We start from the raw sequence: 115,343 nt of genomic DNA, 5'->3' as shown, positions 1-115,343 counted from the left end.
GGTCGGCGAAGGTGTCGTCGGAGTCGACGTCGGCGACTTCGTGTTCGGCGAGGGCGCGAGCACTTATGCCGAGTTCGCCGTGCTGACGGCCTGGGCCGTGATGCCCGACGGACTGACCTTCGAGGAGGCTGCCGGATACCCTTCGGTGGTCGAGACCGCGCTGCGGCTGATCCGCGAAGTCGGAGCGCGGCCGGGCGAGAAGCTGCTGGTCAGCGGCGCGTCCGGCGGGGTCGGGTCGGCGGTGCTGCAGATCGCTCGCGAACGCGGCATCGAGGTGATCGGCACGGCGGGTGCCGCGAACCAGGACTACCTGCGCGGCCTGGGCGCGCTAGCCACGACCTACGGCGAGGGCTGGGTCGAGCGGGTGCGGCGGTTCGGCCGGGTCGACGCCGCTCTCGATCTGGCCGGGTCCGGGGTGATCGCCGAGCTGGTCGAGCTCACCGGGGATCCGGGGAAGGTCGTCTCCATCGCCGATCTCGGCGCGCCCGAGTTCGGCGTCCGTTTCTCCGGCGTCGCCGGGAGCGTGCCGGACGCGCTGGCCGAGGCCGTCGACCTCATCGCGCGGGGGAAGCTGCACATCCCGGTCGAGAAGGCCTATCCGCTCGCCGACGCCGCGGCCGCACATGCCGACAGCCGCGCCGGGCACACGCGCGGCCGCCGGGTCATCGTCGTCTGAGCCGGATCAGGATCCGGCCGGGGGAAGGATCACGACGCCGTCATCGTCGGCGTAAAGCGTGTCTCCAGGAGTGAACGTCACTCCCCCGAAACCGACCGGGACGTCGACAGCGCCGACGCCCGCCTTGGAACTTTTGCGCGGGTTGGTGCCGAGCGCCTTAACTCCGAGCGGGAGCCCGGCGAGCTCGGCGCTGTCGCGCACCGCGCCGTTGACCACGATGCCCGCCCAGCCGTTGTCGACGGCGGACTTCGCGATCATGTCGCCGGTGAGCGCGCTGTGCAGCGAGCCGCCACCGTCGACCACCAGCACGGCGCCGTCACCAGGGGTGGCCAGGAGCTTCTTGACCAGGCCGTTGTCCTCGTGACAGGAGACGGTGCGGATCGGACCCGAGAACTTCCGGTGCCCGCCGAACTGGCGGAACTGGGTGTCGCAGACACGAAGCCGGTCGCCGTGTTCGTCCACGAGATCGGCGGTGGTGAAGGAATCGATCACGGCGCCTGAGTGTAGGTCCTTCCGGCGGCCCGGTGCTGTGCCTGAAGGATCAGGTTCGCCACATTCGCGGCATCGGCGATGGCCCTCAGTTCCAGGACCGGAGCTGACGGCGGCCCCGCACACCGCCGAAAGTGATCGTGCCGCCGCCTGCTTTCCCGGCTTTGACCTTCGGCGGATGCTGGACGTAACGCAGCCAGACCCGGCGGAATTCGGTGCCGTTGGGCCGGCTCGCGGCGACGATGATCCGCTGAGTGGTGACCAGGTAGGACAGAGCGCGGTCTCGTGCTCGACGATCGTTCACGCGCTGGACGAGAAAACACCGAACGCGAGCAACATGCCGGCGTAGAAGGGCAACGCCGAGCCCGGATGCCCGAAGACGATCAGGACCGCGGCCATCCCGATGGCGATGATCATCACCGTGTACTCGGGAAACCACTTTCGCGGGTGCTGCGCCCGCCCGGCCCACAGCATCGAACCCCGCCCCGGTGTCACCGGGAGTACGTCCGGACCTGCCGTCACGTTGCCTCGGGCGGGAACACCGAGTCCAGCACGTGCGTGAGGATCGCGGCGGGGTCGGCGGCCGGTGCGACCGCCTGACGCAAGGCGAGCCCGATGCCCAGCGCGCCCAGCATCACGACGGCCTCGTGGAGCGGCAAGGCGGGTTCGAGGCGGAGCCGCCGCGCATGTTCGGCGAGCAGGGAGACCACCTCGTCGTCATGACGCCGCTGAACGGCGGCGACGAGGGCGGCGGTTTCGGGCTGCTGCGCCGTCGCGGCGAGTACCTCCGCGGCCGCCGCGCTCCATTTGGCGGCGTCCCTGTCCACCACGTCGACAGGAGCCAGGGCCGCGATCACGTCGTCCCGGCCGGTGGCGAGGGCGAGGTTTTTCCTTAGCACCTTCAGGTGGCCTTCCGCGGTGGCCTCGATGATCGCCAGCCACAGCCCTTCCTTGCCACCGAAGTGTTTGTAGACGGCTCCGCGGGTGTACCCGGCGTCGGCCGCGATCTCCTCGACCGTCGCCGCCAGGAAGCCGCGCCGCAAGAACACCTGGCGTCCGGCCTCCAACAGGTGTTCGTGGGTGCGCCGTTGCTGTTCGGCTCGTGTCAGCCTGGTCATCGCCCGCCCATTCAGTAACAGACTGTTTCTGGATACACGACGTTACCGTATCGTCGGACGCATGGAGTTCCTGGCACCCGTGGCCGCGTTCCTCAGCCTTCCCCTCTTCCTGGCCGGGTTCGCGTGGTACGCGGCGCGTGCCCGCCGGGCAGGCGTCAGCCAATCGCTGCTGGCGCCGATCGAGGAGATCTGGGATCCGATCTCGCACAAGACCAACATCGAGATCCAGGTCGAGGCCGAACGGAGCCCGGAGACGCCGTCGCCGGGTGATCCGCCCGAGCTGAAGTGGCGGCTGTAGCGTCAGTAGCCCACGGTGAAATGCCGGTCCCGGCCGGGATTCTCGAGTTCGTCCACGATGGCGACGGCGAGATCCTCCGCCGAAATCCCGGACGACCCGTTCTCGGCGGTGAGGATGGTCGTCGTTCCCCGCCGGTAGGTTCCGGTCCGGACACCGGGTTCGAGTATCGCGGGCGGGCTGAGGTACACCCAGTCGCCCACGTGGGCCTCGCATGCCCGAAGTTGGCTCATGCTGGCCGAGGCGATGGGCCGCCACTCCGTCGGCACGAACGCCGGATCGTCGATCACCAGCCCGCCGGACGGCGACCGCAACGGCCCGGCGCCGCCGACGACCAGGACGCGTTTGCCCGCCGCGGCGTCGAGCAGCGCCGTGACCGTGGCGGCGACCGTGTCTTCGGCACCGGGCGCCGGTCTCGTCGCGCCCACGACGGCGTCGACTTCACCGAACACCGCGCTCATGTGACCGGTATCGGTGACGTCGCCGCGCACGACGTCCACGTCGGGATGAGCGAGATCCGGTGGGGTGCGGCGAAAGACGGCAATGACGTGATGTCCGCGGGAAACGGCCTCGGCGACGACTCGGGAACCCGCCATTCCCGACGCTCCGACGACGGCGATCTTCATCGGACGACGCCTTCCTGCTTGCTCTTCGGGGTGATCTGGCCTGCCACGATCGAGGCCAGCGCGAGCGCGAAACCGGCGAGCTGGATCGGGCCGAGCGACTGACCGAGCAGCACGGCGCCGAGCACCGCCGCGACCATCGGTGAGAGCAGGCCGAGGACCGCGACCGAGGTGACCGGCAGGGACGTGATGCCGCGGAACCACAGCACGTAGGCGAGCAGGCCGCCGACCAGGCCGAGCCAGAGGTAGCCGACGGCCGCGTCGAGGTCGATTGCGGGCGGCGCGCCTTCGAACAGGAAGGTCACCGGCACCAGGAACAACCCGCCCGCGGTGAGCTGCCACGACGCGAACGCGGTCGGCCCGACGCCGTCGGGGCGTCCCCATCGTTTGGTGAGCGTGACGCCGAGCGCCATCGTGCCCGCGCCACCGAGTCCGGCGATGACGCCGACGAGGTCGAAGCCCGCCGCCGGCCCGATCACCACCAGGCCGACCCCCACGATCCCGACGATCCCCCAGGCGAAGCGCCACGCGGACGGGCTCTGGCGCAGTACGGCCACGGCGAGGATCGCGACGAGCAGCGGCTGGGCGGCACCGAGCGTGGCCGCGACTCCGCCGGGCAGGCGTTCGGCGGCGACGAACAGCAGGGGGAAGAACATCCCGATGTTGAGGACGCCGAGCGCGACGGCCTTCATCCACCATGTGCCGCGCGGGAGCGTGCGGGTGATGGCGAGCGCGATCAGTCCGGCGGGCAAGGCCCGCATCAGGCCTGCGAAAAGCGGATGGCCCGGCGGAAGCAGTTCGGTGGTGACCACGTAGGTCGTCCCCCAGACCATGGGGGCGAAGGCGGTCAGCGCGGTTCCGGCGAGACCCGCGGCGAGCGGTGTGGTCGTCAGCGTTTTCACGCTTCCCAGCTTCGGCGCCAACGATCAATGAGTCCAACACATGTTTGTCACTTGATCCATCGTGATTCAAGATGGATCCATGGAGCTTCAGCAGATGCGGTACGTCGTGGCGGTGGCGGAGACGAACAGCTTCACGCGTGCCGCGCAACGGTGCCTGGTCGTGCAGTCGGCGCTGAGTCACCAGATCGCGCGGCTGGAACGGGAGCTCGGCGCGCGACTGTTCGAACGCACGAGCCGCCGGGTACGGCTCACCGCCGCCGGCGAGGCGTTCCTTCCCGCGGCCCGGCAATGTCTCGAGGCCGCCGAGCGGGCCGGGTCGGAGGTCGCCGCGGCCGTCGGCGAGATCCGCGGGCGGCTCACCGTCGGCGTGATCCCGACCGTCGCGGCGGTCGACGTCCCGGCCGCGCTGCAGACCTTCCGCAGCCGGTATCCGCACGTCCGGATCGGGCTGCGGGTCGGGGCGAGCGGGCAACTGGTGGAGCAGATCAAGGAGGGGGCCATCGAGGTCGCTTTCCTCGGTCTCCCGGTGACCGACCGGCCGGACGGCGTGGCCACCTGCGAACTGGGCCGCGACGATCTGATCGCCGTCGTGGCTCCGGGGCATCCTCTCGCCGTCGAGTCCGAAGTGGACTTGAAGCGGCTCTCGTCGGAGGTGTTCGTCGACTTCCCGGCGGGCTCCGCGGGACGAGCCCAGACGGATCGGGCCTTCGCCGCGGCGGGAGTGACCCGGGAAGTGGCCTTCGAGGTGACGGCCGCCGACTACATGGCGCGGCTCATCCATCAGGGATTGGGGGTGGCGCTGCTGCCGTCGAAGTTCGTGCCGAACCTGACCGACGTGGTCACCGTGCCGGTGAAGGACGCGCCCGCGCGGATCGAGCACCTCGTCTGGAACCGCTACACGGTCACTCCGGCGGCGAAGGCCTTCTTGGAAGTACTGGGCGTCGAGTACAAGACCTCGTGAGTGGCGATTCGGGTTCTAACCCGAATCGCCACTCACGAGAACCCGAGGCGCTCGGTACCCCCGGCTCCAGCCCCTACAGGCCGGGCCGGGGGGCAACGGCGGCCGGAAGCCAGTAGGTACCTAAGACACCCTCGGCTAGAACCGTCCCGCCCACTCACGAGCCATGGGCAGTTACTTCTGGTCCGCCTTGATGATCTCGAAGAGGCTGGTCCACGAGCTACGTCCGTGCCCGGCGGCGATCGCCTGGTCGTAGTGCGATTTGACCGCCTCCGGCAGGACCACGTCGATCCCGGCGTCCCGGCTCGCCTGGACGATGTGGTCGGCCGTCGCGCCCATCATGGTCACGTTGGCGTCATCACCGGGGTGCTCGCCCTTCTCGATCTGTTCGGCCGCGGCGTCCAGGTAGAAATCCATCATCTTGAAGTTGTCCTTGGCGTACGGGACGAACTTCTGCGCGGGCACCCCGGCCGAGCGGACCAGCGCGCTCGCGTGCAGGAACACCGAAAGCGAGGTCAGGAAGATGTCCAGCTGCGCCTGGTAGAACAGCTGTGCCAGCCGGACGTCCTCACCGAGGAAGTCCGGTCGCCCGATCAGCGCCAGCGTTTCGCGGTGCTTCTCGAAGACGTCGGCCGGGCCGCTGTAGAAGACGTACGCCTCGTCCTTGCCCACCAGCTCGGCGGGCACCATCACGCCACCGGCGACGAACTGCCCGCCCCTGGCCTTGACCCAGTCCGCGGCTTCGCGGGTCTTCTCCGGGGTGTCCGAGCTGAGGTTGACGATCACCTTGCCCGCCAAGGCATCCTCGGCCTTGCCCAGGATGTCGTACATCGCGGCGTAGTCGGTGAGGCTCAGCAACACCAGCTCCGAGGCCGCCACCGCGTCCGCGGGGGTCGCGGCGCGCACGGCGCCCGCGGCGACGACGTCGTCCGCGCGGGCGGCGGTACGGTTCCAGACCGTCACTCCGTGGCCGTTCTCCAGGAGCACCCGGACCATGGACTGTCCCATCGGGCCGAGCCCGATCATTGTGATCATTGTGTTTTCCTTTACTTCTTGAGGAGTTCGATGACGCCGATGAGGTCTTCGGCGCCGTGTCCGCCGGCGACCCGCTTGTCCATCAGCGACTGGAGCGGGGTGAGCAGTTCGGCGCTGATGCCCTGGTCCTCCGCCGCCTGCGCCAGGTTCGGGTAGGCGGCCGCCTGCATCCCGATGTTCGACACGACGTCGGTCACGTAGTCGCCGTCGTCGATCTGTTCGGCGGAGCGCTCCAGGAAGCCGCTCATCGCGTCGATCCAGGCGCGGAGCAGCGGCGCGAATTCCCGCGCCTTGACCCCCGCCGAGCCGACGAGCGCGTACGCCTGGATGACGCCGATGAAGAAGCCGTACATCCCGCTGAGCAGCGCGATGTCGTGCAGTGGCGCCAGCCCGGGGTCGGCACCGAGATAGTTGGCGCCGCCGAAGGTGTCGAGCGCGGTGCGGGCGTGGCCGAAGGCGGTGCCCGAGCCGCTGTAGAAGATGAACGCCGCGGGTGTGCCGATCATCGGCGGGACCGCCATGATCCCGCCGTCCAGGTACTCCGCGCCGAGTTCCTCGGCCCAGGCCGCCATTTCGCGCGCCTGGCCGGGGGTGCCGTTGGTCAGGTTGATCAGCTGCCGGCCCTTGAGCTCGGAAGCCACGGGGTCGAGGACCTCGTGCACCGAGTCGTAGTCGAGCAGGCAGGCGATCACGATCCGGTTCGCCGCGAGAGCCTCCGAGAGGGTCGAAGCGACCGAAGCTCCCTTCGCCGCCACCGCCTCGGCGCGGCTCGGGGTCCGGTTCCACGCGGTGACCGGATGGCCGGCCGCCAGTAGTGCCTCTACGAGCGCGGTTCCCATCGCGCCCAGCCCCAGTACCGTCACCGGGGTCTTGCCGTGTTCGCTCATGGGACCACCGTGACGCGGGCCGCGCACGGATCGCTGCGGGTCCGCGCACGGCCTCGCGCACGATCCTGTCGGTGGTCCGCGCTAACGTCGGTTTCGTGCGATTCGGAGTGCTGGGACCACTCGCCGTGTGGACGACCGCGGGCGAGCCCGTCGTCGTGCCCGAGGCGAAGGTCCGCCTCCTGCTCGCCGGGCTGCTGAGCCGCGACGGCAGGGCGGCGTCGGTGTCGTCGTTGACCGACGATCTGTGGGGCGAGCATCCGCCGGGCAATCCGGGCAACACCCTGCAGACGAAGGTCTCCCAGTTGCGCCGCGCGCTGGATCGCGCCGAGCCCGGCGCGCGGGATCTCGTGACGCACCAACCCGCCGGATACGTCCTCGCCGTCGAGCCGGGCGACCTGGACGTCCATCGGTTCCGCGCGCTCACCGCCCGTGCCCGCGACACCGTCGACCCACGCGCCCGTGCCGCTCTGCTGGCGGACGCGCTGGCCTTGTGGCGAGGGCCCGCGTACGCCGGATTCGAGGACGAGCCGTTCGCCGTCGCCGCCGCGCAGCGGCTGGAGGAGGAGCGGCTGCTCGCCGAAGAGGAGCGGGCCGAGGCCCGGCTGGCGCTCGGCGAGCACGGCGTCCTCACCGGGGAGCTGGCCGGGCTGGTCTCGCGGAATCCGCTGCGGGAGCGGCTCCGGGGGCTGCTGATGCGCGCGTTGTACGCGGCCGGGCGGCACAGCGAAGCCCTCGAAACCTACGCCGAGCTGCGCGCCCGCCTGCGTGACGAATCCGGTCTCGAACCGGGTCCGGAGCTCGCGGCGGTGCACCAGGCGGTCCTCACCCACAGTCCGGACCTCGAGCCGGTCCGCGCCGCCGCGCCGGTGCGCGGGAACCTGCCCGAGGCGGTGACCGAGCTGATCGGCCGGACGACGGCGGTCAAGGAGGTCGGAGCGCTCGTCACCGACGCGCGGCTGGTCACCCTGACCGGGCCTGGCGGTGTGGGCAAGACCAGGCTCGCCATCGAGGCCGCGTCGAAGATCGCGATGGGTGACGGCACCTGGCTCGTCGAGCTATCGGGGCTGGACAACGTCGAGTGCGCGACGTGCCCGCCCGAGGATCACGTCGCCGTCGTCCTGGCGGCCGTGCTGGATCTCCGGGAGGACGCGACGTCGGCCGGATCACTGACCCAGTCGCTGGCCGATGCCTTGCGGGACAAGGAGATCCTGCTCGTCCTGGACAACTGCGAGCAGGTCGTCGAACCGGTCGCCATGCTGGTGGAAAAGCTGCTCGCGACAGCGCCACGGCTGCGTGTGCTCGCCACCAGCCAGGAGCCGCTCGGGTTGCCGGGAGAGAACGTCTGGGCGGTACCACCGCTGGAGCTGCCCGACCTGCCGGATTTCGCCGCCGTGCGGGAGTCGAGTGCCGTCCGGCTGTTCGCCGCCCGTGCCGCGGCGGCCGCGCCGGGGTTCGCGCTCGACGCGGAGAACGCGGCGGTGGTCGCGCGGATCTGCCGCACGCTCGACGGCATCCCGCTGGCACTCGAACTCGCCGCCACCCGGGTCCGGACGCTGGGCGTGCACGAACTCCTCGCCCGCCTCGACGACCGGTTCGCCCTGCTGTCTTCGGGCAGGCGAGGCGGGCCGCGCCGCCAGCAGACGCTCCGGGCGATGATCGACTGGAGCTGGAGCCTGCTGAGCGAGCCCGAACAGATCGTGCTGCGCAGGCTCGCCGTCCATGCCGAGGGCTGCGGCCTCGACGCGGCCGAGTCGGTCTGCGCGGGTGGCGAGATCGCCGCCGGTGACGTGCTGGACCTCGTGTCCCGGCTCGTCGACAGGTCGCTGGTGGTCAGCAGGCCAGGCCGGTCGGGCGAACCGCGGTTCCGGCTGCTGGAGTCCGTGTCCGCGTACGCGTTGGGCCACGCCGAGCAGGCAGGCAAACTCGACGACCTGTACTTGCGGCACGCTCGTTTCCACGTCGAGCTGGCCGAACGCGGGGACACGGGTCTGCGCGGGAAAGAGCAGCGGCGCTGGCTCGACAGGCTGGACGCCGAAGGGGCCAACACCCGTCGCGCGCTGGAAACGCTGCTACGGCAAGGAGAGCATCGGCTCGCGTTGCGGCTGGTGAACGCGACGTCGTGGTTCTGGTACCTCCGCGGACGGCTCACCGAGGCCCGGCGCTCGCTGGACCTCGTGCTCGGCACCGATTCCGGCACCGGAGACGAGTATGCGCAGGCGCTCGCCTGGCGTACCGGGATCGCCGTGCTCGACGGCACCGGAGATGCGGTGGACGAGACCGTGTGGGGTATCGCCGATCCTCTTGTGCGCGCGCGGGCGTTGTGGTTCCTCGGCTATGCGTGGTCCACGGTCGGCGACCTGTGCCGGGCGGAGAAGTTCACGCTGGGCGCACTGGAAACCGCTCGCGACATCGGTGACGACTGGAGCGCCGCCGCCGCGCTGAGCGACCGGGCGGCCCACCTGATCGCCGGCGGCGACCTCACCGGAGGCGGCCGGATCGCCGCACAGAGCGCCGCCATCTTCGACGGGCTCGGCGAACGCTGGGGCTGGTTGCAGGCCTCCTTCGTCATCGGCATGCTGGCCTCGATCGCCGGGGACTACGACCATGCCGCCCGCGTCCATCGGGAAAGTCTTCGCCGTGCGGAGGAACTGGAACTGTGGCCGGAGGTCTCCTACAAACTGTCGTGGCTGGGCCGGACGGCGCTGCTCACTGGCGACTTCGAAAAAGCGACGGAGTTCCACGAGCGAGCCAGGACGCTGGCCGTCGAGTACAGCTTCAAACCCGGTGAGGTCTACGCCGAGACAGGGCTCGCGCTCGGCGCACGGCGCCAGGGGCGGTTCGACGAGGCCGAGCGGCGGCTGCTGTCCATATTGGACTGGCATCGCCGGGTGGAGTCCGAAGCGGGCAGCACCCTGATCCTCGCCGAGCTCGGGTTCATCGCCGAGCAACGCGGAGACGCGGCGTCGGCGAAACGGCTCCACCTGGACGGTCTCGAGATCGCTCGCCACAGCGAGGATCCCCGCGCGATCGCCCTCGGTCTCGAGGGCCTGGCCGGCGCCGAAGCGGCGGCCGGCGCGTATCGCCTGGCCGCACGACTGCTCGGTGCCGCGGCCGCCGCGCGGCGATCGGTGGGCGCTCCCCTGCCGAAAGCCGAACGCGTCGACGTCGACCGGATTACCGGCGTGATCGTCACGGCACTCGGAGAAACCGCATTCTCGGCGGAGAGCGAGGAGGGTGAGACGACGCCGATCGACCAATTGGTGACGGACAGTCAGTGACCACGCACCCGGGTCACCACAATGGACCATGCCTTACTTCACGTCAGCAACAAACAGTGATTCCTTCCTGTCGTCAGAGCGCCGTGACCGGTAGCGTGCGTATCCATGCGGGTGAGGTGGGGGGCTCCCGGCGGGCCCAGGGTGACAATGCCGTGGCGAGCGGCTCCGAAAGCGGCGCTGACCAGTCCCCTGACTTTGATCATCGCCGCGGTGACGGCCTTGCTGGCCTGTTTCCTCGGCACCGCCGCCGTCCTGCAGGCCTCGGCCTCGGGTGGCGCGGCCGTCACGTACCAGTCCGGCATCGTGTGCCCGGACTACTACGGGCCGGTCTTCAGCAAGGACAACGTGCCCGCCGCGGTGGCACCGCAGGTCGTCGAGTCGGTCCGCCGGAACGCCCCGGCGCACGGCTTCCCCGCCCCGGTCACCTCCCGCTACACGCCGTATCTCTTCGGCACCGAGTTCAACGGCGACCCCAACTACAAGGTCGTCCTCGCCCATCGTGACCAGGCGGCGCAGGGCAACCTCGACGTGACGAGCGGGTCCGCGGGCGCCGGTTTCCTGCTGGGCACCGTCGTCGCCGGGGCGGAGAACATCAAGGTCGGGGCCACGCCGAGCATCCAGGGCACCCCGATACCTCCGGTGACCGGGCTGTACCGCGACCTTCCCGACCCAGCACCGCGCTGGTGGTGCTCGCAGCAGCGGAACGCCGTCGTCAGCAGGCTCGCCAACGACCCGCTCGACTCGGTCATGTTCGCCAACGACGGGAAGACCTTCGACGACACCGTCCGCGCGCTGGGCATCCCGATGATCAAGACGCTCCACATGTCGTTCTACGAGGCTCCGCCCAAGACGGTGAGCGAGGCCGAGGACCTGGAGGAACGGGGGAAGGCCCTCATCGCCGCGGTCAAGGCGGATCTGGGGTCCCGCGGCCTCGGTGACGCGATCGTCGGGTCGCTGCCGTTCGAGCGCTCGGTCCAGATCAGCAACCAGGCGGAATCGAACGTCCTGATCTCGATCCTGCCGCTCGCGGCTATCAGCATCCTCGTCGGCTGCGCGGGGATCGGCACGGTCGCGTTGCAGTGGTACCAGCGGCGGCACCCGCAGCTGAGGTTGCTGTCCGCGCGGGGTAGCGGCCCCGGGGCGCTGGGACTGCTGGCGGTCGCCGAACTCGGGCTCCCGATCGTCGCCGGTGGCGCGGCGGGCGCGGTGCTCGCCCGGCTGTTGCTCGGGCTTTACGGGCCACCGGGTGAACTGGACGACGGCGCGACGTTCTGGGGATCGCTCGTCGCGGCCGCGATCCTGCTCGTCTCGCTGGTGCTGCTCGCCGGGGTGATCTCCGTCCGGACCCATCGGGAGTTCGAACTCGGCCGGGTCCGCTCCGGACGGCGCAAGAAGGTGAAGTTCCTGGCCTTCTTCCCGTGGGAACTGCTCACCGCCGGTGTCGCCCTGCTCGGCTGGAACCGGCTCGTCGACTACAGCAAAGGGTCGCGGATCGGCAATCCGCTCCCCCAGGTCGACCCGCTCGCGCTCACGTATCCGGTGTTCGTCGTGCTGACGGTCGGGCTCGTCGCCGCGCGACTGGCCTGGCTCGCCTTGCACGCGTCGCATCGCGCGCGGCTTTGGTCTCGGCCGGCACTGCAGCTGGCCATCCGGCGGCTGGCCAGTGCCCGCGCACCGGTCACCGGTGTGCTTGTGATCGGCACGCTCGCCATCGGAACCCTGGCCACCGGGATCGGCATCGCGCGCGGTCAGGAAGAGGCACTGCAGACGAAGTCGGCCATCTTCGTGGGGGCCGAGACCAGGGTCGACACCGAAAGCGTCGTCGGCACCGGGAAGGTCGCGCTGCCCGCCTCGCTGGACGGCAGCACCACGATCGTCGGCGAGCTGACCGGCACCGGCAACGTCGTACTGGTCGTGGACCCACGGACTTTCCGGCAGGCCGCCACGCTCGGTCCGCTCGACGGCGCCGAGGTCGACCGGTTGATGACCGGCCTGTCGGGCCAGGGCACCGGGGTCCCGGCGATCCGGATCGGGCACGACACCGCCCAGAAGACCAAGCTGCCCGCCGGTCTCGCCGACGCCGAGGCGATCGGCGAGCTGCCGATGTTCCCGATCATCGGCACCAAGGCCGGGTACGTGATCTCGCGGGAATCGCTCACCGAGGCGCAGTTGCGCACCGTGCCCAAGTGGAGCGTGCTCTCCAGCTCGTCGATGACGCAGGTGACCGAGGCGCTGGCTTCCGTGGGGGTGATGACGGCGGTCAACCGCGTCACCCGTGAGTCCGCGCTCGATGCGCTCCCGTTCTACGTGGTGTCGTGGACGTTCTCGTTCATGGCCCTGCTCGGTGCCGTACTCGGCGTGGTGGCCGTGCTGTCGCTGCTGGTCGCGGTGGAAGTCCGGCGACGGCAGAACGCGCTCGCCGGGGCGCTGGTGCTGCGGATGGGGATGCGGCCACGTGCCCTGCTGGCGAGTCATCTGATGGAACTGGGCACCCTCAGCGGGCTGGCCGTGGTCATCGGCGTCGTATGCGGTGTCTCGGTCGCGGGGCTTTCGGTGCCGCGGTTCGATCCGGCGACGTTCCTCCCGCCGCAGTCGGCACTGCCCGACCCGACCCCGCTCGCCCTGACCGTGCTCGCCGTCGGTGTGCTCGTCGTGGCGCTGGCGGGCTGGATCGCGATGCGCTCGGTGCGCACCGCCCGGACCGCGGAGTTGATCCGTGCCTGAGAAACCGATCTTCCGGCTGCGCGGGATCGGCGTCGACTACCAGACGCCGGCGGGCACGGTCACCGGCGTCGAAGACGTCACCTTCGACATCCCGGCGCGCGGGATCACCGTGCTGGCGGGGCCGTCCGGCTCCGGCAAATCCACCCTGCTGCGGACACTGGGTCTCTTCGAACAGCCCGTGCGGGGCACGATCTCGTTCCAGGGCAGCGAAACCGGCAAGCTGCGGCACCGCGACCGGCGGGCGCTGCGGCGGACCCACCTCGGTCTGGTGTTCCAGAACCCGACCGACAACCTGCTCGCGTATCTGAGCGTCGCGGACAATCTCCGCGCGGCGGCGGAATCGGCCGGGACCGAATGCCTGCCCGACGACATCCTCGAACAGCTGGGGCTCGGCGGGACCGGCAGCTGGCGGATCTCCGCGCTGTCGGGCGGGCAGCAGCAACGTCTCGCGTTCGGCTGCACCCTCGCCCGCCGCTCGACCGTCGTCCTCGCCGACGAGCCGACGTCCCAATTGGACGAAGGCTCCGCCGACCGGGTGCTCGACACCCTGAAGTACCTGGCGGATCAGGATTTCGCCGTCATCGTCGCCTCGCACGACGACCGGCTCATCGAACTCGGCAGCCGCGTCGCGCGGATGCACAAGGGCAGACTGGAAGAAGTCGAAGAACGGGAGGTCGTGCCGTGATGGCGGAACCCGCCCTCGAGGCCGTCGGGTTGCGCCGCCGGTTCCCCCATCCCAGCGGGGACGTCGAAGTCCTGCGCGGGCTCGAACTGCGCGTGGCCGCGGGCGAACTGGTCACCGTGTCCGGCCGGTCGGGTTCCGGCAAGAGCGCGCTGCTGGCGCTGCTGTGCGGTTTCGACTCGCCCGATTCCGGCAGTGTCCTGCTGGACGGCGTCCCGATAGCGGGCGCGCCGCCGTGGCACACCTGCGCCGTCCTGCCGCAGGCGCTCGGCCTCGCGAACGAACTGACCATCGCGGAGAACGTGGCGCTGCCGCTGCGGCTCCGGTCCGACGTCCCCAAGCCCAGCGCGAAGGACATCCACACGCGGGTTTCGGATCTGCTGGAGGAACTCGGGATCGGTGATCTCGGGGACCGCTACCCGCTCGAGGTCTCGTTCGGGCAGCAGCAACGGGTCGCGCTCGCCAGGGCGGTCAGCGGGCGGCCCCGGGTCCTGCTCACCGACGAGCCAACCGCGCACCTGGACGCCGGGAGCACGCCGCGGGTGCTTCGGCTTTTGCGGCGCTGCGCCGAAGAGGGCGCGGCGGTCATCGTCGCGACACACGACGACGAGGTGCACCGGATCGCGGACCGGCGGGTACGGCTGCTGGACGGCGTCCTTTCCTGACTCGTGAGTGGTAAGGCAACTCAGGGAGCGACCGGCCCCGCCTTGCCGTACAGCCCGTTCCCCGCCCAGTTCACAAGATCGTGCGAGGGCCGCGCAGGCGGGACAGGAACGAAGTTCGCCGCGTCGTCCACGCTTCCGGTGCCGTCGTACTTCGCCTGCAGCGGGTACGGGAACACCGGCCGCGTGCGGAAGACCTTGCCGTCGGCGTCGCGGCCGGTGGCGATCGTCCGGTCCGGCGCGGTGCCGCGCTCGACCCAGGAGACGAGTTCCTTCAGCGGGTCGTATTCGGTCAGCTTGTCGCCGGTCGCGCAGTGGTACAGGCCGGGCACCATGAACAGTCGCGCCCAGTCCCGCGTCGCGGCGGAGCCGCCGTTGGCGCGGGTGAGCCGTTCGTAGTAGTCGATGCTGCCCGCGGCGGGGATCGCCTGGTCCGCCCAGCCGTGCCAGATCACGAGTTTCCCGCCAGCGCGCCGGAATTCGCGCAGATCCGGCGCCATCGCGTTGGAGCGGACGCCTTCCGGGGTCAGCCTGTCGAATTCACGGGCGGTGAAGCCGAACTTCTCGACCGACGAATGCGGTGTCCCGATCGGGTAAGCCATGTACTTCAGGTAGTTGTCGGCGAGCGCGTGCGCGAACGGGATTCCACCGGTTTCCGGCGACGGGATGATCCAGCCGTACCAGGAGAGTTCGGAGCCGACGGTCTGGCCGCCCGGGTACAATTTGCGGCCGCGTTCGTCGGTCGGCGGCGCGTAGATCTTCTTGGTGGCTTCGACCTGCGCTGTGGTGAGGCAGCCCGCGTTGTCGGTGCCCGGCGGGCAGGCGATCGTCGCCGGGTCGAAGCGGCAGGTGCGCGGATCGTCGATGGCGCCGTCGCCGAGCCCGTCGGACTTGTCGCAAGTGGACAGTGCGGCGGCGTGCAGGGCCGGCAGTTTGTCCTCGGTCAGGATCGGCTTGCCGTCGGCGCCGGTGTTCACCTTGGCGAGCCAGGTCTGGTAGACGCCGAGCAGCGGCCCCCAGTATCCGGCCGGCGCGCCGGCGACGATGCCGTCGAAGTCGTGGGGATAGCGCTGTGCGAGCAGAAGCGCCTCGCGACCGCCGTCGGAGCAACCGCTGAAGTACGACTTCTTCGGCGGAGCGCCGTAGAAGTGCGTGATCAGGCGCTTGGAGGCCTTCGAGACCACGTGCGGCGCGCGGAAGGCGAAGTCGTTGCGCGCGGCCTGATCGTTTTCGGCCCACTTGCCGTCGTCGACGATGGCCGGGGTCTTGCCGACGTGCCCGTCGTCGGTGGCCGCGACGGCGACGTCACCGCCGTGCGGGAGGCCGCAGTCGGCGAACGGCGGCGTGGTGACCACCCCGCAGAAGCCGCCGCAGCCGAACTGCAGGTACCGCCCCGCGTAGGTCTTGGTCGGCAGCCGCAGCTGGAACCGTACCGCCGGTTCGACGTAGCCGCGGACGTCGCAGTTCTCGGGTTCGGTCGCCGTCGCAGGCACCACGGTCGCGGTTTCGACGTGCGTGACCGCGCCGGGGACGTCATAGGTCCGCACCAGGTCGGCGCAGGTTCGCACCGGGCGGAAGGTCGTTTCGCCGGCTGTGGCCGCCGGTGCCGTGAGTATCGAGCCTGCCGTGACGAGCGCTGCCACGCCGAGCATGGACAACCGCCGCATGTCCCCACCCCAGTTTCCCGGATCGGCTTCAGTCGTGTCTTCACCCTGGCCCCGGCCCCGCCGGTTGTCCACCAGGTTTCCGGGCATCCGGGTTGTCCAGTTCGGGCCAGGTTTGTCCGAGTGTCTTGACATCGATGTCACAACCGAGTTTTTCTCTCTTGGCGTCACCGGTCCCCCTGCGAGAAAGCATTGGTGCAACGATGCCCCGAAGCGTCAGACCCTGGGTCTGCAGCCTTCTGAGTGCCACGGTCGTGGCGTCCGGGCTGGTAGCCCTCCCCGCCACCGCCGCGGCCGAAGAGGCCCCACCGGATTTCTACTCGTCCTTCGAGCAAGGTGAACCGCAGCCGACGTGGAGCGACACCGTCGACGTCGACCCGTCCGGCAAGCCGAAGGCCTTCGGTGTCGACGGCGCGAACGCCACCACCATCCCCGGTGACATCCGCGGCAAGGTCACCGAGGTCTCCGCCAACAGCGAGAACACCCCGAACGAGGGCGTGGCGAACCTGGTCGACGGGTCGACCGACACCAAGTGGCTGGCCTGGACCCCGACCGGCTGGGCGCAGGTCACGCTGTCCGAGCCGACGTCGATCACCCGGTACGCGTTGTCCTCGGCGAACGACTTCGACAACCGCAACCCGCAGGACTGGACGCTGAAGGGCTCCACCGACGGCCAGTCCTGGACCGATCTGGACAGGCAGACCGGGCAGAAGTTCAGCGAGCCGTTCCAGAAGAAGGAGTACCGCCTCGCCGCCGCGAGCGCCGCGTACAAGTTCTTCCGGCTCGAGATCACCAAGAACAACGGTGGCCCGATCCTGCAGCTCTCAGAGCTGCTGCTGGCCAACGAGGACCCGGCCCCGCCGGCGTTGCCGAACATGCGCAGCTTCACCGACAGCGGCCCGGGCAGCGGTTACACCAGCAAGAACCGGGTCGGGTTCACCGGCCTGCGCGCGTTCCGCTACTCCGGCAGCCACAAGGCGCAGGGGCACGGCTGGTCGTACAACAAGATCTTCGACGTCGACATCCCGGTGGCGGCGACCTCGGAGCTGTCGTACAAGGTGCAGCCGGAGTTCATCCGCGGCGACCTCAAGTACCCGAGCACGAACGTCGCGGTGGACCTGGCGTTCACCGACGGCACCTACCTGAGCCAGCTCGGCGCGGTCGACCAGTACGGTTTCGGGCTCTCCCCGCAGGGCCAGGGCGCGAGCAAGGTGCTCTACACCAACCAGTGGAACCTGGTGCGCTCGCAGATCGGCGTGGTCGCCAAGGGCAAGACGGTCGACCGGATCCTGGTCGGCTACGACAACGCGGACGGCCCGGGTTCGCTGCAGGGCTGGCTGGACGACATCAAGGTCTCGGCGACGCCGACGCCGCCGGCGAGCCTTCGCCCGTCCGACAACGTGCTGACCACGCGCGGATCGCTGTCGAACGGGTCGTTCTCGCGTGGCAACAACATGCCCGCGACCGCGGTCCCGCACGGGTTCAACTTCTGGATCCCGACGACCGACGCGGGCACGTTGAGCTGGATGTACTCCTACCACTCGCGCAACAACGAGCAGAACCTCCCGGCGCTGCAGGCGTTCTCCGCGAGCCACGCGCCGAGCCCGTGGATGGCGGACCGGCAGACCTTCCAGTTCCTGCCCTCGACCGCGTCCGGCGTGCCGAATCCGGACCGTGAGGCGCGGAAGCTCCCGTTCAAGCACTCCAACGAGACCGCGCGGGCGCACTACTACGGTGTCGACTTCGAGAACGGGATCAAGGCCGAGGTCGCGCCGACCGATCACGCGGCGCTGTACCGCTTCAAGTTCCCCGGGGCGGACTCGAACCTGATCTTCGACAACGTCAACAACAACGGCGGGCTGACCCTCGACCCGGCGGGCCGGTCCATCACCGGGTACAGCGACGTGAAGAGCGGGCTGTCGGCCGGTGCGACCCGGATGTTCGTCTACGCGACCTTCGACAAGCCGGTGACCGCCGGTTCGAAGCTGTCGACCGGTTCGGGTGACCAGAAGCGGGACAACGTCCTCGGCTACCTGAAGTTCGACGCGGGTGCCGACAAGACGGTGAACATGCGGATCGCGACCTCGCTGATCAGCGTGGACCAGGCGAAGAAGAACATGGAGCAGGAGCTCGCCCCGAACGCGACGCTCGAATCCGTCGCCGACGCCGCGCAGAACGCGTGGGACGAGAAGCTCAAGGTCATCGAGGTCGAAGGTGCCTCGAAGGACCAGCTGATCACGCTTTACTCCAACCTGTACCGCCTGTTCCTGTACCCGAACTCGGGTTTCGAGAACGTCGGCACCGTCGAGAAGCCGGTGAAGAGGTACGCGAGCCCGGTGTCGCCCAAGGCCGGTCAGGACACGCCGACGCAGACCGGGGCGAAACTGGTCGACGGCGAGTTCTACGTCAACAACGGGTTCTGGGACACCTATCGCACGGTGTGGTCGGCGTATTCGCTGCTGAGCCCGGACACCGCGGGCAGGCTCGTCGACGGTTTCGTGCAGCAGTACCGTGACGGCGGCTGGATCTCGCGCTGGTCCTCCCCCGGATACGCGGACCTGATGACCGGGACCAGTTCGGACGCCGCGTTCGCGGACGCCTATCTCAAGGGGGTCAAGGGTTTCGACGTCCAGTCGGCCTACGACTCGGCGATCAAGAACGCCACGGTGACCCCGCCGAACGGCGCGGTCGGCCGCAAGGGCATCGACGAGGGCACGTTCCTCGGGTACGCGCCGAACACCGCGGACCACGGGTTCTCGTGGGCGATCGAGGGTTACGTCAACGACAACGCGATCGCGAACATGTCGAAGAAGCTCCACGACGAGGCTCCGGCGAACGATCCGCGCAAACAGGAGTACCTGGACAACTACGGGTACTTCACCGAGCGGGCCACCCAGTACGTGAACGTGTTCGATCCGAGTGTCGGCTTCTTCCAGGGGCGTGACGCGGCGGGCAAGTTCACCCGGAGCAAGGAGGAGTTCGACCCGGAGGTCTGGGGTATCGACTACACCGAGACCAACGCCTACGGCATGCGGTTCTCGGTCCCGCAGGACGGACAGGGCCTGGCGAACCTCTTCGGCGGCAAGGCGGGGCTGGCGTCCAAATTGGACGAGTTCTTCGCCAAGCCGGAGCAGGGGCTCAAGTTCGGCACCTACCCCGGGGTCATCCACGAGATGACCGAGGCGCGGGACGTGCGGATGGGCATGTACGCGCATTCGAACCAGGCCGCGCATCACACGCTCTACATGTACGACTACGCGGGTCAGCCGTCGAAGACGCAGGCGAAGGTCCGCGAGGCGCTGGCCAGGTTGTACGTCGGCAGTGAGCTCGGCCAGGGCTACGGCGGTGACGAGGACAACGGCGAGCAGTCGGCCTGGTGGCTGTTCGGCATGCTGGGCTTCTACCCGCTGCAGGTCGGCAGCTCGGACTACGCGATCGGCTCGCCGCTGTTCACCAAGGCGACCGTGAACCTGCCGGGTGGCAAGAAGATCGTGGTCAACGCGCCGAAGAACAGCGCGAAGAACGTCTACGTGCAGGGTCTGAAGGTCAACGGCAAGGCGCAGACCTCGACGTCGCTGCCGCATTCGGCGATTGCGAACGGCGGGACGCTCGACTTCGACATGGGCCCGAACCCGTCGTCGTGGGGCACCGGCCCGGACGACGCGCCGAAGTCGATCACCAAGGGCGACGCGGTGCCGACCCCGGTGCACGACCTGACCAAGCCGGTCTCCGGCGGGGACGCCGCGTTCTTCGACAACACGTCGCGGACCGAGGCGAAGGTCAAGGCGCCGATCCAGTACCAGGTGCCCTCGACGAACGAGGCGGGTTCGTTCTACACGCTGACTTCGGGCAAGGGCGCGGGTGACGCGAAGAGCTGGGTGCTGAAGGGTTCCTACGACGGGAAGACGTGGGCGGTCGCGGATCAGCGGACCGACCAGACGTTCCAGTGGCGTCAGCAGACCAGGGCGTTCAAGATCGCGAATCCGGCGCACTACGCCTACTACCGGCTCGAGGTCACCGCGACCACGGGTGGCGAGGCGTCGCTGTCGGAGTTCGAGGTGCTGGGCAAGCCCGACGCGGCATGCACGGAGACGATCACCGGCGAGCGTAAGGGTCCGCTGACCGTGCGGAACGGGGTGACCTGTGTGGACGGTGCGACGATCTCCGGCCCGGTGTCGGTGTCGGCGGGGGCGAGCCTGATCGTTCGCGGCGGCTCGATCTCCGGTCCGCTGACGGCGAACGGCGCGGCGCAGGTCGTGCTGGACCGGACGAAGGTGGGCGGCCCGGTGGCGATCACCGGGACGACCGGGACGGTCTCGATCGAGCTGACCGAGATCGGCGGGCCGGTGGCGTTGACGGGCAACAAGGGGCCGGTGCTGACTGCCAGCACGATCGGCGGACCTCTGGCGTGCGCGGCCAACTCCCCCGCTCCGACGGACTACGACCTGCAGAACACCGTCCGCGGCCCGGCCGCCGGGCAGTGCGCGAAGCTGTAGTCCTCCGGTAAGTACGTGAAGGCCCCCTTCCCTCGGCTGAGCCGAGGGAAGGGGGCCTTCACGCGCTTCGGGCACGCAGGATGCCGAAGCCGACCAGCGCCGCGGAGAGCAGGGTGAGCGCGAGACTGGCGGAGGTGACCGCCTTCGGGAAGTCGGGAGACTGCCGAGCCGCAGTCAAGGCGCCGGGGAAGACCAGCGCGAGGATGGTGCCGCTGAGCGCCATACCGATCCCAGTCGTGACCTCGCTGGCGGTGTCGACGAGCGCGGCTCCGATGGTGGTCCGATTCGCGGGCAGGCCGCGCATGACGTTGGTGCCCGCCACGACACCGACCACGCGCATCCCCGCCGCGACGAGGGCGAGCGCGACGGCGATCCAGACGTAGCCGAGCCCGCCGAACACGGTATAGACCGCGAGTCCGCACACCACCGCGGCGGCGCTGAGCCAGGCGGCCTTGGTGAGGCCGAGGCGGGTGATCAGCGGGCCGATGAGGGCGCCGCCGGCGATGAGGACGACGACCTGGGGCAGCATCCCCAGCGCGGCTTGCGCGGGTGCCCAGCCGAGACCGAACTGGAGTTGCAGGGTCACGAGGTACCCGAGCCCGGCGGTCGCCAGCCCCGCCGCGGCCTTGAGTGCCAGGCCGCTGGACACGAGCGGGCGCGCGATCAGTTTCAGGTCGAGCAGGGGGTGCCGGGCGGTCTTCTCGCGGACGACGAAGCAGGTTGCGGCGGCGAGCGCGGCCACGGTGGCGCCCCAGGGCAGAGCCGATGCCGTGCCCGCTTCGACGAAGAGCGTCGGGGCGAGCAGCGCGAGGACGATCGTCGCGGTTCCTAACACCGCACCGGCGATGTCGATCGGATCGCGGTGCAGGCCGGCGGGATCGTCGGCGGGGATACCGGCCCGGATACCGATGAACGCCAGCGCGGCGACCGGCACGTTGACCAGCAGGAGCGCCTGCCACGGCGCGACGGTGAGCGCGAGCCCGCCGGCGGTGGGGCCGACGGCGAGGCCGATCAGGCCCACGGTCGAGATCAGTGTGGTCGCGCGGACACGCAGTACGTCCTCATCGAACAGGCGGAACGCGAGGGCGAGCGAACCCGGGGTGGTCATCGCGGCCGCGACACCCATGAGCGCCCGGACGGCGATGAGCTGCCACGCGGCGGTGACGAGCAACGTGGCCAGGCTCGCCATGCCGAGCAGGACGAGGCCGGTGAGCATGATCTTGCGCCTGCCGACCCGGTCGGCCAGCGCGCCGAAAGCCAGCATCAGGCCGCCGAACACGACGGAATACGCGCCGGTCACCCATTGCAGGGTGGTCGTCGAGGCGGAGAGCTCACGGCCGATGGTCGGCAACGCGACGTTGAGGATCGAGTTGTCGAGCATTTCGACCAGGAACACGGCCGAAAGCCCGGCCAGCGCGGGCCATGCTTCGCGCAGGGAATGGTTTTGAACAGGAGAACGCAAAGGTCGACTCCTTCGAAGTGAAGGAGTGACGGTTCGTTCGATACCGCGTATGCGCGTGCCCAGTCGAGGAGAGCACGTTTCTACCCCGATGCCTCGATCCTACTGCACTCGTGATCAGAAGGACGACTCCTGTGATCAGGTGGACGACACGCGTGATTGGACGGACGACACGGCTTGTCGTCCGCCGTCGAGTGTCGCGAAAGCCACTTTCGGGACATCAGACGTCGCGATAGTGGCTTTCGCGACAGCACTTCCGATCGGTCTGCCGATCGTGGCAGGTCAGGCGGAAGCGCCCCGCACCGCCAGTTTCTGCACGTCCAGGTACAGGCACCCGGCCGTCGTGGGCTGCGGCGAACAGGTCCTGTCCGGATAGAACGACAGCTGGTTGGACGAAACGGTCAGCCGCACGAACCGCACGCCGGTCGCGCTGCCCGGCGCGAGCTGGAGCGCGGTGAGCTTGTTCAGATCGGCGGGCTTGAAGTCACCGGTGCCCGCCTTCACCCACGTCGTGCCGTCCACCGAGGTTTCGACGGTGACGTCCTTGGCCGCGGCGGGCGGGTCGTCACCGCAGACGTTGGCCGGGTCGATCTCGATGGCACTGACGTCGACCGGTTTGCCGAGTTTGATCGTGACGAACCGCGACTCGACCGTGCCGTCGGGGCGGACGACCCTGTCGGTCGACCAGCCGCCCCCGCCGAGCACCGACGAGGCCAGCAGATCGCCGGGACCGCAGCCGTACTGGGTGAAGTCCTCGCCGTTGAACGCGGCGACGCCCGCCCCGGCTCCGCTGGAGGCCCAGTTGAACCGCAGCGACCAGTCGACCTTGGTGGTCCCCGACCGCACCGAGACCGCGCGGATCTCGCCGTCCGCGCCACCTCCGTGCGCGTAGACCTTCGGATAGGTGCCGGGGAGCACGCCGGGGATGGTGTAGACGCCGGCCGCGTCGGTGACCGCGGACAGCGATCCGGCGAACCCGGAGTCGTGCCCGCTGAACCGCACGGCGACACCCGCGATCGGCGCCCCGCCCTCGCGGTCGGTGACCTTGCCGGTCACGGTCCCGGTCGGCGTGCCCGCGGGCGGCGGCGTGGAGAAGTCCTCGGCCGGTGCGGTGTCGGCGCCGGTGATCGACCCGGCGAAGTAGCCCATGCCGCGTGCCGCGAACGCCTTCCAGAGTTTCGCGTGCGCACGGCCGCCGTTGATCACCGTGTCGGCCTGCAGGATCGAGTTCCGCATGTCCAGGAAGGACGGCGACGCGGGCGAAAGCTCCATCGCGCGGGTGACCAGCGCCCGCGTCAGCTGCACACCGAGCGCCGAGCGGATGTCCCACAGCGCGCTCGCCCAGATCTCGCCGTCGGCGTGGACCTCCGGGAAGCCGATGATCCGGCCGAGGTCGCCGTAGGTGTAGCCACCGGGGCCTGCCCCTGGCGTGCCGGGGCACTGCGGCGCGCCGGCGCCGACCGGGCAGTCCAGCGGCTGGGTGCGGGCGAGGGGGACACCGTTGCTGACGTAGTCGCCGCCGAGGAGTTCGCCGGGAGCCGAGGTGTCCTTGACCGCGTTCCGCCCGACGAGGTAATCGAAGGCGTACCAGTCGCTCCACGCCTCGCCCATCGCGCCGGACTGGAAGGAGTTGAGCGTGGAGTTGCCCTGCGCGTCGACGACGAGCCGGTTGGACAGGCCGTGGCCGTATTCGTGGTGGATGATCGTGGCGTCGTCGGCGGAGTTCGCGGCGAGGAACGGGTCGTCGGGATTCCTGGGGTCGTGGAACAGGAACATCCCCATCGTCGGCGGCTGCCCGTCGGGCGGGGTGCCCATGAACGCGTTGTCGTAGTAGCCCGGTTCCTGCGCGCCGAGCAGGGTGTGGACCTGGACGGCGTCGCCGTCGACCTTCTCGAAGTTGCCCGCCTGCCGGGTGAAGCCGATCGGGAAGGAGGCGAGGTGGTCGTGGAAGCTCCCGACGTAGGCCAGTGCCTGAACGGCGTTCTGTTCGCGGTTCTTCGCCCACGAGCCCGGGGTCTTCGGGTCCCAGGAGCACGGTCTCGCCGCCGAGCAAGGCGGGCCGACGACGGCGGTGAAGTCGGTGAACTTGTACCGGAAGGTGCCGTCGGTGTTCCGGCCGATCTCTTCCTGCGGCTGGAATTTCAGGTCGCCGTTGACGTCGGCGGCGACATGCGCGACGTTGCCGTCGAGGGTCTTGGCGTCGGCGGGCAGCCAGCCCTTCCGGCTCAGGTCGACCTGCTTCTGCGGGCCTGGCTGGGCTTCCCAGGCGAGCCCCTTGGCGCCGGCGGCGTCGTCGTTGGCGTGGTTCACCAGGTTCTTGCGGTAGAGCAGCTTGCCGGTGCCGGCGTCGGTCACCTCCTGGAACATCTTGTCCACGGCGGGTTTGGTCAGCGTGTACCAGGCGGGGCGGAGCCCGTCGCCGGTCAGGAACGCGACCTGCTTGGAGTCCGGGGCCGGGGCGGCCAACGTCGTCGCGCCCAGCGAGGCGGGAAGATCGCGCACGGGCGCGCCGTCCAGCTGGATCAGCCTGCCGTCCTTGGTGACGTGCGCCTTCAACCCGTTGCCGAACACGGGGATCCCGCCGACGGACTGGGTGAAGGAGAGATGGTGTGTGCCTTCGACGTCGACGTAGTCCTTGCGCAGGTTCAGTTTCGCGGTGTCGCCGGCGCTGAGACCGACGAGTCCTTCCTTTTCCCGCAGGTAGTTCAGCACGATGTCGCGGGGTGACGCGCCGCTCGGTCCGGTGAGGAACCCGTCGGTGCGGGCCAGGACGCGGGGTGTGCCGGTCAGCTCGTCGAAGTCGAGCAGGGCCTGGTGTCCCAGTTCCGCCCGTGCCTTCGTGACGGACGTCGCGCGGGACGCCGTGAGCCGGTCCCGCGCGGCGAGGACGCGCGGGCTGGTTCTCGCCGTGTCGCGGACATCGACGTCCTTCCCGGATCTGTCCGGCGTGGTGTGCACCGCGCCCGGTGCCGGTGCCGCGCCGGCTTCGGGCGCTGTGACCAGCGCTAACACTGTGATGGCGGTCGCGGCGCACAACGAGGCACGCGAACGCGACGAACGTGACGTCACTCCAGACCCCTCTCTCGGTGGTGACGCAGACGTTCCATTCGTACCGATACAGTCACGGTGGCATCAGCGCCGATCAGGTACGGCGATCCCGGTGAGCGGTACCCTCGCCGAAGGGGTGTCCACAGTGGATTGAGCGGGATTCGTAGGGGAAAATGGACGGCGCGACGGAATTCGAGCGGCTGCGGCCCGTCATGTTCGGGCTCGCGTACCGCCTGCTCGGATCGGCCGTGGAGGCGGAGGACGTCGTTCAGGACGCCTACCCGAAGTGGGCGGGCGCCGTACACGGGTCGATCGCGTCGCCGCGGGCGTGGCTGGCGAAGGTGGTCACTAATCTCTGCCTGAACCGGCTGACCTCGGCCAGGGCACAGCGGGAGCGGTATGTCGGGCCGTGGCTGCCCGAACCGGTCCTGACCTCGGACGACGTGCTCGGTCCGCTGGAGACGGCGGAGCAGCGGGATACGGTGTCGCTGGCGATGCTGGTGTTGCTGGAGCAGCTCAGCCCGGTCGAGCGGGCGGTGTTCGTGCTGAAGGAGGCCTTCGCCTACAGCCATCGTGAGATCGCCGCGATCCTCGACGTCTCCGAGGTCAACTCGCGCCAGCTGCACAGCCGCGCGCGAAAGGCGCTTGACCGCTCGCCTGAGCGACGGGTTTCGAACCCGCGGCAGCTCGAAAAGCTGGTCGAGAGCTTCCTGTCGGCGGCGCGGGACGGCGATCTGCCCGCTTTGGAGAGTCTGCTGACCGCCGACGTCACAGCGTGGTCGGACGGCGGCGGCAAGGCCACCGCGGCCCGGCGTCCGGTGCACGGCGCGGCGAAGGTCGCGCGGCTGTACGCCGGGATGTTCGCCGGTGTCGGGCAGGTGTCGATCGGGATCCTCGAGGTCAACGGCGAACCCGCGGTGGTCGCGAGGGCCGGTGACGTCCTTTTCGGCATCCTCGGGTTCGAGGTGGTCGACGGGCGGATCCGCGGCCTCCGCGCGGTCGCGAATCCGGAGAAGCTCGCGTTCCTTTCGGGACAGCTGTCACGTTCCGGGTGGCCCGCCGGTTCTGGAGGGTGGAAGCTCTCGTGAACGGAGGACCAAGGTGACGAACCCGATTCTGGTGACCGGCGGTACCGGCGATCTCGGCCGCGAGGTGGTGCGGCGGCTGGTGGCCGGAGGCAGGCCGGTCCGGATCATGAGCAGGCGGCCACGTCCCGCCGATGAGCCGAACGAATGGGCGCGGTGTGATCTGAAGACCGGTGACGGTCTCGCCGAAGCGGTCGACGGTGTCTCGGCGATCGTCCATTGCGCGTCGACGCTGGGGCGCGGGGACGAGCAGGTGACGCGGAACCTGGTCGAGGCGGCGAAGCGGGCGGGCGGTCCGCATCTGGTGTACATCTCGATCGTCGGCATCGACGTGATCCGGTTCTTCTACTACGACGAGAAGCTGGCCTGCGAGAAGGTGATCGAGGAGTCCGGTCTGCCGTGGACGGTGCTGCGCGCGACCCAGTTCCACGACCTGGCCGCGCGGATGTCGTCGGCGCAGCGGCGGCTGCCGGTGACGATCGTGCCGTCGGGATTCCGGTTCCAGCCGGTCAGCACCGGCGACGTCGCGGACAGGCTGGCCGCGCTGGTGTCGGCTCCGCCGTCGGGGCGGGCGCCGGACCTGGGTGGCCCCGAGGTGCGGAGCGCCCGTGACCTGGCGGAGGCGTATCAGCGGTCGGCCGGGCGCCGGAAGCCGATCGTGTCGTTGTGGCTGCCGGGCAAGGCGGCCAGGGCGTTCCGGGCGGGCGGCAACCTGACGCCGGAGAACGCGACCGGCGCAGGCACCTTCGAGGAGTTCCTTTCCTCACGCGTTTAGTCCTCTCGATGCGGCACACCGAGCCGCGCTCACGCGTCCGAGTTACGGTGGCCTGGTGACGATCACCGGGTTCTTCTCCTCCTTCGAAACGGGTGATCCGCAGCCGGTGGATCCGGCCCTGCGCGTCGGCACCGGCCCGGCGTCGTCGCCGACCGCGAAGACCGGTGTCGGGTTCACCGGCGCGCACGCCCTCCGCTACGAGAACACGCTGCGCGCGACCATGTTCGAGGTGGACATCGAGGTCACCGGGCACACCGAACTGTCCTATGTGGTCTTCCCCGAATCCGACTCCGACGTGCCCGACTACCGCAGCACCTTCGTGGCGCTGGACGTCGAGTTCACCGACGGGACATCGGCCGGGTTCGGCGCCACGGAGCAAGGCCTGGACAAGACGCTGTACGTGGACCAGTGGAACCTCGTACGCCGCGGGCTGGGTGGGTTCGCCGGACGGCGGATCGCCCGGATCGTCCTGGTCAGCGAACCGCCGGACGGCGAGGGCGCGGGCTGGGTGGACGACGTCCGGATCACCGAACGCCCGATCGAGGTCCGCGAGCCGGTCGACCACGTCCGCACCACCCGCGGCACGCATTCCAGCGACAAGTTCTCGCGCGGCAACAACTTCCCCGCGACCGCGGTCCCGCACGGCTTCAACTTCTGGACCCCGGTCACCGACGCGGGTGCCACGAACTGGATCTACAGCTACCACCGGCACAACGACGCCGAGAACCGGCCGGCGTTGCAGGCGTTCGCGCTGTCGCATCAGCCGAGTCCGTGGATGGGCGACCGGCACACCTTCCAGGTCATGCCGGGGATCGGCCCGGTCAAAGCCGACCGGGCCAAACGCGCGCTCGCGTTCTCCCACGACGACGAGATCGACCGACCGCATCACTACGGTGTCCGGTTCGCCAACGGCGTCACCACCGACATCGCCCCGGCGGATCACGCGGCGCTGTTCCGCTTCACCTTCCCGGGTGATCGCGGCTGGCTGCTGTTCGACAACGCCCGCAACCGGGGCGGATTGCGGCTCGACGCGGCGAACGGCGTGGTCACCGGCCACACCTGGGTGCGCAGCCGGTTGTCGGCCGGGGCGCGGCGGATGTTCGTGCACGCCGAGTTCGACGTCCCGGCCGAACGCGGCGCGAGGATCCGGCGCCCGGTATGGCGCACCGTGACCGGTTTCCTGGAGTTCGCCGCGGGCGAGGTGACGATGCGGATCGCGACGTCGCTGATCAGCCTCGCGCAGGCCAAACGGAACCTCGACCAGGAGATCCCGGCGGGCACGACCTTCCAGCAGGTCCGTGACCAGGCCCGTGCCCAGTGGGCCGGGGTGCTGGACCGGGTCGAGATCGAGGGCGCGACCGAGGACCAGCGCACCACGTTCTACTCGAACCTCTACCGGCTGTTCCTGTATCCGAACTCCGCGCACGAAGTCACCCCGAAGGGTGTGCGTCACGCGAGCCCGGTCATCCGCCGCCTCTGGCCAAGCACGCGCACCAGGACCGGCGCGAAGGTCGTCGACGGCGAGATGTACGTCAACAACGGCTTCTGGGACACCTATCGCACCACGTGGCCCGCGTACGCCCTGCTCACGCCCGGCCGGTGCGGGAAGATGATCGACGGGTTCGTCCAGCAGTACCGCGAGGGCGGCTGGATCTCGCGCTGGTCCTCCCCCGGCTACGCCAACCTCATGACCGGCACCAGTTCCGACGTGGCGTTCGCCGACGCGTACCTCAAAGGCGTGCGCGGCTTCGACGTCGAGGCCGCCTACGAAGCCGCGCTGAAGAACGCGACGGTGACGCCGCGCGGGCAGAGCGTCGGCCGCAAGGGCCTGCACGAGTCGATCTTCCTCGGCTTCACGCCGACGTCGGTCCACGAAGGGCTGTCGTGGGCGATCGAGGGCTGCGTCAACGACTTCGGCCTGGCCAATTTCGCCGAAGCGCTCGGGCGCCACGACGACGCCGCGTACTTCCGGCAGCGTTCACAGCAGTACGCGAACCACTTCGATCCGCTGATCGGGTTCTTCCAGGGCCGCAACCGTGACGGCAGCCGCCATTTCGCCGCCGAGGGCTACGACCCCGAGGCGTGGGGCGGCGACTTCACCGAGACGAACTCCTGGAACACCGCGTTCTCCGTGCCCCACGACGGCGCAGGACTCGCCGCGCTGCACGGCGGCACGGAAGCGCTGGAGTCCAAACTGGACACTTTCTTCGCGATCCCGGAGACCGGCCGCAAACCCGGTTCCTACGGTGGGCTGATCCACGAGATGACCGAGGCCCGCGACGTCCGGATGGGACAGTACGGACATTCCAACCAGCCGTCGCACCACATCCCCTGGATCTACCACTACGCGGGCGCACCTGCGAAGACCCAGCGGATCGTGCGGGAGGTCCTGCGGCGGCTCTACGTCGGAAGCGATCTCGGCCAGGGCTATCCGGGCGACGAGGACAACGGCGAGATGTCCGCTTGGTACGTCTTCGCCGCGCTCGGGTTCTATCCGCTGGCGATGGGCAGCCCCGAGTACGTGATCGGCGCGCCGCTGTTCACGAAGGCGACCGTCCATCTGGAGAACGGGAAGGACCTGGTCGTCGAGGCACCCGGCAACACCGGCGACACCGTGTACGTCCAGGGGCTCACGATCGACGGACGCCCGCACGACACCAGCACGCTCTCGCATTCCGCCATCGCCGACGGCGCCGTGCTGCAGTTCACGATGGGCGAGCAGCCCTCGGACTGGGGCCGCTCCCCTGTCGAGCCCGCCGCCCCGCGACCGCTCACGGACATCACGGTGCCCGACGGTCCCCTGTTCGACGACACCACCAGGACTGAGGTGACCTTCCCGGAGCGCGAACCGGTCATCGAGTTCCCTGTCGAGGACGGGTCGCGGGAGGTCGTGATGTACACGCTGACCTCGGGAAGCCGTCGCGGTGATCCGCGTTCGTGGGTGCTGGAGGGATCCGACGACGGCGAGCACTGGACGCTGCTGGACCAGCGCGAGGGAGAGACGTTCCGGTGGCGCCGACAGACGCGGCCGTTCGCCCTCGCCGAGCCGGCACGGCACGCCAGATACCGTCTTCGCGTCACCTCGTCCACCGCCCGGCGGGTCACCCTCGCCCAAGGAGAGCTGCTCGCCCGATGATCTCCCGCATCACCCAGGCCACGACCGACCGTCTGGTCGCCTCCGATCCCGGTCTGGTCCGGCTCCGGCTCGGTTTCTCGGCCGTGCTCAGCATCATCGTCGCGGTACTGGCGATCCTGCCGTTCCACCAGCCGCTCACGGTGATCCTGGTCGCCGCGATCGCCGCGATGACGTCGGCCTTCACCGTCAACGACGAGACCCCGGGACAGCAGGCGGTGACGCTGGTGCTGGGGCTCGTCCTCGGTGCGGCGTCGCTCACGGCGGCGAGCGTCGGCTCGGCGGTGCCGCCACTGGACAGCGTCGTGTTCGTCCTGCTGATCTTCGTCGCGGTCTACGCCCAGCGGTTCGGCTCGCGCGGGATCGCACTGGGTTCGTTGTCGTTCTTCCTGTTCTTCTTCGCGATGTTCCTGCAGACGCATTTGAAGCAGGTCCCGGCGCTGCTGCTGGCGCTGACCATCGGGATCGCGGCCAACGCGGTGGTCCGGTTCGTCCTGCTGCGCCGGCATACCGACGCGGAGTTCCTGCGGATCCGGCGGGCGTTCCGGGCCCGGCTCGCCGCGGTGGTGCGCGCGGCCGAGGACCACCTGGCGGTGGGCGGCAGCGAACGCACCCGCAAGCGGCTCCGCAGGACGAACGCCCGGATGCACGAGTCCGTGCTCCTCATCGAGGACACCGCTCCGGAGGTGATCGGGGCGGACTCGGTGAACCGGCTCCGCCGCCGGGCGATCGAGGTCGAGCTGGCGGTGCAGTGGCTGACGATCACGGTGCAGCGGACCTGCGCCGAAGATCTCGACGAGGACGTCCGTGACGACCTGATCGCGCGGATGCGGCGGTTCCGGTCGCTGATCGAGCGCGACCCGCGCGAGCTGCCGCTGATCAGCGAGACCGAAGAGTTCAGCAAGATGCTGGTGGAAGGCAGCCGGATCGACGAGCACGCCGCGCCAGGCGACGGCGTCCGCCGTGCGCTGGCCGAGCTGGCGCTGGCCGACGTGCGGGCACAGCGGGTGGCCGAGCACGACGTGTCCGACGCCGTCGACGATCCCGAAGACCCCGACGAGGAGAAGTCGTCGGCGTTCGCCTACGACAACCAGACGCGCAGCGCCATCCAGGCCGTGGTGGGCGGCGGGCTGGCCGTGCTCGGCGGGGAGCTGGTGTCGAGCCAGCGGTGGTACTGGGCGGTGCTGACCGTGTTCGTCGTGTTCATCGGCTCGTCGACCGCGGGCGCGACGTTCGTCAAGGGTGTCCGGCGGCTCGGTGGCACGCTGATCGGGATCGTGGGCGGGCTGGTGCTGACGCTGCTGGTGTCGGGCAGTGTGCCGGCGACGCTGGCGCTGATCCTGGTGTGCGTGTTCGGCATGGTCTACATGGCGCGCGTGTCTCAGGTGATCATGGCGTTCTTCATCACCAGCATGCTCGGGCTGCTGTACAGCCTGCTGGGGACGTTCAGCATCGAGGTGCTCTGGATCCGCGTCGCGGAGACCGCGGTGGGCGCGGCGGCCGGAGTGCTGGCGGCGGTGGTGATCGTGCCGGTGCGCACGCGGGCGGTGATGCTGGACGACGTCTCGGCGCTGCTGGAGGAGCTGGACGAGTTCGTCGAGAAGGCCGCGGGCCTGCTGTCCGGCGCGGAGAACGTGAGTGTCATCGAGAAGTCGCGTGATCTGGACCGGGCGGTGGACAAGGTCCGCACGACGATCGAGCCGCTCACCCATCCGGTGAATCTCAGCAGCCGTCGTGACTACGGCTGGCACGTGCTCACCACGGTGGAGACGATCGCCTTCCGCGCCCGCCACGTCGCGGCGCGGTCGCAGGCCGGGCTGCTGCTCAACGAGGCGGACCGGCTGCTGCTGTACACCGGGCGGATCCGGGAGAACATAGCGGTGCTGAGGAAGGCGATCGGGGATCCCGGCGGTTCGGCGCACGGGACGCTGATCCGGGACGACGGTACGCCCGTGGCGGACCGGATCGACGATCCGCGGGCACGTTCGGTGCTCACCAGCCTCGGGCACCTCGACGAGACGGTGATCGCGCTGGGCCGCGCGTTCGGGGTCGAGGCCACGGATCCGGAGCCGTCCGGGAAACCGTGAGTGGCGGTCCCAGACGTAGTGAAGGCCTCCTTGCCTACTTTGAGGGTAGGCAAGGAGGCCTTCACGGACCGGCCGCAACGACTTGGGGTCGCCTAGGTACATGAAGGCCCCCTTCCTGTACCTAGGCGCAAGGAAGGGGGCCTTCATGTACTGCGGCGAGGTGTGAAGGTCGAGTTTCCTCGACTGAGTCGAGGGAAGGGGTCCTTCACGCGCAGTCGGTGTGGCTACTGGGAGCGGATGTGGCGCCCGGAACCCACGTAGAACCCTCAGGGATCAGTTCTTCGGTTTGGGGCAGTTCTTCCACGAGAAGTGGTACGTGGTCTTGATGGAACCGTCGGTCGAATCCATCGTGACGAAGCTGGTGGTCTTCTTCGGATCGGAAGTACCGACTGCGGCCCGCAGTTCGGTGTTGATGTTGAAGTTCCGGTCCTCGCCGCAGGGTTTGTAGACGATGGCGCCGACTTCGATATTGTCGGTGAACTGCCAGTTGTCCTCGAACGGGCCTTTGAGACTGTGGGTCACATAGGACGTCGGGGAATTGCCCTGGAAGTAGTAGTTGGCCCGTTCCAATCCGGTGGCCCCGGCGGCCAGGGAGGCGAAGCCGCGGTAGTCCGTGCCCGCGATGCCGTAGGTGAATCCCTGCGGAACGTGCACATACAGGTTGAGCTGGCAGTTCTTGCGCAGATCGGTCGGTTTCGCGCCGACGCCGACCTGGGCGGTGTATTCGCTGTAGGTGACGGTGAAGGCGGTGTTGTCCGGTGAGACGGAAACGGCCGCCGTACCCGGTTTGCATCCGGTTCCGTTGACGGTCACGACGTCGATGACTATTTTGTCGGACGGCAACGGAGGCGGCACCCAGGCGTTCGGAGTGACGACCGAAGAGGAAAGCATTACGGCAGCAACCAGCGCGTTGAGCATGGGATCCTTCCCAAAGCTTCCACACGGCGGGAACCGGGCGGATTCGAGGTCAGCGAGACGATCTGACGAAACGGTTTCGGTCACCGGGCGGGGTGACCGCCGAAAACGAGGTCGTCGAGAAGGCTCGCCGCCGCCGGGCGGGCGGCGACGAGCGCTGAAGCCCTCCTTCAGGGCGGCCAAGACCCTGACCGGGCATGGGTGGGACGGCCTTCTTCCGGACCGGGAAGCAGGCCGTCACCCGGGAGCGGCTGTCAGGAGGTCGGGCAGGTCTTCCACGAGAAGTGGTAGGTGGTCTTGAACGCGCCGTCGGTCGAATCCATCGTGATGAAACTGGTGGTCTTCTTCGGATCCGACGAACCGGCGCCGACCCTCAGTTCCGTGTTCACGTTGAGGTTCCGGTCCTCGCCGCACGGCTTGTAGATGATGACGCCGCCTTCGGCCTCGTCACGGAATTGCCAGTTGTCCGAAATCGGCCCGTTGACGGGATGACTGACGTGTGCGGTCGGCGAATTCCCCTGGAAGTAGTAATTCGCCCGCTGCAGCGCCTTGGCGCCGGATTCGAGAGAGGCGAAACCGCGGTAGTCGGCACTGGCGATACCGTAGGTGAATCCCTGCGGCACATGGATGTTGAGGTTGAGCTGGCAGTTCTTCCTGAAATCGGTCGGTTTCGCGCCGACGCCGACCTGGGCGGTGTATTCGCTGTAGGTGACGGTGAACGCGGTGTTGTCCTTGGCGACGGCGACCGCGGACGAACCCGGCGGACATCCGGAACCGTTGACGGTGACGACGTCGATGACGACGCGGTCGGGCGGCGGTCCCGGCGGCGGAGACATGCTGTTCGGCGTTATTATCGACGAGAAAAGGGATACGGCGGCGACCATTGCATTGAGCATGGTGTCCTTCCCGGAAACTTTCACACGGGGGCGGGAAACTGGGCGGACTCATGTTAGCGAAACGATCTTCACGATGCCGCCCGCCGATCGGACGCAAACATCCCGGCAATCGGTTCATGAAATGAAGATATGGTCTGTAACCGTTTTCCGGAGCCAATGGGAACACCGCGGACCCGGGAAAACACCATTCACTTCGCACCATATGAAAAATGCTTTCGCGGATTCACCGTTGACGATTCCGGCGAGACACGGCCTTCTCCGGCGTGAGCCAGGTCACCCGGTGGTGTGCCGCGGGCGCGCACCGCATCGATCAAGAAAACAGTGACTGGACGCACCCGAACGGCGACTCCGGACAGGACTAGCATCTCGGTACAAGTCGATGTCGCCTCAAGCTGGAGAACCGCAATGACCCAAGCCCCTGTCAACGTCACCGTCACCGGTGCGGCCGGCCAGATCGGCTACGCGCTGCTCTTCCGCATCGCGTCCGGTCAGCTGCTCGGCCCGGACACCCCGGTGAAGCTGCGGCTCCTGGAGATCCCGCAGGCGGTCAAGGCGGCTGAGGGCACCGCGATGGAACTCGAAGACGGCGCGTTCCCGCTGCTGTCGGGCATCGACATCTTCGACGACCCGAAGCAGGCCTTCGAGGGCGCGAACGTCGCCCTGCTGGTCGGCGCCCGTCCCCGCGCGAAGGGCATGGAGCGCGGCGACCTGCTCGAGGCCAACGGTGGCATCTTCAAGCCGCAGGGTGAGGCCATCAACGCCGGCGCGGCGAGCGACATCAAGGTCCTCGTGGTCGGCAACCCGGCCAACACCAACGCCCTCATCGCGCAGGCGCACGCGCCCGACGTCCCGGCCGAGCGCTTCACCGCGATGACCCGCCTCGACCACAACCGCGCCCTCGCGCAGCTGTCGAAGAAGCTGGGCGTGCCGGTGACCGAGCTGAAGAAGGTCGCGATCTGGGGCAACCACTCCGCGACCCAGTACCCGTCGATCGCGCACGCCGAGGTGTCCGGCAAGCCCGCGACCGAGGTCGTCACCGACCAGCAGTGGCTGGCCGACGACTTCATCCCGACCGTCGCCAAGCGCGGCGCGGCGATCATCGAGGCCCGCGGCCTGTCCTCCGCGGCGTCGGCCGCCTCCGCGGCGATCGACCACGTCTACACCTGGGTCAACGGCACCCCCGAGGGTGACTGGACCTCGGCGGCGGTCGTGTCCGACGGTTCCTACGGTGTCCCGGAGGGCCTGATCTCCTCGTTCCCGGTCACCGCCGCGAACGGCGAGTACAAGATCGTCCAGGGTCTGGAGATCGACGACTTCTCGCGCGCCCGCATCGACGCGTCGGTCAACGAGCTGGCCGAAGAGCGCGACGCGGTGAAGAAGCTCGGCCTCATCTGAGCCTGAACCACCTCACGAAGGCGGCCGTGTCCCCCGGGACGCGGCCGCCTTTTCGCTGCCGATGATCGTGTCGAGGTTCGCGCGGGTGGCCTCCAGCTCACCGATCGCGTCGTCGATCCGGCTCCGCTGCTGCCGCAGCGCCTCGACCAGTTCCGGGCAGTCCGGCGTCAACCAGCCGTCCTCGTCGACGATGCAGGGCAGGATCTCCAGGATCTGCGCGGTGTTCAGCCCGGCCGCGAGCAGGATCCTGATCCGCCGCACCGCGGCCACGTCGGCGTCCCCGTACACGCGGTAGCCGCTCGGGCGCCGCTCCGGAGTGAGCAGCCCTTGCTCCTCGTAGTACCGCAGCGCGCGCTCGCTGACACCGGTCCGCCGCGCGAACTCCCCGATCCGCATCCGCACTCCAGACTTGACTCTCACGTCAATGTCAAGGTTTAGCTTAGCCGCCATGAGCACCGTGACCGTCCTCGGACTTGGCCCCATGGGCCACGCCCTCGCCACCGCTTTCGCCGCCGCCGGCCACCCCACCACCGGGTGGAATCGCACTCCTGGCAAGGAGAACGGCCTCGACGCCACCATCGCCACGACCGCAGCGGAGGCGATCGAGGCGAGCCCGCTCGTGATCGTCTGCGTACGCGACTACGCCGTGGCACAGTCGATCCTCGACACCGGCGCGCTCAAAGGCCGCACCCTCGTCAACCTCAGCGGCGGATCACCACAGCAGGCCCGCGCGATGGCGACATGGGCCGCCGAACACGGCATCGACTACCTCGACGGGGTGATCATGGCCACGACCGACGCGATCGGCGGCCCCGACGCGGCCCTGTTCTTCAGCGGCCCCGCCGACGTCTACGAAGCACACCGGCCCACGCTGGCCGCGCTCGGCGAGAACGCACAGTACGTCGGCGACTCCCCCGGCCAGGCCGCCGCCTTCGACGCGGCCCTGCAGGACATGCTCTGGACCTCCCTGAGCGGGGTGATCCACATGCTCGCGCTCGCCAAGGCGGAGAACATCGGCGCCACCGACATCGCCACGCACGCCAAGGCGCTGCTCGGCTTCTTCCCGGACATGATCGACCTGCTCGCCGAGCAGGTCGCCACCGAGAACTACTCGGGCGACGCCGGCACACTCGAGTCCACCGCCGCGACGATGGACCACATCCTCGACGCGATCCGAGCGCAAGGCCTCGACAACGGTGTCCTCAGCGCTGCGCGAGCCCAGGTCGGGCAGGCGATCGACGCCGGCCACGGCTCCGACGGATTCGCCAGGCTGGCCGCACTCTAAGACCGGAACTGCCGCGCCTTGATGCCGTACTGGCCCATCTTCCGGTACAGCGTCGCCCGGCCCATCCCGAGCTTCTCCGCCGCACCGACCACGGTGGCCCCCGGCTCGGCGAGACAGCGCACGATCTCGTCCCGTTCCATCGCCTGCAACCGGCTCAACCGATGCCCCACCCCGGAGAACACCTCCGCCGGCAGATGACGGCTGTCGATCACATCCGACCGCGACGCCGCCTCCCGCACCACCCGGCGCAGCTGCTTGGCGTTCTCCGGCCAGTCACAAGCGGTCAGCGCCCGCACCGCGGCCGGGGTGAACGCGACCTCGCGCCCCCGGTCGCGGCGGGCGAAATGATGAGCCAGCGGCACGATGTCGTCCGGCCGGAACCGCAACGCCGGAACCTCGACCACCACCTCCACCAGCGGGGCGAGCGCCTCCGGTATCGCACCGGCGTCCTCCGCCGTCAGCACGAACGGCGGCGGCTCCCCCTCCCGCCGAGCATCGGCGAACAACCCGGCCAGCTCCGCGGCCGCCCACGCCGGGAGCGTGTCCACCCCCGAGACGATCACGCACGTCCCGTCCTTCTCCAGCTCCGGCGTCCACAACGTCAGCCAGGTGTCGACGTCGTCCGGCGCGGGCGGACGCGCGTTGAGCACCCGATCCCTCGGGCGCGTCGCCCGCCGCGCGGCCGACGCGAGCGCCGTCTTCCCGGCGCCGGCCTCACCGACGACAGCGACCACCCGCCCACGGCTCAACGCCGAACCCACCTCACCGAGCGCGTCCGACCAACCCGGAGACAGACTCGGCACGTCAGCCGGATCGAACCGATCCGAATGAACCCGGAACACCTCACCACGCGGCGCCGGCCGCGGAGTCCGCCCCGAAGCCCGTGCCAGCATCAACGCCGCCGTGTTCCCGGCCGCCGCCTGCGCCAGCGCCAGCAGCAGCTCCGACGACTGATCCGACCACGTCGTCAGGTTCACGCTCCCCGCCAACGCCCCGGTCAGCGGATCCAGCACCGGCACCGCCGCGCACGTGTACCCCCGCAAACCCGTGCAGTAATGCTCCGCGGCCCGCACCAGCGTCGGCGCGCGATCGGCCAGCGCCAAACCCAGCCCATTGGTCCCGGCGTTGCTCTCCGCGAAATAGAACCCCGGCGCCAGATGGACCCGGTCCAACGACCGCACTATCGACGCGTCCGTGCACAGCCTGCTCAGCACCAGGCCTTCACTGTCGGTGATCATCAAGCTGACCGGTTCGTTCGCCAACGTTGCCTGCAAGCCGCGCAACACCTCGTTGCCGCACTCGTACAGCAGCGAACCGGTGTCCAGCGACCCGGTGAACACCGGCCGCACCTCGTCCTCGGGCGCGCCGTACCGGGCGCTGCGCTGCCAGGACGCCCGCAACCGCGGCGCGATCACCGCGTTCGCGCTCTCCACATCGACCTCCCGGGACGCCACACTGCGTTCGGACCTCCGCACAGCGTACGTCCGCGGCCACCGGCACACAGGCCCGTCGATGTCTCAAACTGAGACACCGCGCGCCTCCCTGACCTGCGCCGACACCCCTAGCGTTCACCTCCAACGTGCCAACGGCGGTCACGAACGCGGAGGAAACCCATGTACACCAAGGACGGCGAGAGCTACTTCATCGTGGACGCGCACGTCGCGCTCTGGGACGCCCGGCCGGAGAACCAGGCCAACATCCACGGCAAGCAGTTCATCGACTGCTTCTACGACTACCACCGCAACCTCAGCCCCGAATCCGAGCTGTGGTCCTACGAGGAGTACCTCTACTACGGCGGCGAGCGCCTGATGAAGGACCTCTTCCAGGACGGCTACGTCGACCACGCCATCTTCCAGCCCGCGCACCTCGGCGCCTTCTACAACAACGGCTTCGGCCAGACCGAGGAGGCCTTCGCCCTCACCAAGAAGCACCCCGGCAAACTCACCTACAACCACTGCTTCGACCCACGCCTCGAACAAGCAGGCCTCGACCAGCTCCGCCGCGACGCCGAACGCTTCGGCCTCAAAGGCGTCAAGCTCTACACCGCGGAATGGCGGGACGACTCCCGCGGCTACAAACTCGACGACCCCTGGTGCCGCCGCTACCTGGAAACCTGCCTCGACCTCGGCATCCGCAACATCCATATCCACAAGGGCCCCACCATCCGCCCCCTCGACCGCGACGCCTTCGACGTCGCCGACGTGGACAAGGTCGCCACCGACTACACCGACCTCAACTTCGTCGTCGAACACTGCGGACTCCCCCGGCTCGAAGACTTCTGCTGGATCGCCACCCAGGAACCCAACGTCCACGCCGGCCTCGCCGTCGCGATGCCGTTCATCCACACCCGCCCGCGCTACTTCGCCCAGATCATCGGCGAACTGCTCTACTGGCTCGACGAAGACCGCATCCAGTTCTCCAGCGACTACGCACTCTGGACCCCGAAATGGCTGGTCGAACGGTTCGTCGACTTCCAGATCCCCGAGGACATGACCGAATACGCGCCACTGACCAACGACCAGAAGCGCAAGATCCTCGGCCTCAACGCCGCCGCGATGTACGACCTCCCGGTCCCCGAGGAACTCCAGGTCCGCCGCCTCGAAACCCAAGCCGTCTCGGTGGCCTGACATGCGCGAACACGACGCCTACACCGCACTCCACGCCGTCTACGACCCCGAACTCGACGAACCCATCACCGACCTCGGCTTCGTCCGCTCCTTCACGGTCGACGGAACCGAGGTCACCGTCCACCTGAGGCTCCCGACGTCGTTCTGCTCACCGAACTTCGCCTACCTCATGGCCTCCGACGCCAAGGACGTCCTCACCGCGCTCGACGGCGTCTCCCGCGTCCACGTCGTCCTCGACGACCACCACGACTCCGACCTCATCAACCGCGGCCTCGCCGCCGACGCCGGCTACCGAGGCACCTTCGGCGACGAAGCCGACCAGGACCTCGACGAACTCCGGCTCACCTTCCGCCGCAAAGCCCACACCGCGGCCATGGAACGCGCCCTCACCAGGCTCCTGCGCGAAAACCGGGAACTGACCGAAGACCGGCTCCACGACATCACCCTCGCCGACCTGCCCGACCACCGCACCACCCACGCACTCCTGCGCCGGCGCGCCGCGCTCGGACTCGACACCGCACCGGAGGCACCGGTCCTCGTCGACGACCACGGCACGCCCTACCCCCGCGAAGAAATCCCGCTCAGGCTCCGGTTCGCCCGCTCCGTCCGCATCTCGATCGACGGCAACGCCCACTTCTGCCGCGGCCTGCTGCGCACCCGCTACCCCGAATCCGCCGCCGACCAGACACCCCGAAACCAGGAGGTCCACGCATCGTGAAAGCGATCCAGGTCACCGGTTACCACGAGAAGCTCCAGCTGACCGAGGTCGCCGAACCCGAACCCACCGGCCCCTACGACGTCATCGTCCGCATCGGCGGCGCCGGCGTCTGCCGCACCGACCTCCACATCCTCGAAGGCCAATGGGCCGAGAAATCCGGCGTCACCCTCCCGTACACGATCGGCCACGAAAACGCAGGCTGGGTACACGCCGTCGGCAGCGCGGTCACCAACGTGACCGAAGGCGACAAGGTCATCGTCCACCCCCTCATCACCTGCGGCCTCTGCCGCGCCTGCCGATCCGGCGACGACGTCCACTGCGCCCAATCCCAGTTCCCCGGCATCGACACCGCGGGCGGCTACGCGGAATACCTCAAGACCTCAGCCCGCAGCGTTGTCCGCATCGACGACACCCTCGAACCCGCCGACGTCGCCGCCCTCGCCGACGCGGGCCTCACCGCCTACCACGCCGCCGCGAAAGCCGCCCGACGACTCAGGCCCGGCGACCGCTGCGTCGTCATCGGCGCCGGCGGCCTCGGCCACATCGGGATCCAGGTGCTCAAGGCCCTCACCGCCGCCGAACTCGTCGTCGTCGACCGCAACCCCGACGCCGTCGAACTGGCGGTCTCCATCGGTGCCGACCACGGCGTCATCGCCGACGGCACCCAGATCGACCAGGTCCTCGACCTCACCGGCGGCGAAGGCGCCGAAACCGTCATCGACTTCGTCGGCGAAGGCGGCGCCACCAAAGACGGCCTCGCGATGCTGCGCCGCGCCGGCGACTACCACGTCGTCGGCTACGGCGAGAACATCGACGTCCCCACCATCGACGTCATCTCCACCGAGATCAACCTGATCGGCAACCTCGTCGGCTCCTACACCGACCTCTGCGAACTCATGGTCCTGGCCGCACAAGGCCGCGTGAAACTCCACACCGCGCGCTACCCACTCGAAGAGTTCCAAACCGCGCTCGACGACCTCGACGCCGGACGCATCCGCGGCCGCGCCATCCTCGTGCCCTGACACCTCGTGAGTGGTGGGGACGGTTGGAACCGACCGTGCCTTGGCGTGTCGTCCATCCAGTCACGTGACATCGCCGGTGCGAGCAATCCGGCCCGAAGTGATGTCGCGAAAGCCACTTTAGGGACGTCTGATGTCCCGAAAGTGGCTTTCGCGACACTCAGCAGCCCGCGCCGGTCGCGAACTCCCGGTTGGCTCCGACCGTCCCCACCACTCACGACACAATGAGCCAGTGCAGCTGAACGCGCTCCTCACCGGCCAACCCTCGGAAGTCCTCACCCGGGTCCTCGCACTCACCCGCGCCGAGCGGAAAGCCCTCGTCCCCGAACTCCTGGCCGCGTTCAAGGACAGCAGCGAGTTCATCGAGATCAAGCCCAACACCTACGGCGTCCGCAACCCGCTCAGGGGCCAGCAAGCCGCCACCGCGCTCTGGGCCGCCCTCCCCGCGAGCGACCCCCTGCTCCCCAAACTCTGGATCGCCTCACCCACGATCCTCGAACGCGTCCTCCAGGACCGGCCACTCGCCGAACGCAAGACGATCGCGCTACGCGTCATCGGCCACCAGACCGCCTGGGAAGCCGTCCGCCGCATGATCCTCGACGGCGACCTCAAACCCGTCCGGACACCCGAGTACCACGCCGGCTGGTTCCGCTGGGCCGGCCGCTTCGGGGGCAAACTCCTGGCAGAGCGGCTCCGAACCGAACCCGAAGCCCTCACCGAACTCTGGGAACTACTCACGATCGAAGGCAACGGAGACGCCAGCTTCGCCGCCTTCGACAAGTACGTCCGCGACCAGGACAAATGGTCCACCGCCCTGCTCGAACTCACCAAGACCGGTGAAGTCGACCGCACCAGGCTGCTCGACCTCACCCTGGACATCCTCGCCCGCGACTTCGCCGCCTTCCGCGCCCAGTGGTACGCCGCGCTCCACGAAGCGCTCGCCCCCACCCCGGAGGAACGCACGAAGGCACAACACCGCTACGCCCGGCTGTGCGGAAGCGGCCTCCCCCGCACCGTCTCCTTCGCCGTCAAAGCACTGTCCCTTGTGGACAAACAAGGCACGCTCGACGACGAAGTCGCGCTCCAGCACCTCCCCGCGGCAGCGGCCGGGCGCGGCGCCACCACCGCCGAACGCGCCCTCAAACTCGCCGGCCGCATCGCCGACCGTCGGCCCGAACTCAGCGACCTCGCCGACGAAGTCTTCGAAGCGGCACTCACCCACGAAGCCTCCGACGTCCGCGCTCTCGCCATCGCCCGGCTCGGCGTCACCCCCGCCCAGGCACCCGCCATCGAGACCGCCGAATACCCGGAACCCACGCGACCGCCATGGGACCAGCGCAAGACCCTGACCATCCCACTCGACATCCCCGACACCCCGGCCGCGGTCGCCGAAGCCCTCTCGTCCCTGCTCGCCGACCCCGACCAAGCCGACCTCCTCCTGGCCGCCCTCGACGGCGCCCACCGCGTCGCGGACGAACTCCCGGACGCCCTCAAACCACTGGTGAAACGCGCCGCCAGAATCGACGCCCAGAGATACAGCCCGGCCGTGCCGAAGATGATCGCCACCCTCGTCCTCGGCCTCACCGGCCACGACGTTCCGCCCCCACCCAAGGTCGGCGACTGGCGACGTCCGCTCCACCACCGGATCACCGCCCTGCTCGAAGGCACAGCCGCTCCCGTTTCCGCCGCCACCCACCAAGGCGGCTGGCTCGATCCCGTCGTGTTCGTCTCCCGCATGCTCGAACACCCCGACGCGGCCGAAGACGACGTCGTCGACGCCCTCCTGAGACTCGCCCCGGACACCAGGCCCGAAGCCCTCGCCCTCGCCTCGGAACTCACCGGACCTCACGCCGACAACATCCGCTACGCGCTCGGCGGACCGGCCGGCCGAAAAACCGGCTGGATCGCCCTCGCCGCCGCCCGCGCCCGGTACCCGGAATCCGCCGACCCCGCCGCCGCGCTCCGCGGAGAACCCGGACCGCCGCTCACCTGGACGGCGAAAGCCGGCCCCAGCGGCCGCCACAACCTGACCACACTGGACATCGAACCGGCTCCGGAGGCGGCCTCGCCGAAAGTTCCCTGGCTGGGCGTGCCGTTCGACGGCCCGGCCACCGAATGGCTCGGCTTCACCGAATGCCACGAAGCGGTCGCCTCCCCTTACGATCGGGACCACATCGAAGCCGCCGTCGCCGGATACCTCTTCTTCAACGACACCGAATTCGGCAATCCCGTGGAGAAGGCCGCACTGCCCCCGTTCCTGGACAGCCCCTCGGTCCCGGGCTTCCCCGGCACGATGCTCCTCGCCACCACCCTCACGCTGAAACGCTCCACCGCCGTCCAACTGGGCACGGACGCCGTGCTGACCCTCCTCGACCGACGGATGCTCGGCCCCCGTGCGCTCGGCGCGGCACTGGGAGTGCTCGGCCCGTACCTCATCGCACCCCGGCTGGCATCCCGGCTTTCGATCATCGCGAACGAACACCCGGTAGCCGTTCTGTCCACACTGGACACTTTGCTGCCGGAGCTGGAGCATGCGCGACGCGGTATCTTCGCGCTTCTGGAACTCGCCGCGGACCTCGTGGAACGCGGAGCGGGGACGATCAGCGACGAAACGAAGGAATGGCTGGCCCGCTTCAAAGGCAGTTCGAAAGCGGCGAAGGCGGCATCACGACTCCGCCGATGACATCCGGGCCGCCAGGACGTGCGAACACGGGCCCCGGGTCTCCTGATGCTTGGCCCACCACGCACACGTGCACCCGGCCGGCGAAAGCCGGACGCGTTGCACGGAGCCGGCGCGCGTGATCTCGTAGCCGCCATCCGGCAACAACCGGACGGCTCCGGCGGCAACGAGCTCGCGGGCCTTCGCCAGGCGGCCGTTCGCCGGAGCGTTCCCGCTCGGGAGTTCACGCGGGAACCACGTGCCGTCGACGACGTCGTGACCGGCGCGACCCGCGACGAGATCCGGCGCTTCGAGCCCGGCGGCCAGCGAGTTCAGCCAGCCGCCTTCGCCCGAGAAACCACGGGACGGCTCCGGCGACAATGTGACGACGAGCCGCGCTCGGTCCAGCTGAAGCACCCAGGTGGCGACCTCACTGTCCGGTCGCGTGTAGACGGTCAGCCCTTGGGCGAACCGGACGAGGGGCTCGATCACTCGCAGCCGATGCAGTCCGGTCGCCGGAATCGAGTCACGTCCCGGCCGTGAGGTCAGCCGGAGCCCGCGGCCGGACGCGACCGCCCACGACCGGCCGACGGCAGTGGGAAGCCGCCTCAGGAAGTTCCGCGTCTCCGCCTTGTCCAGCTTCGCCCTCTCGACGGCACCCTCCGTGACAGCGGCGACCTCGGCGAATCCCGCGACCCAGCGGTCCGGCAGCGGCACCACGGACTCGTCGTTCCGCCCGTCCAGCGTGCGAAGGCGGATTCCTTCACCACGAACGGTCAAGTGCAAGGGATCCTGGGCCACGACTCCCGCGAGGACGGTCCTCGTCGCGTCGGACAGATCGACGTTCGTGCAGCCCTCGCCGAGGTCACCCACGTCCAGCAGATCGAGCCTGGCGTAAACCCCGCAGCACGGGGAAAAGGCCTCGACACGCAGGGTCGTCCGGTCCGCGGTGAACACCGGATCGGACTCGGCGATGAGCCGGTTCACCATGGACGGAGGCATCCAGAACCGGGTGCGCGCGACCTTCCCCAGCACGAGCAGCGCTTGGGCCGCCTGCGCTCCCGGTTCCACGAAACCCTTGAAAAGCACCGGCGTCCGAATATCTTCTTCGGGCTGCTCCAGTAAGACCTCGGTGATCACGCGCCAACCCTAGCCAGGGCCCCCGACAGTCTTTGCAGATCTTTTCCGGCTAGGTGAAATGATCTTTTTCAACGCCATGCTGAATAGGTCGTTATACACCTTGACAGACGACGACCCAAGGGCGTCGACGGCAGGCCCCGGCGCGGGTTTCGGGGCCTGCCGTCTCCCTCCCCCACCCGGAGGCTTCACCCGTATGAGGTGCTCCCCTCCCCTGGGTTCGGCCTATCGGGCAGATCTCCAGCCGGCACCCGCTCCCGGGGCCGGGTGCTGATATTCCGCGACCAAGCCGGGGTGGGTGATCGTGGCCCCTTCACGGAAGGACACCCGCTCCTCCCGGCGACAGGTCCGCCCCGCCGCGTAGCCGATCCCAAAGCCCAGTGGCAGCAGTGCGAGTTCGGCGATCTGGATCCAGTTGGCGAACATCGGTCCTCCCCTAGTCCGGCCAGCGCGGCTCCTCGATTCTATTCGTCAACTATCCTCGTCTGATTCGGCTATTCGTGTACTATTCGCGCTCTAGCCCCGTGTGGGAGTAGCATGATCGCGCAACGAGCAGGAGCCCACTTCGCCTCGACCCCGCGAAAGAAGATCATGCCCACCTCGTCGCCCCATCCCGGCTCCGACCGCGTCCGGCTCGCCACGAAACTCCGCGAGCTACGGGCAGCCACCGGCCTGTCCGGCAACCAGTTCGCCAAAAACCTTGGCTGGCCCCAATCACGGGTGTCCAAGATCGAAACGGCCGTGCAGTTCCCGACCGGTGACGACATCGCGGGCTGGCTCGCCGCGGCGGGCGCCGCCGACCAGGAGGACTCGGTTCTCGAACTGCTCAAACGGGCCCGCGTGGAATCGGTGTCGTTCCGCGACGAGTTCCGCAAACCCGGTGGAGCCGCCGCCAAACAGCGATCCGTCCTCGAACTGGAGCAGCGGGCGAGCCGCGTCGCCACGTTCCAACCGGCGCTGCTTCCCGGGCCCGTGCAGACGCCCGGCTTCATGCGAGAACTGCTCGCACTCCCCTCGGGCCCGGCACGTACGGGTGGCGCCGCCGATGCCGACATCGAACGCATGGTGGCCGTCCGAATCGAACGGCAGGCGCAACTTCACGACCCGGGCAAGGCTATGCCGCTGGTGATCGGCGAGGCCGCGCTGTGGATCCGGGTCGGCGATCTCGACACCCAGCTCGGCCAGCTGGACCGGCTCTCCTCGCTCGCCGACCTGCGCACCGTCGACCTGCGCATCCTTCCCTTCAGCAAGGCCATGCCGATCGCGCCGCTGCACGGATTCCGCATCTACGACGCCGAACTCGTCGTGGTGGAACTGTTCGCCGGCGAGCACCTGATCAGGGATCCGGAGGAGATCGCCTTGTACGAGCACATGTTCGGCACGCTGCACGCCGAAGCGCTGTCCGGCGACGCGGCCGCCCGGCTGATCCGGAGCGTCTCACGACGACTGACCGAAGACGACTGACCCGGTCACCCGGCGGCCAGGCACGTCCGGCACTCCGCGTGCGGCCGTTCCAGGCTGGTGACGAAGCTGTGGTCCATCGTGGCGAGACTGAAGCCGTACTGACAGTTCAGCGCCAGCTTCGGCGCGTTCGTGATCAGGCGCATCACCGCGTGCGCCACCAGATTGCCCGCGACACCGGCCGTCACCGCGTTGGCCGCGTGCGCCGGCAGGCTCGCGGCCGGACGCCACGTCGCCAGCGGCGGACGCGCGGCGTCGCGATCACGCTCGGCGAGCCGCGCGCATTCGTAACACGGCCCCGCGCCCGGGCGGTAGACGCCCAGATTGACCTGCGGGCCGTGGTAACCCCCGTACACCCAGGGCGTACCGGTCGAGGCGCACGCCTGGTTCGTCCACGTCCGGATCTCCGGCGGATGATCGGCGGTCATGATCAAGACGTCACAGTCGGCGGCCAGCCTTCGCAGCGAAGCCGCGTTCCCGATCCGCGTCGGCTCGCCGGTGACCTCGACGTCCGAGTTGGCCGCGCGCAACCTTTCCACCGCCACGTCCACCTTAGGCAGCCCCAGATGTTCCTCGGTGTAAAGGATCTGGCGGCCGAGATTGGACAGTTCGACCACGTCCGGTTCGACGCAGTGCAGGCGTCCCACGCCCGACATGACCAGCCCCAGTGCCGCGGTGCACCCGACGCCGCCCACGCCGACCAGCACGACCCGCGCGCGAGCCAGAAGGACCTGGAAATCCCAGCTCGACGTTCTTCTCGTCAGATCGATCCACCGGTACAGCGACCGGCTTCTCGAGTGGCGTTCGAGTTGCCGCTCGGTCAGGTCGGTGCACGTCGGCTCGTCCGCGTTCTCGACATACCCGAGTTCGGCGAGCTTTTCGATGGCGGCTGTGACCTCATCGGGACGGGTGCCGGGAACCAGACGAGCCAGGTCGGTGACGACCTGGCTCACCGTTCGCGTTCCGTCGAGGAGTTCCAGTAACGCCCACACGGCACCGTCCGAGTCCCTCAACTCGGCGGCGATGCCGAACACCTCCCCGCCGATCCGGATCCAACCGTCGCCGAACCGGACCGGGCGGTGCTCGTCTTTGATACGTGGACGCACCGGAACCCCTCCTCGGTCAACCGTTGTCTCCGCTGTAGACGTGGCGGATCGCGTCAGCACGTTCCACCATCACGATCTCGATCATCGCCGGACACCCCCTCTCCCCCGACCAAGCGGGACGGGACCGGACCACCGCGGCCTCACCCATCGCGTCCGCCCCTCCCCGGTTTTCGACCCGCCCAGTGGCGGGCCCGGCTCTACAATGTAGTACTGTCCCGATGTAGAGGGCTTAAATGTAGAGCTATACATTCACTCCGGTCTACGGGCTCTCTCTGGGCTATACGGGTGATACTGGGGTCACCTTTCGTGACGAGACCTTGAGGAGGTGGTCAGTTCGTGGGCACGCTGACCCCCACCGCCATCAAGCGCTGGATCGCGCTCGAGATGAAGCGCCTCCGGGAAGCGGCGGGCTACGACCGGACCGCCGCGGCCGAGCGCATCGGCAAGGCCACGACGGTCATCGCACATATCGAAACCTCGCGAAACCTGCCCGCACCGGCCGATCTGGAAGTCCTGCTCGATTTCTACGGAGTGCCCGAGCGGGCACCGTTCTTCCGCGACCTGACCAAACGAGCGAAACGCGGCCGCGACTGGTGGATCAACTTCGACCACGGGGTGTTCGACTGGTTCAACCTCTATTTGGGCCTGGAAACCGGTGCCGCCCGGATCAGCACCGTCGACCTGGTCGTACTGCCCGGTTTGTTCCAGACTCGTGATTACGCGCTCGACATCATGAGAGAAGGCAGACGCTGGAACAACAAGGCCGAACTCGAAACCATGGTCGACCTGCGGATGGCGCGCCAAGAGATATTGGACCGCCCTGGGGACGCACCGCATATCTGGTCGATCCTGGACGAGAGCGTCCTACGCCGCCAAGTAGGCGGGCCGGCGGTCATGCGTGATCAACTGGAGCACTTGATCGAACTGTCGGAACGGCCGAACATCGACATTCAAGTGCTCTCCTTCACCGCGGGCGCCCACGGCGCCTCGGACGGCGGGTTCATTCTTTTGGACTACCCGTCCGAATTCGGCGGTGATCCCGGAACCGTGTACGTCGAGAACCGACGCGAAGGCCTCTATTACGAGGACACCGAAGACCTCCGCCGATTTCGCAGTACTTTCGAACGGCTACAGGCACAAGCGGAGCATCCTGGTCGGACACGGTCTTTCATTCAAAACTTGGCAAGGGAACTCAATGAACAATGATTCTTCTCGTCCCACCCTGCTCGGCCTTTCCGGCTGGTGGAAATCGAGCTACAGCGCCGGCGCGAACGGTTGCGTCGAAGTCAACGACTCCGTAAAGGGCTATGTGGGCGTTCGGGATTCGAAGCTCGGCGAGAACAGCCCCGTCCTTGTTTTCGAACCGCACGAGATCAAGGCCTTCGTTCTCGGCGCGAAGAACGGCGAGTTCGACCACCTGCTCTCCTGACCGGTCGTGATCCGTCCCGCCCGGTTCCCACCGGCGGGACGGATCACCTCAGGAAGTCTCAGCCTGACGGCGGCGATAGGCTCGCTGCTGGCAAGCCCTGGAGCAGTAGTCCCGAGGCCTGCCCCGCCCCCCGCCGTCCAGTTCCTTGCCACAGACGACACACTCGCCGCGCTCAGTTTCGTCACGCATTACCTCACGCCCCCGGCTTTCGACCAGCGCCTGCACGCCGTCGAGAGTGCGCTGCAATCCGAATTCGAACGGGTCGAGCGGAGCGTCCATCCCTCCGTCCTTCCACAGCCGCTCCAAGGCCGGGTAGGCGTCCATCCGCTCGAACAGCGACTCACGTTCGCTCCACCAGCGCTCATGGGACACGCCGGTGCGCCGCTGGAGTTCCGCGGTCTCCCCCGCCTGGCGCGCGACGGACTCCACGAATCCGCCGACCAGGTTCACGACCGCGATCACCTGCGCCGGCGCCAGACCACTCCGTGAGGCGACATCCAGCGCGTGGTCGTATCCGGCCATGATGTTCGGCCCTGGCAGCCGCCGGCTCCCGGCACTGTCGACCAGCCACGGGTGGCGGCGATGCATCTCCCATGCTCGCCGCGCCCACCGTTCGAGCCCCGCCCGCCAGCCGAGCCCGTCCGAAGGCTCCATCGGAAACCTGCCGTACACGGCGTCGCGCATGAGTTCGACCAGCTCCGCCTTGCCGGGCACGTACCGGTAGAGCGACATGGTCGTGGTGCCGAACCGTTCCGCGACCTTGCGCATCGACAGGGCGGCCAGCCCTTCCGCGTCCGCGACTTCGACGGCCGCCGCGACGATCCGGCCGAGGCTCAACCCCGGGCGCTCCGGCTCGGGAGTCCCCCACAGCAGCTCGATCGCACGCTCCGGATCCGGCTGCGCGTCGTCTTCCGCCACCCGCACTCCCCTTGACGCTCGTCGCTCGTTCGTGTTTAGCTGATAAACCTCAGTATATCCCATAAACCACTCCACAGGAGCGCTTCAGCATGCCCGAGATCAGGTTCTTCGTGTCCCCCGAGGGTAGAGACGACTGGGCAGGCACCGCCGACCGGCCGTTCGGCACCCCGAAAGCAGCACAGGAGGCCGTCCGCGCCGTCACCGCCGGAATGACCGGCGACGTCATCGTCACCTTCGGCACAGGTGTGCACCATCTTGAGGCACCCCTTGTCTTCGACGACGCACTCGGCGATTCCGGCTCGAACGGTTTCCGCGTGATCTACCAGGCGGACGGCTACGGCACACCGGAACAGGCGAAGGTGGAACTGAGCGGCGGCCGCGAAATCACCGGCTGGACGACGGGCCGCGACGGCATCTGGACGGCACCGATCGGAGCCCTCGCCCCGCGACGGCTCACCGTGGACGGCCGGCCCGCCGTACGAGCGGCCCGCACCGAGGGCCTCCCCGGAACCGTGACGAAAACAGCGACCGGTTACGTCACGGACAGCACGGAGCCGCAATCGTGGCCGGACCCGTCGGGTCTGGAGTTCGTCTACCCCGGCGTCTACCCGTGGTCCGAAGCCCGCCTCGCGGTCGCGTCGATCACCGGCGACGCCACCTCCACCACCGTCACGATGGGCCAGCCCGCTTTCGGCCACGCCAAATCCCTCTACGACTCCAAGTGGTACGGCGCGGGCGGAGACGGCACCTGGGACGGGCTCGCCGCGCCTTCCGTGCTCGAGAACAACGTCGCCTTCCTGACCGAACCGGGCACCTTCGCCGTCAGCCGCACCGAAGGGGACGGCCACGTCCTGCACTACCGTCCCCGCCCCGGCGAGGAGATCGGCAAGACCAGGGTCGTCGCCCCGATGCTCGAGTCGCTCATCACCGGACAAGGCGTGCACGACCTCGTACTGCGTGGCTTCACCTTCGCCGACGCGACCTGGACCGGCGTTGCCCGCACCGGCGGTTACCTGCACTATCACGGCAACGCACGCTACGAGCGGGGCGAGTTCCAGAAGATCGACCTCGGCGCCGAAGTGGGCTACGTCCATGTGCCTGCCGAGCCGGTCCAGTTGCCCGCCAACGTCAGCCTGACGTCGGCGAACCGGGTCACCTTGGAGGGCAACCACTTCACCCGGCTCGGTGCGGGAGCGCTCCTGATCGAGGGTGGCGCCGACGTCGGCATCCGGGGGAACGTCTTCGACGAGATCTCCGGCAGTGGGATCGCCGTCCACGCCGGTACCAGGGTCTCCATCGAGGACAACCTCGTCCACCACATCGGCACCGAGTACCGCGGCTCCCCCGCCGTCCTCGTCGTCGAGTCCGAAGAGACCACCGTGGCCCACAACGAGATCCACGCCGTCCCGCACAACGGCATCGTGATCACCGGCGGCGAGAAGGCCAAGGCCACCCAGGTGCTCTCGAATCTCGTCGAACGCAGCATGGGGAAGCTGATGGACGGCGGCGGGATCTACCTCTCGGCCCCACAGGGCTCGTCGTTCGCGGGCGGGGCGCTGGTCCGCGGGAACGTGATCCGCGACGTCCTCACCTCGTACAACTTCGGGCTGTACGCCGACTACGGCGCGGCGTGGATCACCGTGCTGGGCAACATCGTCTGCCGGGCCGACACCCCGATCGTGCTCCAGGTGGGCCCGCCGATGGAGAACGTCGCCTTCGTCGGCAACTTCTGGGACGTCCTGCCCGACGGCTACGACACCCCGCCCGAGACGGTGGCCGTGGCCGGGAACACCGTGCTGCCGAAGGAAGGCTTCGACGAGGCCGTCCGCGCCGATCCGGCCGCCGCCGACATCCTCGCACGAGCGGGGCGCCGCGGTCTGGAACGATGATCACCGCTCCTGCCGGGCGCGAGTCCGGCAGGAGCCGATCCGGCCACGATTCACGAGGAGAACACGCGCGATGCCCACCCAGGCAACGGAAGCCCCCGGGACCCGCCGGCGCCTCGCGCGGATCGCGACCGAGGTGCTCGCCCCCTGGGTCTGGGTGCTCGGTCTGCCGCTGGTCGTCGCCTGGAAGGTCACCGGCCACCACCTCGGCGAGACCGTGCTGTGGGGACTCGTCGTCGGCGTGACCGGCTCGCTGATCCCGATGGCCGTGATCGTGCGCGGCGCCCGGAAAGGCAAGTGGGACAGTCACCACGTCACGGATCGCGCCAGACGGCTCGTCCCGTTCGCGGTCTGCATCGGCTCACTGGCCGCCGGATTCGTCATCCTCGTCGCCGGCGGTTCCCCGCACGAGATGATCGCGCTCGCGGCCGCCGAACTCGTCTGCCTGGTCGCCGCGCTCGCGATCACCTTCGGGCTGAGGTTCAAGATCTCGATGCACGCGATGGTGGCCGCGGGCGCGGCCGTGATGCTCATCCGCGTCTACGGCCCGTGGCTCGCGCTCCTCTTCCTCGGCGTCGGCTGGGTCTGCTGGTCCCGCGTCGAACTCGGCGATCACACCAAGGCCGAGGTCACGGCTGGAGCGGCCGCCGGCATCGTCCTTGGCGGTGGTGTTTACCTGCTTCTCGAAGCGGTTTTGGCCTGAGCCACGCCGTATAGGTCGTTATACATTCGGGTCGAGGCGCCGGATGCCTTCGGTGAGTTCGGCGATGTCGGCGGCGGCCGCGAAGTTCAGCCGGAGGAACGGTCCGGACGGCTCGGTGGCGAAGAACCTCTCCCCTGCCCCGACCACGACCCCTCGCTCTCTCGCCACGCGAGCGAGCGCGTTCGCATCGCTCCCCGGCGGCAGCCGCACCCACAGGTGCAGACCGCCCTCGGGGAGCCGCGCGATCGTCCACTCAGGACACTTCCCCGCCAGCGCCGCGGCCGCTTTCACGCACCGTTCCCGCAGTTCTGAACCGAGCCTTCGAACGTGCCGTTCCCACGAAGGCGCGCTGAGCAATTCGAGGGCGGCCTCCTGCAGTGGGCGGGAGACGAAGAAGTCGTCGACCCGCCGGATCGCCTTCATCCGGTCGAGCACCGGCCCTCGCGCGATCAGCGCGCCGATCCGGAGGCTCGGCGCGGCGGCCTTGGTCACCGACGTCAGATGGACGACCGTGCCGTCCCGGTCGTCGGTGATCAGCGGACGTGGCGCGGCGGCCCCGTGGGAGAGGTACCGGGCGAAGTCGTCCTCCAGGACGAACGCGCCCGCCGCCCGGGCGACGTCCAGCACCCGCGTGCGCCGTTCGGCCGCAAGCACCGTCCCGGTCGGGTTGTGAAAGGCCGGCTGGCAGTAGAACAACCGGGCTCCGGTCATCGCGAACGCCTCGGCCAGCAGGTCCGGGCGGACCCCGTCGTCGTCGATCGGGACCGGCACCGGCCGGAGCCCCGCCGCCCGCGCGGCGGCGAGCGCCCCCGGGTACGTCGGCGATTCGACGAGGACCGGGCTGCCAGGCGCCGCGATGGCACGGAACGCCATGGACAGCCCGCTCTGCCCGCCGGCGGTGATCAGGACGTCGTCCGGTGACGCACCGGCCGGGCCGGCGAAGACCGACCTCAGCGCGGCCAGACCGGCGGCGGGTGCGCGATCCCAGGCGTCCGGGCGGCGGCCCGCCCGCGCCAGTGCCGCGCTCAAGAAGCGAGTCGCCTGCAGCGACCGATGCGGGTAGCCGCCGTCGAGCAGGATCGCGCCCTCCGGTGGCGGGCCGAGGACGCCGGTGAGGGATCTGGTGTCGACGCTGCGGTCGGTCAGCGCGACCGTTTGCCATGCCGTGTCGAGCGGTTCGCCCGCGGCCGCCGGCTTCGTCGCGACGTACGTTCCGCTCCCGGGACGGGTCACGACCGTGCCCTCGGCGGCCAGCAGGGCGATCGCGCGAGAGACCGTTCCCGGACCGACCCGATAGCGCTCGATCAGCTCCCGGCTGCTGGGCAACCTCTCCCCCGCGGCCGCCGAGCGGACGAGGGAACGCAGCTGGGCGACGAGCGCGGAAGTGCTACTATCCGACATGAAGCTACATGATAGTGCTACTGGAAATCGGGCGGAATCACTACTGGACGTCCCAGCCCTGCGAGCCGATACGCCGGGCAGCGAGAAGGTCGTCCACTTCAACAACGCCGGTTGCGGGCTTCTGGCGAAGCCGGTCCTGGCCGCGATGCTCGATCATCTGAACCTCGAAGCCGAGATCGGCGGATACGAGGCCGCCGCGGCCCGCGCGGCCGAGGTCACCGGTTTCTACGACGAGATCGCCGCGCTCATCAACGCGCGGCCTCGCAACATCGCCTTCGCCGCGAGCGCCACCCACGCCTACTCCACGGCGTTGTCGTCGATCCGGTTCGAGCCCGGCGACGTCGTCCTCACCACCCGCAACGACTTCATCTCCAACCAGATCGCGTTCCTGTCGCTGCGGAAGCGCTTCGGAGTCGACGTCGTGCACGCGCCGGACTCGCGGGAGGGCGGTGTCGACGTCGAAGCGATGGCGGCCCTGATGCGCACCAAGAAGCCGAAGCTGGTCGCCGCCACGCATATCCCGACCAACTCCGGCCTCGTCCAGCCGGTCGCCGAGATCGGGCGGCACTGCCGGGACCTCGGCCTGCTCTACCTGGTCGACGCCTGCCAGTCGATCGGCCAGTACCCCGTCGACGTCGAGGAGATCGGCGCCGACCTGCTCACCTCGACGTGCCGCAAATTCCTGCGCGGGCCACGTGGTTCGGGGTTCCTGTACGTCTCCGACCGCTTCCTCGACGCCGGGCACGAGCCGCTGTTCATCGACATGCACGGAGCCCGCTGGAGCGCGCCCGGCGCGTACGAACCGGCGAAGTCCGCTTCCCGGTTCGAAGAATGGGAATTCCCCTACGCCACCGTGCTCGGATGCGCCGCCGCCGCGAGGTACGCCCGTGAGGTCGGCCTGGAGGCGATCTCACGGCGCACCCCCGCGCTCGCGGCGAGACTGCGGGACGGGCTCGGCGCCATCCCCGGCGTCGAAGTGCTCGACCGGGGCCCGGAGCTGGGCGCGCTGGTGACGTTCTCCATCAAGGGCTGGGAAGCGGTGCCCTTCAAGGAGGCGATGGACGCCCGCCGGATCAACTCCGCGCTCAGCTACCGCGAGTTCGCGCAGTTCGACTTCGGGGACAAGGACGTCGACTGGTGCCTGCGGTTGAGCCCGCACTACTACAACACCGAACGGGAGGTGGACGACGTGGCCGCGGCCGTCGCCGAACTGGCCGCCTGAGGGCGGTTCCGCCGCCTGGACACTGGGGGTGCCCAGGCGGCGGAACGGTCAGGCGCCCGCGAGGCCGCGCCGCTTCAGGAGCGGCTCGATCTCCGGGTCGCGGCCACGGAACGCGCGGAAGGCGGCCATCGGGTCGACGCTGCCGCCCCGGCCGAGGAGTTCGCGGCGGAAGTGGTCGCCGTTCTCCCTGGTGAGCCCGCCGTTCTCCCGGAACCACTGGACGGTGTCGGCGTCGAGGACCTCGCTCCAGATGTAGGAGTAGTACCCGGCGCTGTAGCCGCCGCTGAAGATGTGCGCGAAGTAGGTGGTGCGATAGCGCGGCGGCACGGCTTCCAGCGCGACACCGGCCTTGGTCAGCGCCTCGGCCTCGAACCGCTGGACGTCCTCGACGTTGTCCTCGGTGCCCAGCGCGTGCCATGCCTGGTCGAGGAGGGACGCCGCGAGGTACTCGGTGGTCGAGAAGCCTTCGCCGTACTGCTGCGACGCAAGGAGCTTGTCGATCTGCTCCTGCGGCAGCGGCTCACCGGTCACGTGGTGCTTGGCGTAGTTGGCCAGCACCTCGGGCCAGAGCATCCACATCTCGTTGACCTGCGACGGGTACTCGACGAAGTCACGCGGGACGTTGGTGCCCGAGAACATCGGGTACTCGACGTCCGAAAGCAGCGAGTGCAGCGCGTGCCCGAACTCGTGGAACGCGGTGACGACCTCGTCGAAGGTCAGCAGGGTCGGCTCCCCCGCCGGCGGCTTGGCGACGTTGAGCACGTTCACCACGACCGTCTTGGTACCCAGCAGCCTCGTCTGGTCGACGAAGTTGTTCATCCAGGCGCCGCCGCGCTTCGAGTCCCGGGCGTAGTAGTCGAGCAGGAACAGGCCGAGTTCCGCGCCGTCGGCGTCGAAGACCTCGAAGATCCGGACCTCGGGGTGGTACTTCGGCAGGTCTTCCCGCTCGGTGAAGCTCAGGCCGTACAGCTTGGACGCGGCGAAGAAGACGCCGTCGGTCAGCACCCGGTTCAGCTCGAAGTACGGGCGCAGCGCGGCGGTGTCGACCTCGAACCGGTCCTTGCGGACGCGTTCGGCGTAGAACGCCCAGTCCCACGGCCGCAGGACCGCGCCGGGGATGTCGGCTTCGAGGTACCGCTGCAGTTCTTCGGCCTCCGTCTTGGCGTTGGCGACCGCGACGGGCGCGAGCCGCTCCAGGAGACCGACGGCGGCCTCGGCGGTCTTCGCGGTCTCGTCCTCGATGACGTACGAGGCGTGGTCGGGGAAGCCGAGCACGGCGGCCCGCTCGGCACGCAACCGGACCAGCTGGGCCACGACCTCGTTGTTGTCGAACTCGTTGCCCCGGTTGCCACGGGAGACCGACGCGGTGAAGATCCGCTCGCGCAGCGCGCGGTCTTCCAGCGACGCCAACGCGGCCTGCGCGGTCGGCAGGGTCAGCTTGAGGACGTACTTGCCCTCCTCGCCGGCGGTTTCGGCCGCCGTGGCGATCTCGTCCTCACCGAGTCCCGCGAGTTCGGCGACGTCGTCGACGACCACGGCCAGTTCGTTGGTGTCCTTGAGCAGGTTCTGCTGGAACCGGGTCGACAGCGTCGAAATCCGCTCGTTCAGCTCGCGCAGGCGCTTCTGGTCGGCTTCCGGAAGACCGGCGCCGGCACGGCGCACGTCGGTGTGGTGACGCTCCAGCAGACGCAGCGACTCGGCGTCGAGGCCGAGTTCGTCCCGGCGCTCGAACAGGGAGTTGATCCGGGCGAACAGCGCCGGGTTCAGGTTGATGGCGTCGGCGTGCGCGGCCAGCCGCGGCGCCATCTCGGCCTGCACGCGCTGGATCTCGTCGTTCGCGTTCGACCCGGCGAGGTTGAAGAACACGCTGGACACCCGGGACAGCAGCCTGCCGGACTTTTCGAGCGCGACGATGGTGTTCTCGAAGGTCGGCGGCTCGGCCGAACCGGCGATCTCCTCGATTTCCGCGGCGTGCTCGGCCAGGCCCGCTTCGAAGGCGGGAAGGAAGTGCTCGTCGGCGATCCGGTCGAACGGCGGAAGGGCGTAGGGCAGCTCACTCGGCGCGGCGAACGGGTTGTCCTGCGAAATCATCGGTGTTGCTCCCGGGTCGTCGAAACTGCTGGTCTGGCCACCTTACGGGCAGCGAGGGGCCGGTGGATGCCGTCCGTGGCGGTGACGCCACAGCGGAAGTGGTCACGCTCCGGTGGTACCGCCCACCACCGCGTCGGAGCTGCGTTTTCCCTTGCCGCGCTTGGCTTTGGTCGGGGGTTCGGGTGGGGCGATACCGGCCAGGTCGCCGCCGTTGTCGTTGACGCGCAACACGAACGGACGAGTCTCGGTGTACCGGACGACCGAGACCGAAGCCGGGTCGACCACGATCCGCTGGAAGGAATCGAGGTGCTGGCCGAGCGCGTCGGCGAGGATCGCCTTGATCACATCGCCATGGCTGCATAAGAGCCACACCGCGTTTTCGCCGTGCTTCGCGGTGATCCTCGCGTCGTGCGCGCGAACGGCGGCGACCGCGCGCGCCTGCATCTCGGCGAGCCCTTCCCCGCCGGGGAAGACCGCGGCCGAGGGATGCGCCTGCACTACCCGCCACAGCGGTTCCTTGAACAGATCCTTGAGCGCGCGTCCGGTCCATTCGCCGTAGTCCACTTCGGACAAGCCAGGCTCTTTGAGCTTGTCCAGACCGCGTGCCTCGGCCAGCTTCGCGACCGTTTGGCGGCAGCGGAGCATCGGCGAGACCACCAGTTCCGCGAGCGGGACCGGCGCCAGGCGCTCGACGAGCGCGGCCGCCTGCGCCCGGCCGGTGTCGTCCAGGCCGACCTTGGGCGTGCGCCCGGCAAGGACGCCCGAACCGTTCGCCGTGGACTTGCCGTGGCGCAGAAGGATCACAGTACTCACGTGGCCCACCCTACGTGTCGTGCTTTGCCCACCCCTGCGTTTCGTCCTCTGGATGCGCGGGATCAGATGTGCGGACCCGCGCCGGGGTCGAGGACACCGGTGAAGATCAGCACGAACAGCAGGACGCCGAGCACGAGCCGGTAGATCACGAACGGCACGAAGCTCTTGGTCTTGATGTAGGACATCAGCCAGGCGATGACGGCGTACCCGACGCCGAAAGCGACCAGCGTCGCCAGGATCGTGGGCCCCCACTGCGCCGGGGCGCCGTCCTTGCCGATGTCGGTCAGCTTGTACAGCCCCGAGCCGAACACCGCAGGCAGCGCCAGCAGGAACGAGTACTCCGCCGCCTCCGCGCGGGTGTAGCCGAGCAGCAGCCCGGCGCTGGTGGTGCCACCGGAACGCGAGACACCCGGGATCAGCGCCAGCGCCTGGGCGAACCCGAAGCCGAGGCCGTGCGGCACGGTCAGGTGGTCGAGCGTCCGCTGCTGCTTCCCGATGCGGTCGGCCACCAGGAGGATCAGGCCGAACACGATCAGTGTCGTCGCGGTGATCCGCAGGTCACGGAAGGTTTCGTCGATGGCGTCCTGCAGCAGCAGGCCCAATACCACGATCGGCAGCGAGCCGACGATGATCAGCCAGCCCAGCCGCGCGTCGGGGTCCTGGCGCCAGTCCTTCTTGTAGATCGAGAAGAACCAGGCGCGGAGGATTCTCCCGATCTTGGCGGAGAAGTACAGGATGACCGCGAGTTCGGTGCCGATCTGGGTCACGGCGGTGAACGCGGCGCCCGGGTCGTCCCAGCCGGCGAGCGCCGCGGTGATCCGCAGGTGCGCACTGGAGGAGATCGGCAGGAACTCGGTCAGGCCCTGGACGAGACCCAGGACCAGCGCTTCGAACCAGCCCATCAGGCGACACCGGCCGTTTCGATCGCCTCGGCCGCGATCTCGAGGGCGCGTGCGGAGCCCTCCGGATCCGGCATGGCGGGCGCGACGGTCAGCGTCGTGACGCCGGACCCGGCGAAGGCCTGCATCCGTTCGGCGATGCGCTCCTTCGGGCCCAGCAGCGACGTCGCGTCGATGAACTCCAGCGGGACGGCCTTCATGGCGCCCTCGTAGTCCCTGCCCAGGTACTTCTGCTGGACGTCGGCGGCTTCGCGCTCGAAGCCCATCCGGCAGGCGAGCTGGTTGTAGAAGTTCTTCTCCCGGCTGCCCATCCCGCCGATGTACAGCGCCGCGTACCCGCGGACCGCGTCGGCGCAGGCCTTCCAGTCGTCACCGACCACGAGCGGGACGGTGGGAACGACGTCGAAGCCGTCGAGGGTGTGCCCGGCCTTGTCCGCCCCGGCCTGGATCAGCTTCAGCTGCTCACCGGCGTGTTCGGGCGAGTAGAACACCGGCAGCCAGCCGTTCGCGATCTCGCCGGTCAGCTCGAGGTTCTTCGGGCCGATGGCGGCCAGGTACACCGGGATCTCGTCGCGAACGGGGTGCACGGTCAGGGTCAGCGCCTTGCCGGGCCCGCCGGGCAGGGGCAGCTGGAAGTGGTCGCCGTCGTACCGGACCCGCTCGCGGCTCAGCGCCTTGCGGACGATCTCGACGTATTCGCGGGTGCGGCCCAGCGGCGACGCGAACTTCACGCCGTGCCAGCCCTCGGAGACCTGCGGGCCGGAAACACCCAGGCCGAGGCGGAACCGGCCGCCCGAAAGCGTGTCCAGGGTCGCGGCGGTCATCGCGGTCATCGCCGGCGTCCGCGCGGGGATCTGGAGCACCGCGCTGCCCACGTCGATCCGTGAGGTCTGCGCCGCCACCCATGAGAGCACTGTCGGCGCGTCCGACCCGTAGGCCTCCGCGGCCCAGACGACCGCGTAGTCCAGTTCGTCCGCCTTCTTCGCCAATGCCAGGTTGGCCGCGTCGTTCCCCGCGCCCCAATAGCCCAAGTTCAGTCCGAGTCGCACGGCGTGAATGTATCCACCGGAGAGTCACTCCTCCGTTCAGGGTGTTGACACGGCGATGACCCGCACGGTGGTACTCGATCACGACACGCTCACCTGCTCCGCGTCCCGCACTTGCCTTCCGGCTAGGCTCGCCCGTCGTGGAAAAGCGACAGCTCGGCCGGTCGGGACTTCGGGTCTCGCGGATGGCCCTCGGGACCATGACGTGGGGTGGCGACACCGACTCGGAGGAGGCGGCCAGCCAGCTGGTCGCGTTCGTCGACGCCGGGGGCACCCTGGTCGACACCGCCGACATCTACGGCGAGGGCGAGAGCGAACGCGTCCTCGGTGCGCTGCTCGGCGACCTCGTCCCCCGGGACGACATCGTGCTCGCGACCAAGGCCGTCGCCCGCCGCACCGACGGCCCGTTCGGTGGCGGCGCCTCGCGCGGTGCCCTCTTGAGCGCGCTCGACGGCTCGCTCCGGCGGCTCGGCACCGACCACATCGATCTCTGGCAGCTGCACGCGTGGGACACCACCGTGCCGGTCGACGAGACGCTCGCCGCCCTCGAGTACGCCGTGACCTGCGGAAAGGTCCGCTACGTCGGCGTCTCCAACTACTCGGGCTGGCAGCTCGCGACCGCCGCGGCCCGCAGCTCCGCCGTCGCCCCGCTGGTCTCGACGCAGGTCGAGTACTCGCTGCTGGAGCGCGGGGTCGACCGCGAAGTCGTCCCGGCCGCGGAGCACCACGGCATCGGGCTCCTGCCGTGGGCACCGCTCGGCCGGGGTGTGCTCACCGGCAAGTACCGCACCGGGACACCCGCCGATTCGCGTGGTGCTTCGAGTGTTTTCGCCGGCTATGTCGAACATCACCGGACCGATCGCGCCGCCCGGATCGTGCAGGCGGTCGCGACGGCCGCGGACGGCCTCGGGACGTCGCCGCTGGCCGTCGCGCTGGCGTGGGTCCGCGACCGGCCCGGCGTGGTCGCGCCCGTGGTCGGAGCCCGTGACACCGGTCAGCTGACCGGTTCGCTCACGGCCGAGGAGATCACCCTCCCGCCCGCCATCCGTTCGGCGCTCGACGACGTCAGCGCGATCGAGGTCGGGTACCCGGAACGCGGCCTGTGAGCCGTCTCGAATACTGGATCAGGTGACTGTTGGGTGACGCGGACGTGACGTGGTGGAGTTCGTGGAGGATGCTGGACAGGTCCGTACGACGAGTAGCAGGTGGAGGCACCAAGGTGGGTCGGCTGTCCGCCGTTTCCCGGATCGCGATCCCGCTCGCCGGTGTCCTGGTGCTCTCGTCCTGTAGTACGGACGACACACCGAACGACACCCTGCAGATCGTGCAGAACCCCGTCGCGGCGACCGCGGCGGTCTCCCCCGCGGTGACGGTCAAGCCCGCGGGGTCGGTGTTCGCGACGCCTGGCGTGAAGGCGCTGGTGACCGACGAGGCGAGCAAGACGCTGGTCGTCGCCGTTTCGGAGCCACCGTCGCTGCGTATCTACGATCTCGCCGCCCTGGACGCCCCGAAGGCGACCGTGGCCCTGCCCGGCCCGGCCGAGCGGCTCACCGTCTCCGGATCCCAGGTGCTCGCCAGTGTCCCCGGCAAGAGCCTTCTGGCGAAGGTCTCGCTGCCCGGTGGCGCGCTGGAGACGGTCCCGGTCGCGGGGCAGCCGTCTGCCGGTCTCGCCGCCGGTGACGCGACGCTGGTCTCGGTACGGGACCGCAAGGCCGTCGAGGTGCTGTCGAAGAACGCGGGACCGAAGACCATCACCGGCCAGATCTACAGCGCCGACGACGTGCTGAACACCGGTGACGGCGTGGTCGTCCTCGACAAGCTCCGCACCGCCCTGTTCGCCGTCGACCTCGACGGGGGCAAGATCGGTGAGGGTCTGCGGGCGGGCGACGGTGCGGCCAACGCCGTCACCGACGATCTAGGCCGCGTCTTCGTCACCGACGCGCGGGCGGGCGCGCTGCTGGCGTTCTCCACGACGCCGTTGCTGCTGCGCCAGCGTTATCCCGTTCCCGGCGGCGCGTACGGCATCGCCTACGACCGCACCCGTGGCCTCGCCTGGGTCACGCTCACCGGACGCAACGAGGTCGTCGGTTTCGACGTCCGCGGCGGCGAACCGATCGAGAAGCACCGGTTCCCCACCGTGCGGCAGCCAGATTCGGTCACCGTCGACGAGCAGAGCGGCCGTGTGGTCGTCGGCTCGGCCATCGGAGAAGGGATCCAGGTGATCACGCCATGACAGTCGTGGACGAGGCGGTGGTCGAAGGGGATTGGGAGTACCGGCGGTTGCAGCTTCCGCCCGGTGTTTCCCGGCGTGCGGCGGCGACGCAGCTGTCGATCCACGCCGAGTTCGCCGGTTGGGAGTTGTCGACCGTCCGGCTCTACTCCGATGGGACGCGGAGGGTGTGGTTGCGCCGCAAGCGCACCGCCACACCCCTGCCCGGCCTCATCACCTGAGCTGTAGGGACCTTTCCCCGCATGGTCATTCAGGCGGGTGCGTTTCGCCTGAAGTACATGAAGGCCCCCTTCCTTGCGCCTAGGTACAGGAAGGGGGCCTTCATGTACAGCCGCCGCGGCTCCTGCCGCAGGTCCAGGTCCACAGTCGGAGGCCCCCGTGGCCGCCCACACCTTTCAGCCCTTGAACACCCGGCCGAGCCACTCGGCCCAGAGCGCGTCCTGTTCCGCGGAGTCGACGTCGCCGAACAGGTGATGCATCGCGCACATCGGCCCGGCGAAGCCTCGGACGAACCTCAGTAGCGCGTCCTCGGTCCGGATCCCGACCGTCTGCGCGTTCGTGAAGTAGACCTCGCCGTCCACAGTGGACACCGGTCCGGTGGACAGCCGGACCCGGTCCCCCGTCTCCGGCCGCCCGGCCAGGCCGAGCTCCCGGCCGAGCGTCGGCCAAGCGCTGTCCCAGTCCGAGATCATCGGCCCGAACACCGTCACCGGAACGGCCTTCCGGCCGGCGAAGCGGTTGAGGTACTCGACGAGGGTGCGGAGGAACAGCTGACCGCCGGCGGTCATCGCCTCGAACTCGTCTTCCCAGTCGTCGCCGGGCAGGAAGCCGCTCGTCACGGTCCGCAGCACGGTGCTGCCGCCGGAGCGGCCCTCGATGAGGAACTCGTAGGCGACGAAGCGCCCGTCCGGCGCGGGTTCCGTGCCGTAGACGAGCCGTTCCAGCGGGTCCCACGACGTGATCGCCGAGGTGGGTTCGAAGCCGCCGAAAGCGGTCTTCACCGTTCCTCCGACGCCTCCGTCGACCTCGTTGCGCCCCATGAACCACGACGTGATCCCCGGCCCGGTCGCGATGGCGTCCCAGACCTGTTCCGGTGTCGCGTCGACCTCGACGCGGTCGGTGATCTCGAATTCGTGGCCCATTCAGCGCTCCTCGGGCTCGGTGCGGACGCTCGGGTGGACGGCGACGACGATCCGGTGGTCCCGGCCCTGTTCGGCGCCTTCGTCGTGGTACTTGCTCACCAGGTTCGTGATCGCGACAGTCAGTTCTTCGGCGAACGCGGCCCGGTCCGCGGCGGAGGAGAACCGCACCTCGCCGTCGATCGCGAAGGTCGCGACCCGTTTGCGCGCCTTGGTCGCGCCGGTGATCAGCAGGCCGACGTCGCGCACCAGCCTGCCCGCCACGGCGAGCAGCCAGCGCGCGGACAGCCGGTCGGGTGACTGGGCCGGATCGGGTTGCACGGCCGAGAGCGCCGTCGGCGAGATGACGTACGAAGACGCCGTCGCGCGCATCATGCGCTCGGTGACGTTGCCCTTCCGCCGCTCCTCGACGAGCTCGACCAGTCCGTGCTTCTCCAGCGCGCGAAGGTGGTAGTTCACCTTCTGTCTCGGCAGGTCCACCCGCGCGGCCAGCATCGTGGCCGACGCCGGTTCGGCGAGTTCGGCGAGCAGCCTGGCCCGGACCGGATCAAGCGACACTTCGGCCGCTTCCGCGTCCTCGATCACCGCAACGGAGAACATGCAAAGACGGTGTCACCGAAAACAGAACTTGTCAAGACAGTCCGCGTTGTCGGCGAGCCTGGTTCGCCAGCGCCAGAAGACGGGGAATCACCTGCGGGGCCGCCTCGAGCGGGACGACATGCCCGACGCCAGGCAGGACCACGGCCGTCCCGTTCTCCACCGCGCCCGCCAGCTCCTCGACGTCCGCTGTCGGCACGAGCTTGTCGCGCTCCCCCACGATCGCCGTCACCGGCACCGCCCCGACCTGCGACAACGCCGATTCCCGCGTGTAGGCGTCCAGCGCGGGGCGGAACGCGGAGACCGTCTGTGGCCAGTTGCCGCGGATCATCCGCACGGTCAGTTCGACATCGGCGGGCACCGGGTCGTCGCCGAAGAGCCACCACCGCAGCCCCGCGGTCACCGCCTTGCTCGTATGCTCCCGCACCAGGCCGATCAGCTTCGTCCCGAAGACGATCTCCAGGTCGCGGCCGAGTTTCCCGAGCGCGTTCGGCCAGATCGCGTCCGGTGTGACACCGCCCGCAGACATGGCGAGCAACCCGATTCCGGCCACCCGCGCCGCGAAGACGTCCGGATGGCGCTGGGCGAGCGACAGGATCGCGAGGCCGCCCATGTCATGGCCGACCAGGACCACCTTGCCGCCGGGAACCACCTTCTCGAGTACCTCGGCCAGATCGTCGGCGAGGTGCCCCATGGTCGCCGACGAGGCCCGGACCTCACCGGATTCGCCGTGGCCGCGCTGGTCGTAGGCCACCACGGCCAGCGGCTCCTCCGTAGACGCCTCGGCCAGCACCGGCGCGATGGCACGCCAGCTTCGCCTGTCGAGGGCGTACCCGTGAAGGAGCACCACGGTCACCGGCGCCGACGGATCACCCCAGCGCTCGAAGTGCAGGGGTGTTCCGTCGGCGGCCAGCAGACCGGGCATCAGGCAGAACGGAGGAAGCGGTCGAGTACCCGCACGCCGAACTTCAGCGCGTCGACCGGGACCCGCTCGTCGACCCCGTGGAACAGCGCCGAGAAGTCGAGGTCCGCGGGCAGCTGCAGCGGGGCGAACCCGAAGTTGCGGATCCCGAGGGACTGGAACGACTTCGCGTCGGTGCCGCCGGAAAGCATGTACGGGAGCGTGCGAGCGCCCGGGTCCTCGGCGAGGACCGCGTTGGTCATCGCGTCGACCAGTGCGCCGTCGAAGGTCGTCTCGACCGGCGGCAGCTCCATCCATTCCTTCTCGATGTCCGGGCCGAGGATCTCGTCCAGTTCGGCGTTGAACGCCTCCAGCCTGCCGGGAAGGATCCGGCAGTCGACCGAAGCCTCCGCGACGGACGGGATGACGTTCGACTTGTAGCCCGCGGTGAGCATCGTCGGGTTCGCCGTGTCGCGCAGGGTCGCGCCGATCATCCGGGAGATGTTGCCGAGTTTGGCGACGGAACCCTCGATATCGTCCTCGGGGAAGTCCCAGCCGGTGATCTCGGTGACGCCGTCCAGGAATTCGCGGACGGAGTCGGTCATGACCAGCGGGAAGCGGTGGTTGCCCAGCCTCGCGACGGCTTCGGACAGCTTGGTGACGGCGTTGTCGCGGTGGATCATCGAGCCGTGGCCGGCGGTGCCGCGCACCCGCAGCTTCATCCAGCGGATGCCCTTTTCGGCCGTCTCGATGAGGTACGCGCGGACGTTGTCCTTCAGCGTGATCGAGAAGCCACCGACCTCGCTGATCGCCTCGGTGACACCTTCGAACAGCTCGGGCCGGTTCTCGACCAGCCACTGCGCCCCGTACTTGCCGCCCGCCTCTTCGTCGGCCAGGAACGCGAACACGAGGTCACGCGGCGGGACGATGCCGTTGATCTTGTAGTGGCGGGCCAGCGCGAGCGCCATGCCGCACATGTCCTTCATGTCCACCGCGCCGCGGCCCCAGACGTAGTCGTCCTGGATCGCGCCGGAGAACGGGTGCACCGACCACTCCGAGGCGTCGGCGGGAACGGCGTCGAGGTGACCGTGGATCAGGAGCGCGCCGCGCGACGGGTCGGCGCCCGGGAGCCGGACGATCACGTTGTGGCGGTTCTTGCCGCCGGACTCGACGTAGGTGATCTCGTAGCCCGCGTCGGTGAGCTTCTCGGCGACATACTCCGCCGCGGCACGTTCACCGACCAGCGTGTCCGGGTCACCCGTGTTGGTCGTGTCGATGCGGATCAGTTCACTGGTGAGGGTGACTGCCTCTTCGGCGGCTGCTTCGATCAAATTCGGTTCGGTCACCAGGCATTCCTACCATTGGCGGAGCCTGTCGACCCGCTGCCACCGCGTGGTGGACGGCGTGTGACCGCCCACCCCCGCGGTGGCACGGCATCCGATCACCGAGCAGGCGCTGGAGTTTGATCGGGTGCCTGGTGATCACCGGAGGGACGCACGGTGCCCTTCCCCGCCACCATCGCGACGACAGCCTGGCCGAACGCGGCGACGCACATCAGGATGAGCGGTGCCTGCCAGCCCGAGCTGACGGAGTGCAGCAACCCGAACAGGACCGGTCCGACCGCCGCCAGCAGATAGCCGACCGACTGCGCCATCGCCGACAGCGCTCCCGCTCCGGCCGCGTCCTGGGCACGCAGGCCGAGGAAGGCCAAGGCGAGCACCAGGCAGGCGCCGCCACCGAAGCCGAGGACGATGGTCCACACCACGGCCCATTCCGGCGCCAAGAGCAGTCCGACGTAGCCGGCGAGCATGATCAGCGAGTTCACCGTCGCCAACCCGCGCTGGTCACGCGCTCGGCGCAGCAACGCGGGTGCGGCCAGGCTCGTCAGCACCGCGACTACCTGGAAGAGGAACAGCAGCCACCCCGCCGAGGCCGGGCTGATCCCGGTGTCCTGGACCACCCCGGGCAGCCACGTCACGACGACGTAGAAGCCCAGCGACTGGAGTCCCATGAACGCCGTGACCGCCCATGCCAGGCCCGATTTCCAGGGCAGCCGATGTCCACCGTGCACCGTCGCCGCGACCGGCGGAGGCGTCCGCAGTTGCGGCGACCACAGCGCGATCGCCAGCAGCGCGAGCACGATCCAGCAGCCCAGCGCGGTCGACCACCCACCGGGCGCGACCTCGCTGATCGGCACGGCCACGCCGGAGGCCACCGCCGCGACACCACCCATGACCGTGGCGTACGCGCTCGTCAGCAGGCCCACTTTCGTGGGGAAGTCGCGTTTGATGAGGCTCGGCAGGAGCACGTTGCCCACCGCGATACCGGCCCCGATCAGTACGGTCCCGCCGAACAGGCCGGCCACCGTCGGGATCCACCGGATCGCGATCCCCACCGTCAGCACCACGAGCGCGCCGGCGAGGACCCGCTCGGGCCCGCGGCGCGCGGCCAGCCGCGGCACCAACGGCGAGATAACCGCGAAAGCGAGGAGGGGCAACGTGTTCAACAGACCGGCCACGGCAGCCGACAGCCCCAGGTCGGCCTGCACTTGATCCAGCAGCGGTCCGACACCGGTCAAGCTGGGCCGCAGGTTCGCCGCGATGACCAGCAAACCCCAAAGCAATAGCGCCTGACCGGAACGACGCGTCGGCCGTTGTGCGTCCAATGCGGAACTCATGTCAGCCGGCCGCCCTAGTGCAACAGTTCTTCATGCGCCCATATTCGGGTCATCCCGCGTCGGCAACCAGGCCATGCTTAGGCTGGCCCCCACAGGGCTACCCTGACTGGTACGCCCTTGGCGAATGGCACCGTAAGCTGAGGGTCATGGGTACGCCGTTGGGTGACTTCATCCGAGCCAAACGAGACGCTATCCAGCCGGAATCCCTGGGGCTGCCGGACCGAGGCCGTCGCCGGTCACCAGGACTACGCCGTCTGGACCTCGCCGCTCGAGCGGGCATCAGCATGGAATACCTGGCCCGCATCGAGCAGGGGCGCGACCGCAACCCGTCCACCGCGGTCGTGAACGCGATCGCCGACGCGCTCAGCCTCGGCACCTCGGAGCGTAACCACCTGCGTTATCTCGCGAAGATCACCGGGGACGAATGCTCCGCCCATTTCAAGCCCGCGCCGCCGCGCCGTCAGGTGCGTCAGTCCGTCATGGACACCTTGCGCATGCTCGAACAGGGAATCGCCATCGTGACGAACAGGCTGGGCGACGTTCTCGCCTACACCGGCACGTACGCGACGGTCACCAGCGGAACCGGTCTGCTCGACGCCGAAACACCGAACATCACGCGCTACGTCTTCACCGATCCACGCGCGCGCACCTTCTTCACCGATTGGGACGCCATCGCCGACGAGCAGGCGTTCGACCTGTGGCTCGCGCCCTCCGTCGAAAATCTCGAATGGCTCACCGCCGAGCTGATTCCGCTCGCGGGCACCGACTTCACCCGCAGGCTGAACCGCCATGAGGTACCAAGGCGAGGCGTGCTGCGACTCAAGCATCCGGCCGGCCCTGAGCTTCGGCTGACGCGCGAAACACTGGAGTTGCCAGCCGATGATCAGCAGATCGTCGTGTTCCTGCCCGCGGACGACCGGACGGCACAGGCCGTCGACCAGTTGCACCGGCAGTCCCGAGGTCGACTGCGTTCCATCTCGTGAAACTCGCCGGGACCCGACATAGTCCCGGTACCCGTTTCGATCCGGCACAACGGCGTGCGGCTTCGACAAGAAAGCAATCACCAGGGGGATCACTTTGCGCCGAGCCGAATAATCGCCGTGCCAGCTGATCGAATCAGATAACCGCCTTCCAGCCGACAGGACGAGCATTCGTCCCGTCGCTTTGTCGTGCCGATGAACATCGAGCCCATATCGCACCTGTCGAACCGAAGAGTTTGTTCACCATAAGTTCCAAATGGGGATTCTCCTGACCCTGGCGGCGCTCATCGCCGTTTTCGCCACGGGTCCATTAAGGCATCGCATGAAAAGATCCAAACCCCGGTGGTCCACATAGTGGTAACCACTCGATCGGACCAGTTGGACCTGCCGATCATTGGTTAGCATGGGAGCGACTGGGGCTGAGGAATTCAACTGGGGAAGTCTTTTGCCGAGATGGCTTTTGCACTGGGGTCGATGGCGTGCGCCATCAACGAGGAGGGAATTTGCCCACCGTAGGAGTAGTAGGGGCAGGCGTCATCGGGTCTTGCGTTTCCCTGTTTCTGGCACAATGCGGCGTGCGCGTGCATTGCGTGGATCGCGGACGGCCAGGGGGACTCACCACGGACGCCAGTTTCGCGAGGCTGAGCGCATATCAGCAGCCGACCTACCGGCGTTTCGAGTTGAGTCATGCGGGAATCATCGAGCACGCGCATTTCGCCGGACTGTTCGATTCGGCACCCTGGTGGCATCCGACCGGCAGCCTGGCCTGGGCCGGCGCGGACGGCAGATGCGGCGTCAGCACCCGGTCCTTCGTCGAGGAAGCCGAGCGACTCCGTTCCTGGGGGTACCGCGTCATCTGGCATGACGCGGCGAAAGTGAGCCGGGAGCTGGAGCCCGCCATCCCCTTCTCCCCAGCCCAGACGCCGGTCGCGCACCTGACCGAGGAAGGCTGGATCGACGGGCCGCTCATGGTCTCGTCGGTGCTGGACGCGGCGAAATCCATCGGCGAGGTGACCTTGTCGAACGCCGGCGTCCAGGAGATCGAACTCCGCGGCCGGCAGGTGACGGCGCTCCGGTTGGACGACGGGGAACGCCTCGAGGTCGACGCCGTCGTCAACGCGGCCGGGCCGCAGGCCCCAGCCGTGGCGGCGACGCTCGGGTCCCCCATGGTCAGCGGTATCGCCGACCGCAGCAGTCTCGTACTCGACCTGGCCGGTGACAGTGATCCGTTGCGGCACGTCCTGCGCGGGGCGGAACTACACGCGCGTTCCGCCGGTCCAGGCAGGGTGCGGGTACGGTCCGAACAGGTCGACGCCGTTCTGACCGGTGAGGCCGAGTCCGACCTCGGCCGCGACAATGTCGAGAACCTGCTGGATCGCGCCTACCGCACGATTCCGGCACTGAAAGCCTTCACCATCGAACGAAAACGCATCGGTACCGCGGTGTTCCCCGCGGATGGCCTGCCCAGCGCCGGAGCGTTGTCGACCGTGTCCGGATACTACGAGGCGTTCGCCAACAGCGGCGTCATTCTCGCTCCGCTCATCGGGCGGGCATTGGCGACCCAGATAACCACCGGCGAAATCCCTTCACTCTTGCGCGACTGTTCACCCGATCGTCTCCGGGTAGCCGCGTAAACGTCAATCAAACCATCGAGTAGTTCATTGCCATACGTCCCTAGGGGGAAGCATGTCCACCGCATATCCAGATCTCAGGGAATCCGCGTTTTCCGATCTCAAGGAATTGACCCGGAAACTGGCGGCCGAGGAACCGTCGGAGATTCGACAGATGCGCACCGGAACGCTCAGCGAAGCACCGGGGTCCTACGATCAGTACTTCACCACATGGGATTTCGCGAACGGCATCGTTCGCGACTATTCGATGAATCTCTATCAGCTGGTCCGGATGGCCCACGACGAGAGCCTGCCCGTCGAGAACGTGTTGACGGTCTTCCGGACGTGGGACCCGATCTACAGCAAGTACCTCGGCTACAGCGGTTTCCCGACGCTGGCGGAGTACGCCGAGCGGATCCACGCCCCCGTGGCGGACCGCCGTGAGCTCGTGGACAGGTTGTCCGCCTTCACCGAATACGTCAACCGGCTGACCGCCTGGTCGCACCACTATTTCCCCTGGCACGTCGGCGAGCACTATCGCTACAACTCGAGCGACCTCGCGCTGCGGCAGCAGTACAACCCCACGCCGGTCAGCGTCGAGGAGGAGCCGTCCCGGCGCGTTCCCATCCGGCTGACCTGGGAGCCGCTCGGCCTGAGCGTCGACGCCGAGCTCGCCTGCGACCTCAACGAGCAGCTGTGCGGGGACTTCCTCGACTGCCTGCCGTTCACGGTGCTGCAGGACCATGCCGTGGTCAGCGGCGAATCCATGTACGCGTGGGCGCCGTTGGTCAGCGTGGCACCGACACCGGTGACCGAACGCATCTGCGACGCGCCGCCCGGACGGCTCCGGTTCAGCCAGGCGACCGGCAACAAGCTGATCGTCCAATACGGACCGACGACGGAGACACTGCGTGGCCCCGTTCTCGGCAAGGTGGCCGACGAGCACATCGACCGGCTGCCCAAGGTCGGCCAAGCGGTCTGGGAAAGCACCTTCCGCACGAAGGACCTCATCTGGATCACCGCGGAACGCCTCTGACCGCCGGGTTCCGGCGGACACGCACCGAAGTCGTAGGAGAGGCAAGAAGTGACCAGTACCTCCAGTAAGCCGACCAGGGATCTGTTGTTCCCCGATCTGAGCGACTCGATCGAGGAACGTATCGCCTGGTTCCAGCACCAGCACCGGGTCGAGCCACTGCGGCACCGTCCGGAATACAACCTGTGGGAGGTGTTCCGATACGAGGACGTCCAACGGGTGCTCAAGGACCCGGACACCTTCTCGGTGACCAACAAGACCCACATGGGTCTGCCGTTCTCGTTCGGCCGGGCCGACATCCAGGAGCACCGCTTTCTGCGCAGCTTCGTGGCCCGTTCCTTCGTGCCGGGCAACATCGAAGCCCACGCGTCCGACTTCGCACCGATGGTCGACGCGTTGCTGAAGCCCGCACTGGCTTCCGGTCGCCTGGAGGTCCTCGGCGACCTCGGCTATCCGTTGATGGAGCACGTGATCGGGCATCTGTTCGGGCTGCAGATCCCCGGGCCCGACCGCTTCCGGCAATGGTCGGACCAGATGTTCGGTCAGCTCGTCGGGATCTTCCAGCCGGATCACGCCGAGGTCGTCGGCATGCTCACCGATCAGCTCGATCAGCGTAAGCGCAAGCCGACCGGCGACCTGATGAGCGCGTTGCTGCAGGCACGGGCGAAGGACGACCGGCTGCCGGAAGAGAAGATCATCCACATGTGCCTGGACCTGGTGACGGCGGGCAACGCGCCGACGTCGCTGCTGCTGTCCTACATGTTCGCCAGGTTCTGCCGGAATCCGGAGTTCTACCAGGCCCTGCGGAGCGATCCTTCGCTGATCCCCGGGGCGATCGAGGAGGTCTTGCGCTTCGACTTCTCGTGGTTCAACCTCTGGCGCACCGCGCGGCACGACACCGAACTGGGCGGACGCGAGATCAAAGCGGGCAGCTACATCGTGGTCTGGGACTCGGCGGCCAACTTCGACGAGACCCGGTTCCCGCAGGCGCACCGGTTCGACATCACGCGCTCGCCGAACCCGCATCTGACCTTCGGGCAGGGAATGTACATCTGCCTGGGACTGCCGCTGGTACGCACGCTCGGCCGTGTCGTGGTGGAGCGAGTGGTCGAGACCTTCGAGGAGATCCGCTTCGATCCTGAACGTCCGATGCGGAGTCAAGAGCAGATGATCGACTACGTGGTCTCGCTCGACACGCTCGTGTCGCCGGCGAACACGACCGTTTCCCGGTAAGCGCGGGCAGGGGGCGACAAGGTGAACGTGCTGGCGGAGATCGTGGCCGGAGTTCGCACGGACCTGCCTGTTCGGATGGCCGAGGTGAGCCCGGCGGTCCTGCGCCGCCGCGCCGAGGCCCGTGGCCCCCGGATGACGCCGGACGCCGTGGGGGCCGCGTTGCGCGGCACCCACGGCGTCCGGCTGATCGCCGAGGTCAAACGGGTCAGCCCGGCCATGGGCAGGCTGGCGGCGATCGAGCGGCCGGAGGCGCTCGCCGCCGAATACGTCGCGGGCGGGGCGGCCGCGATCAGCGTGCTGACCGAACCGAGGCACTTCGGCGGCTCGCTGGACGACCTGCGCGCCGTCCGTGATTCGGTCAGTGTTCCCTTGCTGCGCAAGGATTTCATCGTCGATCCGTACCAGCTGGCCGAATCCGCCGCCGCCGGCGCCGACCTGGTGCTGCTGATCGTCGCGGCGTTGAGCGGGCGGCAACTCGACGGACTGCTGAAGGAGGCGGCCGAGTACGGGCTGGCCGTATTGGTGGAGACACACACCGAACAGGAGGTCGCGACAGCGGTGGCCGCCGGTGCCCGGATCATCGGGGTGAACGCCCGGAATCTGACGACGCTGCAGGTCGATCGTGACACTTTTCCCCGGCTGGCGGCCGGGATACCCGCCGACGTCGTCACGGTCGCCGAGTCCGGCGTACGAGGGCCGGCCGACGTCGGCTCGTACGCCGGAGCCGGTGCCGACGCGGTGCTCGTCGGCTCGGCTCTCGTCATCGACGACCGTCCGGCCGACGCGGTCGCGGCGATGCTGGCGGCGGGACGGAGGGAGGAGGTGGAATGACCGAAGGCTATTCGGCCAGCTTGCCCGTCACCCTGACCCACTGGCCGAGCAGGGCCCCGGCGTCACCACTGTCGACGGCGCTAGCGGCCTTCTCGAAGCACACACCCAACCGCTCCGTGATCGGCGCGGTGCCGGGCGCGGTCGCGGCGAGTCCCGCGGCGGCGGAAAGGAGGACCGCGTCACGGACCGGACCTGTTGCGCCGTCGAGGAAATCCAGGGTGATCTCGGCGTTGCGCGCCGGCCCTCCCCCACGCAACCGGTCCGGTGACACCAGCGGGATACCGAGGTCGCGCGGGTCGAAGGTCTCCTGCCGTACGGTTCCGTCGTACACGGTCCACACCTGGGAGGTCGTGGTGACCGTCAGCTCGTCGAGCCCGTCGTCCCCGCGGAAGACCAGGGCGGAGCGTCCTCGACGGGACAGGACCTCGGCGACGATCGGCGCCATCCGGGCTTCGGCCACACCGATGGCGGACGCGGCCGGCGCGGCGGGATTCGTCAACGGGCCCAGTACGTTGAAGACCGTCGGAACGCCGAGTTGCCGGCGTACCTGGGAAGCATGGCGCATCGCGGGATGGAACACCGGGGCGAAGCAGAATGCGATACCCACCTCGGAAAGTACCTGGCGCACCGTCGCCGCCGGAAGGTCGATGACGACGCCGAGCGCTTCGAGCAGATCGGCGGAACCACACTGCGAGGACGCCGACCTGTTGCCGTGCTTGACGATCCGCGCTCCCGCCGCCGCGGCGACGATCGCCGACATGGTGGAGATGTTCACCGTGCCCGCCTGGTCGCCACCGGTGCCGACGATGTCCAGCAAGGGCCCGTCCACCGCGATCCGGACCGCATGCGCGTCCATCGCTCGCACCAGGCCGTCGAGTTCCTGGGCGGTCTCCCCTTTGGACCGCAGGCCGATCAGGAGGCCGCTCAGCCTGGCCTCGCCCGCCGCGCCGCGCATGACCTCTCCCAGCGCCCACTCCGTGTCCTCTGCGGTGAGGTCATACCCCTGGGTGAGCGCCGAAAGTATTTCCGCCCACCGCTTCCGATCCGTCTCGATCGTGGTCTCCCCGCCCGCCATCGTTCCTCCTCCGCTCGGATGCCGGGTTCAGCGTTCCAGGCGGCGGAGGTGCCGGCCTAGACCATTCGACACCGCTTGAAGCGGACCATTTCCGTCGTGGGGGAAGAATGTTGCCGATCACCATCGACCGTGATTCGCCGTTGTCCTTGACCGCGCAGGTCGAATCGGCGATCCGTGAGCGGATCACGGACAGCACGTTGCACCAAGGGGTGCGGCTACCGTCGAGCCGTACTCTCGCCGCGGATCTCGGGGTCTCACGCGGTGTCGTGGTCCAGGCCTACGAACAGCTGATCGCCGAGGGATATCTCAGAGCCACGCAGGGATCGGGCACCCAGGTGGCGACGCATCTGCCTCGTCTCGGCACGGCTGGGGCGAGACGGCCGTCCGAGCTCGTGGACGTACGGTTCGACCTTCGGGTCGACGCGACGAGTACGGCGTTCTTCCCCGAGCGTGAATGGCTGCACGCCTACCGGCACATGGCTCGATCGATCGGGGGCACCGGTCCGCGACGGCACCCGCTCGGTGTCGCGGAACTGCGTACCGAACTCGCCGCGTACCTCGGCCGTTCGCGAGGGGTACTGACCGGTGCTTCCGAGGTCGTCGTCGCCGCGGACTTCGCGCATGTCTTCGAAGGCCTGTGCCACGCCCTGCACGACCTCGGTGCCGGACACATCGCCGTGGAGAACCCCGGTACGCCGTGGCTGGCCGGGATCGCGGAACGCGCGGGCCTGCGAGTGACCGGAGTGCCGGTGGACCGCGAGGGCATCGACGTCGAGGCGCTCGCTCGATCCGGAGCCCGGGCGGTGCTGATCACGCCGGTCTCACAGGTACCGACCGGCGTCATGCTCTCGGCGAGCCGCCGGAAGGAGCTCCTGCGCTGGGCCGACCAAGTGGACGGCTGGGTGGTCGAACACGACCGGGACGGTGACCTGTGGTTCGGCGCCGGCAGTGGTCCGCTCGCCCTGCAACGGCATCGGACACACCGGGTGATCTACGCCGGGTCGACGCGTGGCCTGCTCGGTCCCGGCCTGCGGCTCGGCTGGTCGGTGGTACCCGGCGTGGTCGCCAAGCGGCTCAGCCAGGCGCAGCTGGGGGCCCCGGACGCGCTGACCCAGCTGGCGTTCGCCCACTTCGTCTCGTCGGGTCTGCTCGACCAGCACATCCGGCAGATCCGCGGCACCTGCAGGGCGAGGCGCGCGGCCTTGGGAGACGCCATCGAGGAACACCTGCCGGGCGCTCGGATGACCGGTGTGCCGGCGGGCACCCACGCGTACGTCGCGTTGCCCGCCGGAATCGACGACGGACGGGTGTCCGCCGAGGCCAGGCGGCGATCGGCTCTCGTCCAGCCGGTCCGGTACTTCCAGCTCGACCGCCGTCCCGCCTCGTCCGGGTTGGTGCTCGGTTATGGCGCTGTGCGGCGCGGGCGGCTCGCGGACTCCGTCAAGTTGCTCGCGAGCGTGATGGACGAGGTCAGCGGTCTGCTCGCGTCGTGACAGCGGCCAAGAAGTTCGCCATCATTCTCGTGCCGTCGACGGTGGCGACACTCTCCGGGTGGAACTGCACGCCTTCGATGGGCAGTTCCCGGTGCCGCATTCCCATCACGTAGCCGTCGTCGAGGGACCGTGCCGTGCGGACGAGATCGCCGGGCAACGGCTCGGCGACGACTATCGAGTGATACCGGGTGACCTCGTGCCGCTCGGGCAAGCCCGTGTACACACCTCGGCCGTCGTGCTCGATCACGCTCGTGCGTCCGTGCATGAGGTTGTCCGCGAGCCGGACCGCTCCACCGAAGGCCAAGGCGATGGCCTGGTGTCCCAGGCACACACCGAGCAGTGGCACTTCGCCCGCGAACCGCCGGACCAGATCCACGTGGCCGGAGTCGGCGGGATGACCGGGTCCCGGGCCGAGCACGACCGCGTCCGGCCGCGTCGCCGCCAGCTCCTCCGGTGTGCGCGTGCCGGATCGCACGACCGCGGTGTCCGCACCGAGCTGTCGCAGATACTGGTCGATGATGTGGACGAAGCTGTCGAAGACATCCACCACGAGCACCTTCACGCCGGCTCCTCCCCGGTGAGCGCCCAGTAGGTGGCCCCCATCTTGGCCAAGGTCTCGTCCCATTCCCGCTCCGGTTCGGACAGCGCCACCACGCCCGCGCAACTCTGCGTGGAGTACCGGTGGTCACCCGGCGATGGCTCGTGGTGCGTGATCGTCCGGATGCACAACGCCAGCTCGGCCCAGCCCCGAAGGTCGACGAGACCGACGGCACCCGCGTACACGCCGCGGCGCTCGACCTCGATCTCGTCGATGATCTCCATCGCGCGCAGCTTCGGTGCCCCGGTCATCGTCCCGGCCGGGAAAGTGGCGCACAGTACGTCCCAGACGTCATGCCCACCCGCCATCGTGCCCGTCACCGTGGACACCAGATGGAACACGTGGGAGAAGGCCTCGACCGCCATCAGGTCGTCCACCGAGAGGGTGCCCGGACGGCACACCCGGCCCACGTCGTTACGGCAGAGGTCGACCAGCATGACGTGCTCGGCCTGTTCCTTGGTGCTGGCCACCAGTTCCTTGATACGGCGCTCGTTGTCCGACCCGGCGGGGTCACGGCGTGTGGTGCCCGCGATCGGCCGCATGGTGATCCTGGCGTCGTCGTCGACCCGGAAGAGCACCTCCGGGCTCGCTCCGACGAGCGTCCTGCCCGACTGGGTGATGAGATACATGTAGGGCGAAGGATTTCGATGCCTCAAGCGGCGGTACACGTCTTCCGGTGTCAGGTCGCTGTGCACGTCGATCCGGTGACCTACCTGGATCTGGTAAATGTCCCCGACGCGGATGTGCTCGAGACAGCGCTCGACCCAGCCGAGGAAGGTGTCCTTTTCGACGGAATCGCGCACTGACCGCGGCTTGGTCGCTTCCGGCATCGGACCATCGGCACCGGGGATGTTCCGCAGGACATCCTGGGGCGAGGACTCCGGGAGGTCGGGCCCGGTGGCCACGTGCAAGACCGGCGGTACGTCCTCGCGGTCGAACCACACGGTGTGCTGGAACAGGGTGAGAGTCAGGTCCGGAACGTCGGGTCCGCCCCTGCGTGGCGGCAACTCCTCCATCAACGCGGCGGCGTCGTAGCCGACGGTGGTGAGAAACCCGAAGGCGAACCCCGGCACCTCCGTCCGTACCCGGAACGAGCCGGTGACCTCGCGCAGGGTCTCCCAGACATTCGCCGCCGGCCGGCCGCAGAGAACCCGGACCAGATCCGCCACCCGGCCGTCGCCCCGGACGGTCACCTCGTCGCCGAGCACGGAGATCTCGACGAGCCTGCCGAACCCCACCACGGTTCCCGTACTCCGGCTGGAGTCGAGATTGCCCGGATGCAGGTCTTCCAGTAGGTAGACGTCTTCCGCACCGAACCGACGGCACAGTTCGTTCCTCACCGCCAGCGCGGACGCGGTGGTTCGCACGGTGATCGCGTCGACGGCGACGTCCACGAATTGCGTCCTCACGCTATCGCACCTCCCTGATTCAGCCGCTGGAAAAGACAACCAAGCCGGGAGCGCCCGCGCCCAGACCACTTCGACTCCGCTCGACCGGACCACTCGGCGAATTCGTTGCGCACAAGCGCGAAATCGTGGTGGTCTGCCTTTCGTGACGAATTCCGAAGTACTCGTCCCTTGGCGGGACGCGACCGCGGCGCACCAACCGGAATGGCCGGATCGCGCCGCCCTGCGCGAGGTGCTCGCCAGGTTGTCGGCCGCGCCCGGGCTGGTCACCCCACGCGCGTGCGACGACCTGCGGCACCGCCTCGCGGAGGTGGCCTCCGGCCGGGCCTTCGCGCTGCAGGGCGGCGACTGCGCGGAGACCTTCGACGGTGCGACACCGAGGGCGATCCAGGCCAAGACCAAGACCCTGCTGCAGATGGCCGTCGTGCTGACCCACGCGGCCGCGATGCCGATCGTCAAGATCGGCCGGATGGCCGGGCAGTACGCGAAGCCGCGGTCGAGCTCCACCGAGACTCGCGACGGCCTCGCCCTGCCGGTGTACCGGGGCGACGCGGTGAACGGCTACCCCTTCGACGCCGCGGCGCGGCGACCGGATCCGGCCCGGCTGTGGCGGATGTACGAGGCATCACGATCCACATTGGACATCGTGGACGGCTACGCGCGGAACGGATACGCGAGCCTCGATCAGCTGCATCGATGGAACCGGGACTTCGTGGCGAACTCGCCGTCGGGTGCCCGGTACGAGGAGGTGGCCTACGAAATCGATCGCGCGTTACGGTTCATGCGCGCCTGCGGCGCCCAGCCCGAAGAACTGCGCTCGGCCGAGATCTTCGCCAGCCACGAGGGCCTGCTGCTGGACTACGAGGACACGCTCACCCGCACCGATCACAGCACTGGGCGCGACTACGCCACCAGTGGTCATATGTTGTGGATCGGCGAACGCACCCGCGCGTTGGACGGCGCCCACGTCGCCTACTTCAGAAGCATCGCCAACCCCATCGGGGTCAAGCTCGGTCCGACGACGACCCCCGCCGAAGTGCGATCCTATGTGGACATTCTCGACCCGGACCGCGAGCCGGGCAGGCTGACCTTCATCACCAGGATGGGCGCGCGGCAGATCCGTGATCGGCTCCCCACCCTGATCCGGGCCGCCCAAGCCGTCGGCGGAGTGTCCGTCTGAATCTGTGACCCGATGCATGGCAACACCTTCACGGCCTCGAGCGGCCACAAGACGCGGTTGTTCGCCGACGTCGTCGACGAGGTGCGCGGCTTCTTCGAGGTCCACCGCGCACTCGGTACGCATCCCGGTGGCGTCCACGTGGAGTTCACCGGAGAGGACGTGACCGAGTGTGTCGGTGGCAGTAACGAAGTCCTGGTCGACCACCTGCACCACCGCTACGAGTCCACGTGCGATCCCAGGCTCAACCGCAGCCAGTCGCTCGACCTCGCGTTCGATATCGCCGAGCTGCTGTGAACGGGCGGGCGACCCACCTGCGCGACTCCCTTGCCCATCGCCTCGGCCCACAGCCAAGATCACGAACTCGCCCGTTCGGAGGACAAGCGACCCCGATTCATGATTACTTGTGCACGCAAGTGTTCCGAGAGAACCGGGGCTACACAAGTGAAGAAGAAGATCGCGGCGACCGCCGCCGTCCTGGGCGCGCTGGCGTCGACGATCGCGTTCGCGCAGCCTGCCGGCGCGGGTGTCGATCCGAGGTACTACTACGAGTCCAGCTGGTCCACAGAGGGCGACTGCCGGATCAACGGCCACTCCGGCCAGCAGGCCGGCCGCTGGTCGGCCTACTTCTGCTCCGCGTCGACCTGGACGTGGGATCTCTACATCAAGAGGTAAGGCACGACGCGGGCTCCGGTGGTGCGGGTCCGCACCACCGGAGCCGGGCGGTCAGATCACTGTCACGGTCGCGTCCACCGGCGGCTGCTGATCCGCGGGCAAGGAGCACTACCAGTAGGTGAGCGGCCTGCCGAAGCGATGAAGGCCGAGGGTGCCGGTGCCTGGAGTCGAGAACGTGACCTGCTGTGTGCCCTCGACGCTGAAATGCCCACCGTTCGGGATCGTGGCCGGGTTCTTCAGTGAGTCGATCTTGACCTCGCCGGTGCCCGCCCCTCCCTGTCTCAGGAAGCCGACCAACCAGGCCGACGCCGCCGACAGCTCCGAATTCGGCCATGGCTCGACGCCGTCGACCTTGACGAAAACGGCAGCCTCCACGTTCCTTTTCACGGTGGCGGGCGCGGTGATGGTCACGTGCACGGTCTGGCTGGCAAGCCTCGGATGACAGCTCCAGGTCTGGGTGACGGTGTCGGCTGCGGCCGAATCCGCCGGGACGCTCCGCCGAACGCGGTCGCCAGCTCGATGGCGACGGTCGCGATTGTTCGACGAAACACAGGAAACCCGCTTTCGGTGGGTAAGTGAGCGATCACCGTCCCGCACCCGAGCGGAGCGTCTTCCTTCCTGCTATCGGACACGGGGTGTCGTCACCCGTATCGGTGATTCTCACCGACTCACCATTCGTGGCGTGTGGATCACCGGTTCGTGTCACGCGCCCGCCCACTTGCCGTAGCGGAGGCTTAGCTTCCACATTGGCCCGCCTCGAGCTCGCTACGCACAGTGTCATCGCCCGCGAAGCCCACCCCTGGCGCAAAACACGAAAGACTTACGTGTTTATCGTAGGAAGATTCACGACCCGCCGACGGCCCGGGAAATCGTTTTTTGACAGCGTGCCAACGTGGTGAAAATCTTCGATCGCTCCTCGCGAGAGCACAACCGAACACGAAATCCGATACAAGGAGCCCCTCAATGCAGATGTTCACCCAGCACGTGCACCACGGCCACGACCTGATCTCGGGTCTGCTCGCGCACCTGGCCCACGTGCTCGGATGGCTGGTCTGACGCTCTAAGCACAGGGTTTGACGGGGGCCAATCTGTTGGCGCGGGTCGGCCCCTCGTGTTTGCGACCCGGTAAAGGGACACGACCGTGTCCCTTTACCGGGTTCCGGTTTTTCACCACCGAATAGGAAAGTGCGTCAATTCTCAAGGGTTCCGGGCGGACGCGGGCCGGACCCCCAGTAACCGGCCCGCGCCCGAGTTCCGCGCCACCCGACCATGGTGCGACCGGGACCGGTCCCCGCGCATGGGTGCCTGGACCCCATATTCCGCTGAAGACTCTCTCGCCCGTCACTCTCCGGACATCTTCGTGCGTGCGCTGAATGTGGGGGTGCGGCACCCATGTGCGGGCGACCCCGGGCTGAAACCATGACTTCCGTGACGCCCCGACCATCCGCGCCGTCCCTGCCGCCGAGGTGGTGGGTACCCGGCCAGACCCCGCGCGAACGGACAGCGGACAAGCCCACCTGGGCGGACTTCGCCGAACACGCGGTCACCGCGCTTCTGCCGGAGCGTCCCCCAGCCGGTGACTGGCGTGTCGACTTCGCCGGGGTCTTCAGGCCGCTCGTCCACGCCGCTTCCCGTGACGCGGTCCCGGACGATCTCCCTGGCGCCGACGTCGAAGCCCTCCGCCGGGGTTTCGCGGCTCAACTCGACCAGCATCTGCTGAAGCTCGCGGTCCGGACACTGGTCCTCGAACTCCACCGCGACCGCAAGGCCGGACACCTCCGGGGTGAGACGCCCGAAGAGCGCTTCTCGGATTTCGTGCGACGGCAAGCCACTCCGGCCGGGCTCGTCCGGTTGTTCGGCGAATACCCGGTGCTGGCCCGGCTCGTCGCCCAGGCGTGCCTCCACGCCGTCGAGGCCCACGCCGAAACGCTGGCCCGGTTCTCGGCCGACGCCGCCTTGCTGCCCTGCTCGGTCGTCGACGGCGAACTCGGCGCGCTCGTCGAAGTCGCGGGCGGGATCGGCGACTCGCACGCCCGCGGCCGTTCGGTCAAACTGCTCCGGTTCTCCAGCGGCGCCAAGGTGATCTACAAACCCCGGCCGCTGATCCTGCACGAGCGGTTCACCGACGTCGTCACGCTGCTGAACAAACGGCTGCCCGGACTCGAACTGCGGACCGCGGACGCGCTACCGCGTGCGGGCTACGGCTGGCTCCGGTTCGTCGAGCACCGGCCGTGCGCCGATATCGGTGACGTCGACCGTTTCTACCGGCGGCAAGGCATCCTCCTGGCGCTCCTGTACTCGCTCGACGCCACCGACGTCCACTACGAGAACATCATCGCCTGCGGCGACCAGCCGGTGCTGATCGACATCGAGACCCTCTTCCAGCCATCGCCGCCCGATCCGCCGGAGGGCGACCCCGCGGCGGCGATGCTGGCACGCTCGGTCCAGCGCACGCTGCTGCTCCCACAGCTCTTCGCGGGCGAACACGGGGCGGTCGACATCTCCGGCCTCGCCGGCCGCGGTGGCAAGCTGCCCACCGACCGCGTCGACTGGGCCGATCCGGGCACCGACCGCATGCGACTGGTGCGGGTGCCCGGCGAACTCTCGGGCGGGAACAACCTGCCGCGTCTCGACGGCCGCGACGTCACGCCCGCCGAGCACAGTGCCGCGCTGCTGGCCGGATTCCGGCTCGGTTACGACGCGATCTCCAGCGCGCGGGACGAGCTCGCCGAGCATCTCCGGCGCTGCGCCGAGGATCCCATCCGGGTGCTCATCCGGCCGACGAACTTCTACTTCCGATTACTGGACGAGACCACCCATCCCGATCTGCTTCGCGACGCCGCCGACCGCGACCGCGCGTTCGACCTGCTCGAAGAGGATTCCGCCGACGAGGAGAAGCTGCTCCGCCTGGTGCCCCACGAGCGGGACGATCTCTGGGCGGGCGACGTGCCGATGTTCACCTCGAACCCCGGCTCGACGTCGCTGGTGGATTCACGCGCCGAGAACGTCGAAGGCGTGGTCGAACGGCCGTCGCTGGACACCGTGCTGGCCAAGCTCGCCGACATGGACCCGCTCGACCAGCGCGACCAGGAATGGCTGATCTCGGCCACCCTCGCCATCAGCACGGCGACCGTCGGCCATCTCGGCGGCGAGACCGCGGAAACGGCGGCGCCGAACCAGGCGCCCGACGCGGAACGGCTGCTGGTCACCGCGTGCGGCATCGCCGACCAGATCGTCGCCAACGCCTTCTCCGACGAACACCGGTCCAACTGGCTCGGGATCGAACTCGTCGACGACCGGTACTGGACCGTGCTGCCGATGGGCGCCGGGCTCGGCGAGGGCTACTGCGGTGTCGCGTTGTTCCTCGCTCAGCTCGCCGAACTGACCGGGATCGCGCGATACCGCGACCTGGCCGCGTACGCGATCAGCCCGCTCCCCGGCCTCTTCGCCACGCTCCGCGCCGACCGGGAGCTGGCCGCCACAGCCGGATGTGGTGGCCTTCTCGGCCTCGGCGGCGTCGCGTACACGATCGCCCGGCTCAGCACCCTGGTCGGCCTTCCCGCGGGCGATCTCATCGAGCAGGCCGTCGACCTGATGCCCGACGCCACCCCGGAAACACCGTCCGGGTTCACGACAGGACTGGCCGGCGGTGTCGCGTCGATGCGGTCGGTGTATGTCCAAACAGGACTGGACACGGCGCTGACGCGGGCCGACCGCTACGCCGGAGAGCTGCTCGGCCGTGAACGTCCGCGAGAGAAGTCGTTCGCCCGCGGTTCGGCCGGGATCGACTGGGTGTTGCGGGCGCACGATCGTTCCGGCGAAGAACCACCCGGAAGGGCGGACGATCGGGCGGAAAGCACCGGCGGCTGGTGCGGAGGTCTCGCGGGTGACGCGCTCGGGCTCGCCGCTCACCTAGCCGATCCCGGGCACGCCAGGGACCTCGACCGGACGATCAAACGGCTGGCCGACGGGGCGCCGCTGAAGGATCTCAGCCTCTGCCACGGCGAGTCCGGAGTGCTGGACGTGTTGTGCGTGCTGGCGGAGAACGGGCACACTGGCGCCGCCGCCGCGGTACGCCGCCGGACCGGTCATCTGCTCGCCGCCATCGACCAGCGCGGTGCCCGCTGCGGGACACCCGGCGCGGTGCCCTCGCCAGGGCTGCTGAGCGGTCTGGCGGGAATCGGTTACGGCCTGCTGCGGCTGGGATTCGGTGACCGGGTCCCCTCCGCGCTCCTGCTCCGCCCAGACCGGCCGCATCCCGCGGCCAGCGTAGTTCCGCCGGTAAATCGAGTATGAGGAGAAAACCGCATGTACGACAGAGAACTGCCCGCCACCGAAGACGTCCTCGGCGCCGTGAACCTGCCGCGCGCCCTCGAGGTCGGCTCGCGCAACCACGCGCTGGCGGGCGGCAAGCCGCGGCTGAGCGCCAACCCGCTCGCCACCCTGTCCACGGACCCCGGTTCGCCGTCCGTCGTCAGCGTCTTCACCGGCGGCTGGATCTGAGACAGGCTCACGGAGGCGGGTTCGCGCCGCCCGCCTCCGTGATCATTTCGCGCCGGTGACGGGGGAATCCGCTCGCTATAGTCACGGCGGTGGGTATCCGTTCGTCGCGGGTGATCGGCCGCGACGCCGAACTGGCCGAGCTCTCCGGAGCTCTCGATCGCGCCATCGCGGGTCGCGGCGGCGCGATCTTCCTCGTGGGTGAAGGCGGGATCGGCAAGTCCCGGCTCGCGATCGAAGCCGCCGCACGAGCGGTCTCCGCCGAAATCCCGGTGCTGCAAGGACGGGCCGGTTCGATCGGCCCGCTCGTCCCGTTCCGTCCGCTGGCCCAGGCGCTGTGGTCGCATTTCCGCGGCGGAGGCCCGCCGTCGGCGGCCGAACTGGACCCGTTCGTCCCCGTGCTCGCCCAGCTCATCCCCGACTGGGGCCGGGGCGACCGGCCGCGGGAGTCGGGCTCCCTGCTGGTGCTCGCCGAAGCGGTGTTCCGGCTGCTGGCCGTCACCAGCCGCGACCGCGGCGCCCTCCTGGTCCTCGACGATCTCCAGGACGCCGACGCGGAGACGCTGTTCATTCTCGAATACCTCGTCGACAACCTGTCCTCGGCGCACGTCCTCTTCGTGGGAACGCTCCGCAACGAACCCTCCGACGCACTGCGCCTGGCGACCTCCGGGGCGCAACGGATGAGCTGCGCCGTCGTCGAATTGGGCAGGCTCGGCCTCGCCGACACCCGCGCCCTCGCCGCCGCCTGCCTCGAGACCGAGCCGGAGCGGCTTCCGTCGGCCGCGGCGGACCTGTTGTGGCGCAACAGCGCCGGCCTTCCGTTCATCGTCGAGGAACTGCTCCACGGCATGGTGAACGACGGACTGCTGGTCGAGGGCCCCGACGGCTGGCGAGTCATCGGCGAACTCCGCGCCCGCGTTCCCGCCGCGCTGGTCACCAGTATCGGCGTCCGGATGGAGCAACTCGGCGAGCAGGCGGGCGAACTACTGTCGGTCGCGGCGATCATCGGCCGCCGCTTCCCGCTGACGGTGGTCCAGACGGTCACCGGCACCAACGACCGGACTCTGCACAACCACCTGAGCGCCGCGGTCTCGGCGAACCTGGTGACCACCGACGGGACGACACCCGGCTGGTACGCCTTCCGTCATCCGCTCACCGCCGAAGCGTTGCTGGCACGCCAGTCACCGGCACGGAAGGCGGCTCTCGCCCGTCAGGCCGCCGACGCCGTCGAAAAGCTCTACCCGGGGCTGCCGGGTGACCTGTGCGCGCTCGTCGCGTCGCTCCGGCTGACCGCGCTGGACGAACAGGCGGCCGGACGCCTGTTCGCCGAAACCGGCCGCCGCGCCCTCGACGCGGGCGCCGCCGACTCCGCGGTCACGATGCTCACCAAGGCCGTCGACCTGCTCGCCGGGGCCGACGCGGGTGATCGGGCCGAAGTGCTGGAGACGCTGGTGCACGCGCTCGGGCAGACCGGTCAGTTCGACCGCGCCGTCGAGCTGTCCGCCGGATTCGGCGAGATCGGCACCCTCGAACGGGCCGCGAAGTTGCATACCCAGCTCGCCTGGGCGGCCTACATCGCCGGGCGGCACGACGAATGCCTCGCCCAGATCGAACGCGCCCGCGCTCCCCTCGGTTCGGCGATCTCGCCTGCTCAGCGAGCCGCGCTCGACGCCGTCGAAGCGAACCTCTGGCTGGACGTTCCCGGGCGGGCGGACACGGCGGAACGGCTCGCGCGCCAGGCCTGGAAGGTGGCCGAGGCGACCGAGCAGCCGTTCGTCGTGTGCCAGGCACTGCAGGTGCTCGGCATGCTCGCGCTGTCGCGGGACCTCACCGAATCCGAGCACTACATGCAGCTCGCACGGCGGACCGCCGAGGACAACCATCTCCACCATCTGCGCACCCAGGCGCTGGTCCGCCTTGGCGGGCATCGCGTGCTGATGAACGGCGACGAGCAGACCCTGCTGCTCGCCCGCGCGGACGCCCAGCGCACCGGGTCGATCACGCTGCACTGCGCGGTCGATTCCGTGCGCACCATGCACGCGATCCTGCGCTGCGAATTCGGCACCGCGCACGCGCTGCTGGCGGAGAACCTCGCCGTGCTCGGCAGGCTCCGGTTGACCGCGCTGTTGCAATACGCCCATATGACGAGAGCGATGTCCGCCGGGCACCGGGCGGACCGCCCGGCGATGGAGCAGGCGCTCGACGACTTCCGGGAGAGCGGCGGCGAGAACGCGCAGGAGATGGTGCTCAGCATCGGGCTCGCGCGGGTCTTCTGTTCACTGCTCGAAGAGGACTTCGACCGGGCTCGCCGCGAACTCGGCCAGGTCGTCGAGCTGGAGGACCGGCGGCCGAGCCGGTTCCACCTCGCCGGCAGGCACGGGCTCCGGACGCTGGTCGAGACCCTCCACGGCGCCCCCTGCCCGGAGGACGGCTCCGCCGTGAGCGGGATGCGGTGGAACCGGCAGTTCGTCGAATTCGCGCACGCGGTCGAGCACGGCAGACGAGGCGACGCGGTGGCGGCAGGGCAGGCGGTGGCCTCCGCGCTGGAGACGTCGGCGCCCTATCCCCTCGCCCGGCATCTCGGGCTCCGGCTGATCGCCGAACCGGCCGCCGCCGACGGCTGGGGTGATCCGGCCGGCTGGCTCAAGGAGGCCGAAGAGTACTTCCATCGCAGGGAGATCCCGGCGGTCGCGGCCGCGTGCCGGACCCTCCTGCGCAAACTCGGCGCCCCCGTCCGGCAGCGCCGCTCCGGGGTCGACCGCGTCCCCGTGGACCTGCGAGCGTCCGGCGTCACCGTGCGCGAATACGAGGTCCTGGTGCTGCTCGCCGAGCGGATGGGCAACAAGGACATCGGCGCCCGCCTGCACATCTCGCCGCGCACGGTCGAGAAACACGTCGCGAGCCTGCTCGCCAAGACCGGGCTCGCCGACCGTGCGGCACTCGCCGAACGCGCCGCCGGACCGCGACCTGGCATGCTGTGATCCATGAGCGACCTCATCGTGTACGGCGCCGGCTGGTGCCCCGACGTCAAACGCAGCCGTGCCCTCCTGGACTCGAAGGGCATCGAGTACGACTACGTCGACGTCGAGGCGGATTCCGGCGCGGAGGAGACCGTGCGGGCGCTGCAGAACGGTGAACGGCGGATCCCGACGATCGTCTGGCCGGACGGCACCCACCTGGTCGAGCCGAGCGACGACGAGCTCACCGCCCACCTGAACCGGTGACCCTGCCGGACGTCCCGCTCGGCACGAGGGTCGTCGTGCGGTACCGGATCGAGGGCGGGTTCACCGACGCGCTCGGCTACCTCCGTTCCCGTGACGACACGGAATGCACGGTGGAGACCAAACGCGGGCTCGCCACCATCCGGCTGGCCGACATCGTGCTGGCGAAGACGGTCCCGCCCCCACCACCGCCGCGCCCTCGCCCGGCCTGATCACCCGTTTTCGCCCCGGCGCCACCGGGTAAGCCAAGGAATCCCCAGCAGGAGGTTCCCTTGGCTGCCACAGCGAAAGACCCGGACGGTCCCACCGAGTTGTCCCGACGATCGTGGTGGGCCGTGCTCAAGCGGACATTCGTCCAGTTCAACCGCGACAACATGCTGGACTGGGCGGCGGCGCTCACCTACTACGGCGTGCTCTCGCTCTTCCCCGGTCTGCTCGTGCTGACCGCGATCCTCGGCCTGATGGGTCCGTCGGCCACCCAGGCACTGGTCGAGAACGTCGGCCGGATCGCACCCGGCCAGGGCCGGGACATCCTGATCGGCGCCATCGAAGAGCTGTCCAAGACCGGCGGGCTGGCCGGAACCGCGGCGATCATCGGCTCCGCGGGCGCGTTGTGGTCCGCATCCGGCTACATCGGCGCGTTCATGCGTGCGTCCAACGTCATCTACTCGATGCCCGAAGGCCGCCCGATCTGGAAGACCGTGCCGTTGCGGATCGGACTCACCATCGCCGTGCTGATCGTGCTCGCCCTGTGTGCCGCCGGGGTGGTGGCGACCGGCGGAATCGCCCGCCACCTCGGCGACCTGATCGGTCTCGGCTCGACCGGCGTCCTCGTCTGGGACATCGTGAAATGGCCGGTGATCGCGCTGCTGGCGGGGCTCGCGTTCGCGATGCTCTACTGGGTGAGCCCCAACGTGCGGCAGCCGAAATTCCGGTGGCTGACGCCGGGCGGCCTCGTGGCCGTGCTGCTCTGGGCCGCGGCCACCGCCGGGTTCGCCTTCTACGTCAGCAACTTCGGGTCTTACAACAAGGTCTACGGCTCGCTCGCCGGCGTCATCGTGTTCCTGATCTGGCTGTGGATCTCGAACATCGCGGTCCTCCTCGGCGCCGAACTGGACGCCGAACTCGCGCGCGGCAAAGAGCAGGCCTCCGGATACCTCGCCGACGACGAGCCCTTCCTCCCGCCGCGTGACACCGCGGCGATGGACGACGACGAAGCGGCCGCGGTCGCCGAAGCCGAAACCAAGAACGCCGACTGACACACGAACTGGAAATCCTCGACTGGCCCGAAGGAGCAGAGCCGCCAAAGAAACGCCTTTGGCAGACTGTCCGCAAGGGACACTTTTCGAGGAGTCGTGAGTGGCAAAGAGGGTTAGAACGAGCATTGCCACTCACGACCCCCTCGTAAAGCACCCATATCGGATATCGCCAATCCCCGAACAGTCCCCTGTGGACAGTCAAGGAAGCGCCCGCGTCCCTGTGGCAAGGCCGTCTCCCACACAGGTGAAGGGCTCCTCCCCACAGCCGCGGGGAGGAGCCCTTCACCTCGGAGCGCTAGCTCTTGCTCGACTTGGTGGCCTTCTTCTTGGCGTCCTTGACCTTGCCCTTGACCGTCCCGACCGCGTCCTGCAGCGGCGCGTAGGTGCCGTAAAGCGCGGGGTCGGGCTTCGGAGCGGTGCCCGGCCCGCCGAGCGGCTCGGGCTCCATCAGGTACTCGATGCCGTCTTCGCCGAAGCTCCAGCCACCCTTCGAACCGTCCGGCCCGTCGGACAGATGCCAGATGGTGTTGTTGTGCTCCTGGTTCTCCTCGTCGAACAACGCCGTCGGCGCGATGTCGCTTTCCAGGCCGTCGGCCTTGAGTTCCTCGATCGCGGCGAGCCACTGCTTCTGGTGCACCGTGTCCCGCGCGAGGTTGAACTGCAGCATCGCCTTCACACCGGGGTCGTCGGTCATGTTGTACAACCGGGCCGTCTGCAAGCGGCCCTGCGCCTCCGCCGCGGCGTTCGCCCGGAAATCGGCCAGCAGATTGCCCGAGGCCACGACGTAGCGGCCGTTCCAGGGGTAGCCCTGGCTGTCACTCGGCGTGGCGCCGCCACCGGAGATGATCGCCTGCTGCGGGTCCATCCCGCCGAGGATGGCCGCGGTGGCCGGATCCTTCGCGGCTTCGGCCACCATGGTGGCGGGCGCGCCTTCGAGCAGCCTGGCGACCATCGTCGCGAGCATTTCCACGTGACCGATCTCCTCGGTCGCCGTATCCATGATCAGATCCTTGTACTTACCCTCGATCCGGCAATTCCAGCCCTGGAACAGGTACTGCATGGTGACGGTCATTTCACCGTAGGCGCCACCGATGAGCTCCTGCAGCTTACGGGCGTACAAAGCGTCCGGTTTTTCCGGTTTGGCCTCGAATTGGAGCGATTTGGTATGACGGAACACAGAAAACCTCCAGAGAATTGAGGGGAGAACGGGTCAGCGCGAGTCGGCGATCGGCGCCTTGGAACCGGAGAGCGGAATGAGCCCGAGTGCGATCATCCCGACAGCGAGCCCGAGGTGCAGCCAGTTGTCGGCGGTGTTGACCGGCACGAAATTCGCCGCCGACCCGTGGTCGATCAGCAGCCCGTACAGCCAGAGCACGAGGTAGATCACCCCGCCTCCGACGAGGAACGCCTTCGCGCCGCTCACCGTCCGGGCCAGCAGAATGCCCGCGACGCCGAACGCCAGGTGGACGATGTTGTGCAGGATCGACACCTGGAACACGCCGAGCAGCAACGCACCGGACTCGTGCCCGGCACCGCTCAGCTGGTCGTAGTTCGTGGTGACGCCGGGGATGAAGCCGAGAATGCCGACGAGCAGGAAGACCGCGCCCACGCCGAGGGCGATGAGCTGGCGCGGAGCCCGCCGAACCGTGGCCGGCGATGCAGTCATGATTTCCTCCGATCCAGGTGGAACAGGACTGTCGGACGCCCGATGGGCGAACAGCACGCGAGTACCCGGGGGAAAGCCCGTCACACCGGGAAACGGGGGTTTTCGATTCCGTGCGAATTCCCGTGTAACCCGGCCTGTCCGGGGTAGCCCCTGCGGAGCACACACGTCATCAGGAGGGTGGAAATCGTGGCCGAGGACGACACATCGCAGGCCGGGCCCGCCGGCAGGCTTTTCCGCGCCGGATTTCACGCCCTGGCGGCACTTCGCGGCGCCCGGGCCTTCCACCCGAACGGTCTACTGCTCAACGGTGAACTTCAGGCTTTACGGCGTGATGAGCTCGCCCTGCCGGAGGAACCGGTCGCCGTCACCGTGCGGATGTCCAAGGGCGCCGGTCTCCCGGGACGCGTGCCTGACGCGCTGGGGCTGGCGGTGCGGATCCCCGCCGTCGGAGGCCATCCGTGGGATCTCACGTTGACCACTTCGGGCACCGGCCTCGTCGGCCGCGTGCTGCCGAGGCCTGCTCGCGCCTGGACCACCGGCCGCTACAGCACGTTGCTGCCCTACCGCACGAAGGGCGAACTGGTCTGGCTGTCGGCCCGCGCGGAGACGTCACGGCACGCCGAAGCCTCGCTGGACGGATTGAGGCGGCTGGTCGCTGAAGGGCCGGTGACCTTCCTCTTCGAGACCGTCCGCGCGAACGGGCATCGGAACCCCTGCGCGAGGCTGACCCTCGACGACGTCGACGACGACTCCCCTCGTCCCGCCATCGATCCCATGCTCAACCCACCGCCCGGCTGGGAGCCACGGCCGGGCTGGATCAGCGGACTACGTGAGCGCGCCTACGAGGGCAGCCGGGCAGGCCGGTGATTCACCCCGCGAGCGGCTTGTCCAGCACGGCCTTCACATGGCTGAAGTTGTCGATCGAGTAGCGCCCGTGGTAACGGCCCATCCCGCTCTCCCCCACCCCGCCGAACGGCAGTTCCGGCGCCGCGAGGTGGATGATCGCGGCACCGAACACCAGCCCGCCCGACGACGTCTCCGTCTCGATCCGGCGCTTCGTCTCCTCCGATTCGGTGAAGGCGTACAACGCCAGTGGCTTGTCGCGCTCGTTGACGAACGCCAGCGCCGCGTCGACGTCGGGGACGTCGATGATCGGCAGGATCGGGCCGAAGATCTCGTCCCGCATCACCGGGGCGTCCGGTGAGACGCCGGTGAGCACGGTGGGCGCGATGTACTTCTCGTCGCGGTCGGCCTGCCCGCCGACGACGACCGTTCCGTCGCCCAGCAAGGCGGCGAGCCGGTCGTGATGGCGGGTCGAGATGATCCGGCCGTAGGAGTCGCTGGTGGCCGGGTCCTCGCCGAACATCGCGCGGATCGTTTCGGCAAGGTGCTCAGCCAGCTTCGGGCCGGTGTCACCGATCGCGAGGACGTAGTCGGGCGCGACGCAGGTCTGGCCCGCGTTGGCGAACTTGCCGTACGCGAGCCGCTGCGCGGTCACCGCGAGATCGGCTCCAGGCTCGACGATCGCCGGGCTCTTCCCACCCAGTTCCAGCGTGACCGGCGTGAGATGCTTCGCCGCCGCGGCCATGACGATCCGGCCCACCGTGCCGTTCCCGGTGTAGAAGATGGTGTCGAACTTCTGCTCCAGCAGCGCCGTCGTCTCGGGGATCGCCCCCTCGACGACCCGGACACCCTCGACGTAGGCCGGCAGATGCTCCGCGATCGCCGCCGAGGTGTTCGGGGACAGTTCGCTCGGCTTCACGACCGCGCAGTTCCCCGCCGCCAACGCCCCGACGAGCGGCGCGAGGACCAGCTGCAACGGGTAGTTCCACGGCCCGATGATCAGCGCGACCCCGAGCGGCTCGCGTACGACGCGGCCTTCGCCCGGCCGCAGCGGGTTCGGGAGACCGGCGGGCTCCGGGGTCAGCCAGGCGTCGAGGTTCTCCAGCGTATGGTCGATCTCGTTGCGCACGAGCGCGATCTCCGCCCGTTTCGCCTCGACGGCGTTCTTGCGCAGATCGGCGTAGAGCGCCTCGACGAAGACGTCGGCCTGCTCGGACAGGAGCCTCTTGAGGCCTGCGAGCTGCGTCCGCCGCCACTCCACCGGCTTCGTGACGCCGGATCGAAAGAGGTCGCGCAGTTCTTCGACGACGGCTTGGGCATCCGTGCTGATCATGGTTCTGAGCCTAACCTCGGGCGCTTGTCGCCGCTCGGTATAGGGCGTTATACAGAAGAGAAACGTGAAGGACCCCTTCACTGCGCTAGACGCAGTGAAGGGGTCCTTCACGTACTTCAGGGGACGGACACTACGGGTAGCTCACCAGGTTGCTCGGCCGCGTGTCCGGTGGCGTCACCGCCCCGGCGTCGTTGATCACGTGCGTGATGGTCCCCTTGTAGTTCAACGAAACCGTCACCATGTTGTGGAACCGGACGCCGGAGCGATTCGGCACCTCGAACGCGTGATACAGGTTCACCGACGGGTTGTCGTTGAAGAAGCAGTAGCTGCCCAGGCCCCACGCCTCATGGGAGGTCACGTTGTCCCCCACCTTGTACGCGGCGTATCCGTTGAGCCCGTTGGGACTCTTCCAGCCGGCCTGATCCGGGACGTCGTACGGGATCTCGTTCTGGAAGAAGATCGTCCTGCCGTTCTGGCCGTTCCAGATCACCTGGTACTTCTGGTAGTGCTCGACGAACAGGCCGGTGGCCAGCACGTTGTCGCCGTTGACGACCACGCCGGTGTCACCGGTGTTGATCGTCCAGCCGTAGGTGCCCGCGTTGCCGTGGTCGGCCCGCCAGGCCCAGATGTGGTCGATGATCGTGTCACGGCTGTTGACGATCAGGCTGTTCGTCGCCTTCCCGGCGATCTGGCCGCCGATCCGGAAGAACACGTCCTGCAGGGTGGTCGGGTTCGCGGAGTGGTTCGCCGTCGAGCCCGCCTGCCCGACCGTGAGCAGCGACTGCGAGTTGGTCGTCCCGGCGTCGAACAGGAGGCCCTTGATCCGGACGCCGTCCACGTCGGCGACCTTCATCGCGTCGACACCGTTGTCCGGCACCAGCGTCGGATAGCCGACGCCGAGGACGACGGTGTTCGCCTTCGTCACGTTGAGCGTCTGGTTCAGGTGGTAGACGCCCGGCGTGAAGAACAGGTTGCAGCCCTGGGAGAGCGCGGTGTTGATCGACGCCGCCGTGTCCCCCGCCTTCACCACGTAGAACTGGCTCATCGGCAGCGAGCTGCCCGGGGTGCCGCCGTTGGCCCAGCTCGGCCCGGAAGCGTTGGTGCGCAAGGAAGGCAGGAACACGCGGTATTTGCCGGAGCCGTCGAGGTACAGATACGGGACGTCACGGGACACCGGCGTGGTGCCGAGCGTCGTCTCCGGCGGGTTCGGGAAGGTGTTGGCGGGCGCGCCACTCGTCCCCGAGAAGACCATGTTCCAGACCCCGCCGTCCCAGCTGCCGTAGCTGCTGTCCCGGGTGTACCACTGCTGCTGCGAGATCGACGCGGTCTGCCCGGACACCTTGCTGTCGGCGGTGTAGCCACCGCTGGCGAACCCGTAGCTGGCCGGGTAGAGCTGGAGCCCGCCACGGATGTCCATCCGCCGGAACGGGGCGGCCTGCGCGACGGCCCAGCGGGTCGATCCGCTGCTCGGGACGACGGCCAGGTTCTCCGCCGAGCGCCAGAAGTTCTGCAGCGCCACCCCCTTGTCCGACTCGTTGAACGCGTCGACGGTCACGTCGCCGTTGATCACGACGTCGCCCGGGTTCTGCCCGAGCCCCGCGACCGAGGTGTAGTAGCCGACGTTGTCGTGGATGCCGTTGTACACGCCGGGTTTGAACAGGTGCGCGTACCGGCGCTCGGTGAACTGCGCGGTCAGGGTGTCCTTCTGCGCGTTGAAGTCCGCGTCGAGCCTGGCCTGGATCGACGACGCCGACATGCCGGGGTCGAAGATCCGCACGTTCGGGCCGAAGTCCGGGACCTCGGCCTGTGCCGGGCACGTGGCCTGCGTCGATCCGATCGTGTAGCTCGCCGACGCCACCGGGGAGTTCGCCGAACCGGACTTGAGCGCGATCGCGGAGATCGTCGAGGTGGCGGAGACCGTGATCGGTCCGGTGTACACAGTGGACGACGCGGTCGGCGTGGAACCGTCCACTGTGTACCGGATGGTCGCACCGGCCGTCGCGCTCGACAACGTCACCGAGCGGGCGCTCGGATAGCTACCGCCCGGTGGATCGAACGTCGGCGAGGCGACGGTCGTGCCGCTGCCGCCGTGGGTGTACGTGAAGTGCGGGGTGTCGTACTGCGGCCCGCTCTTCTCGTAGGTGAACCAGTAGTCGAGCACCGTGCCCGCCGACAGCGCACCGACGGTGTGCCGCCACGTGCCGCCGTTTTCGGTCATCCGGACGTTCTGCTGCCCCACCCCCGGGACGCCGGTGTAGTGGATGTCGACGTACCGCGCCGGCGTCGACGGCGTGAAGGAGAACTGCGCCTGACTCGTGTTCAAGGAGGCGGCGCTCTGGCTGTAGTCGGCGGCCGCGGCGGTGGCACCGCCCAGCCCACTCGCGATCAGGAGCGCGGAAAGGCCGGCGGCGAGCACGCCGCGAACCCCTTTCCGTCGTGGGGACCGCACAAGGATCCGGTTCACGTCGTGACACCTCCGGCGTTGGAAATCCACGGGCGAAGCAATTCGTTGCGCGCCACAACAAAGTAGCCGTCCGTGCGATATGTCCAGATTACGCTTCGGTAACAGTGGTGGTCCAAACCACTGGATCGGCCGGACAGTGCAAGACGATACGGCCGTTCGGCGGCCACTGAGGGTGCGATCGGGCGCCGGTCAGCGGTCGGGGACGACGTAGAGCGTCGACGCTTCCCCGCCGTGCATGGCGCTCAGACTGGTCCGGCAGGCCAGGAGGACCTCGCGGTTCGCGACGGTGTCCGGCGGGACACCGCAACCGTCGCAGAAGAGCTCGACCGAGCCCGGGAAGGTCTCGTCGACCCGGACTTCGACCGTGCGATCGCAGCGGCGGCACCAGCGGTGCCCGCTGACGACCAGGACGTGCATCGGATCGGAGATGCACTGATGCACCCAGCCGCGGTGGACGTAACACGTCGTCCGGACGTGCGCGCTCAGGCCGTGTTCCTCGGCCACGTCCTCCGCGGCGAGGATCGCGGCGAGCCGCCGGTCGGGGATCTCGCTGTACCGGTCCCGGCGCCGAGCCGGCGGGGCCGAGTCCGCCGCCGCGAGCAGTCTGAGATGAGCCCTCGAGGGTGGCTGAGTCCGTAGCACCATGTGGGTCTCGACCTTTCGGCGTCCACCGGAAGTCTTATCAGCTCGTTTCCGATTTCGCCGGAGTGACACCCGTCCGGGGGACAAGGACCTGAGAAAGGTTCGTTTGTACGGCCCTTGTATTCACGCTGCCCATGCTGCACGGACAACCGAATCCGTTCAGGAGGCAGGAATTGTTGACCAAGGTAGCCGTGCTCGCGACAGCGACCGCGCTCTCCCTCGGCGTGGCCGCCGCACCGGCCGGCGCCGAAGTGACCGCGTTGCCCGCGGCCAGCATGGAAGCGGTGCTCAAGGCCGCGCAGATCGACCCGCGCCGGGCCGACAGCGCGCTGACCCCCGGCGCCAAGGACAGCGTGGTGCTGGTGGAGCAGGCGCTGGCCGACAAGGGACTGCTCGCCCAGCAGTACGTCGACGGCCATTTCGGGACGTCGACCATCACGGCGTACTCCAGCTACCAGAAGTCGCTGGGGTACACCGGGATCGACGCCTCCGGCCTGCCGGGCAAGACGTCGCTCGAGAAGCTGGGCGAGGGCCGGTACACCGTCACCGCGGTGGTTTCGGCGGGTAGCCGCCTGACCTACCACGGCAAGACGATGAACACGCGCACCAAGGCGATGCTGGTGAAGGCCGAAGGTCTGCTCGGCAGGCAGCTCACCATCACGCAGGGCTCGTACAACCCCGGCGGCGTCGGCGCTTCGGCCGGGACGCACGACGGTGGCGGCGCGCTCGACATCGGCGTCGAGGGCATGTCCTCGACCACGCGGACCGACGTCGCCCGGAAGCTGCGTCAGGTGGGCTTCGCGGCTTGGGTCCGGACCCCGGCGCAGGGTTTCGCCTACCACATCCACGCCATCGCGCTCTCCGATCCGGACCTGTCGTCCGGTGCGCAGCACCAGGCCGGTGACTACTACCTCGGCTACAACGGCCTCGCCGGCCGCGGTTCCGACGACGGCCCCGTCGTCACGCCGAAGCTGACCTGGGAGGAATACCAGCGGTCCTGACCCCGCTGACCGAAGGCCACCTTCGCCGATGTCGATCGTCGCGAAGGTGGCCTTCGGGCTGTCCGGGAACCCCCGGGTAGGCTTCGGCGCGACGGCAAAACCAGCGGGAAGGGAACATCGCGTGGAGGCTCAACCGGTCGGTCAGTGGCTCGACGAGCTGGCATCGAAGGCCTCGACGCCCGGTGGTGGCGCGGGTGCCGCGATGAACGCCGCGGTCGGTGCCGCCCTGGTCTCCATGGTGTGCAACCTGACCATCGGCAAGCCGAAGTACGCCGAGCACGAGGCCACCATGACCGAGGCGCTGGCCAAGGCCGAAGACCTCCGTGCGCGCGCGCTCGGCCTCGCCGCCGACGACGCCGCCGCGTTCGACGCCGTGGTCGCCGCGTACAAGCTCCCCAAGGCGACCGACGAGGAGAAGCAGGCGCGCACCGCCGCGATCCAGGCCGCGCTGGTCGGCGCCGCCGAGGTCCCGCTGCGCACGGCCGCCCTCGCCGCCGAGGTCATCGACGTCGCCGCCTCGATCCTCGAAGGCGCCAACACCAACGTGATCTCCGACATCGCGGTCGCGGCTTCGTCCGCCAAGTCCGCGCTCGAATCCGGTGTGGTCAACGTCGAGGTGAACCTCGCGTCCATGGCGGACGAGCAGCTCCGCAAGGAGACCGAGGCCCGCCTCACCGAGTACACCCCCGCCGCCGGGCGCGCCGACGCCCTCATCGCCCAGGTTCGCGAAAGGCTCGCCCGATGACCCTGATCGACGGGCGCGCGATCGCCGCCGCCATCACCGCCGAGGTCACCGAGACCGCCGCCAAGCTCCGCGAATCGGGCACCGCCCCGACACTCGCCGTTCTCGTGCCGACCGACGACGACGCCACCGCCTGGTATGTCCGCTCGATCGAGCGCGCCGCGAAGAAGGTCGGCGTCGACTGCCGCGTGGTCCAGCTCGAGAAGCCGACCGGCGAGGACGTCACCCGCGAACTCGACAAGCTCTCCGCGGACCCGTCGGTCCACGGCATCATCTGCCAGACCCCGTTGCCGGAAGGGGTCACGCTCGACGACGTCGGCGCGCACATCGACCCGCGTAAGGACGTCGACGGCGCGAACCCGGTCAGCCTCGGTCGTCTCACCGCGGGCCTCCCGACCTACGCGCCCGCCACCGCCGCCGCGGTGCTGGAGATCCTGAAGCGCGAGCAGGTCGCCCTGTCCGGCGCCCAGGTCGCCGTCGTGGGCCGCTCGACCATCGTCGGCAAACCCGCCGCGCTGCTGCTGCTCGGCGAGCACGCGACGGTGACCGTCTGCCACTCCCGCACCAAGGACCTCGCGGCGGTCACCAAGAACGCGGACGTCCTGGTCGTGGCCGTCGGCCGCGCGCACTTCATCGGCGCGGACCACGTCAAGCCGGGCGCCGTGGTGATCGACGTCGGCACGAACCCGACTCCCGAAGGCGGCCTCGTCGGCGACGTCGACCAGGCCGCGGTCGAGGAGATCGCCGGTTCGATCACGCCGGTCCCCGGTGGCGTCGGCCCGGTCACGACTTCGCTGCTGCTGCGGCACACGGTCACCGCCGCGCAGTCCTGATCCACCGGAGGCGGCGAGTCCACTGAGGACTCGCCGCCTTTCGCTCGCCAGGGCGAGGTGGCGTTGCGAAAGCCACTTTCGCAACCTTCAATGTTGCGAAAGTGGCTTTCGCAACGTCGGCGTGGGCGCTGGCCCGTGATCGGGCACCGCACTCGCGTGATCAGAGACGTATCTCGCGTGCTTGGAGGCGTATCTCGCGTGATCAGACGCCGCACACGAAGTTACGCCTCCAATCACGTGAGTTACGCCTCCAATCACGTGAGTTACGCCTCCAATCACGTGAGTTACGCCTCCAATCACGTGAGTTACGCCTCCAATCACGTGAGTTACGCCTCCAATCACGTGAGTTACGCCTTCAATCACGCGAGTTACGTCCCGATCACCGTCTCCACCACCTTCCGCACCTGTGCCACCTCCGGCGCCGGCGCGGTGCGGTCGGCGTAGAGCAGATGTGTCGCACCGATGAGCGTGGCCGCGAGGGTCTCGACGTCGGCGTCCGCCGCGACCCTGCCCTGCGCCCGTTCCGCGTCGAGATACCCGCCGATCATCACGGCGGCCTGGGTCAGCACCGGCACTCCGGCGGGCCACTGGCGGCGCAAGCGGGCGCGTAGTTCGTCGCGGAAGATCACGAGCGGGACGATCGCGACCGCGACCGACTCGAACACCGCGGTGAGCGCCGAGGTGAGGTTGTCCGTCACCGTTCCGGTACCGACGGCCTCCTTCAGACCCTTCTCGTCCAGCTTCTCGATCCGGTCCAGGACGAACTCGGCCAGGAATCCGTCGAAGTCGTCGAAATGCCGATGGAGCACGCCTTTCGCGCAGTCCGCCTCCGTGGTCACGGCGCGGCTGGTGAGCCCGCTCGGCCCGTCCCGCAGCAGGACACGCTCCGCCGCGTCGAACAACTGCGCGCGGACGGCGCGCAGGGCTACCCCGGTCGGCATACGGCTCCCTTGCGTTGACGAGTGGGCACATGCCCACTTAACGTGGGCACATGCCCACTCTACCTTCGGAGCAAGAGCCTCATCGCTATCGACAGGCCGCGGAGTCCTTCGGCGTGGACGTCGAACGCTACGACCGGACCCGGCCCGCCTATCCCCCGGAACTCGTCGGTCGCCTCATCGCCGCCGCCCCCGGCCGTGAGGTCCTCGACGTGGGCGCCGGCACCGGAATCGAAGCGCGCCAGTTCCAGGCAGCGGGTTGTCGCGTGCTGGGCGTCGAGCCGGACTCGCGGATGGCCGAGTTCGCCCGCCGGAGCGGCATCGACGTGGAGGTCGCGAAGTTCGAGGAATGGGAGCCGGCCGGACGCCGGTTCGATCTGCTCGTCTCCGGGCAGGCCTGGCATTGGGTCGACCCGGTGGCTGGCGCCGCCAAGGCCGCCGAAGTACTACGGCCCCGCGGACTCCTGGCCGCGTTCTGGCACGTACCCGAACCGCCGGAAGAGGTCGCGAACGCCTTGGCGGACGCTTACCGGCGGCTCGTGCCGGATTCCCCGATCGATCTCGACAGCGTGCCGAAACAACCCTCTGACCCGTACGGGCCACTCATCGTGAAGGTCGCCGACGGCCTGCGCGAAGCAGGCGGGTTCGGCGAGCCGGAACGAAGCCGCCACGACTGGGACCGGGTCTACACCCGGGACGAATGGCTGGACCAGCTTCCGACGTTCGGTTCGCTCACCTGGGTCGAATCCACAGTGCGACAAGAGATCCTCGCTGAAGTCGGCGCGGCGATCGACAGGATGGGCGGACGGTTCACTGTCCGCTACGCCACCGTCGCGATCACCGCGGTCCGGGACTGACCCGCCGGTGACGGGAGCCGCGCCGCTCCCGTCACCGGCGCACGTCAAGGTGTGACAGGGATGTTGGTCAGCCCGTTCACCGCCCTCGACACGGTGTTGGACGCGTGGACGACGTTGGGCCGTTCCGAGCACTTCGACGTCGAGGTGATCTTGATGGCGTACTGGCCGACCCCGCCGAGGTCGGACTTGTTGTCCCGCCACACGTTCCCGCACCCGTTCGGGAACGACGGGGTGGTCGCGGGATTGTGCGTCTCGTAGCCGTTCGCGAACGTCCCCGGCGAAGCGAAGGTGCCGGTGTTCCCCTCGATCACGTAACCGGATCCCTTGACGTCGACCCAGGAATCGGCCGAGTTCTGCCCGGAAACCCCTTGGCCGTCGAAGGTGTTGCCCCGGATGACGCCGTCCACGGTGCCCTCCTTGACATCGATGGCCTCCGCGGCGACGTACGGTCCGATGTGGTTGTCGAGCACCTGGATCCGGTCGCTGCGGTCGGCCCCGCCGGAGTTCCCGTGGCACGCCCAGTTGGAGTTCGCCGAGCCGAGGTAGACGCCCTCGCCGTAACCCGCCTGCACGAGGCCGGTGTGGCTGATCGTCGAATCGCGGATGACGCTGTCCGCCGAGGAACGGCGGAAGTGCACCGCCTCCTCGTCGATCCGGTGCACCCGCACTCCCTCGATCACGGTGTGGTGCGAGTTGTCCGCGACGATCCCCTTCTTCGACTCCTGCACGGTGAAGCCCTTGAGGTGCCAGTACGGCGCACCGTAGAGCCAGAACCCATACCCGGAGTCCCAGCCCGCGGTCGGCGCCGGGCAGGAAGGCGCTTCACCGGACGGGCCGTCGTTGATCAGGACCGCCGACGCCGGTCCGGTCACCGTGATCGGCGCGGCCGCCGTGCCGGGTTTCGTGGCCACGAACGAACCTCGATAGGTTCCGGCGGCCAGCCGGATGGTCTGACCGGGGCTCGCGGCGGCCAGCGCGGCCTGTAGTTCCGCCGCCGTGCTCACGTCGATCACGTCACCCGCGGGAACGCTGGTGGTCGTGGTCGGCGGTTTGGTCGTGGTCGTGGTCGTGGGTGGGTTCGTGGTCGTGCTCGGCGCCCCTCCCCCGCACGGGCTGCCGTTGACCGTGCAACCGGTCGGCAGGCCTAGCCCTTTGGTGTTGAAACCGAACGACGCGGTGCCGCCGGGTTTGATCGTGCCGTTGAAGCCGGCGTTGGTGACCTTGTAGTGCTGGCCGGTCCTGGTGAGCACCGAGCTCCACGACGTCGTGATCGTGGTGCCCTCGGGCAGATCGAACTCGATCGTCCACTGTGTACTGTTCGCGTCACCCGCGTTGGTGAGCGTGTACTTGCCGCCGTATCCGCTGTCCCACGCCGAACTCTGGGCGAAGGTCGCGGTCAGGCTGGGCGCGGCGGCCTCGGCGGTGACGACGGCGCCGAACAGGCCCGCCGCCGACGCCGTGGCCGCGATCGCGGCGAGCAGTCGTTTCCTCGTCATTCCGTGCCTCCGCATTTCGTTCCGGCGATCGAGCACGCGACCGGCAGTCCCTGGCCGGCGGCGTTGAAACCGAACGTCGCCGTGCCGCCGGGTTTGACGCTGCCGTTGTGGGCCGCGTTCCCGAACCGGTAGTGCTGCCCGGTCCTGGTCGGCACCGAACTCCACGAACCGGTGATCGTCGTACCGGCGGGCAGGTCGAACTCGACCGCCCACGACCCGACGGCGGCCGAACACGTGTTGCTGATCGTGAAGGCGCCTCCGTAGCCGCTGTCCCAGACCGACTTACGGGTGAACGTCGCGTTCAGGCACGCGCTCGGGGTCTGACTCGTCGGCGAAGACGATGAGGTCGGGGAAGACGGCGAAGACGGCGGGGTGCCGTCGACGGACTTCAGGAACAGCGACGACGCGGCATCGGTCTTGCTCGCGTCGACGCCGTGTCCTCCGGTGTAGTCCCGTTGCTCGTTCTTCGCCCAGTCGGCGATCGGTGCGCCGCCGATGTCGAGGTGTTTGTACGCCGTGCCGTCCCAGCCGAAGGAGTAGACGCGGTGCCGGTCGGCGTAGAAGTCGTTATACGGGCCGTTGTCCGCGAGCTGTTTGGTCATGGCGTTGTTGAAGAACACGTTGCGGTACCCGGAAGCACCCGACCACTTGACCGCCTTCTTGCCCGCGCCCCACCAGATCGGGAACCAGTTCGAGTCGTCGGGACCGCCGCCGCCCTCCTCACCGCAGTTGGCCCGGCAGTTCCCGGAGCGGTGCGCGTACGGGACCTTGACCGTGTTGAGTTCGAACAGGTTGTTGCGTTCCCAGCCTCCGTGCAGGTTCAGGTCGGAGTCGAACGAGTTGCCGATCACCACGTTGCCCGCGGCGGACCACTGGAAGGTGAAATGCCGCAGCAGGGTGGAGGTGTTGCCGGCGTAGAGCGAATCCCAGACCCGGGAGCCGCGGAAGTAGCCGTTGCCGCCCTTGCCCTTGTTCCACGAGCCGTTGAGTTCGTTGTCGACGATCTGGAGGTTCTTGGCCTCCTCGGTGACGATCGGATGCGATCCGGTCATGTCCGCGCGGATACCGCGGACCCAGGAGTTCGCCGCCCATTTGAAGACGATCCCGTGCATCTCCGCGGCCGGCGCCATGTTCCCGTAGTTGTGGTTCGCCTCCGCGGGGTTCAGGCCCGGCATGTCCTGGGTGAAGCCGAGGTTCTCGAACCCGACACCGAGCACCGGGTCGACCAGCGGTGCCGCCTTCGAGTCGTAGGTGGCACCGTCGATCGGGGCCGAACCGTCCGAAGTGGAGTTCACCGGGACGTCGTACTCGAGCGGTTTGTCCAGGGTGATCGTGCGCGCGGACGTGTCGAGCGCCGCGATCGTGAAGATCTGCTGGCGCATGTGCATGTTCAGCAACGGGAACGTGGTCGGCGTCGCCTGTTGCTGCTCGTAGAACTTCCGGGAGTTGGCCGCCCTGATGTTGACCAGGTTCCCTGCCGCGAGCGACGTCAGTGCCCCACTACTCGCCAGGTGGACGACCTTGTCTCCCGTCCGCGCGGCGAACGCGGTGTCGCCCGGCTTGCCGCGTAGCTTCACCCCGGCCTTCCAATGGACGTTGACCGTGCCCTCGAAGATGTCCTTGCGGTTCGCGGGCGCCGAGGCGTGATCGCTCGAATAGGACGTGTGCACTCCTCTGGACTGGACGCGGAACAGCCCGCGACCGGGCCACAGCCAGCCGCCCTTGCCCGCACCCGAGGTCATCCCGTCCTCGTCCCAGTCGGAACCGTCCGGGGTGAGGGTGTCGTAGAGGGTGTTCGCGTCGGGTTTGTAGACGAACTTCGTGGCGTCCTTGCCCGCACCACGCAGGATCAGGTAGTCGGCGTCGACGTGGATCTCGTGCGTGACGTCGAACCGGCCGGCCGGGAAGGTGATCGTGCTGAGCTTCGTGTAGCTCCCGGACGGCGAGCACGCGCTCTTGATCCCGTCGATCGCCGCCTGGATGCCGTTCGTGTCGTCGGCGCCGTCGTCGGGTTTGACGTTGTACTGGCTCGCCAGCTCGGCCGCGGTGACCTGGCAGGTGGCGTTCGGATTCACCTCACCGGAGCCGGGCAGCGTGGCACCGCCGCGATATCCGGCCTTGGACCAGTCGTAGAGGCCAGGGACCGGCGCGCGGCGGTTGGCCGCTCCGAGGTCTAGGCCGGGCAGCGCGCCGGGTCCCGGTGCCGCGTCCGCCGCCTGGGGCGGTACCTGCAGGAGTGCGGCGGTGGCGACCACGGCGGCGACCGCCGGGAGGACGGCACGACGAAGAGGACTTTTTCGGGACACCCGAAACCTCCGTGACGGACTGACGGAAGGTGTTGCGGCGTGTACACCCGGACCTCGTCTTTATAGTTCACGTCCCTGTCGCTCGTCAACGGATGTGAATCATGTCCATGTATGTGAACGGAGTCGCACCGGTCCGCCCAGAGCGATCGCCCCCAAGGCCGCGGCCATCCCCACCGCGGCGACACCGCCCCAAAGCGGGCCCGGCCCCAACGGCAGCAGCAGGGAGCCGAGCACCGGCGCGAGAACCGCGCCCACCGACCAGCTCATCCCGGACACCCCCGCGTACGTGCCTTGTAGCGCGGGCGGCGACAGAAGGGACACGATGGTCGGGATCGAGCCCGCGACCGCGATCTCCCCCGCCGTCCAGACCACCACCGTGACCGCGAGCCCTCCCGCGTCGTGCACGAAGGCCGTCAGGGCGAACCCGGTGGCCATGATGGCCGTCCCTGCCGCCAGCACCCGGTTGGGGTCGAGCCGCGAGAGCCGCTTCCCGGCCAAGGGCTGCACGGCGACGATCAGGACCCCGTTGAGCGCCATGACCAGTCCGAAGTGGACACCGCTGATCCCCTGGCCCGCCATGGCGAGCGGCAAGGTGGTGAACGCCTGCGCGTACATCGCGCCGTAGGCCGTCGTCACGACACTGAAGGCGAGCATCACGGGGTCCCGGAGCACCGACCGCCAGGCGCCGCCCGTCGGTGCTGCCTGCCTGGACTCCGGCACCGCCCGCCACACGAGCACCGCGAAGGCGACCGCGACGGCGGCGTTGACGCCGAACATCGCCGTCGCGCCGCGATCGGCGAACCAGCCACCCGCCACCATCGCGACGGCGTAACCGAGGTTCACGCCCCAGAACAGCAGGCCATATGCCCGGGGCCGGACCTCAGGCGGGACCAGATCGGCCACCATCGCCTGCGACGCGGGACGGTAGGACTCGATGGTGAGCCCGAGCAGGAACGCCGTCACCGCCACGAACGCGAATCCGCTCGCGGCACCCATGAGGACCATCGACACCGAGGTCGCGAGCATGCCGCCGGTCAGGGTCGCCCGGCGGCCGAACCGGTCGGCGAGCCTGCCCGCGACCACGTGCGAAAGCACCGAGCCGACCCCGAACGCGGCCATCACCGCACCCGTCTCACCGATCCCGAAGCCCTGCACGCGGGTCAGGTAGACGGACAGGAACGGCTGCACCATCGCGCCGGCTCGATTGACGACGATTCCCAGCCACAGCATCCAGAACGGACGCGGGAGCGACCGCGGCCCGGCGAGCGGGGAGGTGTGGGTGATCATGCGGTCCATCGTTGACCGGAGGTACCGGAGCCGATAAACGTTTCAATCGTGGCTGAATCCTCGTGGGCGGAGTTCGACTTCACGTCGAGCGACCTGGCCCGGTTGCGCTTCGCGTTCTCCCCCGCTTCCGAGGCGATCGCCAGCCTGCGGCTGCTCCAGGACCCGGGACGACACGCCGTGCACCTGCCGTGGATCCGCGCCGTCCGCCCGCTCCTCCGCGACCTCGACCTGCGCCTGCTTTTCGCGCTGGTCCCGCTCGGCGCCTACTTCGCGGACTTCCTGACTCCGCCGCCGTCCAGTCCCGTCCCCGACATCGACGCCGAACTCGACCGGATCGCCCGCGCCGATCTCGGCGAGGCCGTCGCGGAGGCTTCCCGAGTCCCCGCAGCCGGGAGCGACGTCGTACAGCGGTTCCTGGCGGACCCCGCCGCGGGGGTCGCGCGCGCCACCGAAGAGCTCCGGCACTACTGGGACGTGGCGCTGGCCCGGTTCTGGCCGCAGATCCGGGGACTGCTCGAAGCGGAGATCCTCCGCCGATCCCGCCAGCTGGCCCGCGACGGGGCAGGGGCGCTGTTCAACGACCTGCACCCGAACATCTCCTGGGACGACGGGCGGCTGCGGGTGCGCACCCGCGCGTGGAACCGCAGCGGGCCGCTGGGCGGCGACGGGCTCATCCTGATCCCGAGTGTCTTCCACTGGCCCGACACCGCGGTGATGGCCGAGCCGTATCAACCGATCCTGGTCTATCCCGCGCCCGGCGTCGCCACCGTGTGGGCGCAAGACGTCGTCCCGACCACCGGCGCGCTGGACGCCCTGATCGGGCGGACCCGCGCCCGCGTGCTCGTGGCCCTCACCGAGAGCGTGACGACGACCGCGCTGGCCCGGCGGCTCTCGATGGCGCCCGGCGCGGTCAGTCAGCATCTGAAGGTGCTGCACGACACCGGCTTGATCACCCGGCGCCGGACCGGGCGCGAGGTGTTCTACGCGCGCTCGGCGCTCGGCGACACCTTGTGCGCCAACGGGTCAGTGCTCACCTGAGCGGAACCGGTCGAGCACGCGGCGCTCCCGTTTCGTCGGACGCCCAGCGCCACGCTCCCGCCGCGCGACCGGAATGGCGGCCTCGGGCGGCGGCGCGGGCGTCCGGTCGATGAAGCAGGTCGCGGCGTCGGCGGCGCCGACCCGTTTCTGGATCACGCGCGTCACTTCCAGGATCCGCGTCGTGTCGTGCACCCGCGCACGCACCTCGTCACCGGCCACGACCGTGGTCGCGGGTTTGGCCGGTTTGCCGTTCACGCGGACATGGCCGCCACGGCACGCCGCCGCGGCGTCCGGGCGCGTCTTGGTCAGCCGGACGGCCCACAGCCAGCGATCAACTCGAGTGGACTCCACAACCGTACATAGTGGCCCATCCGTCCGCTTTATTGCCACCCAGCATAGCCGCAGGTATAACTTGTTCTAAATCCCTCAACGGTGAGGAAGATCACGTGAGCGACGAAACCATGCGGAGAAGCGCTTCCGGACAGTTATCCCGCCGCCTCTTTATTGCAGGAACTGGTTCTATCTTGGGCGCGGCCGCCCTCGGCGGGACCGCTTCCGCGAAAAGTTCGATCGCCGATGCCGCCCGAATCCCGGCACTCGTCGTCGGTTCCGGATACGGCGGCTGCGTCGCCGCGCTCCGGCTCGCCGAGGCCGGCGTCGACGTCCATCTCGTCGAACTCGGCATGGCCTGGGACACCCCGGGCACGGACGGCAAGATCTTCGCCAACACCACCAAGCCCGACTACCGCTCGTTCTGGCTGAGGACGCGGACCAAGCAGCCGTTGAGCAACTTCCTCGGCTTCCCGCTGGACAAGGACGTCCCGCGCCACACCGGGATCCTCGACGCCGAGGAGTTCGGCGGCATCACCGTCTACCAGGGCCGCGGCGTCGGCGGCGGCTCGCTGGTGAACGGCGGCATGGCCGTCACGCCGAAGCGCGAGAACTTCGGTTCCGTCCTTCCGACGGTGAACGCCGACGAGATGTACGGCGTCTACTACCCGCGCGCGAACGCGGGGCTCGGCGTCGCCACCATCGACCCGAACTGGTTCGAGACCGCCGAGTGCTACCAGTACGCGCGGGTCGGCCGGAAACACGCGCAGCGGTCCGGCTTCCCGTTCCTGTTCGTCCCGGACGTGTACGACTGGGACTACATGAAGAAGGAGCAGGCGGGCACGGTGCCGAGGTCCGCGCTGGCCGGGGAGATCCTCTACGGCAACAACGCCGGCAAGAAATCGTTGCAGCAGACCTATCTCCCGCGGATCAAGGCGACCGGCCGGGTGACGATCTCGCCGCTGCACCGCGTCACGTCGGTGACGCCCGCGTCCGGCGGCGGGTACACCGTGGTGATGGAGCAGCTCGACACCGGCGGCACCGTGACGGCGACGAAGTCCGTCACCGCGGACAAGGTGTTCTTCGCCGCCGGCAGCGTCGGCACGAGCAAACTACTGGTCAAGCTCAAGGCGACCGGCGCGCTGCCGAACCTCAGCAACGAGGTCGGAAAAGGCTGGGGCGACAACGGGAACGTCATGTGCGGCCGGGCGAACCACATGTGGGACGCCACCGGGGCGCTCCAGTCGTCCATCCCGACCGCGGGTATCGACAACTGGGCGGCGGGCGGCGCGTTCGCCGAGGTCGCGCCGTTGCCGACCGGTATCGAGACCTACGCCTCGTTCTACCTGTCGATCACCAAGAACCCGCACCGCGCGACGTTCTCCTGGAACCCGAGCGCGAACAGGGTCGACCTCGACTGGCAGACCGCGTGGAAGCAGCCGTCGATCGACATGGCGAAGACGATCTTCGACAAGATCAATTCCAAGGAAGGCACGATCTACCGGACCGACCTCTTCGGCACCTACAAGATCTGGGGCGACCACCTCACGTACCACCCGCTCGGCGGCGCGATACTCGGCAAGGCGACCGACAATTACGGCAGGCTGCACGGCTATCCGGGGCTTTACGTGATCGACGGCGCGCTGATTCCGGGGAACACCTCGGTCAATCCGTTCGTCACCATTACCGCGCTGGCGGAAAGGAATATCGAAAAGATCGTCGCCACCGATCTGTGACGACGATCCACAATAGGCCGGGGCCGCCACCCCGGCCTATTCTCACATTTTCGGAAGAACGCAGACGGTGTCGATCCCCAAAACGTGGTTCAGCCGCCCGAAGGCGAGCCAGGAGCCGATGCTCATGCTCAGTTCGACGATTTCCTTCTGGCTGTAGTGTTCGGCCATCCGCTTCCAGAAGTCGTCGTCGATGCCGTGGTGGTCGAGCGCGTAGCGTTCGGCGTACTCGGCGGCCAGCCTGGTCCGCTCGTCGAACGCGTCGGTGGTGCGCCACTCGGTCACCGCGTCGGCGAACTCCTCCTCGACCTTCACCCCGTCGCGTTCGGTCCGCCAGTCCAGGCAGAAGACGCAGCCGTTGATCTGCGCGATCCGCAACCGGGCCGCCTCGAACTCGCGGAGCCCCAGTGTGGTGTGCGAGTACACCGCGAGCGAGAGTTGCGAGGCCGCGACGCCGATCCCGGGCACCATCTCGCCCCACACGTAGCCGATCGGGTCCTTGCCCTCGGGAATGTCGATGTTCATCGCGCGCTCCTTCCGAGCTTGCCGGTCGCCGGTCGCAGGGGGACGTCGAGTGCGTCGTAGAGGCCCGGTTTCGCGTCCACGAGCCAGTCGATGGCGCCGACCAGCCTGCCGACCGCGGTCGCGTTGCCGCCGGCGGACCGGTTCTCGCCCTCGTCGACGGCCTCGACCGAGACTTCGATCCTGGGACGCCCCTCGATGATCACCTTGTGCGCCCCGTCGCCGCTGGGCGGCATCGGCCAGTCCGGCGCGCACGACGAGTGGATCCGGGTGACGTGCTCGATGACGATCCGGGGCTCACCGTCCACGATCCCCTGCACTTCGAAGCGGACCGCGCCCTGAGTGCCCTCTTCGAAATCGCCCATCGCCCGCGTGGTCACGGTCTTCTCCAGCGGACGGCGGTCGAGCGTCTCGCGGATCTCGTCCAGGTCGACACCGAGACCGCGGGCGATCAGCCGCACCTGCCCGCCCCACACCATCGTGGGCACCGACGGGGCCAGCATCGGCGGCTCGTAGTCCATCGGCTGACCCATCCCGACCAGGTAGCGGACGGAATCCGGCTGATCGTAGGTGGAGTAGTCGAAGATCTCCTGGCAGCGGACGACGTCCACGGTGGTGCCGAGACCGCTGATCAGCAACGGCAGGATGTCGTTGCCCCACCCCGGATCCACGCCGGAGACGAACAGCGAGCCGCCGCCCTCCGCGATCGCCGCCAGCACCGGCTCGCGCAGTTCCGCGGGCGCGTTCCGCTGGTCGTACAACGCGTAGAGCGCGGGCGTCACCACCACCGCCCCGGCCCGGACCGCGCGGACGATGTCGGCCAGCGCGTCGGCGGGCCGGATGTCGCCGGACGCCGCGTACACCACCGCTCCGGGGCCCGCCGCAAGAATCGCTCCGACATCATCGGTCGCCGCCACACCCAGTTCGCCGTCGATTCCGGCGAGCGCGGCCGCGTCACGGCCGACCTTCGCGGAATCGTGCACGAGCACCCCGGTGAGTTCCAGCGCCGGATGCGCGTCGACGGCCCGGATGGAGGCGCGGCCGATGTTGCCTGTACCCCAGACAACAGTGGGAATCATGAGGTCGAGGTTAACCGAATCCAAGTACCGAAACAATTAGGAAAACCGCAGGTCAGAACGCATTACTCGGGTTCATTCCGGCGAGCAACGAAAGCGTTCCGGTACGCGGAACGGCCGCGGTTTCAATCGGGTTGAGACGCGACGGCGGACGTGTGTAGTGTGCGTCCCGTGACGAGCCCCGAGTCGGACAGAACCCCGCCGCCGGTCATCCGGCGGCGAGTCGTCGTATCCGGCCGTTAGGCGTCGGCCCTCTCGCTTCCCGGTGACCGGAGCGCTGTTTCCGTGCGCCCGGCCGGGTTTCCTCCTGCCTTGCGCACGGCTCCTCCTGCTCACATTCCCTTGGGAGTCGTCCGTTGCCCCTGTTCGTCTATGTCCTCGGCCTTGCCGTCTTCGCGCAAGGCACCTCCGAATTCATGGCTTCCGGTCTCGTGCCGGGGATCGCCGGTGACCTGTCCGTCCCGGTGGGCGCGGCCGCCGCGCTGACGTCGGCCTACGCCGTCGGAATGATCGTCGGCGCACCCGCCATGGCCGTGCTCAGCGCGCGCTGGCCTCGCCGCCGGGCCTTGGCCGGTTTCCTGACCGCCTTCGTCGTGGTGCACGTCATCGGCGCCGTGACGACGAGTTTCCCGCTGCTGTTCGGCACCCGGATCGTCGCGGCCATCGTCAACGCCGGCTTCCTCGCCGTCGCCATGCCTGTGGCGGTCGCCCTGGCGCCGCCGGGAAGGCAAGCGCGGGCGACCGCGGTGCTGCTGGCGGGTATCACGCTGTCGTGTGTCGCCGGAGTGCCGGCGGGGGCCGTGCTGGGTGATCTCGCGGGCTGGCGTTCCGCGTTCTGGGCCGTCGCCGCGTTGTGTGTTCCGGCGCTGGTGCTGGTGTTCCGTTCCGCGCCAGCCGGCGCGGCGGAGCCGCACGAAGTCTCGATCAGGCGCGAAGCACGTGAACTGAAAGCACCTCCCGTGCGGCAGGCGATGCTCCTCGGCGCGTTGGTGAACGGCGCCACCTTCGCGACGTTCGCCTTCCTCGCGGTCATCGCGACGGATGTCGCCCACCTCCCCGCCGGGGCGGTTTCCGGCCTGCTGGCGGCTTTCGGCGTCGGCGCGTTCCTCGGTGTCACCGTGGCGGGCCGCAAGGGAGACGGCGAACTCCGCCGCGGCCTGGTGCTCGGGTTGTGCGCCCTGCCGGTGGGCTGGGCGGTGCTGGCGATCGCCGGCACGCACCCGATCGCCCTGTTCGTCGTGACGGCCGTCCAAGGTGGACTTTCGTTCGGCTGTGGTTCCGCACTCGTCGCCCGGGTCATGCACGTGGCTCCGGGAGCTCCGACGCTCGGTGGCTCGTTCGCGACGGTCGCGCTGAACGCGGGCGCGTTCCTGGGCCCGGTGCTCGCCGGTTTCGTCACGGAGTCGACCGGTGACTACCGCTACGCCATCTGGATCAGCGCGGCGATCACTCTCCTCGCGCTGCCGCTCGTCCTGCGAGAGAAGCGCACGTGAACCGCGCGGGCGGGTGGACGTCGAACCACCCGCCCGCGCGCTGGGTAGCATCGGCCGCATCATGGAGATGATCACTGTGCCCGCGGGCGAGGTGACGCTGACGGACCGGCGGACACAGCGGAACTGGACCGTCGAGGTCGCATCCTTTCTGCTCGCCCCGGTTCCGGTCACCCGTGAGACCGGCCGGCTCCCCCTCGTCGACGTCTCCTGGCAGGACGCCCTCGCGTTCTGCAACACCCTGTCCGAACGCGAAGGCCTGGCTCCCGTCTACCAGCTGGATTCCCTGGCCTGGGATCGGACCGCGAACGGCTATCGGCTGCCCTCCGAGGCGGAATGGGAGCACGCCTGCCGCGCCGGCACGACCGGCCCCCGCTACGGGCCGCTCGACGAGATCGCCTGGTACCGCGAGAACTCCGCGGAGTCCGTGCACGAAGTCGGCGGCAAGGCGCCCAACGCCTGGGGCCTGCACGACATGCTCGGCAACGTCTGGGAATGGTGCTGGGACGTGTACGACGCCGAGGTGTACGGCGAGTACCGGGTCCTGAAGGGCGGCGGCTGGTTCGACGAGCACTGGAGCTGCCGGACTTCGGTCCGGCGCCGCAGCCACCCGACCTTCCGTGTCGACGACGTCGGCTTCCGCCTCGCCCGGTCACTATGACCCCGCCGCCACGACCTGATGATCACGCGATTGAATGACGGCACGGACACCCGGCCGGGGTGTCGGACCCTGGAGGAAACCGTGACCGGAACCGCTCCCCGAGACGTCGAACGCGTCTACTCCACCGCCGACGTCGTCGCGAAACTGCGCCGGCTCGCCGACGCGCTCGAATCCGAGACCTCCTTCCGCATCCAGATCGCCGGGGAACGGTTCCGCGTCCCCGCCCGCGCGCAGTTCTCGATCGAGCACGAGCGCGGTGACGGCGAGGAAGAGGTCGAGTTCCAGCTGAAGTGGAAGATCGAAGAGACCGACTCGGACGACGACTCCGAGGGCACCGTCGTCTGATCTGTCCATAAAGGACTTGGGCGGGCTCGTGCTTCGGCGGCGGGCCCGCCCGCTTTTCATGCCGCGAAAGCCACTTTCAGGACATCAGACGTCGCGAAAGTGGCTTTCGCGACGCGCCCGGGCCCCGGGAGCCGGGTCGCCACTCAGACGATGCCGCCGTTGGCACGAAGGACCTGGCCGTTGACCCACCGCGCCGGCCCGGCAAGGAACGAGACGACCTCGGCGATGTCGGACGGCGTGCCGAGGCGTTCGAGCGGTGGCTGCGCCGCCATGCTCGCGATGGTCGCTTCGTCCTTGCCGTCGAGGAACAACGCCGTGGCGGTCGGACCGGGGGCGACCGCGTTCACGGTGATGTCGCGACCGCGCAGTTCGCGGGCGAGGACCAGGGTGATCGCCTCGACCGCGCCCTTCGAGGCGGCATAGGCGGCGTATCCCGGCAGCGCGAGGCCGAGCACCGACGTGGAGAAGTTGATGATCGCGCCACCATCGCGGACGCGGCGGGCGGCCTGCTGATCGACCACGAAGGTGCCGCGGATGTTGGTGCGGTGCAACCGGTCCAGCTGGTCGAGATCCAGTTCGGCCACCGGCGCGAGGTGCAGGGTGCCCGCGGCGTGGACCACGACGTCGACTCCGCCGAAGGTCTTCTCCGCGGTGTCGAACACGGCCGCGACGGCCTGCTCGTCGGCGACGTCGGCCTGCGCCGCGATCGCCTGACCTCCGCCGGCGGTGATCGCGTCGACCGCGGCCCGCGCCTCGTCCTTGTTGCCGCCGTATACGACGACGACCGCGAACCCGTCGGACGCCAGCCGCTCGGCCGACTGCCTGCCGATGCCCCGCGAACCTCCGGTGACGATCGCTACGCGTGCCATGCCAATGCTCCCATCAGGAGTTTCCGTTGATAACGCGTTCACCGTATCAGCGATACCGAACCATCGCTACCTGATGGGTGTTATCATCGATACATGAGTTCGACGACGAAGGACCGGCTGATCCGCGCGGCGGCGGAGCTCCTGGAGGAGGGCGGGCGCGAGGCGCTGTCGACGCGTGCGGTCAGCGCCGCCGCCGGGGTGCAGGCGCCGACGCTCTACCGGACCTTCGGCGACAAGAACGGTCTTCTCGACGCCGTCGCCTCGTACGGCTTCAAGAGCTACCTGGAGGGAAAGCACGCTCTCGGACAGACCGGCGACCCGGTGCGCGACCTCCGGCGAGGCTGGGACCTGCACGTCGAGTTCGGTCTGCACCAGCCCGCCTTCTACATGCTCATGTACGGCGAGCCCCGGGTCCGCGAAGCGCGCCGGGAGGCCGACGCGATGCTCCGCCGGATCATCGAACGCATCGCCGAGGCGGGCAGGCTGCGCGTCCCGGTCGAACAGGCCGCGCAGCTGGTGCACGCGACCGGGATGGGGGTGATCCTCTCGTTCCTCGCGAGCCCGCCGGAGCAACGCGATCCGGACCTGCTCATCGCCGCGCGCGAACACGTGATCACGGCGATCACCACCGACAGCGACGACAAGGCGGACAAGGCCTCGGACATCCCCTGCCGCGCGATCGCGCTCAAAGCCGCGCTGGACAAGGAACCCGTTGACGCCCTGACTCCCGCCGAACAGGCGATGCTCGGCGAATGGCTCGACCGGCTCGCGCGCTGAGCTACCGGCCGACGGCCTTGGCCGCCGCGACCGCCTGCCCGGCGTAGGACCGTCCGAAAAGGACGGTGTGCACCAGGAGCGGGAACAGCTGGTGCGCGCCGATCCGGTCGGTCCAGCCGTCGGCGAGCGGGGCGACTTCCTGGTAGGCGGCGAGCACCCGGTCGAGCAGCGGACAGCCGAACAACTGCAGCATCGCCAGATCGGTTTCGCGATGGCCGCCGTGGGCGGCCGGGTCGATGAGCGACGCCTCGACGGCACCCCACAGCACGTTGCCGTTCCACAGATCGCCATGCAGGCGAGCGGGAGGTTCGGACACTTCGGGGAGCCGGGCGCAGGCCTGCTCGATGACAGCGGCTTCGTCGCCGGTCAGCGTGCCCTCGTCGACCGCGCGACGGACGTAGGGCAGCACCCGGTGTTCGGCGTACCACGCCGGCCAGTCGTCGCCTCGCTTGTTCTCCATCGGGGCCAGGCCGATCCACGCGTCGGCGGGCCCGTCCGGCGGCGCCGCGCCGAACGACGGCGCGCCCGCCGCGTGCAACTCCGCGAGCCCTCTCCCCAGTCGCTCCGCCGCGTGATGCGTCGGCCGTCCGCCACCGACCAGTTCCGTGACCAGCCATTCGCCGTCGTGCCCGCGCACCTCGGGCACCCGCACCGCACCGGGCTCCCCCAGCCACCGCAGGCCCGCGGCCTCGGCCGGTATCGCGTTCCGGGCGTGGCCCCGTTTGACGACCACGGTGTCGCCGCTGTCGAGTACCACTTCGGTCACCCCGCTCGACAGGCTCCGCTGCCCGGCGACGGCGCGTCCGGTGATCTTCGTGGCAGCCTCGGCAGGCGTCGAAACCTGGGTCATGCTCGCAACCTACCTCCGCCGATCGGGTGAACGCTCGTTGTACGGCGCGAAATCCGCGTGCGTGTGTTTTCGAGAGACGAACGGCTTTTCACCGGGGCGGAACGAACAGCCCCGCCGGTTTCCCGACCTCGGTCGGGCTACATCCGGTCAGCGCCCGGAACTCCCGGACGAGGTGCGCCTGGTCGCTGTAGCCGCTCGAATGCGCGACCTCCGCCCAGGACAGCGACGGCAAACGGTCCAGCAGCGCCAGCACGCGATTGAGCCGGGCGATCCGTCCGACCGTGCGGGGGTTCAGGCCGATCTGTTCCCGGAACCGAACGTTGAGGTGCTGTCTGCTCCAGCCGATCTCGTCCGCGAGGACGTCGACGCGGACAGAACCCGCGCAAAGCCTGTCCCACGCGTATCGGACAGGTCGTGCGAGCGCGGGGCCGCGAGCGAGCCTCGCCGCGAGGTACTCGTCCAGCAGCCGGAATCTCTCCGGCCAGTCCGCCGCCTCGGCCAGTTGTTCGGTCAACGACGCCGACGGCAGCAGGTCCGACGCCGCGACGACCGAAGTCGCCAGCTCTCGCAACGGAATTCCGAACAGCGCGTACGAACCGAGCGGTGTGAGGGTGACGACGATCCCGCGCGAGGCGCCGGCCTGATCGACCCGCAACGGCCGGTCTCGCAAGCCCAGCACCGGCGAAACGGGGATCTCCGGCCCCCTGGCCGGAGGGTCGAGGTCGATCACCCAGGTGAGCACGGACAACGGGGTGACCTGCCAGGAGTGCGTTCCCGCGTCGGGAAGATCGTGCGCGACATAACTCGACACATGGGCGGCGAGGGCGGGGTGCGGCCATCGGAGAACCCGCTCGCCGGGCGCGCGGACGATGTCCCGCCGCGGCACCACGAGACCCCACCCGCCCAT

98 protein-coding genes and 1 pseudogene (1 of these 99 running past the window's edge) are annotated in these 115,343 nt (G+C 68.8%); 52 read left to right on the top strand and 47 right to left on the bottom strand.

Annotated features, from left to right (window positions below; genetic code table 11):
* Window positions 1-676 carry the 3' portion of an NADP-dependent oxidoreductase gene (locus NQK81_RS00495; protein WP_257486508.1) on the top strand. 218 nt of this gene lie to the left of the window's left edge, so only the last 676 of its 894 coding nucleotides appear in the window; its start codon lies beyond the left edge, outside the window; it ends in the stop codon at window positions 674-676.
* Between the two features lie 6 nt (window positions 677-682).
* Here the strand turns inward: NQK81_RS00495 and rraA are convergent, their stop codons facing one another.
* From rraA to NQK81_RS00475, 4 genes are all read right to left on the bottom strand, one after another.
* Entirely contained in the window at window positions 683-1,168 is a 486-nt protein-coding gene (gene rraA / locus NQK81_RS00490) for a ribonuclease E activity regulator RraA (RefSeq protein WP_257486507.1), read from the bottom strand.
* A gap of 85 nt (window positions 1,169-1,253) precedes the next feature.
* Complete coding sequence (locus NQK81_RS00485; RefSeq protein WP_257486506.1) at window positions 1,254-1,469, bottom strand: hypothetical protein; 216 nt, start codon at window positions 1,467-1,469, stop codon at window positions 1,254-1,256.
* Complete coding sequence (locus NQK81_RS00480) at window positions 1,466-1,687, bottom strand: hypothetical protein (protein ID WP_257486505.1); 222 nt, start codon at window positions 1,685-1,687, stop codon at window positions 1,466-1,468. The genes NQK81_RS00485 and NQK81_RS00480 overlap by 4 nt, the downstream gene beginning before the upstream one ends.
* Window positions 1,684-2,283, bottom strand: coding sequence for a TetR/AcrR family transcriptional regulator (locus NQK81_RS00475; protein ID WP_257486504.1), 600 nt, complete (start codon window positions 2,281-2,283; stop codon window positions 1,684-1,686). Before NQK81_RS00475 ends, NQK81_RS00480 begins: the two co-directional genes overlap by 4 nt.
* A 61-nt stretch (window positions 2,284-2,344) precedes the next feature.
* Here NQK81_RS00475 and NQK81_RS00470 point away from each other — a divergent pair, with 61 nt between their 5' ends.
* A complete protein-coding gene (locus tag NQK81_RS00470; protein ID WP_257486503.1) occupies window positions 2,345-2,581 on the top strand; it encodes a hypothetical protein in 237 nt (78 codons plus the stop codon).
* A gap of 2 nt (window positions 2,582-2,583) precedes the next feature.
* On the opposite strand, the gene NQK81_RS00465 is transcribed toward NQK81_RS00470, so the two are convergent.
* Together NQK81_RS00465 and NQK81_RS00460 are read right to left on the bottom strand one after the other, a co-directional pair.
* A complete protein-coding gene (locus NQK81_RS00465; RefSeq protein WP_257486502.1) occupies window positions 2,584-3,204 on the bottom strand; it encodes an NAD(P)-dependent oxidoreductase in 621 nt (206 codons plus the stop codon).
* Window positions 3,201-4,103 carry an EamA family transporter gene (locus NQK81_RS00460; protein WP_257486501.1) on the bottom strand — a complete coding sequence of 301 codons (903 nt, stop codon included), beginning with the start codon at window positions 4,101-4,103 and terminating at the stop codon, window positions 3,201-3,203. The genes NQK81_RS00465 and NQK81_RS00460 overlap by 4 nt, the downstream gene beginning before the upstream one ends.
* Window positions 4,104-4,182: 79 nt before the next feature.
* Between NQK81_RS00460 and NQK81_RS00455 the strand changes: the two genes are divergently transcribed.
* Entirely contained in the window at window positions 4,183-5,064 is an 882-nt protein-coding gene (locus tag NQK81_RS00455) for a LysR family transcriptional regulator (RefSeq protein ID WP_257486500.1), read from the top strand.
* A gap of 171 nt (window positions 5,065-5,235) precedes the next feature.
* On the opposite strand, the gene NQK81_RS00450 is transcribed toward NQK81_RS00455, so the two are convergent.
* Complete coding sequence (locus NQK81_RS00450; RefSeq protein ID WP_257486499.1) at window positions 5,236-6,096, bottom strand: NAD(P)-dependent oxidoreductase; 861 nt, start codon at window positions 6,094-6,096, stop codon at window positions 5,236-5,238.
* An 11-nt stretch (window positions 6,097-6,107) separates the two neighbouring features.
* On the bottom strand, window positions 6,108-6,983 hold the full coding sequence (locus tag NQK81_RS00445) for an NAD(P)-dependent oxidoreductase (protein WP_257486498.1): 876 nt from the start codon (window positions 6,981-6,983) through the stop codon (window positions 6,108-6,110).
* 95 nt (window positions 6,984-7,078) lie between these two features.
* On the opposite strand from NQK81_RS00445, the gene NQK81_RS00440 reads away from it, so the two are divergent.
* The 4 genes from NQK81_RS00440 (at window position 7,079) to NQK81_RS00425 (ending at window position 14,332) form a co-directional block, all read left to right on the top strand.
* Complete coding sequence (locus NQK81_RS00440; protein ID WP_257486497.1) at window positions 7,079-10,261, top strand: AfsR/SARP family transcriptional regulator; 3,183 nt, start codon at window positions 7,079-7,081, stop codon at window positions 10,259-10,261.
* 147 nt (window positions 10,262-10,408) lie between these two features.
* A complete protein-coding gene (locus tag NQK81_RS00435) occupies window positions 10,409-12,985 on the top strand; it encodes an FtsX-like permease family protein (RefSeq protein WP_257486496.1) in 2,577 nt (858 codons plus the stop codon).
* Complete coding sequence (locus NQK81_RS00430) at window positions 12,978-13,670, top strand: ABC transporter ATP-binding protein (protein ID WP_126733096.1); 693 nt, start codon at window positions 12,978-12,980, stop codon at window positions 13,668-13,670. The genes NQK81_RS00435 and NQK81_RS00430 overlap by 8 nt, the downstream gene beginning before the upstream one ends.
* Window positions 13,670-14,332: an ABC transporter ATP-binding protein gene (locus NQK81_RS00425; protein ID WP_125677525.1), complete on the top strand. Its 663-nt coding sequence runs from the start codon at window positions 13,670-13,672 to the stop codon at window positions 14,330-14,332. Before NQK81_RS00430 ends, NQK81_RS00425 begins: the two co-directional genes overlap by 1 nt.
* A 20-nt stretch (window positions 14,333-14,352) precedes the next feature.
* Here the strand turns inward: NQK81_RS00425 and NQK81_RS00420 are convergent, their stop codons facing one another.
* On the bottom strand, window positions 14,353-15,996 hold the full coding sequence (locus NQK81_RS00420; RefSeq protein WP_257486495.1) for a tannase/feruloyl esterase family alpha/beta hydrolase: 1,644 nt from the start codon (window positions 15,994-15,996) through the stop codon (window positions 14,353-14,355).
* Window positions 15,997-16,196: 200 nt separating this feature from the next.
* Here NQK81_RS00420 and NQK81_RS00415 point away from each other — a divergent pair, with 200 nt between their 5' ends.
* A complete protein-coding gene (locus NQK81_RS00415) occupies window positions 16,197-20,489 on the top strand; it encodes a GH92 family glycosyl hydrolase (RefSeq protein WP_257486494.1) in 4,293 nt (1,430 codons plus the stop codon).
* A 58-nt stretch (window positions 20,490-20,547) separates the two neighbouring features.
* On the opposite strand, the gene NQK81_RS00410 is transcribed toward NQK81_RS00415, so the two are convergent.
* On the bottom strand, window positions 20,548-21,951 hold the full coding sequence (locus NQK81_RS00410; protein ID WP_257486493.1) for an MFS transporter: 1,404 nt from the start codon (window positions 21,949-21,951) through the stop codon (window positions 20,548-20,550).
* Window positions 21,952-22,230: 279 nt separating this feature from the next.
* Window positions 22,231-25,017, bottom strand: a complete 2,787-nt coding sequence (locus NQK81_RS00405) for a M36 family metallopeptidase (protein ID WP_257486492.1) — start codon at window positions 25,015-25,017, stop codon at window positions 22,231-22,233.
* A gap of 152 nt (window positions 25,018-25,169) precedes the next feature.
* On the opposite strand from NQK81_RS00405, the gene NQK81_RS00400 reads away from it, so the two are divergent.
* The 4 genes from NQK81_RS00400 to NQK81_RS00385 are packed head-to-tail and all read left to right on the top strand — an operon-like array spanning window position 25,170 to window position 32,076.
* The gene (locus tag NQK81_RS00400) at window positions 25,170-26,084 is read left to right on the top strand and encodes an RNA polymerase sigma-70 factor (RefSeq protein WP_257486491.1); all 915 of its coding nucleotides are present in this window, start codon (window positions 25,170-25,172) and stop codon (window positions 26,082-26,084) included.
* Window positions 26,085-26,097: 13 nt separating this feature from the next.
* Window positions 26,098-26,856, top strand: a complete 759-nt coding sequence (locus NQK81_RS00395) for an SDR family oxidoreductase (RefSeq protein ID WP_257486490.1) — start codon at window positions 26,098-26,100, stop codon at window positions 26,854-26,856.
* Window positions 26,857-26,911: 55 nt separating this feature from the next.
* The gene (locus tag NQK81_RS00390; RefSeq protein ID WP_257486489.1) at window positions 26,912-29,992 is read left to right on the top strand and encodes a GH92 family glycosyl hydrolase; all 3,081 of its coding nucleotides are present in this window, start codon (window positions 26,912-26,914) and stop codon (window positions 29,990-29,992) included.
* Window positions 29,989-32,076 (top strand): FUSC family protein, encoded by a 2,088-nt coding sequence (locus NQK81_RS00385; RefSeq protein ID WP_257486488.1) that lies wholly within the window; start codon window positions 29,989-29,991, stop codon window positions 32,074-32,076. The genes NQK81_RS00390 and NQK81_RS00385 overlap by 4 nt, the downstream gene beginning before the upstream one ends.
* A 273-nt stretch (window positions 32,077-32,349) precedes the next feature.
* Here NQK81_RS00385 and NQK81_RS00380 read toward each other — a convergent pair whose 3' ends face one another.
* A complete protein-coding gene (locus NQK81_RS00380; RefSeq protein WP_257486487.1) occupies window positions 32,350-32,994 on the bottom strand; it encodes a DUF4360 domain-containing protein in 645 nt (214 codons plus the stop codon).
* A gap of 251 nt (window positions 32,995-33,245) precedes the next feature.
* Window positions 33,246-33,827: a DUF4360 domain-containing protein gene (locus NQK81_RS00375; protein ID WP_126733160.1), complete on the bottom strand. Its 582-nt coding sequence runs from the start codon at window positions 33,825-33,827 to the stop codon at window positions 33,246-33,248.
* A 465-nt stretch (window positions 33,828-34,292) separates the two neighbouring features.
* Here NQK81_RS00375 and NQK81_RS00370 point away from each other — a divergent pair, with 465 nt between their 5' ends.
* A complete protein-coding gene (locus tag NQK81_RS00370; protein ID WP_257486486.1) occupies window positions 34,293-35,282 on the top strand; it encodes a malate dehydrogenase in 990 nt (329 codons plus the stop codon).
* Window positions 35,283-35,294: 12 nt separating this feature from the next.
* Here NQK81_RS00370 and NQK81_RS00365 read toward each other — a convergent pair whose 3' ends face one another.
* Window positions 35,295-35,678 carry a MerR family transcriptional regulator gene (locus NQK81_RS00365; RefSeq protein ID WP_257486485.1) on the bottom strand — a complete coding sequence of 128 codons (384 nt, stop codon included), beginning with the start codon at window positions 35,676-35,678 and terminating at the stop codon, window positions 35,295-35,297.
* Between the two features lie 52 nt (window positions 35,679-35,730).
* Between NQK81_RS00365 and NQK81_RS00360 the strand changes: the two genes are divergently transcribed.
* Complete coding sequence (locus NQK81_RS00360; protein WP_257486484.1) at window positions 35,731-36,567, top strand: NAD(P)-dependent oxidoreductase; 837 nt, start codon at window positions 35,731-35,733, stop codon at window positions 36,565-36,567.
* Here the strand turns inward: NQK81_RS00360 and NQK81_RS00355 are convergent.
* Complete coding sequence (locus NQK81_RS00355) at window positions 36,564-38,000, bottom strand: AAA-type ATPase lid domain-containing protein (protein WP_257486483.1); 1,437 nt, start codon at window positions 37,998-38,000, stop codon at window positions 36,564-36,566. The genes NQK81_RS00360 and NQK81_RS00355 overlap by 4 nt on opposite strands.
* A gap of 180 nt (window positions 38,001-38,180) precedes the next feature.
* On the opposite strand from NQK81_RS00355, the gene NQK81_RS00350 reads away from it, so the two are divergent.
* The 4 genes from NQK81_RS00350 (at window position 38,181) to NQK81_RS00335 (ending at window position 43,614) form a co-directional block, all read left to right on the top strand.
* Window positions 38,181-39,194, top strand: a complete 1,014-nt coding sequence (locus NQK81_RS00350; protein ID WP_257486482.1) for an amidohydrolase family protein — start codon at window positions 38,181-38,183, stop codon at window positions 39,192-39,194.
* A 1-nt stretch (window position 39,195) separates the two neighbouring features.
* Window positions 39,196-39,912, top strand: coding sequence for an iron-sulfur cluster assembly protein (locus NQK81_RS00345; RefSeq protein WP_257486481.1), 717 nt, complete (start codon window positions 39,196-39,198; stop codon window positions 39,910-39,912).
* Entirely contained in the window at window positions 39,909-40,934 is a 1,026-nt protein-coding gene (locus tag NQK81_RS00340) for an NAD(P)-dependent alcohol dehydrogenase (protein WP_257486480.1), read from the top strand. Before NQK81_RS00345 ends, NQK81_RS00340 begins: the two co-directional genes overlap by 4 nt.
* Window positions 40,935-41,163: 229 nt before the next feature.
* On the top strand, window positions 41,164-43,614 hold the full coding sequence (locus NQK81_RS00335) for a DUF6493 family protein (protein WP_257486479.1): 2,451 nt from the start codon (window positions 41,164-41,166) through the stop codon (window positions 43,612-43,614).
* Here NQK81_RS00335 and NQK81_RS00330 read toward each other — a convergent pair.
* Window positions 43,597-44,730, bottom strand: coding sequence for an SWIM zinc finger family protein (locus tag NQK81_RS00330; RefSeq protein ID WP_257486478.1), 1,134 nt, complete (start codon window positions 44,728-44,730; stop codon window positions 43,597-43,599). The genes NQK81_RS00335 and NQK81_RS00330 overlap by 18 nt on opposite strands.
* A gap of 534 nt (window positions 44,731-45,264) precedes the next feature.
* Here NQK81_RS00330 and NQK81_RS00325 point away from each other — a divergent pair.
* A complete protein-coding gene (locus NQK81_RS00325) occupies window positions 45,265-46,191 on the top strand; it encodes a helix-turn-helix domain-containing protein (RefSeq protein ID WP_257486477.1) in 927 nt (308 codons plus the stop codon).
* Window positions 46,192-46,196: 5 nt separating this feature from the next.
* Here the strand turns inward: NQK81_RS00325 and NQK81_RS00320 are convergent, their stop codons facing one another.
* Window positions 46,197-47,294, bottom strand: a complete 1,098-nt coding sequence (locus NQK81_RS00320) for a HesA/MoeB/ThiF family protein (protein WP_257486476.1) — start codon at window positions 47,292-47,294, stop codon at window positions 46,197-46,199.
* A gap of 336 nt (window positions 47,295-47,630) precedes the next feature.
* Between NQK81_RS00320 and NQK81_RS00315 the strand changes: the two genes are divergently transcribed.
* Both NQK81_RS00315 and NQK81_RS00310 read left to right on the top strand, forming a co-directional pair.
* Window positions 47,631-48,500 carry a helix-turn-helix domain-containing protein gene (locus tag NQK81_RS00315; protein WP_257486475.1) on the top strand — a complete coding sequence of 290 codons (870 nt, stop codon included), beginning with the start codon at window positions 47,631-47,633 and terminating at the stop codon, window positions 48,498-48,500.
* A complete protein-coding gene (locus NQK81_RS00310) occupies window positions 48,490-48,723 on the top strand; it encodes a DUF397 domain-containing protein (RefSeq protein WP_126733114.1) in 234 nt (77 codons plus the stop codon). Before NQK81_RS00315 ends, NQK81_RS00310 begins: the two co-directional genes overlap by 11 nt.
* Before the next feature lie 48 nt (window positions 48,724-48,771).
* Here the strand turns inward: NQK81_RS00310 and NQK81_RS00305 are convergent, their stop codons facing one another.
* Window positions 48,772-49,641, bottom strand: a complete 870-nt coding sequence (locus tag NQK81_RS00305; protein WP_257486474.1) for a TetR/AcrR family transcriptional regulator — start codon at window positions 49,639-49,641, stop codon at window positions 48,772-48,774.
* Window positions 49,642-49,730: 89 nt separating this feature from the next.
* On the opposite strand from NQK81_RS00305, the gene NQK81_RS00300 reads away from it, so the two are divergent.
* Both NQK81_RS00300 and NQK81_RS00295 read left to right on the top strand, forming a co-directional pair.
* A complete protein-coding gene (locus NQK81_RS00300; RefSeq protein WP_257486473.1) occupies window positions 49,731-51,530 on the top strand; it encodes a right-handed parallel beta-helix repeat-containing protein in 1,800 nt (599 codons plus the stop codon).
* Between the two features lie 70 nt (window positions 51,531-51,600).
* Window positions 51,601-52,230 carry a phosphatase PAP2 family protein gene (locus NQK81_RS00295; RefSeq protein WP_257486472.1) on the top strand — a complete coding sequence of 210 codons (630 nt, stop codon included), beginning with the start codon at window positions 51,601-51,603 and terminating at the stop codon, window positions 52,228-52,230.
* An 18-nt stretch (window positions 52,231-52,248) separates the two neighbouring features.
* Here the strand turns inward: NQK81_RS00295 and NQK81_RS00290 are convergent, their stop codons facing one another.
* The gene (locus NQK81_RS00290) at window positions 52,249-53,631 is read right to left on the bottom strand and encodes an aminotransferase-like domain-containing protein (protein ID WP_257486471.1); all 1,383 of its coding nucleotides are present in this window, start codon (window positions 53,629-53,631) and stop codon (window positions 52,249-52,251) included.
* Between NQK81_RS00290 and NQK81_RS00285 the strand changes: the two genes are divergently transcribed.
* The gene (locus NQK81_RS00285; protein ID WP_257486470.1) at window positions 53,630-54,853 is read left to right on the top strand and encodes an aminotransferase class V-fold PLP-dependent enzyme; all 1,224 of its coding nucleotides are present in this window, start codon (window positions 53,630-53,632) and stop codon (window positions 54,851-54,853) included. The two genes, NQK81_RS00290 and NQK81_RS00285, sit on opposite strands and share 2 nt — an antisense overlap.
* A gap of 48 nt (window positions 54,854-54,901) precedes the next feature.
* Here the strand turns inward: NQK81_RS00285 and NQK81_RS00280 are convergent, their stop codons facing one another.
* The 4 genes from NQK81_RS00280 to NQK81_RS00265 form a co-directional block, all read right to left on the bottom strand.
* Complete coding sequence (locus tag NQK81_RS00280) at window positions 54,902-56,944, bottom strand: M3 family metallopeptidase (protein WP_257486469.1); 2,043 nt, start codon at window positions 56,942-56,944, stop codon at window positions 54,902-54,904.
* 102 nt (window positions 56,945-57,046) lie between these two features.
* Window positions 57,047-57,757: a histidine phosphatase family protein gene (locus NQK81_RS00275; protein ID WP_257486468.1), complete on the bottom strand. Its 711-nt coding sequence runs from the start codon at window positions 57,755-57,757 to the stop codon at window positions 57,047-57,049.
* A gap of 62 nt (window positions 57,758-57,819) precedes the next feature.
* Complete coding sequence (locus tag NQK81_RS00270) at window positions 57,820-58,659, bottom strand: undecaprenyl-diphosphate phosphatase (protein WP_257486467.1); 840 nt, start codon at window positions 58,657-58,659, stop codon at window positions 57,820-57,822.
* Window positions 58,659-59,705 (bottom strand): LLM class F420-dependent oxidoreductase, encoded by a 1,047-nt coding sequence (locus NQK81_RS00265; RefSeq protein ID WP_257486466.1) that lies wholly within the window; start codon window positions 59,703-59,705, stop codon window positions 58,659-58,661. The genes NQK81_RS00270 and NQK81_RS00265 overlap by 1 nt, the downstream gene beginning before the upstream one ends.
* Window positions 59,706-59,842: 137 nt before the next feature.
* On the opposite strand from NQK81_RS00265, the gene NQK81_RS00260 reads away from it, so the two are divergent.
* The 3 genes from NQK81_RS00260 to NQK81_RS00250 all read left to right on the top strand — a co-directional run bounded on the left by NQK81_RS00260 (window position 59,843) and on the right by NQK81_RS00250 (window position 62,153).
* On the top strand, window positions 59,843-60,808 hold the full coding sequence (locus NQK81_RS00260; RefSeq protein ID WP_185927109.1) for an aldo/keto reductase: 966 nt from the start codon (window positions 59,843-59,845) through the stop codon (window positions 60,806-60,808).
* 113 nt (window positions 60,809-60,921) lie between these two features.
* Window positions 60,922-61,935 carry a YncE family protein gene (locus NQK81_RS00255; RefSeq protein WP_257486465.1) on the top strand — a complete coding sequence of 338 codons (1,014 nt, stop codon included), beginning with the start codon at window positions 60,922-60,924 and terminating at the stop codon, window positions 61,933-61,935.
* Window positions 61,932-62,153 (top strand): DUF5703 family protein, encoded by a 222-nt coding sequence (locus NQK81_RS00250; protein WP_016334446.1) that lies wholly within the window; start codon window positions 61,932-61,934, stop codon window positions 62,151-62,153. Before NQK81_RS00255 ends, NQK81_RS00250 begins: the two co-directional genes overlap by 4 nt.
* A gap of 174 nt (window positions 62,154-62,327) precedes the next feature.
* Here NQK81_RS00250 and NQK81_RS00245 read toward each other — a convergent pair whose 3' ends face one another.
* The 5 genes from NQK81_RS00245 to NQK81_RS00225 all read right to left on the bottom strand — a co-directional run bounded on the left by NQK81_RS00245 (window position 62,328) and on the right by NQK81_RS00225 (window position 67,246).
* Window positions 62,328-63,074, bottom strand: coding sequence for an SRPBCC family protein (locus NQK81_RS00245; protein WP_257486464.1), 747 nt, complete (start codon window positions 63,072-63,074; stop codon window positions 62,328-62,330).
* On the bottom strand, window positions 63,075-63,671 hold the full coding sequence (locus NQK81_RS00240; RefSeq protein WP_007029600.1) for a winged helix-turn-helix domain-containing protein: 597 nt from the start codon (window positions 63,669-63,671) through the stop codon (window positions 63,075-63,077).
* Between the two features lie 31 nt (window positions 63,672-63,702).
* Window positions 63,703-64,593: an alpha/beta fold hydrolase gene (locus NQK81_RS00235; RefSeq protein ID WP_257486463.1), complete on the bottom strand. Its 891-nt coding sequence runs from the start codon at window positions 64,591-64,593 to the stop codon at window positions 63,703-63,705.
* The gene (locus tag NQK81_RS00230) at window positions 64,593-65,915 is read right to left on the bottom strand and encodes a M20/M25/M40 family metallo-hydrolase (protein WP_257486462.1); all 1,323 of its coding nucleotides are present in this window, start codon (window positions 65,913-65,915) and stop codon (window positions 64,593-64,595) included. The genes NQK81_RS00235 and NQK81_RS00230 overlap by 1 nt, the downstream gene beginning before the upstream one ends.
* A gap of 95 nt (window positions 65,916-66,010) precedes the next feature.
* Entirely contained in the window at window positions 66,011-67,246 is a 1,236-nt protein-coding gene (locus NQK81_RS00225) for an MFS transporter (protein ID WP_257486461.1), read from the bottom strand.
* A 146-nt stretch (window positions 67,247-67,392) separates the two neighbouring features.
* Here NQK81_RS00225 and NQK81_RS00220 point away from each other — a divergent pair, with 146 nt between their 5' ends.
* From NQK81_RS00220 to trpC, 5 genes are all read left to right on the top strand, one after another.
* The gene (locus tag NQK81_RS00220) at window positions 67,393-68,229 is read left to right on the top strand and encodes a helix-turn-helix domain-containing protein (RefSeq protein ID WP_257486460.1); all 837 of its coding nucleotides are present in this window, start codon (window positions 67,393-67,395) and stop codon (window positions 68,227-68,229) included.
* 476 nt (window positions 68,230-68,705) lie between these two features.
* Window positions 68,706-69,860, top strand: coding sequence for an NAD(P)/FAD-dependent oxidoreductase (locus tag NQK81_RS00215; RefSeq protein WP_192742324.1), 1,155 nt, complete (start codon window positions 68,706-68,708; stop codon window positions 69,858-69,860).
* Between the two features lie 52 nt (window positions 69,861-69,912).
* Window positions 69,913-70,872, top strand: a complete 960-nt coding sequence (locus NQK81_RS00210; RefSeq protein ID WP_257486459.1) for a cucumopine synthase-related protein — start codon at window positions 69,913-69,915, stop codon at window positions 70,870-70,872.
* A gap of 48 nt (window positions 70,873-70,920) precedes the next feature.
* Window positions 70,921-72,102 carry a cytochrome P450 gene (locus NQK81_RS00205; protein ID WP_257486458.1) on the top strand — a complete coding sequence of 394 codons (1,182 nt, stop codon included), beginning with the start codon at window positions 70,921-70,923 and terminating at the stop codon, window positions 72,100-72,102.
* Between the two features lie 21 nt (window positions 72,103-72,123).
* Entirely contained in the window at window positions 72,124-72,933 is an 810-nt protein-coding gene (gene trpC / locus NQK81_RS00200) for an indole-3-glycerol phosphate synthase TrpC (RefSeq protein ID WP_257486457.1), read from the top strand.
* A 7-nt stretch (window positions 72,934-72,940) separates the two neighbouring features.
* Here the strand turns inward: trpC and trpD are convergent, their stop codons facing one another.
* On the bottom strand, window positions 72,941-74,008 hold the full coding sequence (gene trpD, locus NQK81_RS00195) for an anthranilate phosphoribosyltransferase (RefSeq protein WP_257486456.1): 1,068 nt from the start codon (window positions 74,006-74,008) through the stop codon (window positions 72,941-72,943).
* Window positions 74,009-74,115: 107 nt separating this feature from the next.
* On the opposite strand from trpD, the gene NQK81_RS00190 reads away from it, so the two are divergent.
* A complete protein-coding gene (locus tag NQK81_RS00190) occupies window positions 74,116-75,501 on the top strand; it encodes an aminotransferase-like domain-containing protein (protein ID WP_257486455.1) in 1,386 nt (461 codons plus the stop codon).
* Here the strand turns inward: NQK81_RS00190 and NQK81_RS00185 are convergent.
* Together NQK81_RS00185 and NQK81_RS00180 are read right to left on the bottom strand one after the other, a co-directional pair.
* Window positions 75,479-76,063, bottom strand: a complete 585-nt coding sequence (locus tag NQK81_RS00185) for an anthranilate synthase component II (RefSeq protein WP_257486454.1) — start codon at window positions 76,061-76,063, stop codon at window positions 75,479-75,481. The two genes, NQK81_RS00190 and NQK81_RS00185, sit on opposite strands and share 23 nt — an antisense overlap.
* Window positions 76,060-77,508: an anthranilate synthase component I family protein gene (locus tag NQK81_RS00180; protein ID WP_257486453.1), complete on the bottom strand. Its 1,449-nt coding sequence runs from the start codon at window positions 77,506-77,508 to the stop codon at window positions 76,060-76,062. The genes NQK81_RS00185 and NQK81_RS00180 overlap by 4 nt, the downstream gene beginning before the upstream one ends.
* Here NQK81_RS00180 and NQK81_RS00175 point away from each other — a divergent pair.
* A pseudogene (locus NQK81_RS00175) lies at window positions 77,456-78,979 on the top strand (class II 3-deoxy-7-phosphoheptulonate synthase). The gene NQK81_RS00180 and the pseudogene NQK81_RS00175 sit on opposite strands and share 53 nt — an antisense overlap.
* A gap of 147 nt (window positions 78,980-79,126) precedes the next feature.
* Complete coding sequence (locus NQK81_RS00170; protein ID WP_126733130.1) at window positions 79,127-79,357, top strand: hypothetical protein; 231 nt, start codon at window positions 79,127-79,129, stop codon at window positions 79,355-79,357.
* A gap of 108 nt (window positions 79,358-79,465) precedes the next feature.
* Here the strand turns inward: NQK81_RS00170 and NQK81_RS00165 are convergent, their stop codons facing one another.
* Window positions 79,466-79,768 (bottom strand): hypothetical protein, encoded by a 303-nt coding sequence (locus tag NQK81_RS00165; protein ID WP_257486452.1) that lies wholly within the window; start codon window positions 79,766-79,768, stop codon window positions 79,466-79,468.
* A gap of 1,008 nt (window positions 79,769-80,776) precedes the next feature.
* Between NQK81_RS00165 and NQK81_RS00160 the strand changes: the two genes are divergently transcribed.
* From NQK81_RS00160 to NQK81_RS00135, 6 genes are all read left to right on the top strand, one after another.
* Window positions 80,777-83,653, top strand: coding sequence for a type 2 lanthipeptide synthetase LanM family protein (locus tag NQK81_RS00160; RefSeq protein WP_257486451.1), 2,877 nt, complete (start codon window positions 80,777-80,779; stop codon window positions 83,651-83,653).
* A 12-nt stretch (window positions 83,654-83,665) separates the two neighbouring features.
* Window positions 83,666-83,860: a hypothetical protein gene (locus NQK81_RS00155; RefSeq protein ID WP_192742314.1), complete on the top strand. Its 195-nt coding sequence runs from the start codon at window positions 83,666-83,668 to the stop codon at window positions 83,858-83,860.
* Between the two features lie 89 nt (window positions 83,861-83,949).
* Window positions 83,950-86,838 carry a helix-turn-helix transcriptional regulator gene (locus NQK81_RS00150; protein ID WP_257486450.1) on the top strand — a complete coding sequence of 963 codons (2,889 nt, stop codon included), beginning with the start codon at window positions 83,950-83,952 and terminating at the stop codon, window positions 86,836-86,838.
* A gap of 3 nt (window positions 86,839-86,841) precedes the next feature.
* Window positions 86,842-87,081: a glutaredoxin family protein gene (locus NQK81_RS00145; RefSeq protein ID WP_126733136.1), complete on the top strand. Its 240-nt coding sequence runs from the start codon at window positions 86,842-86,844 to the stop codon at window positions 87,079-87,081.
* Entirely contained in the window at window positions 87,078-87,290 is a 213-nt protein-coding gene (locus tag NQK81_RS00140; protein ID WP_257486449.1) for a putative acetyltransferase, read from the top strand. Before NQK81_RS00145 ends, NQK81_RS00140 begins: the two co-directional genes overlap by 4 nt.
* A 60-nt stretch (window positions 87,291-87,350) precedes the next feature.
* Window positions 87,351-88,337, top strand: coding sequence for a YihY/virulence factor BrkB family protein (locus tag NQK81_RS00135; RefSeq protein WP_257486448.1), 987 nt, complete (start codon window positions 87,351-87,353; stop codon window positions 88,335-88,337).
* Between the two features lie 295 nt (window positions 88,338-88,632).
* On the opposite strand, the gene NQK81_RS00130 is transcribed toward NQK81_RS00135, so the two are convergent.
* Window positions 88,633-89,514: a manganese catalase gene (locus tag NQK81_RS00130; protein WP_034318613.1), complete on the bottom strand. Its 882-nt coding sequence runs from the start codon at window positions 89,512-89,514 to the stop codon at window positions 88,633-88,635.
* 33 nt (window positions 89,515-89,547) lie between these two features.
* The gene (locus NQK81_RS00125) at window positions 89,548-90,003 is read right to left on the bottom strand and encodes a DUF4383 domain-containing protein (protein WP_126735138.1); all 456 of its coding nucleotides are present in this window, start codon (window positions 90,001-90,003) and stop codon (window positions 89,548-89,550) included.
* A gap of 186 nt (window positions 90,004-90,189) precedes the next feature.
* On the opposite strand from NQK81_RS00125, the gene NQK81_RS00120 reads away from it, so the two are divergent.
* Entirely contained in the window at window positions 90,190-90,870 is a 681-nt protein-coding gene (locus tag NQK81_RS00120; protein ID WP_257486447.1) for a hypothetical protein, read from the top strand.
* Between the two features lies 1 nt (window position 90,871).
* On the opposite strand, the gene NQK81_RS00115 is transcribed toward NQK81_RS00120, so the two are convergent.
* From NQK81_RS00115 to NQK81_RS00105, 3 genes are all read right to left on the bottom strand, one after another.
* A complete protein-coding gene (locus tag NQK81_RS00115; RefSeq protein ID WP_257486446.1) occupies window positions 90,872-92,179 on the bottom strand; it encodes an aldehyde dehydrogenase family protein in 1,308 nt (435 codons plus the stop codon).
* 130 nt (window positions 92,180-92,309) lie between these two features.
* Entirely contained in the window at window positions 92,310-94,643 is a 2,334-nt protein-coding gene (locus NQK81_RS00110; protein WP_257486445.1) for a chitobiase/beta-hexosaminidase C-terminal domain-containing protein, read from the bottom strand.
* Between the two features lie 189 nt (window positions 94,644-94,832).
* Window positions 94,833-95,288, bottom strand: a complete 456-nt coding sequence (locus tag NQK81_RS00105; RefSeq protein WP_257486444.1) for a hypothetical protein — start codon at window positions 95,286-95,288, stop codon at window positions 94,833-94,835.
* 170 nt (window positions 95,289-95,458) lie between these two features.
* Between NQK81_RS00105 and NQK81_RS00100 the strand changes: the two genes are divergently transcribed.
* From NQK81_RS00100 to NQK81_RS00090, 3 genes are all read left to right on the top strand, one after another.
* Window positions 95,459-96,286: a peptidoglycan-binding protein gene (locus tag NQK81_RS00100; RefSeq protein WP_126735133.1), complete on the top strand. Its 828-nt coding sequence runs from the start codon at window positions 95,459-95,461 to the stop codon at window positions 96,284-96,286.
* Window positions 96,287-96,407: 121 nt separating this feature from the next.
* The gene (locus tag NQK81_RS00095) at window positions 96,408-97,031 is read left to right on the top strand and encodes a cyclodeaminase/cyclohydrolase family protein (protein WP_126735132.1); all 624 of its coding nucleotides are present in this window, start codon (window positions 96,408-96,410) and stop codon (window positions 97,029-97,031) included.
* Entirely contained in the window at window positions 97,028-97,861 is an 834-nt protein-coding gene (locus NQK81_RS00090; RefSeq protein WP_257486443.1) for a bifunctional 5,10-methylenetetrahydrofolate dehydrogenase/5,10-methenyltetrahydrofolate cyclohydrolase, read from the top strand. The genes NQK81_RS00095 and NQK81_RS00090 overlap by 4 nt, the downstream gene beginning before the upstream one ends.
* A gap of 368 nt (window positions 97,862-98,229) precedes the next feature.
* Here NQK81_RS00090 and NQK81_RS00085 read toward each other — a convergent pair whose 3' ends face one another.
* Entirely contained in the window at window positions 98,230-98,802 is a 573-nt protein-coding gene (locus NQK81_RS00085) for a TetR/AcrR family transcriptional regulator (protein ID WP_257486442.1), read from the bottom strand.
* Between the two features lie 113 nt (window positions 98,803-98,915).
* On the opposite strand from NQK81_RS00085, the gene NQK81_RS00080 reads away from it, so the two are divergent.
* On the top strand, window positions 98,916-99,656 hold the full coding sequence (locus NQK81_RS00080; protein WP_257489971.1) for a class I SAM-dependent methyltransferase: 741 nt from the start codon (window positions 98,916-98,918) through the stop codon (window positions 99,654-99,656).
* A gap of 44 nt (window positions 99,657-99,700) precedes the next feature.
* On the opposite strand, the gene NQK81_RS00075 is transcribed toward NQK81_RS00080, so the two are convergent.
* The 3 genes from NQK81_RS00075 to NQK81_RS00065 all read right to left on the bottom strand — a co-directional run bounded on the left by NQK81_RS00075 (window position 99,701) and on the right by NQK81_RS00065 (window position 104,745).
* Window positions 99,701-101,152 carry a cellulose binding domain-containing protein gene (locus tag NQK81_RS00075; protein ID WP_257486441.1) on the bottom strand — a complete coding sequence of 484 codons (1,452 nt, stop codon included), beginning with the start codon at window positions 101,150-101,152 and terminating at the stop codon, window positions 99,701-99,703.
* Entirely contained in the window at window positions 101,149-103,458 is a 2,310-nt protein-coding gene (locus NQK81_RS00070; RefSeq protein ID WP_257486440.1) for a cellulose binding domain-containing protein, read from the bottom strand. The genes NQK81_RS00075 and NQK81_RS00070 overlap by 4 nt, the downstream gene beginning before the upstream one ends.
* A gap of 99 nt (window positions 103,459-103,557) precedes the next feature.
* Window positions 103,558-104,745, bottom strand: a complete 1,188-nt coding sequence (locus NQK81_RS00065) for an MFS transporter (protein WP_257486439.1) — start codon at window positions 104,743-104,745, stop codon at window positions 103,558-103,560.
* A 48-nt stretch (window positions 104,746-104,793) separates the two neighbouring features.
* Here NQK81_RS00065 and NQK81_RS00060 point away from each other — a divergent pair, with 48 nt between their 5' ends.
* The gene (locus NQK81_RS00060) at window positions 104,794-105,783 is read left to right on the top strand and encodes an ArsR/SmtB family transcription factor (protein WP_257486438.1); all 990 of its coding nucleotides are present in this window, start codon (window positions 104,794-104,796) and stop codon (window positions 105,781-105,783) included.
* Here the strand turns inward: NQK81_RS00060 and NQK81_RS00055 are convergent.
* Entirely contained in the window at window positions 105,769-106,134 is a 366-nt protein-coding gene (locus tag NQK81_RS00055) for an RNA-binding S4 domain-containing protein (protein ID WP_034318646.1), read from the bottom strand. The genes NQK81_RS00060 and NQK81_RS00055 overlap by 15 nt on opposite strands.
* A 173-nt stretch (window positions 106,135-106,307) precedes the next feature.
* Here NQK81_RS00055 and NQK81_RS00050 point away from each other — a divergent pair, with 173 nt between their 5' ends.
* Window positions 106,308-107,849, top strand: coding sequence for a GMC oxidoreductase (locus NQK81_RS00050; protein WP_257486437.1), 1,542 nt, complete (start codon window positions 106,308-106,310; stop codon window positions 107,847-107,849).
* A gap of 42 nt (window positions 107,850-107,891) precedes the next feature.
* On the opposite strand, the gene NQK81_RS00045 is transcribed toward NQK81_RS00050, so the two are convergent.
* Window positions 107,892-108,371, bottom strand: coding sequence for a carboxymuconolactone decarboxylase family protein (locus tag NQK81_RS00045; RefSeq protein ID WP_257486436.1), 480 nt, complete (start codon window positions 108,369-108,371; stop codon window positions 107,892-107,894).
* Window positions 108,368-109,447: an NAD(P)H-dependent amine dehydrogenase family protein gene (locus tag NQK81_RS00040; RefSeq protein ID WP_257486435.1), complete on the bottom strand. Its 1,080-nt coding sequence runs from the start codon at window positions 109,445-109,447 to the stop codon at window positions 108,368-108,370. Before NQK81_RS00040 ends, NQK81_RS00045 begins: the two co-directional genes overlap by 4 nt.
* 353 nt (window positions 109,448-109,800) lie before the next feature.
* Between NQK81_RS00040 and NQK81_RS00035 the strand changes: the two genes are divergently transcribed.
* From NQK81_RS00035 to NQK81_RS00025, 3 genes are all read left to right on the top strand, one after another.
* Window positions 109,801-110,937, top strand: coding sequence for a Cmx/CmrA family chloramphenicol efflux MFS transporter (locus tag NQK81_RS00035; protein WP_257486434.1), 1,137 nt, complete (start codon window positions 109,801-109,803; stop codon window positions 110,935-110,937).
* Between the two features lie 61 nt (window positions 110,938-110,998).
* Window positions 110,999-111,595, top strand: a complete 597-nt coding sequence (locus NQK81_RS00030; protein ID WP_257486433.1) for a formylglycine-generating enzyme family protein — start codon at window positions 110,999-111,001, stop codon at window positions 111,593-111,595.
* Window positions 111,596-111,676: 81 nt separating this feature from the next.
* On the top strand, window positions 111,677-111,940 hold the full coding sequence (locus tag NQK81_RS00025; protein ID WP_125677397.1) for an amphi-Trp domain-containing protein: 264 nt from the start codon (window positions 111,677-111,679) through the stop codon (window positions 111,938-111,940).
* 143 nt (window positions 111,941-112,083) lie between these two features.
* Here NQK81_RS00025 and NQK81_RS00020 read toward each other — a convergent pair whose 3' ends face one another.
* A complete protein-coding gene (locus NQK81_RS00020) occupies window positions 112,084-112,809 on the bottom strand; it encodes an SDR family oxidoreductase (protein ID WP_257486432.1) in 726 nt (241 codons plus the stop codon).
* Between the two features lie 93 nt (window positions 112,810-112,902).
* Between NQK81_RS00020 and NQK81_RS00015 the strand changes: the two genes are divergently transcribed.
* Entirely contained in the window at window positions 112,903-113,586 is a 684-nt protein-coding gene (locus NQK81_RS00015) for a TetR/AcrR family transcriptional regulator (RefSeq protein ID WP_257486431.1), read from the top strand.
* Window position 113,587: 1 nt separating this feature from the next.
* On the opposite strand, the gene NQK81_RS00010 is transcribed toward NQK81_RS00015, so the two are convergent.
* Window positions 113,588-114,436: a fructosamine kinase family protein gene (locus NQK81_RS00010; protein WP_126735120.1), complete on the bottom strand. Its 849-nt coding sequence runs from the start codon at window positions 114,434-114,436 to the stop codon at window positions 113,588-113,590.
* A gap of 88 nt (window positions 114,437-114,524) precedes the next feature.
* On the bottom strand, window positions 114,525-115,343 hold the full coding sequence (locus NQK81_RS00005; protein ID WP_257486430.1) for a helix-turn-helix domain-containing protein: 819 nt from the start codon (window positions 115,341-115,343) through the stop codon (window positions 114,525-114,527).

It is taken from the genome of Amycolatopsis roodepoortensis (assembly GCF_024628825.1).
GTDB lineage: Bacteria > Actinomycetota > Actinomycetes > Mycobacteriales > Pseudonocardiaceae > Amycolatopsis > Amycolatopsis roodepoortensis.
This window is presented reverse-complemented; position numbering and strand designations above follow the sequence as displayed.

Bases quoted from the DNA above. Each gene is read 5' to 3' on its own strand.
- NQK81_RS00475 (WP_257486504.1), bottom strand. From the start codon at position 2,283: ATGACCAGGCTGACACGAGCCGAACAGCAACGGCGCACCCACGAACAC.
- NQK81_RS00470 (WP_257486503.1), top strand. From the start codon at position 2,345: ATGGAGTTCCTGGCACCCGTGGCCGCGTTCCTCAGCCTTCCCCTCTTC.
- NQK81_RS00465 (WP_257486502.1), bottom strand. From the start codon at position 3,204: ATGAAGATCGCCGTCGTCGGAGCGTCGGGAATGGCGGGTTCCCGAGTC.
- NQK81_RS00455 (WP_257486500.1), top strand. From the start codon at position 4,183: ATGGAGCTTCAGCAGATGCGGTACGTCGTGGCGGTGGCGGAGACGAAC.
- NQK81_RS00450 (WP_257486499.1), bottom strand. From the start codon at position 6,096: ATGATCACAATGATCGGGCTCGGCCCGATGGGACAGTCCATGGTCCGG.
- NQK81_RS00445 (WP_257486498.1), bottom strand. From the start codon at position 6,983: ATGAGCGAACACGGCAAGACCCCGGTGACGGTACTGGGGCTGGGCGCG.
- NQK81_RS00435 (WP_257486496.1), top strand. From the start codon at position 10,409: ATGCCGTGGCGAGCGGCTCCGAAAGCGGCGCTGACCAGTCCCCTGACT.
- NQK81_RS00425 (WP_125677525.1), top strand. From the start codon at position 13,670: ATGGCGGAACCCGCCCTCGAGGCCGTCGGGTTGCGCCGCCGGTTCCCC.
- NQK81_RS00420 (WP_257486495.1), bottom strand. From the start codon at position 15,996: ATGCGGCGGTTGTCCATGCTCGGCGTGGCAGCGCTCGTCACGGCAGGC.
- NQK81_RS00415 (WP_257486494.1), top strand. From the start codon at position 16,197: ATGCCCCGAAGCGTCAGACCCTGGGTCTGCAGCCTTCTGAGTGCCACG.
- NQK81_RS00400 (WP_257486491.1), top strand. From the start codon at position 25,170: ATGGACGGCGCGACGGAATTCGAGCGGCTGCGGCCCGTCATGTTCGGG.
- NQK81_RS00385 (WP_257486488.1), top strand. From the start codon at position 29,989: ATGATCTCCCGCATCACCCAGGCCACGACCGACCGTCTGGTCGCCTCC.
- NQK81_RS00380 (WP_257486487.1), bottom strand. From the start codon at position 32,994: ATGCTCAACGCGCTGGTTGCTGCCGTAATGCTTTCCTCTTCGGTCGTC.
- NQK81_RS00375 (WP_126733160.1), bottom strand. From the start codon at position 33,827: ATGTCTCCGCCGCCGGGACCGCCGCCCGACCGCGTCGTCATCGACGTC.
- NQK81_RS00370 (WP_257486486.1), top strand. From the start codon at position 34,293: ATGACCCAAGCCCCTGTCAACGTCACCGTCACCGGTGCGGCCGGCCAG.
- NQK81_RS00365 (WP_257486485.1), bottom strand. From the start codon at position 35,678: ATGCGGATCGGGGAGTTCGCGCGGCGGACCGGTGTCAGCGAGCGCGCG.
- NQK81_RS00360 (WP_257486484.1), top strand. From the start codon at position 35,731: ATGAGCACCGTGACCGTCCTCGGACTTGGCCCCATGGGCCACGCCCTC.
- NQK81_RS00350 (WP_257486482.1), top strand. From the start codon at position 38,181: ATGTACACCAAGGACGGCGAGAGCTACTTCATCGTGGACGCGCACGTC.
- NQK81_RS00345 (WP_257486481.1), top strand. From the start codon at position 39,196: ATGCGCGAACACGACGCCTACACCGCACTCCACGCCGTCTACGACCCC.
- NQK81_RS00325 (WP_257486477.1), top strand. From the start codon at position 45,265: ATGATCGCGCAACGAGCAGGAGCCCACTTCGCCTCGACCCCGCGAAAG.
- NQK81_RS00310 (WP_126733114.1), top strand. From the start codon at position 48,490: ATGAACAATGATTCTTCTCGTCCCACCCTGCTCGGCCTTTCCGGCTGG.
- NQK81_RS00300 (WP_257486473.1), top strand. From the start codon at position 49,731: ATGCCCGAGATCAGGTTCTTCGTGTCCCCCGAGGGTAGAGACGACTGG.
- NQK81_RS00295 (WP_257486472.1), top strand. From the start codon at position 51,601: ATGCCCACCCAGGCAACGGAAGCCCCCGGGACCCGCCGGCGCCTCGCG.
- NQK81_RS00285 (WP_257486470.1), top strand. From the start codon at position 53,630: ATGAAGCTACATGATAGTGCTACTGGAAATCGGGCGGAATCACTACTG.
- NQK81_RS00290 (WP_257486471.1), bottom strand. From the start codon at position 53,631: ATGTCGGATAGTAGCACTTCCGCGCTCGTCGCCCAGCTGCGTTCCCTC.
- NQK81_RS00280 (WP_257486469.1), bottom strand. From the start codon at position 56,944: ATGATTTCGCAGGACAACCCGTTCGCCGCGCCGAGTGAGCTGCCCTAC.
- NQK81_RS00270 (WP_257486467.1), bottom strand. From the start codon at position 58,659: ATGGGCTGGTTCGAAGCGCTGGTCCTGGGTCTCGTCCAGGGCCTGACC.
- NQK81_RS00250 (WP_016334446.1), top strand. From the start codon at position 61,932: ATGACAGTCGTGGACGAGGCGGTGGTCGAAGGGGATTGGGAGTACCGG.
- NQK81_RS00245 (WP_257486464.1), bottom strand. From the start codon at position 63,074: ATGGGCCACGAATTCGAGATCACCGACCGCGTCGAGGTCGACGCGACA.
- NQK81_RS00240 (WP_007029600.1), bottom strand. From the start codon at position 63,671: ATGTTCTCCGTTGCGGTGATCGAGGACGCGGAAGCGGCCGAAGTGTCG.
- NQK81_RS00235 (WP_257486463.1), bottom strand. From the start codon at position 64,593: ATGCCCGGTCTGCTGGCCGCCGACGGAACACCCCTGCACTTCGAGCGC.
- NQK81_RS00225 (WP_257486461.1), bottom strand. From the start codon at position 67,246: ATGAGTTCCGCATTGGACGCACAACGGCCGACGCGTCGTTCCGGTCAG.
- NQK81_RS00220 (WP_257486460.1), top strand. From the start codon at position 67,393: ATGGGTACGCCGTTGGGTGACTTCATCCGAGCCAAACGAGACGCTATC.
- NQK81_RS00210 (WP_257486459.1), top strand. From the start codon at position 69,913: ATGTCCACCGCATATCCAGATCTCAGGGAATCCGCGTTTTCCGATCTC.
- trpD (WP_257486456.1), bottom strand. From the start codon at position 74,008: ATGGCGGGCGGGGAGACCACGATCGAGACGGATCGGAAGCGGTGGGCG.
- NQK81_RS00190 (WP_257486455.1), top strand. From the start codon at position 74,116: ATGTTGCCGATCACCATCGACCGTGATTCGCCGTTGTCCTTGACCGCG.
- NQK81_RS00160 (WP_257486451.1), top strand. From the start codon at position 80,777: ATGACTTCCGTGACGCCCCGACCATCCGCGCCGTCCCTGCCGCCGAGG.
- NQK81_RS00155 (WP_192742314.1), top strand. From the start codon at position 83,666: ATGTACGACAGAGAACTGCCCGCCACCGAAGACGTCCTCGGCGCCGTG.
- NQK81_RS00145 (WP_126733136.1), top strand. From the start codon at position 86,842: ATGAGCGACCTCATCGTGTACGGCGCCGGCTGGTGCCCCGACGTCAAA.
- NQK81_RS00125 (WP_126735138.1), bottom strand. From the start codon at position 90,003: ATGACTGCATCGCCGGCCACGGTTCGGCGGGCTCCGCGCCAGCTCATC.
- NQK81_RS00115 (WP_257486446.1), bottom strand. From the start codon at position 92,179: ATGATCAGCACGGATGCCCAAGCCGTCGTCGAAGAACTGCGCGACCTC.
- NQK81_RS00105 (WP_257486444.1), bottom strand. From the start codon at position 95,288: ATGGTGCTACGGACTCAGCCACCCTCGAGGGCTCATCTCAGACTGCTC.
- NQK81_RS00090 (WP_257486443.1), top strand. From the start codon at position 97,028: ATGACCCTGATCGACGGGCGCGCGATCGCCGCCGCCATCACCGCCGAG.
- NQK81_RS00085 (WP_257486442.1), bottom strand. From the start codon at position 98,802: ATGCCGACCGGGGTAGCCCTGCGCGCCGTCCGCGCGCAGTTGTTCGAC.
- NQK81_RS00075 (WP_257486441.1), bottom strand. From the start codon at position 101,152: ATGACGAGGAAACGACTGCTCGCCGCGATCGCGGCCACGGCGTCGGCG.
- NQK81_RS00065 (WP_257486439.1), bottom strand. From the start codon at position 104,745: ATGATCACCCACACCTCCCCGCTCGCCGGGCCGCGGTCGCTCCCGCGT.
- NQK81_RS00045 (WP_257486436.1), bottom strand. From the start codon at position 108,371: ATGAACATCGACATTCCCGAGGGCAAGGACCCGATCGGCTACGTGTGG.
- NQK81_RS00040 (WP_257486435.1), bottom strand. From the start codon at position 109,447: ATGATTCCCACTGTTGTCTGGGGTACAGGCAACATCGGCCGCGCCTCC.
- NQK81_RS00030 (WP_257486433.1), top strand. From the start codon at position 110,999: ATGGAGATGATCACTGTGCCCGCGGGCGAGGTGACGCTGACGGACCGG.
- NQK81_RS00020 (WP_257486432.1), bottom strand. From the start codon at position 112,809: ATGGCACGCGTAGCGATCGTCACCGGAGGTTCGCGGGGCATCGGCAGG.
- NQK81_RS00015 (WP_257486431.1), top strand. From the start codon at position 112,903: ATGAGTTCGACGACGAAGGACCGGCTGATCCGCGCGGCGGCGGAGCTC.
- NQK81_RS00010 (WP_126735120.1), bottom strand. From the start codon at position 114,436: ATGACCCAGGTTTCGACGCCTGCCGAGGCTGCCACGAAGATCACCGGA.
- NQK81_RS00005 (WP_257486430.1), bottom strand. From the start codon at position 115,343: ATGGGCGGGTGGGGTCTCGTGGTGCCGCGGCGGGACATCGTCCGCGCG.